The following is an 82,363-nucleotide window of genomic DNA, read 5'->3' on the forward strand; positions in this document are numbered from 1 at the left end:
GGGCCGGCTCGTTCGTGCGGAGCGCGGGGGACTACACGTCCACCTTCGCCCGCTTGACGACCTTGGAGCGGACCGTCAGGGCCAGCACGATGAACAGCAGGCCGTAGAGCACCAGCGGGATCGGACCGGTCACGAACACCGAGTAGTCGCCGTTGGAGGACAGCAGCGCGTCGCGCATGCTGGTCTCGGCCAGCGGGCCCAGGACCATGCCGATCAGCAGCGGGGCGACCGGCACGCCGTGGCGGCGCATCAGGAAGCCCAGCACGCCGAGGCCCAGGAGCAGCAGCAGGTCGAAGATCGCCCCCGACGTCGCGTAGATGCCCAGCCCGCAGAACACCGTGATCCCCGCGTAGAGGTAGGGGCTCGGGATCAGCAGGAGCTTGGCCCAGTGCCGGGCGAAGGGCAGGTTGATGACCAGCAGCACGACCATCGCGATGAAGAAGCTGGCCAGCAGCGCCCACACGAGATCCGGGGCGCGGTCGAAGAGCAGGGGGCCCGGCTGCAGGCCGTACTGCTGGAACGCCGCGAGCATGATCGCCGCCGTCGCCGAGACCGGCAGGCCCAGGGCCAGCAGCGCGCCCATGGCGGTGCCGGTGGTCGCGTTGCCGGCGGCCTCCGGGGCGGCCAGGCCGCGGATCGCGCCCTTGCCGAACACCGGGTTCGGGCGGCGGCGGTCGATGCGCCGCTCGACGTCGTAGGACATGAAGGTCGGCACCTCGGCCCCGCCCACCGGGATGACGCCGAAGGGCAGGCCGATCGCGGTGCCGCGCAGCCACGCCGGGGCGGCCTCCTTGAACTCGGCCCGGGAGAGGAACGGCCGGCCGGAGAACTTCGTCTGGTGGGCCGCGGGGTCCCGGCGGATCCGGGCGGCCACGTGCAGCACCTCGCCCAGGGCGAGGACGGCGACGGACACGGTGACCAGGGAGACCCCGTCGAACAGGTTCGGGGAGCCGTACGTGAAACGCTCGGAGCCGGAGATCGCGTCGATCCCGACGGTGGCGATGCCCAGCCCCAGGACCAGGGACGCGAGTCCCTTGGGCACGGAGTCGGAGACCACGGAGGACGTGGCCACGAAGGCGAACAGGGCCAGGGCGAAGTACTCGGCCGGACCGAAGTTGGCCGAGAAGTCGGCCAGCTGCGGGGCCAGGAACACCACGACCACCGAGGCCGCCATGCCGCCGATGAAGGCGCCGATCGCCGCCGTGGCCAGCGCCTGCGGTGCCCGGCCGTCCTTGGCCATCTTGTGGCCCTCGAACGTGGAGGCGATCGCCGAGCCCTGGCCCGGGGTGTTCATGAGGATGGCCATGGTCGAGTCGCCGAACAGGCCGCCGAAGTACACACCGGCGAACAGGATGAACGCCGCGGTGGGGTCGAGGGCGAAGGTCATGGGCAGCAGCAGGGCCACCGCCATGGAGGAGCCGAGGCCGGGCAGCACGCCCACCGCGGTGCCGAGCAGACACCCGACCACGACCCACAGGAGGTTCATGGGGGTGAGTGCCCCCGCGAACCCGTCGGCCAGCAGATTCAGTGCTTCCATGTCAGAGACCGCCTCCCAGGATGCCGGACGGGAGATTGAGCCCCAGGCCGACCGTGAATGCCAGGTAGATCGCGCTGCTCACGAGCAGGGCGAGCGTGATGTCGAAGAGCGGCCGGCGGCTGCCGAAGCCGCGGGCCACGGCCCAGAACAGCAGGGCGGCGGCCAGGATCCAGCCGAGCACCTCGATGGTGAGCGCGAAGGCCAGGAACCCGCCGGCGGCCCAGGCCACCGCGGACCAGTCCGAGTGGGTGCGCCAGGTGCGCTGCGAGGTCTCCTCCGGGTGCTCGGGGGAGCGCAGGTAGTGGACGGTGAGCAGGGCGGTCAGCACGTAGCCGGCCACCGCGAGGATCAGCGGGTAGAACGTGGGCCCGGGGAAGTCGGTCCCCTCGGGGATCTCCATGGTCAGGCAGCCGATCAGCAGGTAGGTGCTGAACGCGGCCAGGACCGCGGGCACCACGAGCCCGCTGCGCCCGTCCCACCAGGAAGACCTGCCGCGAGGTTGCGGAACGGGGCCACCGGGGGTCTGCGCGTGGCGCTCTTCGGCAATCTCGGCGCGGTGCACGGTGTTCGATGTGGGCGTGCTCATCACTTCAGCTCCTTCACCAGGGCGGCGATGCGGTCCTGCTCGGAGGCCATGAACTCGTCGAACTCCTCGCCCGCCAGATACACGTCGGTCCACTTGTTGCGCTCGACGGCCTCCTGCCACTCCGGGGTGGCGATGGACTCCTCGAGCAGGGTGCGGAGCTCGGCGAACTCCTCGTCGGTGATCCCGGGAGGGGCCAGGACGGCCCGCCAGTTCGCGAGGTCCACGTCGTAGCCCTGCTCGGTGAGGGTCGGGATCTCGACCCCCTCGAGGCGCTGCGGGGCGGCCATGCCCAGGGCCCTCAGGCGGCCGGCCTCGATCTGGTCCGCGACGTCCATGTAGCCGGAGGTCGCCGCGTCGGCGGTGTGCGTGATCAGGGCCTGGGTGGCCTCGCCGCCGCCGGACTTGGGGATGTAGGTGGTCTCGGAGGGCTCGATGCCGGCGGTGAGCGCGAGCTCCGTCATCACCAGCTGGTCGAAGGTGCCGCCACCGGTCCAGGCGACCTCGGCCGGGTTCGCGCGCCACGCCTCGACGAGCTCGTCGATCGTCTCGTAGGGCGAGTCGGCGGGGACGACGACGACGTCGTACTCCTCGACCACCCGGGCGATCGGGCGCACGTCGTCGTGCGTGACGGCCGAGTCGAGCTGCGCCACGCCGGCGACGAGCCCGGCACCGGTGACCATCAGGGTGTTGGCCCGGCCCTCCATGGTCGAGAGCTGCCCCAGGCCGATGGTGCCCGCCGCGCCCGGGATGTTGACCACCTGGGTGTTGTTCACCAGGCTGTTGGCGCGCATCGCCTGCTGCTGCTCGCGCATGAACGTGTCCCAGCCGCCGCCGGCGCCGGCCGGGGCGATGAGGGTCAGGTTCGCGCGGATGTCCGAGCCGGTGGCCGCGGACTGGAACGAGAAGACGGCGGCCAGGCCGACGACGACGGCGGTGACGACGCCGTAGACGGCCAGCGCGACCGGGTGCCGGCGCCGCGTGCCGGACTGGGTCTGGATCGGTGGTGAACTCACGGGTTTCGCTTCCTTCGGGACGGTGTGCGTCGGGATGGACGGGAGGCTCTGACCGAGCCGCTGCATCGACGGTAGGTGACCCGGATCACGCTCCGGCGGTTGATCCGGCTTTCGTGCGAAGTGATCGTTGTGCTGGTTCTGCGCATTCTGCTCACGCCGGAAACGGGCGGCCGGCCGGCATCGGCCCTAGGGTGGATCCCGTGTCGTCGCCGGGTCCGGCGCCGCGCCGGGGCCGGTTCCGACAGCCGGCACCCGTCGTCCCCACGTCCCCTCGGAGGCCCCCATGACCGTCCTCGTCGCCCGCACCAGCACTCCCGAGGGCGAGGCCGCGCTCGCGGCCGCCGTCGAGGAGGCCCGCCGCCGCGCGTCGGACCTGCTCGTATTCAACCTCGAGGGCGCCCAGCTGGACCCCGAGACCGGCGAGCTCGACGGCGTTCCCGTCACCTTCCGCACCCCCGACACCCGCAACCGGGACGCCGTGGGCGAGCTCCTCGACACCGCGGAGCAGGTGGACGCCTCCGCCGTGGTGATCGGCGTGAAGCACCGCAGCCCGGTCGGCAAGCTGCTGCTCGGCAGCGCGGCCCAGCAGATCCTCCTCGAGGCGAACGCCCCGGTGATCGCGGTCAAGCCCCGGCGCTCCTGAGGCATGGCGTCCGCCGCACCGCGCTCCGGGGCGTGGCTGTGGTTCCTCGTGGCCGGTGCGCTGCTCACCCAGACCGCGCTGAACCTGGTCCGGCCCGTCACCACCTACAAGCTGCTGTCCCTGGACGCGGACGCGGTGACGGTCGGCCTGGTCACGGCCGCCTACGCGGTGCTCCCGCTCGTGACGGCGATGTGGCTCGGGCGGATGACCGACCGCGTGCGCGAGCTGCGGACCATGGTCGTCGCCGGCGCCCTGCTCCTGGCCCTCGGGGCGCTGGCGCTGAGCGCCGCCCCCGGTGCGGCGCTCGTCGCCGCGGCGAGCGCCCTGCTCGGGATGGGGCACCTGGTGTTCACCATCGCGGGACAGGCCGCCGTGGCCCGCTTCTCCCCGGAGGACCAGCTCGACAAGGGGTTCGGCTGGTTCACCGCCGCGTTCTCCGCGGGTCAGCTGCTCGGGCCGCTGCTGGCCGCCCTGCTGCTGGGCTCGGGCCACGACGTCGACTCCCCGGAGCGGGTCGCCGACATCACCCTGGCGCTGTGGGCCGGCGCGGCACTGTCCCTGCTCGTGGTCCCCGTGATGCTCGTGCGCGCCCGCACCTCCCGTTCCGGCCGGGACCGCACCGACGACGACGTCGTCGACGCCGCGCGGCGGGCGCACCCGGCCACCGGTGAGCTCGAGGCGGTGGCCGAGCCCCGGGCGTCGATGCTGCGCATCCTGCGGGTGCCGGGGGTCCCGTCCCACATGCTGGCGGCCCTCTCGCTGCTGGCGATGCTCGACATCCTCACGGCGTTCCTGCCGCTCGTGGGCGAGCGGGCGGGGGTCTCCCCGGCCTGGGTGGGCGTGCTGCTGGCCGTGCGCGGCGGGGCCTCGATCGTCTCGCGCGTCCTGCTGCCGTGGCTCGCCCGCCGGCTCTCCCGCAGGACGCTGCTGCTGATCAGCCTCTACGGCGCGGGACTGGCCCTCGTGCTGCCGCCCCTGGTGATCACGGTGCCGTGGCTGGCGGCGCTGTGCCTGTTCGTGGGCGGCTTCTGCCTGGGGCTCGGGCAGCCGCTCACCATGACGCTGATCTCCACGGCGGTGCCGGCCTCCTGGCGGGGCTCGGCCCTGGCGGTGCGCCTCGTGGGCAACCGCGTGGGCCAGGTGGCCATGCCCCTGCTCGCCGGCCTGGTGGCCGCCCCGCTCGGTCCCGCCGGGGCGATCTGGTTCACCTGCGCGGTCCTGCTGGCGAGCGGGCTGGAGAAGACCGTGCGGCGGGCATGAGCTCCGTCCCGTCCCGGGTCCGCACGACCGCCCGGGAGTAGGATGCGGTGACCGGACCGAACAATGGAGTCTCCGTGAACGCACAGGCCCACGTCCTCACCGAAGTCTCTGCCCGGGTGTCTCCGGAACGTGAGACGGAACTTCTGAACGGCTACCGCGCCCTGGCCGCGCAGCCCTATCCCGACGGCCTGCTCCGTTCGGAGCTCCTCCGGGCCGGCGACGGGAGGTGGAGGGTGCAGACGCTCTGGCGGGACCAGGCAGCCCTGGACGCCATGCGGGCCCGGCCGGAACCGCCCGCCGCGCCGCGGCTCTTCCGGTCCGTGGGAGCCGAGCCGAGCCTCGTGGTCTGGCAGGTGGCCGTGTCCCTCGACCCCACGGCCACCGCCGAGGCCTGAACCCCGGCCGAGGTCCCCGGCGCCCGTGCCGGGACGAGGTCTCCCGGCCGAGGGCGCCGGTCGTCCACAGGCTGCGCACAGGAACGCCATAACGACGTCACATTACCGCCTGGTTGGCTCGTGAACAGCGAGGACCCGAGGGTCCACGACCGTCGGGCAGGGGGCCCGCCGGCACGTCCGACAGGAGGAACCCGCCGCCATGGCAGACGTCCACAGCCCGTCGTCCGGGAGACCGTGCCGGGAGGGGGAGGAGCACTCCGGCACGCGGGTCGCCAGGAGACGACGGCTCGTGGGCGTCGACGCGGCCCGGGGTCTCGCGCTGATCGGGATGATCTCCGTCCACATCCTGCCGTCCTGGGACCCGGAGACCTTCGAGTCCACGCTGCAGTGGCAGCTGTTCGCGGGCCAGGCCGCCGCGCTGTTCGCCCTGCTGGCCGGGGTCGGCCTGTCCTTCACCTCCGGCGGCCGCACACCCCACCGGGGCCGGCCCGCGAGCGCCGACCGGCTGGGCCTGCTCGTGCGGGCGGTCCTGATCACCGTGCTGGGCCTGCTCGTCAACCAGGCGATGCCCGCGGATCCGCCGGCGTACAACATCCTCGTCTACTACGGGATGTTCTTCCTGCTCGCGATCCCGTTCCTGCACCTCGGGGCGCGGTCGCTGTTCGTCCTGGCCGGGGGCTCCGCCGTGCTCGGTCCGGTCCTCGTGCACGTGCTGCGCCCCGTGCTGCCGGCGATGGAGACCTACAACCCCACCCTCGCCGGCGTGGCCTCCGACCCCGGCACGGTGCTCGCCCAGGTGCTGCTCACCGGCACCTACCCCGCCCTGCCGTACCTGGCCTACCTCCTGGCCGGACTCGCGATCGGCCGGCTGGACCTGCGCTCGGCCCGCGTGCAGGGGCGGCTGCTGTGGGCCGGGCTGCTGCTGGCCGTCGGGGCGTGGCTCGTCTACTGGGCCCTGGTCGTGCAGGGCGGCGGATGGGAGCAGCTGATCAGCGCCACCCCCGGGATGACCGACGAGGGCGTGACCGACATCGTGGTGTGGGGCCCGAACCCGGAGCTGCCCACCACGACCTGGTGGTGGCTGCTGACCCCGGGCCCGCACACCAACACGCCGGTCGCCGTCCTGCAGGACCTGGGCGGCGGGGCCGCCGTGCTCGGCCTCTTCCTCCTGCTGACCCGCCGGTGGAGCTCGTGGCTGCTCCCGCTGAGCGCCATGGGGTCGATGACCCTGACCCTGTACACCGCGCACCTGCTCGGACTGGCGCCGATGCTCCACTACGACCTGCCCGTCCTGTGGTTCGTCGTCCACGTGCTCGTCGCCGCCGTCTTCGCCACGGTCTGGAACCGGACCAGGGGCCGCGGTCCTCTCGAGCAGGTCGTGGCACGGTCCGCCGGAGGGGCCCGCGGGCTCGTCCTCCGCAGGGGCGGGCGCCGGGACTGACGGGCCGTCGCCGGCGAAGCGGAATCAGCTCAGTCCGTGGGGCACTGACGCTGCGCCGGCCCCTCGTGGTCGGGGACCGGCCGGGCCTCGGCCTCCTGGGCCGTCGCCGCGACCCCGTTGCGCTCGATGTCCTCGATCAGCCAGTCCATCTCGAAGATCTCCCGTCGCTGCGCCTCGCTGATCTCGACCGCCAGTTCGCACACCCGCACGTCGGCGAGCTCGGCGCGCTCGGACCGGGTGATGGCCAGGGAGTGGTGCGGGATCATCGAGCTCATGAACGCGGTGTCCTGCACCGTGGTCTGACTGCGGTCCAGGTAGGCTCCGCCGCCCAGGAGCAGGAGGCTGATCACCACCACGGCCACGTTGGCCTTGGTGTTCTTGTACATGTTCAGCATCCAGGCGAGCATGACCAGGCCCATGGTCCCGCCCATCGTGAGCGTCATGAAGAGGCGGTTCTCGCTCCAGCGCACGTGGCTCCACTCCCAGGAGCCGATGAACATGGCGGCGTACATCACCACCATCGCCGTCAGGATCATCGCCCCGAAGCGCACGTACATCGTCGTGGAGCCGTGCGACCCGTGCTCGCCGTGCTGGTTCCCACCGTGCTGGTGCTCGTGGGCCCGTTCGTCTCCCGTGTCCGACACAGAACTCCTCCGTTCTCCGCTGCCCGGCTCGGCGCGACCGTGTGGAACCGCGCCTCATGACATACAACAGACCGTAGTCAACCGGCTCCCCGCGTCGGGCCGGACGGCTCTGAAGATTCGACGAAGAAGGTCGGCCCGTCACCAGCCGGCTCGGGCGGGCCGGACGGGCCGCCCGCGGCTCCTGACGGCGGTGGCCGGGCGCTGCGCCGTCAGCCGGCCGGGGGGAGCCGGACCGTGAACACCGTGCGGCCGGGCCGGGAGTCCACGCCCACCGTCCCGCCGTGGGCCTCGACCACCGAGCGCACGATCGACAGCCCCAGCCCGGTGCTGCCCTCGCGGGTCTGCCGGGAGGTGTCCAGGCGGCTGAAGCGCTCGAAGAGCTTGTCCTGGAAATCCGGCGGGATGCCCGGGCCCTCGTCCAGCACGGAGACCTCGGCCCAGCCGTCCGCGGCGCGGCGGACGGAGGCGGTGACCGCGGTTCCCGCGGGCGTGTGCTTGCGGGCGTTGGAGAGCAGGTTGGCGAGCACCTGGCGGAGCTGTCCCACGTCGGCGCGCACGGGCACGGCCTCCTCCGGCAGGTCCACGGACCACTGGTGGTCGGGTCCGGCGGCCGAGGCGTCGGTCAGCGACTCGAGGACGAGCTCCGCGAGGTCGGCCTCCCGCATCTCCGGCGGGCGGCCCTGGTCCAGCCGGGCCAGCAGCAGGAGGTCCTCCACGAGGGCGGTCATCCGCAGCGTCTGCTGCTCGACGCGGGTGAGGGACGCCCGGCCGGCCTCGGTGAGCGGCTCGGTGAGCCGCAGCATGTCGGTGTAGCCCCGCACGGCCGTCAGGGGCGTGCGCAGCTCGTGGGAGGCGTCGGCCACGAACTCCCGCAGCCTCGACTCGGAGCGCTGCCGGGCCGCGAGCGCCGAGTCCACGTTGTCGATCAGGGAGTTCAGGGCAAAGCCCACCTCCCCGACCTCCGTGCCGGGCTCGGCCAGTTCCGCGGGGACGCGCTGGTCCGCCAGGGAGACCTCCCCCGAGGCCAGCGGCAGGCGGGCGACGTCGGCCGCCGCGGCGGAGACCTGCTCCAGCGGGCGCAGGGACCGGCGGACGAGGATCCAGCCGAGGATCCCGGAGCCGACGACCGCGAGTGTCGACAGCAGCCCGCTCGCCACGCCGAACGCCCGCATCGTCTCCTGCTTCTCGTCCAGGGGGACCCCCACCAGCACGGAGCCGAGGTGGTACGGGTCGTCCAGGGCGAGCAGCCGGTAGCCGCCCGAGGACAGCGCGGTGTCCACCGGTCCCAGCTCCTCGCCGGTCCGCCCGCCGTGGTCGTTGCCCAGGCGCCGCACGATCTCCTCGATCCGCTCGGCGTCCTCCTCGGGGACGGGCTGCTCCTCGCCGTCGGCGTCGAAGACCCGGCCGCCCCTGACCTCACCGCGCACGACCTGCACCGTCACGTTGCCGGCCAGCGGCGCCCGCCCGCCCGGCGGGCCCTCTTCGCCGTCCAGCTCGAGGTCGGTCACGCCCTGCACGCCCACCTCCTGCACGCGCTGGTTCGTCCGGTACAGCTCCTCGTCCAGCTGCCGGGTGAGCGTCATGTCCAGGGCGGCCTGGCCGAGCAGGCTCAGCGCCGTGCAGGCCGCCGCGAGCAGCCCCACCACCACGAGCAGGAGCCTGGTCCGCAGCTGCCGGGCGAGCAGCCGGAGCGAGTCCCAGCGAGCGCTGCGTCCGGCACTGTGGTCCCACGGGACCGGACGCCAGCGCCCCCTGGAGAAGACGCCGACGGTCCCGCGCGCACGGGAGGGTTTGAGGGCGGCCATCAGGGTGCGGGCTTGATGACGTAGCCCGCTCCGCGGACGGTGTGGATCATCGGGGCGCGGCCGGCGTCGATCTTCTTGCGCAGGTAGGAGATGTAGAGCTCCACGATGTTGGCCTGCCCCGAGAAGTCGTAGTGCCACACCGCACCGAGGATCTGGGCCTTGGACAGCACCCGGCGCGGGTTCTCCATGAGGTAGCGCAGGAGCTCGAACTGGGTCGTGGTCAGCTCCACGGGCTCGCCGCCGCGGGTCACCTCCCGCCGGTCGGTGTTGAGCACGAGGTCCCCCACCACGAGCGTGGCGCTGTCCTGGGCCGAGACCCCGGAGCGCTGGACGAGCCGGTGCAGGCGGATCAGCACCTCCTCGATCGAGAAGGGCTTGGTCACGTAGTCGTCCCCGCCGGAGGCCAGGCCCTGGATCCGGTCCTGGACCGTGTCCATGGCCGTGAGGAACAGGACCGGCACCTCGGGGTAGGACCGGCGGATCCGGGCCAGGATCTCCAGGCCGTCCAGGCCCGGCAGCATCCGGTCCAGGACGAGCACGTCCGGGGCGAAGTCCCGGGCCTGCTGCACGGCGTCGTGGCCCTCGTGGGAGATCCGTGCGTCCCACCCGCACATCCGCACCCCCATGGCCACGAGATCGGCCAGGGCCGGCTCGTCGTCGACGACGAGGACGCGGACGGGCGAGCCGTCCGGGTGGGTGAGGCGGGGCAGGACCTCGGTGAGGGCGGCGAAGCTGGAGACGGACGACATGGGAGCTCCCGGTTCCGGCCGGAGGGCCGGGCGCGGGTGCGCCGCGGCCGCCCGGGGGACGACTGTGCCGGTGCGGGCCGACCCGCACCGTGGTGACGCACCCAGTCTTCCGCACCCGGATAGGCACCGCTCCTGTGGAAGCTGTGTTACAGCTGTGCGACCGTTCCCGAAGTCACAGCCCGGGTCGGCCTCCGGGCACAGCGCGGGCACAGACCCCGTGCGGATGCTGGATCCATCGAACCAGCACCGCCTCCCGAGGAGTGGACATGAACACCGTCGACATCACCGCCGCCGTCGAGGCCGCCGCCCGCGCCCAGTACGAGCGGGCCGCCGGGGCCGACCCGCTCCGCCCGTCCTGGACGGACTGCGCCGAGCACGAGCGGGCCGTCTACCGCACCGCCGTGCGGCCGCACGTGGCGGCCGCGGCGCCCTTCGTCGCCGCACGCTCCCTGCAGGACGCCGCCACCGCCTTCCTCGCCACCCGCCCCGCCGACGGCGTTCTCCGCAGCCTCGAGTACCCGGCCGTGGAGCTGCGGGCGATGGCCCACCGTCACACGGCCGGCCTGCGCCCCGACCCGGTGACCTCGGCCGGCCACGCGGCCGGTCACGAGGTCGCTCGGACCGCCGGTTCCGCCGCCGGTCAGGCCACGGAGCACGCCGCCGGCTCGGCCGCCCCGCGCCGTGACGTCGTCCGGCCGGCCGCCGCGGCCGTGCGCCGGGCAGGGACCGCGCTGGCCGGGCGCCTCCGCGGCCTCGGCGCCGGGGCCTGACACCCGGCCCCTCACAGGAGAAACACAGGCCGCCAACATCTGCGCCATATGCGCGGTGATCACAGTGGACCTGTATCGGTCCTGCGGGGCCGGACCGGCGGACAGGGGGTCCGTCGGCACGTCGCGTCCGGGGGACACCTGCCATGACCGAAGACCGCCACCACTCCGCACGGGGGATGCCGTGGGCCGGGACCGCGCCACGAACGTCCGGCGCCGGCGCCGGGAGCACCTCGGCGACGTCCTCGTCCGCGGTCACCGCCGCCGCCCCGCCCGCCGCGCCCGTCAAGCGGCGCCTCGTCGGCATCGACGCGGCCCGGGGGCTGGCCCTGATCGGGATGATCTCGATCCACATCCTGCCCGCCTGGAACGCGGCGACGTTCCAGCCCACGCTCCAGTGGACGGTCTTCGCGGGCCGCTCGGCCGCGCTGTTCGCCCTGCTCGCCGGCGTGGGCCTGGCCTTCAGCACCGGGGCTCGCACACCCCACACCGGCCGGGCCATGACCGCGGACCGCTGGGGTGTCGCCGTCCGGGCGCTGCTCATCGCGTCCCTGGGCCTGGCGATCAACCAGGCGCTCCCGGGGAGATCGATCGAGGACGTCCCGGCCGTCAACATCCTCGTCTACTACGGGGCCTTCTTCCTGCTGGCCATCCCGTTCCTGGGGCTCTCCGCCCGGGCGCTCCTGCTCTGCGCGGGATGCTTCGCCCTCGCCGGGCCGGCGCTCATGCACCTGCTGCGGGACGTCCTGCCGGTCGTCGAGAACTACAACCTGGCCTTCGCCGACCTGCTGACGGACCCGGGGGGCTCCGCCGCACGGCTGCTGCTGACGGGGGTGTTCCCGGCCCTGCCCTACCTCGCCTATCTCCTGGCCGGACTGGCGATCGGCCGGCTGGACCTGTCCCGGCTCCGGACCCAGATCGGCCTGCTGGTCGGCGGCGTGCTGCTGGCCGCCGCGGCGTGGGCGACCTCACGGCTGCTCCTCGGACCCGCGGGCGGTCTCGCGGAGCTCGTGCGCAGCACCCCCGGCCTGGACCGGGAGCTGGTCGCCGACGTCCTGCGGTTCGGCCCGGATCCGACCCTGCCCACGACCACGTGGTGGTGGCTCGCCGTGGCCGGGCCCTACACCAACACCCCACCGGCCCTGCTCCTGGGCCTGGGCTCGGCGGCCGCGGTGCTGGGCCTCTGCCTGCTCCTGGCCCGCCGCACCAGCGGGTGGCTGCTGCCGCTGAGCGCCATGGGGTCCATGACCCTGACGGTGTACTCGGCCCACCTGCTCGCCCTGTCGACCGAGCTGCACTACGACGAGCCGATGTGGTTCGTGGTCCACGTGGGGGTCGCGATGGTCCTCGCGCTGGTCTGGCACCGGGTCATGGGGCAGGGGCCCCTCGAGCGGGCGGTCGCCGCGGCCGTGCGAGCCGTCCGCCGCAAGGTCCTGGCGGGCGGCCGCACGGGGTGAGGCCGGCCGCCGTTGGGCGAGGGCAGCCCGACGCGCGGGTGAGGCCGTCCGCCGTCCGGCTCGGGCCGGCCGCCGCGCGGGAAGGGCGCGGCTACCGGGTCGCGCCGACGGAGGCCCCGGCCGCGGTGGCACCGGAGCCCGCAGCTCGTGGATCGGCGGCACCGGACTCCGCAGCGCCTGACTCCGCGGCACCGGACTCCGCAGCACCGGACTCCACGCCGTCGGCCGTCGCGGTCCGGCCGAGGGTGAGCTGCCGGCGGTGCACCGCCCAGGCGAGGACGAGCAGCCCGACGACGGCCAGTCCCACGCCCACCACGGCCGGGGCGCGGTAGCCCCAGCCCGCGGAGATCACCGCGCCGCCCAGGAAGGCGCCCATGGCGTTGGCGAAGTTGAACGCCGCGTGGTTCATGGCGGCCGTCAGGGAGGGGGCGTCCTTGGCCTCGCGCAGCAGGCGGACCTGCAGCGAGGTGGTGAAGATCGAGCCCATGATGCCGATCCACAGCACGACGACGAAGACCGCCGCGGGCACGTGGACGAACATCGCGAAGGCCGCCAGCGCCAGCCCGGAGACGGCCGCGCTGCCCAGGGCGGTGCGCTCGACGGAGCGGTCGATGAGCGGGCCGGCCAGCAGCGAGCCCACGGTCATGCCCACGCCGAACAGGGCGAGCACCCACGGGACCGTGCCGATGTCGAGGCCGGTGAGCTCGGTGAGGGTGGGGGAGATGTAGGTGTAGACCGCGAACATGCCGCCGAAGCCCACGGCTCCGGCCAGCAGCGTGAGGGCGACCTGCGGCCGGGCCAGGGCGCGGGCCTCCTGGGCGGCCGAGGCCATGCCCTCGTTGCGGGTGCGCGGCACCCACAGCGCCAGGGCGCCCAGGGTGAGGAGGCCGATGAGCACGACCAGGAGGTACGCGGCGCGCCAGCCGAGGGCGCCGCCCAGGGCCGCCGCGAACGGCACGCCCACGATGTTGGCGATCGTGAGTCCCAGCATCACGCGGGCCACGGCGGTGCCGCGGCGCTCGCGGGGCACAAGCGAGGCGGCCACCACGGCGGCCACCCCGAAGTACGCCCCGTGGGGCAGGCCCGAGAGGAAGCGGGAGACGAACAGCCACTCCAGCGAGGGCGCGGCGGCCGAGAAACCGTTGCCGACGACGAACGTGAGCATCAGGGCCAGCAGCAGCGTCTTGCGCTCCACGCGGGCCGCCAGGGTCGTGATCAGGGGCGCGCCGACGACCACGCCCAGGGCGTAGAGCGCGATGGAGTGGCCGACCTCGGGGACCGAGGCGTCCAGGTCGCCGGAGATGAACGGCAGCAGGCCCATCGAGGCGAACTCGGTGGTGCCCACGCCGAAACCGCCCATGGCCAGGGCGAGGATGGCGAGTCGGGTGCCGGTGCGGCCTGGGGCGTCGACCACCTGGAGCAGGGAGGTGCGGGGAGCGGACACGGCGGATCCTTCCGGAACGGACGGGAGATCGGGTGCGGGGGCGAGCGCGGGCACCGGCGCGGGAACGCGGGCGGCAACGAGCGCGGGAACGAGCGCGGCGTCGACCCCGGAGACGTGGCGGGGCGATGGGGAGCAGGCATCGGTGCAGGACAGCTGCTCTCGATGCTACGTGCCATCGGCGCGCCGGCCCATGGCCGCGGGCTGTGATCTTGGTCCGATTGTCAGGTCCGGGGAGAGCCCCGTCACCCCGTGGTCAGCGGAACGCGGAGTGGCCGGTGAGCCTCTGGCCGAGGATCAGGGTGTGCACCTCGTCGGTGCCCTCGTAGGTGCGCACGGACTCCAGGTTGTTGGCGTGGCGCAACGGGGAGTGCTCGAGCGTGATGCCGTTGCCGCCGAGCATCGTGCGTGCCTCCCGGCACACCTCGATGGCGACCCGGCAGTTGTTGAGCTTGCCCGCCGAGATCATGTGGTTCTCCAGACGGCCCTCGTCCTTGAGCCGCCCGATGCGCAGCGCCAGCAGCTGCCCCTTCTGGATCTCCAGCGCCATGTTCACCAGTTTCTCCTGCGAGAGCTGGTAGGCCGCGAGGGGCTTGTCGAACTGGATGCGCTGCTGGGAGTACGCGAGCGCTGCCTCGAGGCTGTCCCGCGCGGCCCCCAGCGCGCCCCAGACGATGCCGTAGCGCGCCTCGTTCAGGCACGAGAACGGGCCCCGCAGCCCCGGGTTCTCCGGGAGGATCGCGTCCGCCGGGAGCCGGACGTCCTCCAGCGCGATGTCGCACTGGACGGACGCCCGCATCGACAGCTTCGGCTCGATCGGGGTGGCCGTGAAGCCGGGGGTGTCCGTGGGCACGAGGAAGCCGCGGACCCGCTCCAGGCCGCTCTCGTCGACGGCCTTGGCCCAGATCACGGCCACGTGCGCGATGGAGGCGAGACCGATCCAGCGCTTGGCGCCGTCGAGGACCCACTCGCCGCCGTCGAGGACCGCGGTCGTCGCCATGGTCGAGGGATCCGAGCCGGCGGTGGGCTCGGTGAGCCCGAAGCAGCCGACGATCTCGCCCGCGGCCATGCCGGGCAGCCAGCGCCGCTTCTGCTCCTCGGAGCCGTGCTTGGCGATCGCGGACATCGCGAGCGAGCCCTGCACCGAGACGAACGTGCGCAGGCCGGAGTCCCCGGCCTCCAGCTCCTGCATGGCGATGCCGTACTGCACGGCGGACTTCCCGGCGCACCCGTAGCCCTGGAGGTGCATCCCCAGGAGGCCGAGCTGCGCCATCTCGGGGACGATCTCCTGCGGGAAGACGGCGTCCGCGAACCACCCGGCGATGTTGGGGCGGATCCTGCGGTCCACGAACTCGCGGACCGCGTCGCGCGTCTCGCGCTCCTCGGGCGCGAGGTCGGACTCGAGGTCGAGCAGATCGATCAGGTCGGGCAGGTCGACGGCGGCGGCGGTCATGGGGTCCTCCTGGGTGGCGGGGCGGGCGGATGCCTGTGACGAGGGTGGCGCACGGACCCGGGCAGGGGAACCCTTCTCCGGACAATTGAGCAACAGGTATCACTGAAGGTGTCATTAGGTATTTGAGCTTCTACAGTCCTTCGGGCAGTGTGATCTGCAATACACCGCCCCGACCCACGGAGGACTCCCGTGCCCGAACCGCTCACCGACACCGACACGCACCCCGCCACCGACCTCGTCGCCGGGCCCCGGGTCGGTGTCGACCGCACCGGTCCCGTGGCCGTGGTGACGCTCGACGACGAGCGCCGCCGCAACGTGCTCGGTTCCGGCCTGCGCCGGCAGCTGCGCTCCGCGATCGGCGACCTCGCCGCGGACCCCGTGGTCCGGGCCGTGGTGCTCACCGGGGCGGGGCCGTGCTTCAGCGCCGGAGGGGACCTCGCCTCGATGCCGCCGGCCGACCCGGAGGAGTCCACCGCCCGGATGGCGGAGGTCGCCGGTCTCCTGCGGGAGCTCTCCTCCCTGGACAAGCCGGTGGTCGCCGCCGTGACCGGGCCCGCGGCCGGGGTCGCCGCCGGTCTGGTGTGCTGCTGCGACGTCGTGGTCGCCGGTGAGGGAGCACGCTTCCTCTTCCCGTTCACCCGCCTGGGCCTGGTGCCCGACGGGGGGCTGCTGCACTCGCTGGCCCAGCGCGTGGGCCCGGCCCGGGCCCGGACCCTCCTGCTGGCGGCCGAGCCCGTGGACGCGCGGACCGCTCTGGCCGTGGGGCTGGCGGACCACGTGGTCGCCGACGCCGTCGTTCTCAGCACGGCCACGGAGCTGGCCCTGGACCTCGCCGGCCGTGCGCCGCTCGCCGTCGCGGCGGTGAAGCGGGGGGTCCGCGAGGCCTCGGGCTCCCTCGAGGACGCCCTCGCCTTCGAGCAGGCCCACCAGCCCGTGCTCTTCGGCACATCCGACTTCCTGGAGGGCAGGCGCTCGTTCTTCGAGCGGCGCGAGCCCACCTTCTCCGGGCGCTGAGCGCCCACCGCACGTGGAAAGGTCATCATGAGGACAACGACAATGCGGCTCGCCGCCCTGGGCGCCGCCGCGCTGCTGGGTCTGACCGGCTGCGTCGCCGCCCAGGGGGACGAGCCCACCGGCCCCGGCGGCCTCCCGCGGCAACTGGTGTGGTCCACCTACAACGTGGGCACCGGGACCTACAACGATCTCGCCGCGGTCGCGAACACGCTCACGAACGAGGAGGGCGTGCAGGTACGGCTGATGACCGCGGACACGGGCATCGGCCGGCTCGCCCCGCTGGTGAACGGGACGGCCGACTACTCCCGGGCGGGCGACGAGTACTACTACGCCTTCGAGGGCATGTACGAGTACGCGAACCCGGAGTGGGGTCCCCAGGACATCCGCATGGTCTGGGCGCCGCTGGGCAACTACGGCCTGCTGGTGCGCGAGGACAGCGGGATCGACTCGTTCGAGGACCTCGAGGGCAAGCGCTTCCCCCGGCTGACGGCGAGCACGTCCATCAACAACAAGATGGAGGCCTTCCTCAACTACGGGGGTCTCACGTGGGACGACGTCGAGGAGGTGCCGATCTCCTACGGAGAGCAGATCGCCGGGCTCGAGGCGGGGCAGATCGACGCGCTGTACCAGAACGTCGTCGGCTCCAACATCGAGGAACTGGCGTCCACGACGGACGTGAAGTGGCTGAGCTTCGACGACCCCGACCCGGCCCGCTACGAGACCTGGGAGGAGCTCGCCCCGATGGTCTCGGTCGGGGAGATCGCCGACGGCGCCGGGATGGAGGAGGGGGAGACGGCCCGCGTCCTCGAGTACACCATCCCCGTCACCACGATGGGCACCCGGGACCCGGACGAGGTCCACCGCCTCGTGACGGCGATCGTGGACAACTTCGAGCACTACGCGCGGACCACGCCCGACGCGAAACAGTTCGGCCTCGACGAGGTGCTCAAGGAGCCCCTGGTCGTGCCCTTCCACGAGGGGACCGTCCGCTACTTCGAGGAGCGCGGGGTGTGGACCGAGGAGCTGGAACGGAAGAACGACGAGCTCGTCGAGCGCGGCGAGAAGATGCGCGAGGCGTGGCCCGGCGTCGTGGAGGCCTCCTCGGAGGAGGAGCTCGAGCAGAACTGGGCGACGTGGAAGAAGACCGAGCTGGGGACCGAGGGGACCGACGATGAGAACTGACACCCGGGTGACGCCGTTCTGGCGGACCGTCGTGATCGTGCTGACCGTGCTGGGCGTGCTGCTGGCCATGAACCAGGTCTTCTTCTGGAACGTGGGCGGGCTGTCCCTGCTGACCAACTCCTACCTGTACCTCGTCCTCGGGGCCTTCCTCCCGGTCGTGTTCATCGTCCACCCCCTGCGCAAGGAGCCCCTCGCCCGGCGCGTCGCGGCCGACGGGGAGCCCGGCGGCGGTGCGGACTGCCCGCGGGTGGCCTGGTACGACGTCGTGCTGATGCTGGTCACCGCGGCCGTGTGCCTCTACTTCGCGGTCAACGGGACCCGCATCAAGGACTACGGCTGGGAGTTCGTGGCGCCCACGGCCGCCACCGCGGCGAGCCTCGTCCTGTGGCTCGTGGTGCTCGAGGCCCTGCGCCGTACCGGCGGGGCGGTCGTCACGGTCATCGCCCTGCTGTTCTCGGTCTACCCGCTGGTCGCCGAGGACCTCCCCGTCGGAGTCCTGCAGGGTGTCACGTACGACCTGCCGACCCTGGCCCAGGTGCACGCGATGGGCGCCGAGGGCGTGCTGGGCCTGCCCATCCAGACCGCCGCCACGATCCTGATCGGTTTCCTGATCTTCGGCGTGGCCCTGCAGCACACCGGCGGCGCCGACTTCTTCCACAACCTCTCGATGTCGATCTTCGGCCGCTACCGCGGTGGTGCCGCGAAGGTCTCCGTGGCCAGCAGCGCCGCGATGGGCATGATGAGCGGCAGCGCGGTGTCCAACGTGCTGACCACCGGTCCCATGACCATCCCGGCGATGAAGAAGTCCGGCTTCAGCTCCACCTACGCGGGAGGCGTCGAGGCGACGGCGGCCTCCGGCGGCTCCATCACCCCGCCCATCATGGGCACCGCGGCGTTCCTCATGGTCTCGTTCGTGGGCGTGCCCTACACCGAGATCCTCGTGGCCGCGACCATCCCCGCCGTCCTGTACTTCCTGGGGATCTACCTGCAGGTGGACGGCTACGCGGCCCGCAAGGGGCTGCGCGGGGTGCCGGCGCGCCTGCTGCCCCGGACCCTCGCCACCCTGGTGCAGGGCTGGCCCTACGTCCTCGCGCTGGGCCTGCTCACCGGCCTGCTCTTCCTCACGAACTCCGAGGCGCAGGTGCCGTACTGGGTGGTGCTCGTGCTGCTGGCCGTGGCCGTGCTCCGCCCGGGCCGCACGTTCGGCCCGCGGCAGTTCACGGACTTCCTCGTGGACGCCGGCCGGACGTTGAGCAGCATCATCGGCATCATCGCCGGCGTGGGGCTCATCCTCGGCGGCCTCACCGCCACGGGCGTGAGCCTGTCCCTGGCCCGGGAGCTGGTCTCCCTGGTCGGCGACAACGTGGTGCTGATCCTCATCGCCGGCGCCGTCACGTGCTTCATCCTGGGCACCGGCATGACCATCTCGGCGGCCTACGTGTTCCTCGCGATCGTGATGGTGCCGGCGGTGGTGGAGCTGGGCGTGAACCCGATCGCGGCGCACCTGTTCGTCATCTACTGGGCCTCCGTCTCCTACATCACCCCGCCCGTGGGCCTGGCGTCCTTCGCCGCCGCGGGACTGGCCAAGGCGCCGCCGATGGCCACGAGCGTGGCGGCCATGAAGCTCGGCGCGGTGAAGTACATCGTCCCGTTCGGCTTCGCCCTGAACCCGGCACTGGTCGCCCAGGACTCGCCCGGCCGGATCGTGCTCGCGTTCGTGCTCAGCGTGGCCGGGGTCTACGCCCTGGCCTCGGCGATCGAGGGCTGGATCGTCGGATTCGACCGCCGGATGCCCGTGCTGTTCCGGGTCGCCTCCGCGGCCGGCGGATTCCTGCTCTTCCTGCCCACGGTTCCCACCGCCGTCGCCGGCCTCGCCCTGGTCGCCGGGAGCGTGCTGCTGACCTTCCTGACGGTGAAGGCCGGGCCCACGGACGACGACGACGATCCCGTGCCGGCGCAGGCCCCCGCGCCCGTGACCGCCACCGTCTGACCGGAAGGAGAAGCCATGACGAACACCACCACCGAGACCACCCCGGACACCGGGACGGACGTCGTCGGGACCCGGATCCGCGGCCGCGTCGCCGTCGTGACCGTGAACCGGCCCGACGTCCGCAACGCCCTGAACTCCCGGGTGCTGGACGGCATCGAGGCGGCCCTCGACGAGTTCGAGCGCCGCGAGGACGTCGGCGCCGTCGTCTTCACCGGGGCGGGGCAGAAGTCCTTCGTGGCCGGCGCGGACATCTCCCAGCTGGTCGGCTACACGATGCGGGACGGTCTGCGGGCCCGGATGCAGCGTCTGTACGACCGGATCCAGGACTTCGAGCTGCCCACCGTCGCCGCGGTCAACGGCTGGGCGCTCGGCGGGGGCAACGAGCTCGCGATGTCCTGCGACATCCGCATCGCCGCCGAGAACGCACGGTTCGGGCTGCCGGAGGCGAACCTCGGCATCCTCCCGGGCGCCGGCGGCACCCAACGGCTGTCCCGGCTCGTCGGCCTGGGCCGGGCCCAGGAGCTGATCCTCACCGGCCGGGTCGTCGACGCGGAGGAGGCCCTGCGCATCGGCCTGGTGACCAGCGTGGTCCCGGCTGACGAGCTGATGGACACCGCGCTCGAGACCGTGCGGACGATCCTCGCGAAGGGACCGCTGGCCGTGCGGCTCGCCAAGCTCGTGGTGCGCCAGGGCGCCGAGACCGACCAGCGCACCGGTCTGCTCCTCGAGCGCCTGGCCCAGTCCCTGCTCTACGCCTCCGAGGAGAAGTCCGAGGGCGCGAGCGCCTTCCTCGAGAAGCGGCCCGCACGTTTCTCCGACACCACCCACTGATCCGGACCGCCCGGTCCGAGAAGGAGCACGCATGAACCCCCAGCCGAGCATCGACGCCGTCCGGACCGTCCTGGTCGTGGGATCCGGCGCCATGGGCACGCAGATCGGGGCGGTCTTCGCCCTGGCCGGCTACGACGTCACCACGAGCGACCTCGACCCCGCGGCCCTCGACCGGTCCCGGGAGGAGGCGCACCGCCGCCTCGGACGGCTGGCCGAGAAGGGCAGCCGCACACGGGAGGACGTGGACGCCGCGCTGGCGCGGATGACGTACACGACCGACTCCCTCGGGGCGGCACGCTCCGCCGACTTCGTGCTCGAGGCGGCCGTCGAGCGCCTCGACATCAAGCGGCAGCTGTTCGCCGACCTCGACGAGGCCGCCCCGGAGCACGCCGTCCTCGCGACCAACTCCTCCACCATCCCGTCCTCCCTGCTCATGGACGCCACGGCGCGGCCGGACCGGGTGTGCAACATGCACTTCTTCAACCCCGCCCTCGTCATGGCGTGCGTGGAGGTGGTGCGCAATCCGCGGACCTCCGACGCGACGGTGGAGACCACGACCGAGCTGGCCCGCCGGCTCGGCAAGCAGCCGGTGCGGCTCAACCAGGAGGTGCCCGGGTTCGTGGCCAACCGCCTGCTCGGGGCCCTGCGGGACGAGGCCCTGCGCCTGGAGGCCGACGGCGTGGCCGGCTTCGAGGACATCGATGTGGCCGCCCGGACGGCACTGGGCCACCCCATGGGGCCCTTCGAGCTCATGGACCTCGTGGGCATCGACGTGGCCTACCTGATCCGGCTGGCCGAGCACGAGCAGAGCGGCGACCCCGCCGACCTGCCCCACCCCTCGGTCGAGAAGCTCTACGAGCAGGGCCGCTACGGCCGCAAGACCGGCCGCGGCTGGTACGACTACGCCGTCTGAGCCTGCCCCCGACCGGTGCGGCCACCACGCGGCCGCACCACGACCCCGTCACACCACGACACCGTCACGCGACGACCCCGTCACGCGACGACCCCGTCACACCGAGACCCCCGCACGAGGAGTACAGACATGAGCCAGTCCGAGGACGCGAGCACCCTGCAGGAGATCTTCGGCCGCCCCGGCACGGGCCCGCTCGCCGGTGTGGTGGTGGCGGACCTCAGCCGCGTGCTGGCCGGCCCCTACTGCACGATGCTCCTGGCCGACATGGGCGCCACGGTGATCAAGGTGGAGAGCACCGCCGGCGACGACGCCCGAGCGTGGACCCCGCCGCACCGGGACGGCGAGAGCACGTTCTTCCTGTCGGTCAACCGCAACAAGCACTCGATCGCCCTGGACTTCACCGACCCGGAGCAGCTGGAGCTCGTGGAGCGGATCATCGACAGGGCCGACATCCTGGTCGAGAACTTCAAACCCGGCGGGCTGGCCCGCTACGGACTCGACTACGAGAGCGTGAGCGCGTGGCGACCGGACCTCGTCTACGCGTCGATCACGGGGTTCGGCCCCGCCGGCGGGGCGGAGCTGCCCGGCTACGACCTCCTGGCCCAGGCGCTCTCGGGGATGATGAGCCTCACCGGGAGCAGGGACGGCGAGCCGTACCGAGCGGGGGTGGCGCTCTTCGACGTCATCACCGGCCTGCACGCGGCCACCGGGATCCTGGGGGCCCTCCACAACCGGCAGGCCTCGGGGACGGGACAGCACGTCGAGCTGAACCTTCTCTCCTCGGCGCTGTCGGGGCTGGTCAACCAGTCGGCCGCCTACGTGACCGGCGGCAGCGTGCCCACCCGCATGGGCAACGAGCATCCCAGCCTGTACCCGTACGAGCCGTTCCCCACCCGGGACAAGGAGATGGTCGTCGCCGTGGGCAACAACGGACAGTTCGCGCGGCTCTGCCGGTGCCTGGGAGCCCCGGAGCTGGCCGAGGACGAGCGCTTCAGCACCGTGCCGGCCCGCAACGCGAACCGCCGGGAGCTGCGGCGGCTGATGATCGAGCTCCTCGCCGCCCGGGACGCCGAGGACTGGTTCGAGCGGCTGATGGCGGTCAAGGTGCCCTGCGCCCCGATCCTGGCGGTCGACGAGGGCGTCCGGTTCGCCGAGGGGCTCGGCCTGGACCCGGTCGTCCTCGCCGGCTCGGGGGACCGCGAGATCCCGACGGTCCGCCACCCCGTGGACTTCAGCCGCACCCCGGTCGACTACTCGCAGGCGCCGCCCCGGCTCGACGGCGACCGGGACCGGGTCCTGGCGTGGCTGGAGACCGGTGGAGCGGCCCTGCGGACCGCGTCGTGAACGCCGTGCACCGCACCGTGCTGCCCGTGCGGTGGTCGGACCAGGACCTCAACCGGCACGTCAACAACGCCCGGGTGGTCACCCTGCTCGAGGAGGCGCGGATCTCCGCGATCGCCCACTGGCTGGGGCAGGACGGCATCCCGGACCCGGCCCGCCCGCGGGTGGTGGTGTCCCTGGACCTGGACTACCTGCGGCCCATCGACCACGGCCCGGAGCTGCGCGCACGGGTCTGGGTGTCGAGGGTCGGCCGGTCCTCCTACACCGTGGCCTACGAGCTGGTCCAGCACGGTGAGGTGGCGGTGCGTGCCCGGACCGTGCTGGTCCAGATGGACCCCGCCACGGGCCGGTCCACCGCCCTGCCGGCGGACGTGCGCGCCGTGCTCGAGAACCTCGCCGCGGAGGACGCGGCCGTGGGGGAGGCGGCCGTGGGGGACGCGGCCGTGGAGAACACCACCACGGAGGACCTCACCACAGGGGACGCCACCACGGAGGACGTGGCCGCGGTCTCCGCCGCCGCGAGGGCGGAGACCGGGGGCGGACGTGCATGAGGGGGTCCTCGAGGACCGGGCCCGGCCACGGCGCGCGGCGGATCGCCTACCCGGCGCTGCTGGCCACCACGGCGCTGGGCACCATGTCCTCGAACGTGATCAACGCGCCGCTGTACGTGATCCAGCAGGACCTCGGCATGACGGCCCAGCAGTCGGTCATGGCCGTGAGCGCCTTCACGATCGCCATGGCCACGACCGTCCCGCTGGCCGGGTGGCTCGGCGAGCGGCTCGGGGTGAAGGCCTTCCTGATCTCGGCGCTCGGCGTCATGGTTCTCGCGGAGCTCGTGGCGGCCTCGGCCGCCGGGACGGAGACGCTCGTCCTGGCCCGCGTGGTGCAGGGCGCGGCGTGCAGCGCGTTCCCGCCGTGCGTGCAGACCGCTCTGGTGACCACGTGGCCGGAGCGCACGGCGCGGACCATGGGCGCATGGGCCTCGGCCATCGGTGTGGGACAGGCCGTGGGGCCGCCCTTCGGCGGCGTCATCACCGAGGCCCTGGGCTGGCGCTGGGTCTTCCTGGTCCACGCGGCGCTGCTCCTCGTCCTGATGGCGCTGCTCGCGGCGTGCATGCCCGCGATCGGTCGGCGGCGCCCGCCCATGCACGTCTCCGCGATGCTCTGGCTCATCGTGGGCGGCGGCTCGACGGCCACCGCCGTGCTGCTGGCCGGGCAGACCGGCCCGTGGCCGTGGGTGGGCCTGCTCGCGGTCTCCGCGGGGCTGGGATGGTGGATGTTCGTCCGCCTCTCCCGGCGGCGGGTGCGGCTCGCCGCCGGGCACGACGGGGCGCCCCGGGCGCTGCTCGACCCCGCACTGCTGCGGGAGCCGGCCTATCTCACGGCCGCGGCCGGCGCGGGCCTGGCCATGGGCTCCATGGCGGTCGCGGTCGTCGCCATGCCGCTGTTCCTCGGCTCGGACCTGGACCTGGGCCCGGCGCAGATCGGGATGGTCGTCTTCGCGCTCGCCTTCGCCATGACGGCGGCGGGGCCGATCGCGTCCCGGACGGGCCGGCGCAGCGGCAGCCGGGTGCAGCTGCGCCGCGGCGTCGTGATCCTCGTCGTGGCCACACCCGTGGTGGCCGTGGCCATGGTCTCGTCCCGGCTCGGCGTCGACCGCTGGGTCGTCGTGACCCTGGTGGTCCTGGGGCTCGTGCTCGCCGGGACCGGCATCGCCTTCGCCCAGAGCGCGGCGGCCACGGAGCTCGTGCTCTCGCCCGCCGGCCGCTCCGGGACCGCCGTCGGCATCCACAACATGATCCGCTTCCTCTCGATGGCCGTCGGCTACACCGGGGTCGCCCTGGCCTGGGCCTCCGGCACGTCGCTCCTCCTCTTCCCGGCCATCGCCGCGCTCGCCCTGGGCCTGTTCGCCGTCCTGCGGACCGGCCGGCGTCCCGTGCCCTGCCGTCCCCACTGACCACTCCCTCCCCCGCGGGCGCTGAGACCCGCCGACGAAAGGACCGTCCATGACCGCCGTCTCGACCTCACCCGCCACCCCGGCCCCGGCCTCCGCCCGGGCCCCCGGGGCCACCTCCGACTACTTCCGCCTCGACGACGACCTCGGTCCCGAGGAGATCGCCGTCCGGGACAGGGTCCGGGCGTTCGCGGAGCAGCGCGTGCTGCCGATCATCAACGAGTACTGGGAGAAGGCGGAGTTCCCGTGGGAGCTGCTGCCCGGCCTGGCCGAGCTCGGCATCATCGGCACGACCATCCAGGGCTACGGGTGCCCGGGCATGAGCCGGCTGGCCGCCGGGATGGTGGCCCGGGAGATGGCCCGCGCCGACGGCAGCATCAACACCTTCCTGGGCGTGCACGCCAACCTGTGCATGGGTGCCCTGAACATGCTGGGCAGTCCGGAGCAGAAGGACCGCTGGCTGCCGGCCATGGCCCGGCTGGAGAAGACCGGGGCGTTCGCCCTCACCGAGCCCGAGCACGGCTCCGACTCGGTGGCCCTGGAGACCAGCGCCCGCCGCGACGGCGACACCTGGGTCCTGGACGGGCACAAGCGGTGGATCGGCAACGGCCACGCCGCCGACGTCGTCGTCGTCTTCGCCCGCAATGTCGAGGACGGCAAGGTCAACGCCTTCGTCGTGGAGAAGGACGCCGACGGGGACCACCCCGCCGGCTACGACCCGACGGTCATCACCGGCAAGGTGGGCAAGCGCGCCATCCAGCAGGCCGACATCCTCATCGAGGACCTGCGGGTGCCGGCGGAGAACCGGCTGGTCGGGTGCCGCTCCTTCGCGGACGTCTCCCGGGTGCTGCAGGCCACCCGGGGCGGGGCCTCCTGGGAGGCCGTGGGCCACGCCATGGCGGCCTTCGAGATCGCCGCGGACTACGCCGGGCAGCGGGTGCAGTTCGGCAGCCCGATCGCCGGCTACCAGTTGGTCCAGGCCCGGCTGGCCAACATGCTCAGCGAGCTCACCACGATGCAGCTGCTGTGCCACCGGATGGCCGAGCTGGCCGACCGGGGCGAGCTGACCAACGCGCAGGCCTCGATGGTGAAGATGTCCACCTCCCAGAAGGGCAAGTGGATCTGCAACGAGGCCCGGGAGCTGCTGGCCGGCAACGGCCTGCTGCTCGAGAACCACGTCGCCCGGCACCTGACCGACATGGAGGTCGTCTCCACCTACGAGGGGACGGACTCGATCCAGGCCCTCCTCGTGGGACGCGACATCACCGGCATCTCGGCCTTCCGCTGATCAGCCGCCCCGCACACGACCCGACCGCACACGACCGCACGAGAGGACAGGACCGATGACCGAAGCATTCCTGGTGGGAGGCGCCCGCACCCCGGTGGGCCGCTACGGCGGCGCGCTGGCGGGCGTGCGCCCGGACGACCTCGCCGCCCTGGTGGTGAAGCAGGTGGTCACCGACGCCGGGATCGCCCCGTACGACGTCGACGAGGTGATCCTGGGCAACGCCAACGGCGCCGGGGAGGACAACCGCAACGTGGCGCGGATGGCGTGGCTCCTCGCCGGGTTCGGCGACACGGTCCCGGGCATCACCGTGAACCGGCTGTGCGCCTCGGGGCTCTCCGCGATCACCATGGCCTCGCACATGGTCAAAGCCGGAGCCGCCGACCTGGTGGTGGCCGGCGGCGTGGAGTCGATGTCCCGCGCCCCCTGGGTCATGGAGAAGCCCAAGGCGGCGTACGCGAAGCCCGGGGAGGTCTTCGACACCTCGATCGGCTGGCGCTTCACGAACCCGACGTTCCGCACGATCGACAAGATGACCTACTCGATGCCCGAGACCGCCGAGGAGGTCGCGGCCGTCGACGGCATCTCCCGCGAGGACGCCGACGCCTTCGCCGTGGCCTCCCACGAGAAGGCGCTGGCCGCGATCGAGGCCGGGCGCTTCGCCGAGGAGATCGTGCCCGTCACGGTGAAGGGCCGCAAGGGTGCCGAGACGGTCGTGGACACCGACGAGGGGCCCCGCCCCGGCACCACCGTCGAGGTCCTGGCGAAGCTGCGCCCGGTCGTGAGGACCGACGGCATCGTCACCGCCGGCAACTCCTCCTCGCTCAACGACGGCGCCTCGGCGATCCTCGTGGCCTCCGGCAGGGCCGTGGAGAAGTACGGGCTGACTCCCCGGGGGAGGATCGTGGACGGCGCCTCGGCGGGGGTCGCCCCGGAGCTCATGGGTCTGGGTCCGGTCCCGGCGACCCGGAAGGTGCTCGAGCGCACCGGGTGGGACATCGACGACCTGGGGGTCGTGGAGCTCAATGAGGCCTTCGCGACCCAGTCCCTGGCCTGCATCCGGCGCCTGGGCCTCGATCCGGGGACCGTGAACAACGACGGCGGGGCCATCGCGCTGGGCCACCCGCTGGGCTCCTCGGGCTCCCGGCTCGTGGTGACCCTGCTGGGCCGCATGGAGCGCGAGGACGCGGAGAAGGGCCTGGCCACCATGTGCGTGGGCGTGGGCCAGGGCACCGCGCTGCTCGTCGAGGCGGTCTGACGCCGGCCGGGACCGGCGACGGGGGTCGACGCCGGCCGGGCCCGGCGACGGGGACCGACGGCGCCGGCCCTCAGGAGGCCGGTGCCGGCTCCGCGGGGGACGGGAGGACCGCCTCCGAGATGTCGATGACCGACCGGAGCGCGGGGTCGGTGTTCCCGCGGCGCCAGATGAGGCGCACCTCCACCGGTTTCTGCTCCTGTGCCAGCGGCTTGTAGACCACGCCGCGGGAGGGGACGTTGTCCCGGACGCTGGAGAGGATCAGGGAGATGCCCATCCCGGCGCCGACGAGGACCACGAGCGTCCAGGAGTCCGGGGCCACCTGGACGATGCGCGGGACGAACCCCGCGTTCATCGCCAGGGTGTTCAGCCGGTTGGGGAGGGTGGCTCCGGCGCCGCCCGGCAGCACGATCCACGCCTCCTCGGCGAGGTCCTCGGCGTCCACCGCCGCCCGCTCGGCGAGCGGGTGGTTCTCCGGGAGGGCGATCATCAGCTCCTCGAGGGCGATGAGCCTGGAGTCCACCTCCGCGGGCAGGAAGTCCCACCGGCCGATCACCAGGTCCAGGGAGCCGTCCAGGACCTTCTCGAGGCCCACGTGGGAGAACTGGGAGCTGTAGAGCTCGAGGGAGATGCCCGGGCGCCGGCGGCGGATCTCGCGGGCCAGGTCGCCCATCGCCTGGTTCGCGGACGCCCCCGCGAAGCCGAGGCGGGCCCGCCCGATCTCGCCCTCCTGGGACTTCCGGACGACGTCCTTGATCCGCCGGGCGAGCATGACGAGCTCGCGGGCGGGTTCGATGAGAGCCTCGCCCTGCGGGGTGAGCGTCACGTGGCGGGTGTTGCGGTCGAACAGGGTGGCACCCAGCTCGGACTCGATCTGCCGGATGAGGCGGCTGAGGGGCGGCTGGGCCATGTGCAGGCGTTTGGCCGCCCGGCCGAAGTGCAGCTCCTCGGCCACGGCCAGGAAGGCCTGGGCCTTGTTGACTTCCATCCGCACAGACTATGACTCCAGGAACATCAGTGTCACGGCTTCCATGACACCTCTGCCATGAAAAACGCCTGAGGGGCCGGCCGGGTGCCGGTGCCGGTCCGGAACGGGCCGTGGCGGGCCGGTCGAATGTGCACGGATGTGTCGTCGGAGCCGTCATCAGGAGTGGGGCTTGTGCCGGGGTCCGTGGCATGCTTCAGACGTTGTGCGCACCGTCACGTTCCGGAAACACGGCGTGCCCGGTGCGGTAACACCGACGTCCTACCGTCGGAGCCGTTACGCTCGCCCGCCCCGAGGAGCCCGCCATGACCGAGCACGTCGAACCAGGACACGAGCCTGCGACGCCGCACGGGCGCCGGGCCGCCCTCCGGCTGGTCGGCGGCACGGCGGTGGAGACCCCCTGCGCGGAGAGCGACGAGGCCCGGGCGCGTGCGGCCGCGGCGCGGGCCGCCCACCCCTCGTCCGGGTCGGCCGCGGCGCGGTGCCTGCGACCGGTCCCCGACCTCGCCCCCGAGAAGCCGTCCGCCCCGGGGGAGAACGCGACCGGGGAGCGCGACGCCCGGCGCTCCGACGTCCCCGTGGTGGAGGGGCCCGGTCCGCACCTCGTCACGGGACCGGTGTTCGTGGCGGCAGCCCGGCCCGGCGACGTGCTCCGCGTCGACGTCGTCGGTCTCTCGGGCACCGGTGCGCCGTGCGCGCTCATCGGGCCCGGAGGCAGCGCGTACCTGCCGGTCGGCACGGACGGAGCCACGTTCTGCCCCCGGGACCTCCACCGGGCCCTGTGCGCGGCGGGAGAGCCGGCGTGCGGCTCGTTCCGGGTGACCGTGGTCCGCGCCGGTGAGCAGGGCGTACCCTCCGTGGCGCAGCGGCACCCGCTCGCCGAGACCGACGAGCACTGGATCGTCGTCGGGCGGTCCGCGGCCGACGGGCCCGAGGACGAGCGCACGTTCCGGATGACGGCCGCCGTGCACCGGGCGCTGCGGGCCGGGGTCGACTTCCTGGAGCGGGACCGCGGGATGGACCAGCCCATCGCGCACGCCTACCTCTCGGCGACCGCGGAGTTCGCCGTCAGCCGGCTCGGCGACGGCTCGGCCGGCGCGCACGGCAGGATCCGCAAGGACGACTTCCGCTGACGGGTGCGGGCCGGGCTCCCACGCGCCATTAATGGATGCGAACGTCACAATTCGGATCGAAGCGGCAGAAAAGCCCTGATTGCCCCTACTGTAGGTGACGCAGGTCACGCGGGCGTCCGTGCACGGATCCGACAACGAGGTCGGACTGTCTGCCGCCGGTAGCTACTCGGCCGGGGCGCCCGGTGACCTGTCCAAACGTCCCGTCCGTTGCCGCTTCGTACTGTGACGGCACGGATACACCCGGATCCCGTCCACGCAGCACGCCGTTCCCAGGGTCGGAGGCCTTCGAGCACCATGCCGCCGTTCCCAGGAGAGCACCCGTGCGTGAGCACCTCGCACGACGAGCCGCCGACGAACTCCGGCGCAGTGTCGGGCGCCGCACCTTCTGCCGTGCCGCCGCTGGGGTGGGCGCCGTCGGCACCGTCACCGGAGTCGGGATGAGCGCCGCCGCAGCGGCCGCGGACGACCCCGCCTCCGCCGGAGCCGCGCACTCCTCCCCGGGCGGCCGCACCGGGTTCCGCGGCCGGATCCTCCAGCCCGGGCAGGGCAGGATCCCCGGCGAGCACTACCTGGGCTCCGACGTCGACGAGGTCCTGTGGGGTTACGTGCCGTCCGTGGACGCCGAACCGACGCTGCGCATGCGCTCCGGGCAGACCGTCACCATCGACGCCGTCTCCCACGAGGGCATCCTCGAGGACCAGGGGCGGGATCCTGTCGCGTATTTCGCCGAGCAGGGGGTCCCGCGCTCCCAGGTGCTCGACGACGTGGTCCGGATCGCCCGCGACTACGACCGCACCGAGCGGGACTTCGACCGGGACGGGCCGCACGTGGTCACCGGCCCGGTCTTCGTGGAGGAGGCGCGGCCCGGCGACGTCCTCAAGATCGAGACGCTGCACGCGGACCTCCGCGTGCCCTACGGGGTCGTGTCCAGCAGGCACGGCAAGGGCACCCTGCCCCGGGCCTCCGACGGCGGAGCTCCCGCCGGCATCACCCTCGACGAGGTCATGCCTCCCGTGGCGCTGGACCGCCGGGCCGGCGGCGACCCCGGGGCCTACGGCAACGTCTCGGTGTTCACGCCCGTCGACCACGGGCACGGCGTGATGGCCGGCGGAGCGGTCCGGTTCCCGCTGCGGCCGTTCATGGGCATGATGGGCGTCGCCCGGGCCCGGGGCGCCGGCCCCACCGACGACCTGCTGAACTCGATCCCGCCCACCCTCGGGGGCGGCAACATCGACATTCGCCACCTCGGCGTGGGTTCCACCTTCTACCTGCCCGTGCACGCCGACGGCGCCCTCTTCTACGTGGGCGACCCGCACATGGCCATGGGCGACGGGGAGGTCGCGCTCACCGCCATGGAGGGCTCGCTGCGCGGGACCTTCCGGCTCACGGTCTGCCGGGCGGGGGAGGGGGACGCGCCGGCGGTGGCCCACCGCTATCCGTTCGCGGAGACCGCCGAGCACTGGATCCCCATCGGGCTCTCCGACCCGGACGGCGCGGCGAACGGGCAGGTCACGGACCTGGACGTGGCCATGCGCCGGGCCGTCGTCAACGCCCTGGACTTCCTGGAGCAGGAGCGGGGCATGGAGCGGGCCGTGGCCTACGCCTACCTCTCCGCGGCCGCCGACTTCGCGATCTCCCAGGTGGTCGACCGGACCGTGGGCGTGCACGGGCTGATCCGCAAGGCCGACTTCGGGCAGCCGGCGGGCCGGTGAACGGCCGGGTCAGTCCTCCCGCCCGGACCAGCGCCCCCGAAGCCGCCGGTACAGGGCGAACGTGCCGAGGTAGGCGAGCGCGGCGAGCACGACCGTCGGCAGCCACTCCTGGGCGTCCAGGGACGTCAGCAGCACGCCGGCCGAGGTCAGCACGAGGGCGCTCACGAGCAGCAGTGCGACGATCGTCTTCATGCCGGTGTCCTTCCGGGGCGGTCGGCGAGGGGGCGCCTCCAGGGTAGCCGCCCGGCCGGCCGCGTCCCGCCCGCCGGCGGTGCGGATCGCGCCGTGGTCGCCGCCCCCGCCGGCACCCCTCTGCCCGGCCGGCGGGCCCGGAGCCGGGGCTCCGGGCCCGCACCGGTCAGTGGGTCGGGAAGCCCAGGTTGATCTGGGACTCCGAGGGCTCGGGCCACCGGGTGGTGGTGAGCTTGCGGCGGGTGTAGAAGTTGAACGACTCGGGCCCGTACATGTGGGTGTCGCCGAACAGCGAGCTCTTCCAGCCGCCGAACGAGAACGCGCCGATGGGCACCGGGATCGGCACGTTGACGCCGACCATGCCGACCTCGATCTCGTACTCGAACTGCCGGGCGGTCTTGCCGTCCCGGGTGAACACCGCGACGCCGTTGGCGTACTGGTTGCGGTTGATCAGCCGCACGGCGTCGTCGAAGGAGTCGACCCGCACCACGGAGAGCACCGGGCCGAAGATCTCCTCGTCGTAGACCTTCATGCCGGGCATCACGTGGTCGATGAGGGAGACGCCGGTGAAGAACCCGTTGCCCTCGAACTCCTTCTTCGTCCCGTCCACCACCACGGTGGCGCCCTCGGCCGCGGCGCCGGTCACGTAGCCGTTGACCCGCTCGAGGGCCTGCGGGGTGATCAGCGGGCCCATCTCGGAGGCGGGGTCGGTGCCCGGGCCGATGGTCAGCGTCGAGACGCGCTCGCTGATCTTCTCGATCAGCGGGTCCGCGACGTCGCCGACGGCCACGAGCACCGAGACCGCCATGCAGCGCTCCCCGGCGGAGCCGTACGCGGCGGAGACCGCGGCGTCGGCGGCGCCGTCGAGGTCGGCGTCGGGCATGACGACCATGTGGTTCTTGGCCCCGCCCAGGGCCTGGACCCGCTTGCCGTTGGCGGCGGAGGTCTCGTAGATGTACTTGGCGATCGGGGTCGAGCCCACGAAGGACACGGCCTTCACGAGCGGGTTGGTCAGCAGCTCGTCCACGGCGGCCTTGTCCCCGTGCACGACGTTGAGCACGCCCGGGGGCAGGCCGGCCTCGGCGAAGGCCTCCGCGATCCACACCGCGGCGGAGGGGTCCCGCTCGGAGGGCTTGAGGACCACGGTGTTGCCGGCGGCGATCGCGGTGGTGATCATCCACAGCGGGACCATGGCCGGGAAGTTGAACGGGGTGATGCACGCGACCACGCCCACGGGCTGGCGGGTCTGGTGCACGTCCACGCCGGTGGCGGCCTGCTCGAGGAACTCGCCCTTCATGTGGTGCATCAGGCCTGCGCAGAACTGCACGTTCTCGAGGCCGCGGGCGATCTCTCCGGCGGCGTCGGAGACCACCTTGCCGTGCTCGGCCGTGATGATCTCGGCGAGCTCCGGGGTGCGCTCCCGGATGATGTTCTCGAGCTTGAACATGATCGTGGTCCGCTTGGACATGCTCGTCTCGCGCCAGCCGCGCAGCGCGGCCTCGGCGGCCTCGACGGCGGTCGCGACCTCCTCGGCCGAGGCGAGCAGCACCTCCTTGGCCTGCTCGCCGGTCGCCGGGTTCCAGACGGGCGCGGTGCGCTCGGAGCCGCCCTGCCGCTTGCCGTCGATGAAGTGCTCGATGACGTCGCCCGTGCTCCGCGGCTCCGGCGCGCCCTGACGGGCGGCCTCCCGCGCCGCGGTCTCGGCGCTCTGCTTGGTGTCCTGCATGATGGTCTCCTCGTTGAGTGTTGTCAGCGGTGGATGGTGCCGGCGCCGGCTCAGGCCTTCTCGGGGTCCCAGCCGGCGATCCTGCCGTCCGGCGCGGCGTACTTGGTGATGAGGGAGCAGTCCTTGTCCCCGAGGCCCTCGTCGAGGAGCTGCTGCAGCTTCTCCGTCACGAGCTTCGCGGCGGGCAGGTGCACACCGGTCTGCTCGCCCGCCATGAGCGCGAGGCCGGCGTCCTTGGCGGCGAGGGCCGCGCTGAACGTGGCCTCGAAGTTGTTGTTGGCGGCGGCGGTGTCCACGATCCCGGGCACCGGGTACCAGGTCTGCAGCGCCCAGGAGTTGCCGGAGGACACCGAGGCGATGTCCCAGAACACCTGCGGGTCCAGGCCCAGCCGGTCGGCGAGCACGGAGCCCTCCGCGCAGGCCTCGAGGCAGATGAACAGCATCATGTTGTTCACGATCTTCGCGGCCTGGCCCGTGCCGGCGTCCCCCGTGGCGACGATCCTGCCGGCCATGGGCTCGATGAACCCGCGGGCGGCCTCGACGTCGTCGGGCCTCCCGCCGATCATGAACGTCAGGGTGCCCGCCGCGGCGCCGCTGATCCCGCCGGAGACTGGCGCGTCCACGAAGCGGAAGCCGGCATGCTCCGCGGCCTCGTGCAGGGCCATGGCCGACTCGACGTCGATCGTGGAGCTGTCGACGAGCAGCGCGTCCTCCGGGGCCAGGGCGATCACGCCGCCGTCCCCGAGGTAGACGGCGCGGGCGTGCTCGCCCTTGGGGAGCATGGTGAACACGACCTCGGCGCCCTGCAGGGCCTCGGCCACCGAGTCGAAGGTCTGCACGCCCTTCTCGCGGGCGGCGGCCATGGCATCGGCGCTGACGTCGTGGCCGCGGACGTCGTGGCCGGCCGCGACCAGGTTCGCGGACATCGGCCCGCCCATGTGGCCCAGGCCGATCCAGGTGATGGTCGTCATCGTCGGTTCCCTTCTGCGGTGCTGTGGTGGGTGTCGTCGTGCCGGTCCCGGAACGTGGGATGCGCCCAGGTACGGAACGCGAGGGGCGCGGTCCGTACCTGGGCGCGGTCTGGGGCGGTGCGGATCAGGCGTTCCGCTCCCGGGCTTCCTTCTCCTCGGAGAGCCGGCGCCGGTCCTCGGCGTCGACGTCCTGGAGGGAGATGCCCTTGGTCTCGCGCAGCGTCGCCACGGCGAACAGCGTGATGAGGCAGGCGATGGAGATGTAGATGGCGATCGGCACCCACGAGTTGAACTCGCGCAGCAGGGCGGTGGCGATGATCGGGGCCAGCGAGCCGGCCACGATCGAGGTCACCTGGTAGCCGAGCGAGACGCCGGAGTAGCGCATCCGGGTCGGGAACATCTCCGCCATGATCGCCGGCTGCCCGGCGTACATCAGCGCGTGGATCATGAGGCCCAGGGTGATGGCCGCCAGGATGATGAAGCTGTTGTCGGTGTTGAACATCGGGAAGGCGATGAAGGCCCAGACGATGCCCAGCGCGGCGCCGGTGCCGTACAGCGGGCGGCGGCCCACCTTGTCGGTGAGGCGGCCGACGATCGGCACGCAGATCGCGTGGATCACGTGGGCGATGAGCAGCAGGAGCAGGATCCGGCTGGTGTCCACGTCGCGCTGGGTGGAGAGGTAGGTGATCGAGAAGGTCACCACCACGTAGTAGAGGATGTTCTCCGCGAAGCGCAGGCCCATGGCGCCGAAGACGCCGCGGGGGTAGCGGCGGAAGACCTCGCCCACGCCGTAGGCGGCGGACTTCTCCTCGAGGACCTCCTTCTGGGCCTCCTTGAAGATCGCGGCGTCCGTCACGTGGGTGCGGATGTAGTAGCCGATGGCCACGATGACGATCGACAGCCAGAAGCCGACGCGCCAGCCCCAGGAGAGGAAGGCCTCCTCGGAGAGGGTGAAGGACAGGGTCAGCAGCACGACGGTGGCGAGCAGGTTGCCCAGGGGCACCGCGGCCTGCGGGAAGCTGGACCAGAAGCCGCGCTCCTTGTTGGGGGAGTGCTCGGCCACGAGCAGGACGGCCCCGCCCCACTCACCGCCCACCGCGAAGCCCTGCACGAAGCGCAGGACCACGAGCATGGCCGCGGCCCAGTAGCCGATCTGGTCGTATCCGGGCAGGCAGCCCATGAGGAAGGTGGCGGCGCCGACCATGACGATCGAGATCTGGAGCAGGTGCTTGCGGCCGTACTTGTCGCCGAAGTGGCCGAAGACGATGCCGCCCAGCGGGCGGGCGATGAAGCCGACGGCGTAGATCAGGAACGCCTTGAGGATACCGTCCAGCGGGTTGCCGGTGTCGACGAAGAACAGCTGGCCGAAGACCAGGGTGGAGGCGGTGGCGAAGAGGAAGAACTCGTACCACTCGACGACCGTGCCGGCCATCGAGGCCGCGACGACCTTCTTCAGGCCGCCCCGGTTCTCGGGGGAGTCATTGGGGTCTGCCGAGGCGGCGACCCGATCCGGATGGCTCATAGGGGGTCTCTCCTGTGCTGGTGGAACGGTGACGGTGGTCACAGCGCTTCGCTCCCAGTCTGGTGATCCGGAGCACCCTTCACAATGACCATGCGCCCACGGCGCCTGTGCAAAAATGCACAGGTGGTCCGGCGGCGCGCCCGCGCCGCGCCGCGGTCCGCTCGTGTTCCCGCCTCCGCGTTCTCACCACGCTGGTCCCAGCACCCCGTTCTCGCGTCCCGTTCCCATCTGCCCGCTCCCCGAGGAGAAGCCCCTTGTCCCACGGCGCCGACGACCTCCTGCTCCTGCTCGCGGTCGTCCGGCACGGCTCCTACGCCGGGGCCGCCGCGGACCTGGGCCTGAACCACACCACCGTCTCCCGGCGCATGGCCGGGCTCGAGAAGACCGTGGGCGCCCGGCTGCTCGTGCGCTCCGGGGACATGTGGGAGCCCTCCGAGCTGGGCCGGAAGTTCGTGGCCGCCGGCGAGGAGATCGAGCTCGCCCTCGGCTCCCTGCCCCTCGGGCCGGGCGACCGGCGCGCCTCCCTGGGCGGCGTGGTGCGGGCGCTGGCCCCGGACGGGTTCGGGGCCGTGGTCATGGGCCGGGCCATGCGCCGGCTGCTCGAGCGTCACCCCGGGCTGCGGCTGGAGATGATCAACGCGGCCCGGCGGGCCCAGACGAACCCGGTGGGCATCGACCTGGAGGTCGTCGTCGGGCGCCCGGAGGTCTCCCGCAAGGAGGCCTTCCACCTGGCCGACTACTCCCTGGGCGTCTACGCCTCCCGGGAGTACCTGGCCGCCCACCCGCCGATCCGCACCCCGGACCAGGTGCAGGACCACCCGCTGATCTACTTCGTGGAGTCCATGCAGGACGTCGCCGAGCTCGACACCCCCCGCCGGCACTTCGCGCGGATGCGGCAGGGGGTGGGCGCCACGTCGTCGCTGGTGCACGTGGAGCTGACCCGCTCCGGGGCGGGTGTGGGCCTGCTGCCGTGCTACCTGGCCGAGCGGACCGAGGGTCTCGTGCGGCTGTTCCCGGAGGAGCTGCACTTCCCCGTGGAGTACTGGATGGTCTCCCGCACCGACATCCTGCGCCGGCCCGCCGTGAAGGCGGTGATCACCGCGATCCTGGCCGTGATCCAGGACATGCGGGAGGAGCTGGAGGCGGCGCCCCGCTGACGTCACCGCACCTGGATCGACACCTCGTCCGACTCCACGGTGCCGAGCCACACCCCGGCCGGCATCCCGGCGTCGGCGTCGTCGTCGAGGTCCTCGCGGCCGAGGGCCGACCGGTAGGCGGCCGAGACGCGGTACGTGCCGGGCTCGCTGAGGTCGAAGTAGTCGACGAGGTCGACCTCGGAGCCGGCGGAGTGGGCGGGGGCGATCGTGGCGACGTCCTCCGCCCCGGGACGGCCCAGGTTCACACGGGCCCCGAACGGGAGAGGCTCGCCCTGCGGGCCGATCACCGAGAACGTGAGCTCGCCCGGACCGCCCGGGGAGCTCACGGCGAGCCGGGCGTTGACGGTGACGGGGTCCTCGCCGTCGTTGACCAGGAGCACGCGCACGGGAACGTCGTCGTCGACGCCGTAGGTGCTCCGGAACGGTTCGAGCACGAGTCGCAGCTGGGTCACGGTCGGTCCTCTCGGTGGTGTGCTGAAGCGTTGATGTGCTGCAGCGGTGGTCTCCTGGAACGGTGGTCTCCTACAGCGGGCTGAACCCCAGCCGGACGTCCGGGCCGACCGCCTCCCGAACGATCGCATGCGCGGCGACATACCGGTCGTTCAACGCGCGCCGGCCGGCCCGGTCGACGTCGATCCAGTGCTCGAAGTGCAGCCGGCGCCACGCCTCGCGCATCTGCCGCGGGTCGGCGAACATCCCGGTCGTGCGCGAGTTCTCGATCTCGTGCAGGTAGGCGTCCACCTCCTGGCGGTGCTCCAGCCAGTCGTTCTGCCCGGACAGCGGGTCCTCGGCGGAGTTGATCCGCTGGAACTGCTCCACGTGCCGGTACTCGTGGAGCACCGAGCTGTACAGCAGCGGCAGGCCACGGCGGAAGGCGTTCGGTCCGAGGCGCACCCGGGTGGGGTTCGCGACGCGCCGGCCCTCGACGAGCCGGAACCTCGGCACCGTCGCGGCTCCCTCACCGGCCAGGCCGGCGTCGTAGCGCATCCGCCCGCCGCGCAGCAGGGCCCGGTTGATGGTGCCGTCCTCCACGAGCGCGTCCACGAGGAGGTTCAGGGCCTGCTGCCTCCGGTTCGCGGTCAGGGCGTCCCGGATCCTCGTCGCCACCGCCAGGGTGAGCCCGGGGGAGGCCGTGTCCTCGATGAACTCCGTCAGGTCGAGATCGGGTGGCGCCGGCTGCCGCTGCGCCACGTGCTCCGCGACGTGCTCAGCGACCGCGGCGTTGCCCACCGCCCGCTGCAGCGCGGTGAGACCGGCGACGGTCAGGCGCACCTGCGCGGACCGGTCGGCGGCGCGGACGGCGCTCGCCGTGCCGACCGTCCCGTGCTCGAGCCGGTCGTCCCGCTCGCCCGTCCACGAGTGCGGGTGGACGCGCTCCACGGCGGCCGGGACCGCGGTCCCGGGCGGGCCCGCGCGCTGGACGGGCGCCGGCGGCGCCCCCGCGGCTCCCTGGGCCGGCGTTCCCGCCCCGCCCGGGCCCGCGGGGACGGCGGGCGGGCCGAGCAGCACCTCCCGCAACGCGGTGGCGTGCGCCTCCAGCTCCGCCGCCCGGTGCGGGTCGCCGACCGCGCCGGTGGAGGTGTACTGCTCGGCGACCTCCACGGTGAACACGCCGATCCCCTGCGAGGGCCCCCACTGGCCCAGCGAGTGGCCCTTCGCGTTCTCCCGCTTCATCTGCTCCTTGGCCGTCTTCGGGTCCTGGCCGGGATACAGGCTCGAGAACGTCGTGCCACGCTTGTTCCCCGCGACCCGGGCCCCGAGCGCCTCCGCCCGCTTGGCCGCCTCGATGGCCAGCCGGTCGGTCTCCGTGGCCAGGGGTCCGGGCGCCACACTCGCCTGCGGGTCGGAGAACACCCCGGCCTTGTCCAGGTCCTTCTGCGCGTGGATGGAGATCAGCCGCTGCGGGGAGAAGGCCGTGATCAGGGCCATCAGGGCGAGGTTGCCCGGTTCCACGGGGCGGCCCTTGGCGTCGACGGGCTTGTCGAGGTCGAGGTCCGCGCCCGGGGCCGGGAACTGGCGGTTGGGATCGACCTGACCGGTGGTCGACCGGTGCGGGTCACCGGCCTTGTTGCGCAGCTCGCGGTACTTCTTCAGGGTGATCGTGCCCTGGTCCTTGGCGAGCTTCGCCTCCCAGGCCGCGCGTGAGGCCACGTTGTCCGGGAAGAGCCGGGGGACGATCACCACGGTGAAGAAGGGTTTGTGCACCCGGAGCTGGGCGAGCAGCCGGTCGGCGACCTCGACGCCGGACTGCTCGGAGCCGTGGACCCCCGCGATCACCAGGGCCACGTCGGCGATCTGGCCGGGGATGTGGTGGGCCCGGATCGGCTGCTTGAGGGTGTCGACCCCCATCACGAAGTCCAGGTCTCCCTGGAGGCCGAGCAGCGCACGGATGGCCTGGAATCCGCGCACCAGCCAGGCCCGTGCCTGCATGTCCTTGGCCTGGTCCGCGGAGCGCTGGAGCGGCAGCGGGTCCGCCGCGCGGCGCACCGCCGGGCCCCCGGTGCGCCCGGTGGACAGCAGCGAGGTGGTGGCCCTGTTGCCCACGGTCGCCTGCACCGGGACCGGGTTCGTCCGCGCCGGGGCCGGGGGGCGGACAGGCCGGGCCCTGCGGTCCTCGAAGGACCCGTCGGCGTGCGCGGGCAGCATGCCCGAAGCGTAGGCACCGGGACCGCGGGGGGCCAGGGTGCCGGGACGGCCCAATGGGCACGGCGGATGGTGTGAAGGGGCAGATCGGAGGACGGCCCCGGTCGAACGGCTCTCGACTCCTGCCGAGCAGGACCGGGACGGCCGGCCGCGGCGAAGGGGTCCGCCGAGCGCACGCACCGGGCGCAGGCACTGAACGGTGTCGCTGAACACCTCGTTGCGGCGGTACGGTGAACCGGGTCACACCCGTCCCGAGACCGGAGGTCATGCCGTGAAGATCCGTGGAGCAGTCCTGGAGGCCATGGGCGCCGACGCCCCCTACGCCGAGTCGAAGCCCCTGCGCATCGAGGAGCTCGAGCTCGGCGAGCCCGGCCCCACGGAGCTGCTCGTGCGCATGACGGCGGCCGGGGTCTGCCACTCGGACCTGTCCGTGGTCAACGGGAACCGGCCGCGGCCCCTGCCGATGCTGCTGGGGCACGAGGCCGCCGGCGTGGTCGAGTCCGTGGGCTCCGCCGTCACGGACCTGGCCGAGGGCCAGCACGTGGTCATGGCGTTCCTGCCGCGCTGCGGGAAGTGCGCGGCGTGCGCCACCGAGGGGCGGCTGCCGTGCTCGGTGGGCTCGAAGGCCAACGCGGCCGGCACCCTCATGGAGGGCTCGATGCACCTGACCGGCCCGCACGGGCAGGTCTTCCACCACCTGGGGGTCTCCGGGTTCGCGACCCACGCCGTGGTGGACCGGCGCTCCGTGGTGCCCGTGGGCGAGGACGTCCCGGCCGCGATCGCCGCGGTCATGGGGTGCGCGGTGCTCACCGGGGGAGGGGCCGTGATCAACGCGGCACGCGCCACCCCCGACGACGCCGTGGCGGTGGTCGGCCTCGGCGGTGTGGGGCTGGCGGCGCTGCTGGTGGCCAAGGCGGTCGGCTGCCGGCGCGTGATCGCGGTCGACGCGCTGCAGGAGAAGCTGGAGCTGGCCCGGGAGTTCGGCGCCGACGAGACGCTCACCCCGGACGAGCTGGTGGCACTCGAGGAGAAGCCGCGCGTGGTCATCGAGGCGGCCGGGCACCCGCGGGCGTTCGAGACCGCGTTCAACGCGACCGGTCCGGGCGGGGTGACCGTGACCGTGGGTCTGCCCGCGCCGGGGGCGATGTCGCAGATCGAGCCGCTGAAGCTCACCGCCGAGGCCAAGCAGATCATCGGCAGCTACCTGGGCTCGGCCGTGCCGGCAGTGGACATCCCCAAGTACGAGCAGATGTGGCGCGACGGCGTGCTGCCGCTGGAGAAGCTGATCACCGCGCATATCGAGCTGGAGCAGATCAACGAGGCCATGGACGAGCTGGACGCGGGGCGGGCGGTGCGGCAGGTGATCGAGTTCTAAAGCTCGCTCTCTGGGGCTGGTGACTCTAGCTGAGGGGCGCCACCGTGCTCGCGGCCGAGAACACGGTGGAGGGCATCGGGCGGTGCAGTTTCCAGATGATCGACATGGGCTTAGACCCTTCGTGCGACACGTAGTCGACAGGACCCAAGAAGACGTATGGCGAGGTCCCAGCCTCCTGCGTCGGGGACTCGCGGACGAACAGCATGATGTGGCTGTCCTGCGTGGTGTGGTGCCGATACCGCTGTCCCGCTGAGGACTCCGGGGTTGTCTGGTTCTGCGACTCCCAGTGGAAGAGCGTCTGGGAGATGGCGTAGTCCTTGTACATGGTGTTGGGCGAGAAGTCTTTCTCCGACTTGTGGAGCGTGACGAGCAGCGCTTCGCATCGCGAGGACGGAATCCAGGACACTCCTTCGCGCACAGTGCCGGGAGTGCGCTGCCCTTCTTCTCCCATGCCCAGACCGGCCAGAAGCTCTTCCCGGGTGTAGTGCGCATGGGTCTGCAGGGTAATGTCGGCGTAGCACTGCCCCAGCGGCCGGGGCAAATTGCGTGCCTTGTCGGCTGTGACGTCGATGAGCTGCGTCAGCTCGTCCCCAATGATGGCGTACGACCGGAGCAACTCGAGGCCATTCTCCAGATCGGCAGGCCCGCCGCTCTTCGGACCCTGCGGCCAGAAAGAGTAGTAGAGCATGCGTGCCATCCGCTGCTCCCTGAGCGGCAGAGACGATACCGGCGGTGCATCCGCTCGGAGCAGCATTTCATATGACCGGAGACGGGCAGGGTCATCCACGTTCAGGAACGCCTTGGCGCGCTGCAGCAAACCGAGGACTTCCACCTCCTGATTCTCGGCGGGCCAGAGGACATCGGGGACCAGTCCACCGGCGCGACGCAAGGTGTTCCAGGTTGTCGGCCGACCGTCAAACTTGTTCCGTCGGTAGATGTCCGAGGCATCAGAGAGGGTATCCGTCAGGTACTGATGTAGGGTGTACGACTCCGGCGACGGTTGCTGCGCCGCCAGATCCCTGATTTCTTCGACCACCTGCCGGGTCGTCAGGCGCAGCTGACGCTTCACGTTGTTGAGCACGAGGGACTGGGCAACCGCATCGAAGACGATTTGAGTTCCAGAGGGGAGAAAGGGAAAGCCTTCCTCCAGGTCCTTGGCCAGACGCGTCCGGCTCGACCCCGTCACGGCACGATATTTCAGGTCGAACCGGAACTCTCGGTGCTGAAATCCGATGAAATCCAGGACGGTCAGTACGGGCTTGTCGGGAGCCAGCCGCAGACCGCGTCCCAGTTGCTGCAGGAACAACGTGGATGACTGCGTTGGTCGCAGCATGAGAATGGTGTCGACCTGCGGAATGTCGAGACCTTCATTGAACAGATCGACGGCAAAGACGGCACGCAGTTCTCCGCGCTGCAGCGCCTTGAGGGCAGTCCGCCGTTCGTCGCTGGAGCTCTCCCCGGACAACGCCGCGGACGGCAGCCCGGTTTCCGTGAAATTTCGTGCCATGTACTCCGCATGCTTGACGGAGACGCAGAAACCAATGGCTTTCATGCGATGCGGATCGAGCACTTTGTCATTGAGAGCCTGCAGCACCTTGGCGGTACGTGCCTCATTGCCCGTGTAGATCGCATCCAGGTCTTTGTCCTCGTAACGGCCCCGCCGGAACTGGAGAGCCGACAGGTCAACGCCGTCTGATACGCCGAAATAGTGGAAGGGTGTCAGCAACTGCTGATCGAGGGCATCCCACAGGCGCAGTTCGCTGGCAATGCGGCCTTCGAAAAACCCCTCCGCGACATTGACGCCATCGCCGCGCTCTGGAGTAGCGGTGAGTCCCAGGAGCTCCTGGGGGTTGAAGTGCTCAATGATTTTCCGGTAGGTCGGAGCGTCGGCATGGTGGAACTCGTCGATGACCACCACGTCGAAGGCATCGGCGGCGAAGCGGTCCAGGATCCTGGCGTTGAGGGACTGAATCGACGCAAAGACGTGCTTGCCTCGAACCGGCTGATAGCCGTCCACCATGAGCTCACCGAAGGCGCCGTCACGCAGCACAGTGGCGTAAGTCTGACGTGCCTGCTCGAGAATCTCTCTGCGGTGGGCTACAAATAGCAGTGAGAGGTCACCTAGGGTGCCAGCCTGAAGTCGGCGATAGTCCAGAGCCGCCACGATGGTCTTCCCGGTGCCTGTCGCGGCGACGACGAGGTTGCGGTGACGGTCGTGAATCACGCGCTCCGCTTCCACCTCCTGGAGCATTTGAGCCTGATAAGGGTAGGGCTGGACATCGAGGTGGGCAATAGATACGTCCGAAGACACCCGCCCGCCGCCTTCGGCTAGGGCAGTCGCCAGGCGCTCGCCGTCATCGTCCGGGTTGTAGGGCTCAAATCCCTCCGAAGCCCAGTAGCTCTCGAATGTCGCCTCGAATTTCTGCAGGAGTGCCGGCGTCGCGACGGAGGAAAGGCGCACGTTCCACTCGAGGCCGTCGAGCATGGCGGCATGTGACAGGTTTGAGCTGCCGACGTAGGCGGTGCTGAATCCCGTATTGCGGTGGAACATCCATGCCTTGGCGTGAAGGCGAGTATTTCGGGTTTCGTAGCTGATGCGGACCTCCGCGCCATACTTGTGCGCTAACGCGTTAATCGCCTTGGCGTCGCTAGCGCCCATGTACACGGTGGTGAGCACCCGGAAGGGCACGCCGCGGTCCTTCAAGTCCTGCAGTTCCTTGTCCATGACATGGAGCCCGGACCATTTCACAAAGGCGATGAGGAGGTCCACACGATCGGCGCTCTCTAACTCCTTGGCAATTTCGCGGCCCACCTGCGGCTCGTGCGGAGTGTTAGTGAGAAGAGCTGCGTCCGACAAGGGAGTCGCTGGCTTTCGAGGAACCCTTCCACGCTCGGAAACGACAGAGAGCAGCTGTCGGGGACCGGGAGCAATGCGCAGTGCTGCGTCCGGATCGCGGTCCAAGAGACCCAGAATGCGATTGACTTCGTCTACGCGGGTCGCTGCTGGGAGCGACTCCAAGTGCACCTGGATGCGATCCGCCAGGTAGCGGCCCAAGACGTGGGGGCTGTCCGCATCGTCAACTTTGTCAAGCACCGCCCTCCCCAGTGGCAGGGCGGCAAGCTGCCGTAAGAGTTCGGAATCCTCGAGATGCTCGTACAAACCCGGGGAAAGCTGCTCGAAGACGGTGGATTGCGGATGGCCCATAAGTGCAGCCTAAACGGGTTCCGTTGTTTGACATCGATCACGAAACGCATAACGGTCGCACTTCGATGGTGGCCGGGATTCTCTCGACACCGTAACCAATTTCAACCTGCTGGCCGATGAAGGGGCGATCGCCCGTCAGCGGTTCCTCGTGATCCTCGACGAGCTGTGGAAAACCCTGGCCGCCGGGCCCAGCATCGTCGAACAGGTCAACGCCTTCACTCGCCTGAACCGTGAGTGGGGATGGGCCAGATCATGGCCTCCCGCACCCCCTTGGACCTCACTGCGGTGGGCGATGAGGCCGACCAGCACAAGGCCAAAGGCATTATGGACCGCTGCGGAATCAAGATCCTCGGTGGGCTGGTCAAGTCGGAGATGCCGCTGCTCACCGAGTCCGTGCCACTGTCGATGCGTGAGCAGGAGCAGCTGGCCGCCTGGCAGGACCCGCCCGCCTGAAACCGCCGCGGGGACGAGGCCATCCAGTACACCAACTCCGAGGTCTACCAGCCCACCGACCAGGCGTTGACGGATGAGGAGCTCAATGAGTGGCTGGCTGATGAGGCCAACGCCGCCTGGTACTTCGACGACCGCACCACCACCCCGCCGCCGGGGCAGGGGAACTTCTTCATCAAGGTCGGCTCGAGGGCCGGCATCCCGTTCTCCATGGAGTTCACCCCCACCGAACGCCGGACCCTCGTCCACGACACCGAGAAGAAGTGGCACGAAGCCAAATCCCGCGCCGACCACGTAGGGGGAGAGCGGTGAGTTCCCTGGACCGCAAGTACAAGGCCGACGGCGGGGAGGTCGCCCTCCTGCTGACCCTTCTCTTTGCCCTGGTCGGTATCCCGGCCATCCTCTACACGGTCGTCACCGCCGGACACGCCCTCACCCCGCATACGGACCCGTTGCCCAGCGGGTACTGGGAGCGGTCCCTGGGCACCGTCACCGGTGACCTCCCGTGGCGCACCACGGAGACCGTCCTGGTCGCCACGACCGGGCCGCTCCTGTTCGTGGTGCTCGTGCTGTGGGGTTGGAAGCGCCACCAGAAGGCCCAGAAGACCGTCAAGCACGACCGCGCGGCCGTGAGCATGGCCACCGTCCGCGACGTCGCCCCCTTTACCGAGAAACAGGCCCAGGCCAAGGCCGCCCGCTTCGGTGTCCAGGCGCCCGGGGTGATGATCGGGAAGATGGTCCGCGGCGGACACACCCTCTACGCCTCCTGGGAGGACACCCTGGTGCACATCTGGGGCACCCGCACCGGCAAGACCACCTCCCAAGCCGCCCCGTCGATCATCGAGGCCCCGGGCCCGGTGATCGCCACCTCCAACAAACGCGACCTCTCCGACCTCACCCGCGACCTCCGCGCCGAGAAAGGCGACGTATGGGTCTTCGACCCCCAAGGCGTCGCGGGGGAGCAGCCCACCTGGTGGTGGAACCCGCTGACCTACGTCACCGACAGCGAACGCGCCACGGAGATGGCCACCAACTTCGCCGCCGGCTCCCGGGCCACCGGGGCCAAGGGCGGGGACGCCTACTTCGACTCCGCCGGCAAGGACCTGCTGGCCGGACTGCTACTGGCCGCCGCTGTGGGCCGCGAGCCCATCGAACGGGTGCACTACTGGCTGTCGCGTCCCACCGACGACACCGCGGTCAAGCTGCTCGACGAGGCGGGGTGGGCCAAGGAGGCGGACTCGCTGGCCGGAGCGATTCAAGCCCCGGACAAGCAGCGCGAGGGCATCTTCGGCACCGCCCGTCAGATGGCCTCCTGCCTGAAGAACGAGAAGGTCGCCCCCTGGGTCAACCCCACCGGACCGGCTGATCCCCGCCCGCAGTTCGACCCTCAGGGGTTCGTGGCCGGGAAGCACACCCTCTACGCCTTGTCCAAGGAAGGTGCGGGCACCGCCGGCCCCTTGGCGACCTCTCTGGCGGTGGCCACGGTGACGGCGGCCGAGGAGCACGCCGTCACCCAGGCGGGGGGCCGGCTGTCCACTCCGATGGTCTGCGTGCTGGATGAGGCCGCCAACGTCTGCCGCTGGGCGAACCTGCCTGACCGCTACAGCCACTACGGCTCCCGCGGGATCGTGGTCTCCACTTTCCTGCAGTCCTGGTCCCAAGGCGTGGACGTCCGGGGCGAATCCGGGGTGCGCAAGCTCTTCTCCACGGCCAATGTCGTCACCTACGGCGGCAACGTCAAGGAGGAAGGCTTCCTCAAGATGCTCTTCGAGCTGATCGGCAAGTACACCTACACCTCCGTCTCCTCCTCGAGACAGAAGGACAGCGGTTCCACCTCCCGCCAGGACGCCACCGACGACATCCACTCCGTCGCGGATCTGGCAGCCCTGCCCAAGGGGCGGGCGGTGATGCTCGGCTCCGGGGCAAGAGCTGTGCTGCTGCGCACCGTCCCCGTCAGCGCCCGCCCCTATGCTCAGGCCGCCGAGGCGTCCGAAGCCGCCCGCAACACTCCCGCGACGGACACGAACACCGAGCACACCATGACGGAAGAGCAGGTCCCGTCGGGCAATCGGTGGGCCGCCCTGGTTAAGGAGTAAGCGTGGACTGGCAACAAGAACGCGACCAGTCCACCGACGACTTCGAAGAGACCGAGGCGACGGGGGAGAAGCAGCCGGAGCTGTTCTACTCCAGCGTCGACCTCTTCGTCGCCGACGACCTCACCCAGACCTACCGCCGGAAGATCCCCGTGGCCGGGCGCGGGACCGGGCCCACCTGGTGCGCCCAGTGGTGGCGACACCCCGAAGCCGTAAGTCGCCTCACCGCCCTGTGGCGAGCCTGGGAACATCTGCGTCTGGACCCTGCCACCGGCATGGCCGTGTGGTGGCGCGACTACGCCGACCCCACCATGCGGGTCCTCTTCGACGCGACCGGCCCTTTCGAAGGCTGCACCCCCGAAGAACACCAACCCAAGGTCGTGCCCCTGCCCGTTATGTCTCCACCACCCGGTCTTTTCGAGTGAAACCACGCCCTGGAGGAGGAGCAACGACTAGCAAGTTTTGAGATCAGATCTAAGTACGTCACCCCGGGCTTCGCTGTCGATGGGGCGGGCGACGCCAGGGGCGCGGGGCGAAGGCGCCTGCCCCAACACGGTCGGCGGAGGCTCTGGCGCCGATCCCTCCGTCCCGGGCTGGTCTCCTGCAGGATCGTTGGCCGGTGAGGGCATGGGGCGGTACAGGGAGACGTGGCCGGGGTGCTCTCTACTGTTGCTCCTGGGTCCGGACGGGGGTGACGTCGAGGCAAGTGCGGGCGCATTCCTCACCCCTGAGATCGCGTCTGTGCGGGATGGCAGTGCCGCCGGGTTGGACCTCGACCCGCTTGATGAGCGAGCCCTGCATGCCGGACCTCAAGTAGGCGCTGCCCGGGGTCCGGCCTGCAGGAATCAGGGGGTAGGTCTGGAAAGCAGGTCCTCACTCTTGAGTGTGGTACCGACCGTCCACAGCTCCGAGTCGACTTTGTTGGCCAGCACGCGGACGGAGGACAACGAAATATCCAGGGTGCGGGAGACCGTCTTGGCAACCTCGCGCAGGCATTCCTGCACCCTGGCGCGGTCTCGGCCGGTGACCATGTTGATTGTGACGATGGGCATCTTTTCTCCGTTCTTCCGATCCCTCGGAACCGCGTGGGGCAAGCCCTGGCTGCGGGTGTGGACACGGTGTCGCGCTGACGGGCGGGTGTCCTGATAGGACCGTGTCGACGGCTTTCGTCGCCGCACCAGGCAGATACCGTGGGCGGCCTCCGCATGGTGCTTGGAGGCACGGGCAGGCGGGCGGAGTCGGGGATGTCGTTGTAGCCAATCACCGGCAGATCCCCCGCCCTGTCTACTGTCGCTCGTCATTCCGGACGAGGATGATGTCGAAGCGGGTGCGGGCCCACTCCTTGTCCCCGAGGTTGCGCCCGTCGGGCGTGGGAGTGTCGGCGGGCTGAGCCTCGAAGCGCTTGATCAGCGAGTCCTGGACCCCGAACACGGAGTCACCGATGTCGAGCTGCGGATCACCCTCCACGAATATGTGGGTGACCAGGGTCCGCAGGCCTGGCGCGGTGACCATGAAGTGCAGGTGCGAGGCGCGCACCGGGGACCTGTTAGTAGCTGCCAGCATTTTGCCCACCGGCCCGTCGTGGGGGATGGGATAGGGGGTCGGAGTCAGCCCCCAGAATCGAAATTCCCCGTGCTCGTCGGTGAAAAGGTGAGCGCGGCCCGCGATGCGGTGGTCGTCGTACTGGACGTCGTAGAAGCCGTCCTCGTCGGCCTCCCAGACCTCCACTCGTGCCCCGGACACGGGATTACCGTGCGTGTCCTTCACGGTGCCCTCCACCCAGCAGGGCTGACCGTGCGCGGGCCCGGCGATGTTCCCGCCCAGCGGGATCTCCGGTGCGTCCTCGAGGAAGAATGGGCCGAAGACGGTGGCCTCGGTGGCGTTCCCATTGGCGGGGTTATTCACCAGGATGGTCTGCATCGAGGCCCCTAGGACGTCGGAGAGCAGGATGAACTCCTGGCGGCGGTCGTCGGTGATGTGCCCGACGGCGGTGAGGAACTCGATGGCGGTGTTCCACTCCTCCTCGCTCAGCCGCACCTCGCGGATGAAGGCGTGCAGGTGCTTGGTCAGGGACTGCATCACCTCCTTGAGCCGAGGATCACGGGTGTTCTCGAAGGAATCGAGGACCCGTTCGGTCAAAGCCTGCTCACGGGCGGCCTGCTCGGCGCTGACGGACGTGGTGCTGGTGGTCTCGGTCATGGTGTGCTCCTGCTCGGTGCGGTGACTCAGTGGGTGGCCGGTTCGGTGTCCGGGCGATACGGGTGGGTGGGGGTGTTGCCCGTGAGGGCATCAGTGAGCAGGGCCGTGATGTTCTCCTCGGTCACGGCCACGGGGTTCGAGGACGGGGCGGCCTTGAGCACCCGCTCGACCGCCTCGGGGATGCCGGCTTCGGTGAATCCGTAGTCGGAGAGCCGGAACGGGGCCTCCACCGCCTCGCGCAGAGCGTTGAGTGCGCCTACCGCGGCCTCGGGCCCTTCGGCCGCAGTGGCGGCGGGCGACCCCAGGGCGGTGGCCAGCCGGCCGGCCAGCTCCGGCACGGCGGAGGCGTTGAAGGCCAGCACATAGGGCAGCACGGTGGCGTGGGTCTGGGCGTGGGGCAGGTCGAAGGTGCCCCCCAGCACATGGCAGATCTTGTGGTGCAGTCCCGACCCGGCCGAGGCGAAGGCCACCGCGGCGAGGTAGCAGCCGTAGAGAGCCTGCTCGCGGGCGTCGAGGTCGTCGGAATCGGCGACGATCCCGCGCAGGGCCAGATTCAGCGCCCGGGCCCCTTCCAGTGCCAGCGCCTGGTTGAGAGGATCGGCCGTTGGCGCCCACAGGGAGTCCACGCAGTGGGCCAGGCCGTTGAGCCCGGAGGCCACCGACAGACCGACGGGAAGGGTCTTGGACAGCTGCGAGTCGTAGACCACGCTCACGGGTAGAACACGGTCATCGACCCCGGTGGTCTTGGTGCGTTCCTCGGTCAGGCCCCACACGTTGGTGGCCTCAGAACCGGCGTAGGTGGTGGGCACAGCGATGATGGGGATCCCGGTCGTCAGCGCCACAGCCTTGGCCAGGCCCGTGGTGGAGCCCCCGCCGACGCACACGATGACATCGATACTGTGGTCGGTTGCCGCAGCCCGGGCGGCTTCGGCCTTCTCCACCGGCACGTGCTGGACAACATCGTCCCACCACAGTGCGGCATCGATGCCGGTCGTAGCTTGTTGGGCCAGCTGCTGCTCCGGCGGGGCGGCGATGACCATCACCTTCGAGGCTTCCAGGCGGGAGAGGTCGGCGGCCACATACTCGGCAGCGCGCCCGGAGCCGAAGAGCACTCGTTGGCCCAAGGTGGTGTGTTGGAAGTTCAGCATGGTGGATCACCCGTCGTTGAGCGGCGTGGCCACGGGACGCACACCGGAAGATTGCTGGCGGTGGGGGGGGGGCTTACTTGTTGGTCTTGGGCACCGGGGTGGGCTCGAAGGCCAGCAGGCGCCACTGGTCGCCCTGGCGCACCCACACGGAGATGCACAGGTTCTCCAGCCGCTTGGGGGCTCCGGCGGCCAGGATGTCAGCGTTCATGCTGCCGACGACCACGGCGGTGTCGTCGACGAGGACGATGTCCTCGATGGGGTGATCGATGTGCTCGTAGACGTAGAACCGCTGCGTGAGCTTGTCCATGTACGACGCCAGGGTGTCCCTGCTGCCGTCGGAGTGGGTGTAGGTGAGGTCCTTGTGGCACAGCTTGGCGAAGTCGTCGGCGGCTCCGCGCAACATGGCGTCGTAGCGCTGGTCCTCCAACTCGCGGATCTGGGCCTTGGTGTCGAGGTCGGCGGAAGGTCTTGTGAGGGTCATGGGGCTGCGTCCATTCTGTCCAGAAGGGCTGGCTCAAGGTGGCGTGTTCACTCAGAAGTGAAGCAGGACTGCACAGTGACGTCAACCACTATCAACAAAAGGGCCACTGACACTTCCCTCGCTGGCAACCCTCTTGTGGATCGCAACCGCCCCAACTCCCGTATATTCACCGACTGTGCCCTTGAGGGGTTGACAGGTGATGCGGATCACTGTTCTCTTAGAGAGCACGGTGTACAGCAGTGATTGACATCATTGAGGACACCAGCGTGATCCGGTCCACACTCACCAGGGAGTCCCGCCTTGAGAACCACTCCAGATCCGGCACCCGTCAGTCCCGTGGACGACGGCGTGATCGCTCCCCCCGGGGAGACCTCGCCCACTCAGATTGGGCCAGGGCGACGTCAGTTGCCTCGCGGACTGAGCGCCATCGTCATCGCCACGGTGGCACTCTTTGCCGTCAGCGCCGTCGTGGCCCCCGCCAGCGTGAGCGGCAACGCAGTGCTGAGCATGATCCCGTTCGCGGCGATTCTGGCCATCGTGGCCCTGGGGCAGACGCTGGTCATCCAGCAAGGCGGCATCGACTTGTCGGTCCCCGGGGCCTTTTCCCTGGCCGTCGTCTTGATCACCAAGGCGCCCTCGGACAACCTGGCCAGTGTCGCTGTGATGGCCGTGCTGGCAGTGGCCGTGATGTTCCTGGCTGGTTTCCTCTCCGGTGTGATCGTGGCCTACGTGCGCGTGGCGCCCATCGTGGTCACTCTGGGCATGAACGCCCTGCTCATTGGCACCACCTGGGCCGTGTCCGCCGGAGCGGCCCGACCTTCCCCCAACTCCTGGTATCAGATCGCAACCGCTGACCTGTTGGGGATCCCGGTTCCGGTGCTCATCGCGATCGTGTTGACCGCCGCGTTGACCGTCGTCACGAAGATGACGCCCTGGGGGCGCCGATTTGAAGCGGTGGGGGCCAATCCGCGTGTGGCGGCAGCGGCCGGCATCCGCCCTGCGACCTCAATGATCATGGCCTACGCTGCCGCCACCGCCCTGTACGCGGTGGGCGGGATCCTGCTGGCCGGGCTGGTCAACACCCCCAGCATCAGCGAGGGCAACTCCTACCTGCTGGCTTCCGTGGCCGTGGTTGTGCTGGGCGGCACGTCGCTGCTGGGAGGTAAGGGCAGCGTCATCGCCACGGCCGTCGCCGCGATCTTCTTCACGCAGGTGGACCGCATGGCCCTCACCCTGGGCCTGGGGCCCGGGGTCCAGACGCTCATTCAGGCCCTGGCGTTGGCACTGGGCGTGCTGGCCCACCGCAGCCGCAACAGGACCGGCCGCCGCTCCTAGCAGCAGGCTCGGCCACTCCCGGGACCTCATCCCCATCTCCACCGACCCCAGAACCACGGAAAGTAGGGCACCGACGTGTCGAACTACGCGCGCAAGCTGTGGGCTGTCAGCGCCATCATTGCTTTGACGGGATGCAGCTCCGCTTCTCCCGAAGCCCAGCCTCCGGCGGACGCCGCCCAAGGCTCCTCTGCTGAGACCCCTGCCTGGTGCGGCGGCACCCCAGCGGTCGTCGGCTTCGCCGACGGTGCTGGCTCCAACAGCTGGAAGCGGCTGAACCGGGCGGAGATCGAGGACGAGGTCTCCCGTTGCCCCAGTGTCGAGGACTTCATCTACCTCAACGCCCAGGGCGACACCCAGAAGGCCGTCTCGGACATCAACAGCCTCGTCGCCCAGGGCGCCACGGGCATCCTAGTGTTCCCCGACGCCGGGGAAGCCACCCTGCCGGCCATCCGCAACGCCTACCGCAGCGGTGCCACCGTGGTGCCCTACCGGGTGTCCCCCGGGGGCACACCTGGGGAGGAGTACACCACCTTTGTGGCCTCCAGTTTCCCCACGATCGGGGAGCTGTGGGGGGAGTGGCTGGTGGAGAACCTGCCCGAGGGCGGCAACGTCTTGTTCCTGGGCGGGCCCCCGGCCAACTCCCAGAACCTCGCGGTCGACGAAGGGCTGCAGAAGGTCCTCAAGGACCACCCGGAACTCGAGATCATCGGTGACAAGCCGTTCACGGTCACCAACTGGAACCCGGCCCAGACCCAGCAGGTGACGGCGACGATGATCAACAAGTACCCGCAGATCGACGCGGTCGTCGCCGATTTCGCGGCCACCAGCATCATCAGCGCCTTCGAGCAAGCCGGCCGGGAGATCCCGCTCATCGCCACGGCCGACGTCAACGGCCTGTCGTGCAAGTACCAAGAAAAGCTTGAGGAGGGGGAACCGTTCGATTTGCTGACGGTCAACTCCCAGACCTCCATGGGCCGGCTGGCGGCCCAGCACGCCATTGCCGGGGCCACCGGCGGTGACGCGCCGGCCTCGACGGAGGACATCCCGCACGTCTTCGAGGACTCGGTCTCCGGTGAGCCGCAACCGCCGGTCTGTGAACCAGAGCTTCCAGAGGACGCGATCCTCTCCGGCGAACTGTCCAAGGAGCAGGTCGCCGAGGTCCTGCGCTAGCAGCCTCCTGCGCGCAAGCGCGACCACGATCACCCACGACGACAAGGGTTCATCATGAAGAACAGCACCGCCAGGGCGATGCAGGATCCCGTCCTCAGCGCGAAAGATCCCGTCCTCGGCGTAGAGGGCGTCTCCAAAACCTTTGGGCCGGTCAAGGCCCTCCAAGACATCTCGATCAACTTCTACCCCGGTCAGGTGCACGCCCTGCTCGGGGAGAACGGGGCGGGCAAGTCCACCCTCATGGGCATCATCTCCGGGGCCCTGGACCCTTCGACCGGGACCATCCTGGTCGGGGGAGAGCGCCGGGAGCGGCTGACCCCCGATGAGGCCGTCCGGCACGGCATCTCCATCGTCCACCAGACCCCGGCATTGGCCCCGGACCTGACGGTGGCCGAGAACATGGCCTTGACCGTGCCCGAGTCCATGCGTCCCCCGCTGGCGCAGCTGGACCCGTGGGTGCGTGAGCAGCTGAGCAAGGTCGGCAGCGCCGTCTCCCCCTCGGCCCAGTGCGGGGACCTGCCCATTTCTGAACTGCAGCTGATCGAGATCGCCCGGGCCCTGGCCGTGGACACCCGACTGCTCATCCTCGATGAGCCCACCGCACCGCTGGCCCAGGACAAGGTCGCCATCCTCTTCGACAAGGTTCGTTCGATCGCCGCCGCCGGGGTCGGCGTCGTCTACATCACCCACCGGATCCCGGAAATCCGGGAACTGGCCGACACCATGACCATCCTGCGTGACGGGCGGATGCGCGGCACCTACGACCCCCAGGCGAAGACCGACGACGAGATCGTGGCCCTGATCGCCGGGCGGGAGATTGAGGCGGTGTTCCCGGACAAGGGCGCCCAGCAGTTCGCCGAACGTCCGGCCCTGGAGGTGCGCAACCTCTCCAACGAAATCCTCTCCGATGTGTCGTTCCAGGTCCGGCCCGGGGAGATCGTGGGCATCGCCGGGGTGGCCGGCAACGGCCAGCCCCAGGTGCTGCGGTCCCTGGCCGGACTGGAGCCGGCCAAGGGCGAGGTCCTCGTCGAGGGGCAGGCTCTGAAGCTGGGCAGTGTCTCCCGGTCCCGGGCCGCCGGGCTCGTGTTCATGCCGGCCGACCGGGCGAAAGAAGGGGTGCTGGCAGACTTCTCCATCCGCGAGAACTCCACCCTCAGCGCCCTGGGACGCTTCCGTCGCGGCATCGCCGTTGATTCCACCGCCGAGGCCCAGGCGGCCCTGGGCATGACCCGCGGCCTGGGCGTGAAAGCCCCGACCCTGGACACCCCGGTGAGCAACCTCTCGGGAGGCAACCAGCAGAAAGTGGTGCTGGCCCGGGCACTGCTGGCCAACCCCCGGGTGGTCCTCACCGAGGAACCAACCCAAGGCGTGGACGCCGGGGCACGATCGGAGATCTACACCCAGCTGCGGGCGGCCGCCACCGACGGGCTGGCGGTCCTGGTGGTCTCCTCCGACGCGATGGAGCTCGAAGGGCTGTGCGACCGCGTCATCGTGATGTCCAGCGGATCGATCGTGACCGTGCTCGAAGGTGACCAGGTCACCGAGACCAACATGATGCAGGCCATGGTCGCCACCCACTCCCAACGCCACACCGGTGACCGCGACGGCTCCTCCTCCCGGGTGCGGTCCAAGACCGGTGGGGGATTCGGCGCCGCCACGCTGCGCAACTCCGCCCCCACCGTGGTCATCTCCGCGGCGATCCTGGCCATCGGGCTGCTGGGCATCGTGACCAACATCCGTTTCATCGGCGAACCCAACATCTACGCGGTGTTGTTGTCGACCTCGGCCCTGGCACTGGTCGCCCTGGGGCAATTCCTGGTGGTGATGACCGGCGGGATCGACCTGTCGGTGGGCCCGCTGGCGGGGTTGGTGCTGGTGATCAGTTCTTTCTTCTGGACCGAAGACGCCGGCGCCCTGGCCTCGACAGGCGGCCTGGCCCTGATCCTGGTCGTGGCCGCCGGGATCGGAGTGCTCAACGGGGCCCTGGTCGCCTTGCTGAACCTTCCGGCGGTGGCCGCGACCCTGATCACCTACATCGCCATCCAAGGCGTTTCGCTGCTGCTGCGTCCGCAGATCTCCGGCTACATTTCCGTCGACACCCTTGACCTCATCAACGGCCGGATCGGGGTGGTGCCGGTCGCGTTCATCGTCGTCTGTCTCCTGGGGGCAGCCCTGGCCTTCATTCTGCGGCGGACCATGAGAGGTGTGGCCTTCCGAGCCACCGGATCGGCGCCGGCTGTCGCAAGCAAGGTCGGGGTGCCGGTGCGCTGGCACACCTTCGCCGCCTACGTGCTGGCCGCCCTGCTGGCCGCCCTGGGCGGGATCATGCTGGTGGGCCAGGTCGGTGTGGGTGACCCCACGCAGGGCATCGGGTTCACCCTCTCCAGCATCACCGTCGTCGTGGTGGCCGGCACCCTGCTGCGCGGCGGGGTCGGCTCCCCGGTGGCAGTGCTGCTGGGGGCCATCCTGTTGCAGATGCTGTTCTCCCTGACCAACTTCCTACAACTGAGCACCCAGTGGCAGTACTGGGTGCAGGGCACGATCATCCTGGCCGCGGCGGTGTTCTACATCAGCCTGCGCAACAGCAAGAAGCTCAACGCCACGACATAACAGCACACCGATTCGCGCCCCGACGCCTCCGCACGCTTTATTGACCGAAAGGACACCCCAGCATGACCGACCTCCAGTTTGAGGCTTCCCAGCAGATGAAAGGCCAGACCACCATGAAGGCTCTCCAGTTCCAGGCCGTCAACGAGGCGAAGGTCGTGGACCTCGACATCCCCGAGATCGCAGCCGACGAGGTGCTCGTCGCCGCCCGCTCCGTCGGCGTGTGCCACTCCGACATCGAACTGCTCGAGGGCCGTTACATCATTCCTTTCGAGTACCCGATCATCCCCGGCCACGAGTGGTCCGGGGAAGTCGTACGGGTCGGTGACGACGTGGACTCCTTCACCATGGGCGACCGCGTGGTCGGGGAATGCGTCATCGGCGAGGACCACTTCGGCTTCTCGATCAGCGGCGCCGCCGCTGAGTTCTTCGTCGCCAAGGCCGCCTGGCTGCACAAGCTGCCCGACAACGTCTCCTACACCAGCGGCGCCCTGGTGGAACCGTTCAGCTGCGGCTACTACGCCCTGCTGAAGGCCGGCAACGTCAACGCCAGCGACGTCCTGGTCGTCCTCGGCGCCGGGCCCATCGGCCTCGGAGTGGTCGCCGCCGCGGCCATCATGGGCGCCCAGACCGTCGTCGTGGAGCCCTCCGAGGCCCGCCGCCAGGCGGCCCTGCAACTAGGAGCCCGCGAGGCCGTGGCCCCGGAAGCGGTGGAGGAGACCCTGGACCGGCTCAGCAACGGGCGCGGCGCCGACGTGGTGATCGAAGCTACCGGCCGGCCGGACGTCATGGCCTCCGCCCTGGAGATCGCCGGCCACGGGGCCCGCCTGGTGTACGTCGGCATCGACGTAGGGCACTCCGCCCCGGCTCGAATGGGACTGATCCAGTCCAAGGAGCTGTCCGTGTCCGGTTCCATCGGCTCTCCGGGCGTGTGGGAGTCCTGCCTGCGATTCATGGCCACCAGCGGCCTTGATCTCGGCTCCCTGGTCACCCAGGAGTACCCCGCCGAACGAGCCGTCGAGGCCCTGAAGGCATCCCGGGACTCGGCCACCAACATCAAGGTGCACATGAAATTCGAGGGCACCCTCTAGGCCCGCCCGCACCGAAGCCAACAATGGACCACCTCCACCAAGGAAACGAGGAACAATGGACCGCCTGAAGGACAAGGTGTGCATCATTACCGGGGCCGGCAACGGCATGGGCCAGGCCACGGCACAACGGTTCGGTGCCGAAGGCGCCCGCGTCGCCGTCACCGATATCTCCCCGCGCGACGGCGAGGAGACCGTCCGCCTCATCACCGAGGCCGGGGGCACCGCACAGTTCTGGCCGCTCGACGTCAGCCACGAGCAACAGGTCGCCGAGGTCTTCGCCGACATCGCCGCCTCCATGGGAGGCATCGACGTGCTGATAAACAACGCTGGCATCTCCGGGGTGGACAAGCCCACCCACGAGGTGACGGAAGAAGAGTGGGACAAGGTGTTCGCTGTGGACGTCAAGGGCGTCTTCTTCTGCACCAAGCACGCGGTGCCGCACCTGCAACAGGGCGGCGGCGCGATCGTTAACGTCTCCTCCATCTATGGGCTCGTCGGCTCCCACGAAATGGCGCCCTACCACGCCGCCAAGGGCGCGGTCACCATCATGACCAAAAAGGATGCCGCCACCTACGGCCGCGACGGCATCAGGGTCAATTCGGTGCACCCCGGAACAATTCTCACGCCATTTGTCAGAGAATTGGCAGAACGCAGCGAAGGCGGCTTGGCCGGATATCTGAGCATCATGGAACCCAAGCACCCCATCGGACATGTGGGCGAACCCGACGACGTCGCCAACGCCATTCTTTTCCTCGCCTCCGACGAAGCAAGATTTGTCCACGGGGCAGCCCTCACCGTAGACGGTGGATATACGGCTGTCTAATACATGGAGGGGCGCTGCCCATGCGCAGTACCGCTCCGCATCGCCATTCCTAGTGAAATCTCCCATGGATAACCCAGATGGCTACGCATTCTTCGTCCGAGAAAGGATTGCTGAGCCGGTGGGGGATGGACGAGTCAAAGCTGATACTGTCACCTGGATTCAGCACCTGACGCGAAAAAGCCACCTGGACTTCCAACCGACCCGACAAGACGTGAAAGTACTCCTTACCCCCATGATGCATCAGATCATCCACCGGGCACGCCTCGGTGCCCGGTGGATAGGTCACCCGCAGGAATTCGATATCGGGATCTTCTGTCAACGTCAAACGTTCCCATCGCACCCCGTTGAGAAAGATTTCCGGACGCTGGTCGGCACGCTGCAGCCCCGGCAACTGGCCCACCTCCGGAAGAGAAGCAACCTTCCCGCTGGGGCCAGCTCCGTTGAGGTGGGGAACCTTGCGGACCTCCTTGCCGTCGACCTCCGGCGCCACCATAGTGGCAGCGGCAGGATCCGCAGACATGGCGGCCGACTTCTCGCTCATCAACTCATCAACCGAGATGTTCAGCTCTCGCGCCACGGCGAACAAGGTCCCCACCGATGGGGTCGCACGACCGAGCTCGATCTGGGACATAAAGCTGGGGGAGACCCCGACCAGCCGCGCGAGCTCCCGAAGCGACATATTCTTCGCCGTCCGGATCCCGCGCAGTCGCTGGCCAATGGCGGGATTACTGGACTCTTTGGGCGTTGCTTCCAAAGCCCGCGATTTCTTTTCCAAGGGAGGACCCTCCTGATGGCTGCGGCCCGACTGCTCGTTCCAGGAATCGTCAATCGGACTCCCATATTTCGAGACTCCAACTTCCGAGGAATCTCAGGGCGAAAGCTGACGTCTATATTCGATGCAATCGATGCAATCGGTGCGATAGTGCGTGTCTATATTATGCCACAGATCTGTGGGGCGAATAGGGGTCGCCCGGGAACCCGGCCGTATTTTCCTCGGTGGGACCCCGGGCTTACACAGGATCGCATAAGCTCCCGATGGGAGACAGTCAAGGGTATAGTGAACGTTTGGTTGCATGTGCAGAAGCATCCTCTGGTGCAGATGCGCTATCCGATTCATTAATGCTCGATCGACGCCTTCGAAGCCCTTGATCACGCGCTTCCGGTACAGAGTGAATTGATATATGTTTTGGTAAACATCCGGCCCGGTGGACTCGTGTCCAACTTAGAGTTTATGGGAGTATTTTGTGGAAAATTTGATGAAGGCAGCCGTCTACTACGGTCCCCGCGATATTCGTATGGAGCAGTTGCCGGTGCCCGAGCTGGCCGAGGGCGAGGCGCTGCTCAGGGTCTTGCGCTCCGGTATATGCGGAACCGACGCAGGGGAGTGGGTGGCCGGCCCGAAGGTGTTCCCGGTGCTGCATCCGCACCCCAACAGCGGCCATGTTGGCCCCATGATCCCGGGCCATGAGTTCGTGGGCGAGATCGTGACTGTCACCGGGGACGACTCTTTCCAGCCGGGACAGGTCGTGGTCTCCGGGGCGGGGGTGTCCTGTGGGCAGTGCGATCGGTGCCGTGAAGGCCGTACGAACTTGTGCCGGCAGTACAAGACCCTGGGGCTGAACATGAACGGCGGCATGGCCGAATACGTCTCGGTCCCCACCCGGACCCTGGCGGTCGTCCCCCAGGGAGTGTCGGCCGACCACGCCGCCCTGGCTCAGCCTCTGGCGGTGGGAATCCACGCGGCCCGCCGGTCCCAGGCGAAGTCAGGTGACAACGTGGTGATCGTCGGCGCCGGCGCTATCGGGTCCTTTGTGCTGGCCGGGCTGCTTCACCTGGAGGCGGTCAATGTCGCCGTCATCGACTTCCCCGGCCCGAAGCTGGACCGGGCGCGCACGCTTGGGGCCCAGTACTGCTTGGAGCCCCACGATGGCCTGGCGGAGCAGGTCATTGAGATCTTCGGGGGCAAGCCCGACGTGGTCATCGAGGCCAGTGGGGCCCCGGGGCAGCTGGCGTTCAGCCTCGGCCTGGTCCGTGACGGTGGACGGGTGTTGGGAGTCGGCATCCCCAAGAAGGCCGTGGAGATCGACATGCATTCGATGGTCTTCCGGGAGATCTCCCTGGACACCACGCTGGCCCACGTGTTCAAGGACGATATCCCCGCGGCCCTGGAAATCCTCGCCGAGGGTGTTTTGGGGGAGGAGCTGGCCGAGAATCCCGTGCCGCTCTCCCGGCTGGGAGAGGCCCTCGACAGGCTGGCCTCCGGAGGCGTCGAGGGCAAGGTGCTGATCGATCCCTCCCTGTGAGGATTTCCGCCCGATCCGGGAATCCTTCGCTTGCATGCACTGCGGCACCCACGGGCAGCGGCCCCGACCTGCCACTGAGCACGTGGGTACAGGACAGACCAACCTTGTCTGATTCACCCGCCGCCGGTAGCACGAGCTCACGCAAGTCAGTGAGAGCAACTTTCAACGACCTAGGAGACGAGACAACACCATGGCAGCATCCAACCCGTATCCCACCGCCCTGGTCGTGGGCGCCAGCGGCATCGCCGGTTCAGCGATCATCGAACAGCTGGCCCAGCGCGCGGGCTGGGAGGTTCTGTCCCTGTCCCGGAACCCCGTCCCGGGCAGTGCGGCCCGGCACATCAGCGCCGACCTCCGTTCCCCAGAGAGCCTGGCGGTCGCTCTGGCCGGGGAACAGCCCACTCACGTGTTCTTCACCGCCTGGCTGCGCCAGGCCACCGAGAAGGAGAACATCGAGGTCAACGCCGGGATGCTCCGGAACCTCCTCACGGCCTTGGACCACGCCCCGCTCGAGCACGTGGCGCTGATGACGGGCCTGAAGCACTACATGGGACCGTTCGAGGCCTACGGGAAGGGGCAGATGCCCGACACCCCCTTCCGGGAGGATGAGCCCCGGCTACCCGTGGAAAACTTCTACTACGCCCAGGAGGACGAGCTGTGGGCCGCCGCCGGACGCCAAGGCTTTCGGTGGTCGGTGCACCGGGCCCACACGGTGATCGGCCACGCCGTGGGCAACGCCATGAACATGGGCCTGACCCTGGCCGTGCAGGCCTCCATCTGCAAGGAGACCGGCCAGCCCTTCGTCTTTCCCGGCTCCGAGACCCAGTGGAACAGCCTCACCGACATGACCGACGGCACCCTGTTGGCCGAGCAGATGATCTGGGCCGCCACCGAGGCCCCCGGAAGCGAGGCCTACAACATCGTCAACGGCGACGTCTTCCGCTGGCGGTGGATGTGGCCGAAGGTGGCCGCCTTCTTCGGGGTCGAGTGGGAGGGCTTCACCGACGCGCCCCGGCCGTTGGAGGAGCAGATGCGCGGGGCGGAAGAGGTCTGGGCCCGCCTCGTGGACAAGCACCAGCTCGTCGAGCCGGATCTGGAACGGCTGGCCTCCTGGTGGCACACCGATGCTGATCTCGGGCGGAACTTCGAGGTGGTGGCCGACATGAGCCGTAGCCGCCTTGCGGGGTTCTGCGGCTATCGGCGTACGGAGGACTGCTTCACCCGCCTCTTCGACCGCTACCGGGCCGAATACATCATTCCCTGAGCCGACCTGCCGGGCTGCGCCTGGGCCATCAGCAAACGCCCCTAACGCTGCTGGAACACAGCGTGGAGCATCAAGGCGATGGCCGCACCGGCTGATGCTCCACGCTCCCTCCTGGCGCTGCAGGTGGGCCTCTGCTAGGCCCCCCTGACCCGAGCCATATGTCTTCGCCCCGCCTCATGAGAGGTATCACCGTGTCCGCTGCTGACAAGACGTCCCTTCAGGTCGATGAGGTGCATCCCGGCAAACGGGTCCAGTGTCAACGACGGTCGAAAAGTGAGCAGTAGCGACCCGTCGCTACTGCTCACTTGTCGACCGTCGTTGACAACCGGAAAATCAACCTCGGCGCATCCAGGTTCAGGCGCTCAAGTTGAGTCCCGGATGATGGTGTCCGCCTACAGGGAGATTGACGTGTCCGCTAGCAGTCTTGGCGGAAGCGATCTGGTTCTTCTTGTCGCGTGGCATCCGAGGCAGTCTTCCTGCCTCCAGATCAGGTGTCTGCTCGTGAGGCTCAGCTGGGGCCGGCCACAGGTAGCGCGGGCTATGAAGAACTTCCTGACCGACCCCACAGGAGCGGGGCCCGGTGCCCGATCCGCAGTAACCGCCAAGCTGCTGGGTGGAGGCACCGGGTGTTCTCCCGCCCGTGGTCGTGCCGTTCCCAGACCTGTGCGCCGGGGTCGCCTGGACTGACTGTGAGGATTTCTTTTGCAGCCTGATGGTGCTGGGCTGTGGGTAGGTGACCACGAGTGTGACCCTTGGCCTGACTGGCTTCGTGCCTTGCTGGGGACTTGTCCGCTCGTGGTCGCCGGCCCCGGCCCGGTCGGAGCGACTGGCCTGATCAGGAGCTTGACCGCCTGGCGTTAGCGGCGCCTGGCGTGTCCCGTCACAGTCCTGCCGTGACTCCTCCCGGACCGGAACCTACGTCCGCTCCGGAGCTTGGGAGGAACGCAATGTCCAGTCTGACCGATCTGCGTGAGGTCGTCGACGTCGTCATCGGCGTCGACACCCACGTCCACACCCATTCCGCGGCCGCCGTCGAGGCCGGCACCGGGGGCGTGCTCGGGGAGATCACCGTGGAGGCCACCGCCGACGGGTACGCCCAGCTGGTGGCCTTCGCCGAGGAGCACGCCGTGCTGCGGGCTTGGGCGATCGAGGGCACCGGCGGTCACGGCGCTGGCCTGGCCCGCCACCTGGCCGAGCTCGAAGAAGTCGTGGTCGAGCTCGACCGGCCCCAGCGCGCCCACCGGCGCAACGGGGCCAAGTCCGACCCGCTGGACGCGATCCGCGCCGCGCGCGAGGCACTGGCCCGGACCCGGCTGGGCACCCCGCGCAACGGCGGTGACCGGCAGGCGCTGTCGGTGCTGCTGGCGGCCCGACGATCGGCGGTGGATGCCGCCACCGACGCCCAGCGGCAGCTGTTCAGCCTCCTCATCGCGGCCCCGGAGCCGATCCGGGCACGGTTCCGCGGGCAGAAGCTGCCCGGGATGCTCAAGATCGCCGCGGGGCTGCGGGTGCACTCCTCCTGGGACGTGGAGACCACCACGACCGTCACCGTGCTGCGCTGCCTGGCCCGGCGAGCCCGCGACCTGGCCCGGGAGGCCGGCGAGCACGAAAAAACGATTCTGCGCATCGTCCGGTCCTGGCGCCCGGACCTGCTCGCCCAGCCCGGCGTGGGCCCGATCGTGGCCGCGACCGTGCTGTGCGCCTGGTCCCACCCAGGACGCATCCACTCCGAGGCCGCCTTCGCGATGCTCGCCGGTGAGGCCCCGATCCCGGCCACCAGCGGCCAGGTCACCACCCGTCACCGGCTCAATCGCTACGGCGACCGTCAGCTCAACCGCGCTCTGCACACCATCGCACTGTCCCGCATCCGCTACGACCCCACCACCCGTGACTACGTCGCCCGCCGCACGATCGAGGGCAAGACACCCCGAGAGATCAAACGCTGCCTCAACCGCTACATCGCCCGAGACCTCTACCGCCTGCTCGAGCACCAGCCCAGTCCGGCTTGACAGGCCATAGGAGCATCCCCACTGCGACGGGCTCCCTTCCGGCACGACACCGATGGGAGTGATGTTAGCGCTACCACAGAGATGGGGACAAGTCCTCTACAACCCGCAGAAATTCTGGATTCAGGGGTTGACGCCTTCCGTGATATCGCTAACACTTGATTTCAGTGCCGCGGCAGAGTGGCGCAGCTCACAGTTCCAGGTATCTGTGCCACCGCACGTTCCGACCGACGAAGGCCCCGACCGGCCCAGGTGGGTCTGCGGCGTCGGCAAGGTCACCGGCGGCAGGGAGAGGACCAGACATGACAGTGAATCGACAAGTCCAGACGACTGAGGAATCCATCGCCCTCACGTACCTGAACGATGCGGAGGCGCGAACGGTCGAGGTGATCGCCGAGCGGATCATCCCCGACGGTGGCGATGGCGCCGGGGCGACGCAGGCCGGCGTGGTCTACTACATCGACAGGGCCCTGAGCGGCGTCAGTCAGAACCTCCAGCACGTGTATCGCACCGGTCTCCGGGCGCTGGCGAAGTACTGCGCCACTCAGCACGCGGCCGAGTTCGCCGACCTGCCCGTCGACATCCAGGACGAGGTGATCCAGCGCTTCCTGGGTCCGGCCGTGCTCGAGGAGGGCTCGACACCGATCATGCACGGCGACGAGGCCGGGGAGCACGGGGAGGTCGCCGACCTGCCCACGCTGCGTCGCCTGTTCGCCGTAATCCGCGAGCACACCATCGAAGGCTTCTTCTGCGATCCGACGTACGGCGGGAACCGCGACGCCGTGGGGTGGAAGCTGGTTGGGTTCCCGGGCGCGTACTGGGGCTACACGGCCGAGCAGATGGGGCGCGACTTCGACGGGCGCAGCCTGCCGATCATGACCCTTTCCGACCTGAGGACCCAGCTGCGGGCCAAGGCCCTCCCTGACAACGCGACCTTCTACCGCAACGAGGAGAATTGAACATGGGCCGGGAAAAGATCGATGTCATTGTGGTCGGCGCAGGCGCCTCGGGGGCGGTCATCGCCTCGGAGCTTGCGCAGGCCAACATGAAGGTCGTGTGCCTCGACAAAGGGCCGAAGCACACCACCGAGGACTTCCGCCTGAAGCAGGACGAGATCCGCTACTACGCCCGGGGATCGCTCGTGCCCGGCATGGACACCGACCCCATCACGTGGCGCGAGACCAGCGCTGATGGAGACGGGGAGCTCGCGCCGTGGGCAGCCGGCCCCCTGGGGACCGCGAACCCGCTCCACCTGCCGCCCTCCCTGGGCGCCGGTGGTGGAACCATCCACTGGGGCGGTGCGTGCTGGCGCTTCCGGGAGACCGAGTTCCGCATGAAGACGGAGATCGAGGACCGTCTCGGCAAGGACGCCCTCCCGGAGGGCAACACCCTCGTCGACTGGCCCATCAGCTACGCCGACCTGGAGCCCTACTACGACAAGACGGAGTGGGAACTGGGCATCTCCGGCCGTGGCAGCAACGTGGCGGGGCGCCCGGACCTCAACGAGAACCCGTGGGAGCCCCCGCGCCAGCGGGACTACCCCATGCCGCCGCTGCGCCAGAGCGCCGCGGACATCGATTTCGGCCAGGCCTGTGAGCGGCTCGGCTACCACCCTTTCCGTACCGCTGCGGCGATCGCTTCCGAGCCGTTCAAGGGGCGGTCCGGATGCACCTACTGCGGCTTCTGCCACGGCTACCCCTGCCACGTGGACGCCAAGACGTCCACGCACGTCGCGGCCCTGCCCTACGGCGAGGCCAGCGGGAACCTGGAGATGCGTGACCACTGCCGCGTCTACCGGCTCAACCGCTCCAACGACGGCAAGCGCGTGACCGGGGTCTCGTACTTCGACGCAGACGGCCGATCCGTTGACCTCGAGGCCGACAGGGTCGTGCTCGCCTGCTACGCGCTCGAGAACGCCCGGCTGCTTCTGGCCTCCGGCATCAACGCCAACGGGCAGGTCGGCAAGCACATGATGACCCACGCCTTCGGCTTCTTCATGGGGCTCACCAAGGAACCCTCCAACCCGTACATGGGCACGCTCGTCGCCTCCACCTCGATCGAGGACTTCAGCGGCGAACTCGTACACGAGTACGATCCCACCGTCCTATGGGGCGCTCCCATCATCAGCTGGCCCGGCGACTACCAGCCGATCGAGATCGCGCACGCGATGCCGCCCGGTGCGCCACGCTGGGGTGCCGGATTCCGCGACTGGATGCGCGACAACTACGCACACGTGTGGTCCATGTACTCCCAGACCGCCAACATCCCCACCCACGACACCTATGTCGACCTCGACCCCCGCCGCAAGGACCCATGGGGCCAGCCGGCGCTGCGCATGACGCACGGGTGGGGCGAGTGGGACCAGCACATGGTCGACTTCCTGCTCGGCATCAAGCGCAAGATCGCCCGGGAGATGGGCCTGACGTACTGGTGGGAGGAGACGACGAAGCCCGACTACCACCTGTCCACGCACGAGGTCGGCACCCATCGCATGGGCGAGGACCCGGCGACCTCCGTCGTCGACATCTACGGCCGGTCCCACGAGTGCGACAACTTGTTCGTCGTCGGCGGGGGGCAGTTCCCCAGCTACCACGGCTACAACCCCACGGAGACCATCTGGGCCCTGGCCTACATGACCGCCGACCACATCATCGGCCGTTCGGCACCGACACCGGCCCAGGCCCACTCCGCCCACACCCACTGAGGAGAACAGCACATGGATAAGCGTCCGCTCGGCAACACGGGTCTGTCCGTCACCCCGATCTGTGAGGGCACCAGTCCGCTGGGGAACTTTCCGGCGCAGTACGGCTACGAGGTCGGCGAGAAGCAGGCGGTGGACACCATCCTGCGGATCCTGGAGGGGCCTTTGAACTTCATCGACACCTCCAACAACTACTTCGATGCCGAACGAAGGATCGGCATCGCGCTGCGGGAACGCGGCGGGCTACCTGAAGATTTCGTGCTGGCCACCAAGGTCGATCCCGAGCACGGCAGCACCGACCTCTCCGGCACCCGCGCACGGGCCTCTGTCCAGGAGAGTCTGGAGCGGCTCGGACTGGACCACCTGCAGCTGGTCTTTATCCACGACCCCGAGTTGCACGATTTCGACCAGGCCACCGGCCCGGGGGGAGTCGTCGAAGCCATGGTCGCCATGCAACAGGAGGGCCTCATCGACCACATCGGCGTCGCCGGGGGGCCCATCGATCTGATGCTCCGATACGTCGAGCTCGGAGTCTTCCAAGCCGTGGTCAGCCACAACCGCTATACCCTGGTCGACCAGTCGGCCCGTCCGCTGATCGACGCAACGGATAACCGGGGCATGGCATTCATCAACGGGGCACCGTACGGCGGAGGGATGCTCGTCAAGGGTCCCGACGAGCACCCGAACTACTGCTACAGCCCGGCCAGCGAAGCCACGAAAGACCGAGTGCGACAGATGCAGGACGCCTGTCGGCAGTACGACGTACCTCTCGCGGCCGCGGCCCTGCAGTTCTCCCTGCGTGAGCCGGCCATAGCCTCGACCATCGTCGGCATGTCCACGCCGGAGCGCCTCAACCAAACGCTGGCATTGGCAGAAGCGCACATCCCGGATGAGCTCTGGTCCGTACTCGATGACCTCGCCCGGGTGGGCCGCCATGGCATTGAAGAACACTCTTCGCAAACTCTTTCATGATAGCGCTAACAAATATTCCGGCATGTGACGCCATGCAAAACCGGGATACTTCCGAGTAGGTGGGTGACTAGAAATGACTGATATCTTGACTCCCCCGGCGTTGCGTGTTTCGGGATTGGCGAAGCACTACCCGGGCGTAACTGCTCTCGCTGGGATTGATCTCGAGGTCCGGCCTGGGCAGGTGCTGTCTCTATCAGGGGCCAACGGTGCGGGCAAATCAACACTGGTGAAAATCCTTTCCGGCGCAGAACAACCGGATACCGGCCGTATCTGGATCGACGGGAAAGAAGTGAAGCTGGAGAGCCCACACGCCGCTCGACAGGCCGGCATCTACACGATCTATCAGGAGATGAGCCTCGTACCGACGATGTCGGTGGTCGAGAACATCTTCCTCGATGAGTTCGCACGTGGCGGGCTGTTTCGCCGCTCGAGGATAGAACATCAGGCCCGCGATCTCATGGACCGCCTTGGCGTCAGTGTGGATGTCAACGACCCTGTCGGGTCGTTGCCGCTCGCCAAGCAACAACTCGTTGAGATCGCCAAGGCCTTGAAGTCGCAACCCCGTGTATTGCTGCTGGACGAGCCGACGACCACCCTCCCGCCGCGGGATGTGAGTTCCCTGCTCAAGTTGATGCGGGAACTGGCGGTGTCGGGTGTCGGCCTGATCTTCATCTCGCACCGCCTTGATGAGGTGACGGAGGTATGCGATGCCGTCGATGTGCTGCGTGACGGCCGGCGCGTCGCGCACTTCGATGTCGTGCCGGACCACCACGAGCTCGTCAAGGCAATGATCGGCGACCGCTACGAGAACTCCTTGGCGGCGGCAGCAGTCGAGAGCGCAGAGGGGCACCTGGGTGGAATGGCTCGTGACGAGGTCGTCCTCGAGGTTCGGGACCTCACCGACGGGAGACGCATTGCACCGGCCACCTTCGAGCTGCGGCGCGGTGAGGTGCTTGGCATCACCGGACTCCTAGGCGCCGGCCAGACCGAGCTCGCGGAATGCCTCTTCGGCATCCGTGAGACCACGGGCGGCACCATCAGCGTGGACGGTCGGCCGGTCCGGGTCGGATCGCCGCGTGAGGCGATCGCGGCAGGACTGGGTCTGATCCCCGAAGACCGGAAGTCGCAGGGTCTGGTCCTGGACATGAGCGCCAACAAGAACATGACCTTGGCCTCACTGAAGTCTTTCGCCCGTCTCGGAGTGCTGGACCACCGCAGGGAGGTGCAGCACGGCCGCGATCAGGTGCGAGAACTCAACATCAAATGCAGCTCGGTCCACCAAGCCGTCGGAACGATGAGCGGCGGCAACCAGCAGAAGGTTCTCCTGGCGCGCTGGCTGACCAAGAACAGCAAGGTGCTGATCCTGGTCGAACCGACCAGGGGGGTCGATGTCGCGGCGAAAGAGGAAATTTACCGCCTCATCCGCGACTACCTCCGCGCCGGCGGGGCAGCAATTCTCGTCACGTCGGAGGTCGCCGAGGCGGCCCTGTGCGACCGGGTCCTGGTGTTCGCCGGCGGACGTGTCGTTGCGAGGGCCTCGCACGAAGAGATCCTGTCCCAGCAACAAGATCTCCTCACCCATCTTCGATGACCATCACAGCCGACCCACCTGGAGGAACCCATGTCGGTATCTACACGTAGCGCTCCGCCTGCGGATGCGCCGAAAAAACGGCTCGGCAGCGCCAAGGGCAACGAGGCCGCGCGACGGCGGTTCAAGATCGGTCCGCCCGGCTACCTGCTCGGCGTCTTTGTGCTTGTGGGGCTCATCGGGTCGCTGATGTCGCCGCACTTCCTGACCGCACGGAATCTCGAGAACATCGTCGTGGCGGCGTCCGTCGTCGCGGTGCTCGGTGTCGCGCAGTTCATCGTCATCGTCACGCGCGGCATCGACCTCTCGGTGGGATCGGTGGCGGCGCTGGCCACGGTCATCGCCGCGGTGATGTTGCGGCAGGGCAACGGTGTTCTGATCACCGTCGTGGTCACGCTGGCGGCCTGTGCCCTGGCGGGGCTGATCAACGGCCTTCTGGTCGTCTACGCGCGCATCGCACCGTTCGTGGCCACGCTGGCCATGCTGAGCATCGCGCGCGGCGTCGCCTTCCTGGTTCAGGTCGGCACGCTGATCGTCATCAGCAACCAGGACTTCCTGAATATCTTCGGTGGCCGCACCGGTTCGGTGCCGAACGTCGTGATCATCGCGCTGACCGTCACGCTCGTCGCGGCGTTCGTGATGCGGTACGGGTCCCTGGGCCGCCGGCTATACGCCCTCGGCGGCAATCCGGAGGCGGCCCGGCTTTCGGGCCTGCCGGTCAAGCGCGACCAGGTGATGGCCTACACGACCAGCGGTCTGCTGGCGGGGCTCGCCGGCCTCATGCTGGCCGGGCGCCTGTCCCAGGGCAGCTCGCTCGTCGGACAGGGCTACGAGCTCGACTCCATCGCCGCGGCGGTCGTCGGGGGCACTTCACTCTTCGGCGGCACGGGGGACCCGATCAGCACCGTTCTCGGGGCACTGATCATCGGCATGATCGGCAACATCATGAACCTGGTGGGGATCCAGTCCGAGCCCCAGCTGGTCATTCGCGGTCTCGTCATCCTCCTCGCGGTCTTCCTCACCTCAGGAGGCGGCATCCAGCGGATCCGCGCGGCGCTGTCGAAGCTGCGCACCAAGCAAGGCGGTGGATCCGACGGCTCGCCCCTCTCGCCACCCGACGACGTGCCGACGTCACGGCGTCCAGATCTCGAGGAGGGAACCCCCTCCTCCGAAGCCCAGAGCGAATCCCACACTACGGAAGGAACCCGATGATGCGTGCCACCACAGGGATTGCCACAGTCACCGCACTCGCCGCCAGTCTCGCGCTGACCGCGTGCGGCTCGGAGGGCGGCTCTACGGCCGGTACCACCGCCGACTCCGGCGCCGACGGTGAACCGGTCACGATCGGCTTCTCCCAGCGACGCCTCGCCGGCAGCGACTGGTGGGCGACGCTCCTGCAGGGCGCCGAGGACAAGGCTGCCGAGCTCGGGGCGGAGATCATCGTCACGGACGCCGGCGGCGACACCGTCAAACAGAACTCCGACGTGCAGACCCTGCTCACCCGCGGGGCGGACGCCATTATCCTCAACCCGCACGATCCCACCGGCGTCGCCGGCGCGGTCAACGCCACGGTCCGGGACGACGTCCCGCTCGTCGTCGTCAACAGCAACCTCTCCGAAGATCTGGCCCCGAACCAGTTCTGCTACGTCGCCGAGGACCAGACGGACGTCGCGGCCCAGCTCGGGGCGGCGATCGCCGAGAAGGCCAAGGAGCGCTGGGGCGACGAACCAGTCACCGCCGTGGTCATCGGCGGATACAGTGGCGAGACGGTCACCGACCTGCGGCACACCGGCGTGATGGAGGGATACGAGAACGTCGAGGACGCGCCCGAGATCACCTACCTGCCCATCCGGTACGGCGAGTGGCTGCCCGACCGGGCCCTCGAGCCCATGCGCGACGTCGCCACGGCGAACCCCGACCTCGACATCGTGTTCAGCCTGAGCGACGTCATGCTGCCGGGCATCGAGAAGGGCCTCCAGGACGCCGGGGTCCACGACCAGGTGCTCATCGGCTCCTACGACGGACAGATGGCCGTGCTCAAGCAGATGATGGAGAACCCTGACGGCCCGGTCCAGGTCGACGCCTCCAACGAGCCCTACAAGCAGGGACAGACGGCCGTCGAGATGGCGGTGGCCGCGGCCCAAGGCGAGTCCCAGGAGGAGGTCTGCCCCGGCGGCGAGTTCTTCATCGAGACGTTCCTGGCGACGCCGGACAACGCCGAGGAGTACTACGACCCCGACCGGCAGTTCTGACGGGTCACCGACCCACCAACGGCGCCCACGCGAACACGCCGTGTGCGCCATCAACTCCCGAAAACCCAGCACAAGAAACTGTGAGCCGGACACCCGCTCACACAATTGAAGGAGATCACAGTGACCGAGCCGTTTTCCGTCGTCGCACTCTCGCCTCGCACATTCACCGTCAAAGAACGCGAGGACGGGGTCAAGAACGTCAAGCGGATCAACGAGTTCATGGACACGGCCGTCATGGTCGGCGCCTGGGAGGGCGCCCCGGTCCGTCTCGTCGTCATCCCCGAGATGGCCATCCAGGGCATGATCGCGAACACCCCGGGCAACCGCGAGAAGGAGGCTCACTTCGCGGTCACGATCCCCGGCCCTGAGACCGACGAACTCGCGAAGAAGGCGCGGCAGCTCAACACCTACATCGCCGCCGAGCTCTACATGGTGAAGGACGACGACTTCCCGGACCGCTATTTCAACGTCGCCTTCATCATCGATCCTAATGGGGAGGTCGTTTACAAGCGGTACAAGGCCACCAGTGACGCCTACGAGGGCGGGATGCTGGGCAACATGAACCCGCACGACGTGTGGGATGAGTGGATCGCCAAGAAGGGCAACGGGAACGTCATGGACGCGATCTTCCCGGTCGCCCGCACCGAGATCGGCAACATCGGTATCGCGATCTGCCACGAGGGCGTCTACCCCGAGGTCGCCCGCGGTCTCGCGATGAACGGCGCCGAGATCATCATCCGACCCACCCTCATCGAACCGGCTGTGATGACCGGCATGTGGGAGATCCAGAACCGGGCACACGCCCTGTTCAACTCCGCCTATGTCGTCGCCCCCAACCTCGGTCCGGAAATCAGGGATGACGGCGGCATCCAGGACCTCTTCGGCGGCCAGTCGATGATCGTCAATCCGCGAGGCCAAATCGTCGCCCAGCAGAACGGGTGGACCTCCGGGGACTCCTTCGTCTGCACCACGATCGACATCGAGGCGCTGCGGCGGGCCCGGGTCGCCAACGGACTGTACAACCAGTTCAAGGACATGCGCACCGAGCAGTACCGCGCCATCTACGACCAGCCCATCTACCCCAAGAACCAGTACCTCGACGCCCCGCCGGCAGAGGACTGGCTCGCCCGGGAGGAGGCCACCAGGGCACGCAACATCCAGACGCTCATCGATCGGGGTGTGATCACGCCTCCCACCGGCTACCAGCCGAACGGGGCCGAGGAGGAGTCCCCGGTGATGGAAGCGGTGTCTGAGGTCAGCAGCTCCTGATCCAAATGGGATGGGTGCGCGGCAGCCGCACCACGGCCTGCCGCGCACCCGTCCCTCCACGGCCGCCCACCACAGTCGACCAAATCCGGAACCTGAAACACAGAAGGTGTGAGTAATGAACCCCATGAAGGTGCTAGTTCTCGGCATGGGTCGGTGGGGAAACCGATGGCTGGAGGCGTTGGAAGACATCCCGGGAGTTGCCCTCGCGGGCACAGCCGGAGGAACGGTTCGGGTCGCAGCCGACAGACTTCCCAGGACGGGATCCTACTGTCACTACCGCAGTTTCACCGAGGCCTTGGATCGCTGCCCGGCCGACGCCGTGATCATCACGCTTCCGGTCCGCCTCCACACCGAGGCCATCACGCGGGCACTTGAGTCCGGAATGCACGTCCTCGTCGAGAAGCCCCTCGTGGGCACACGACAAGACCTCGCCGCGGTCCTGGCAGCCCGGTCGCAGCGTCCTGACATGCAGGTCGTCGTGTCGCAGAACTACCGCTACCGGCCATGGGCGCGTCGGGCGCGGCAGCAAATCAGCAGCGGCATCCTGGGAGACGTCCGGCATATCTCCATACGATTCAGCAAGGCGGAGATCCTCGAGGGTGGGCGGGACAAGCTGCAGGCCCCGCTCTTGGAGGACATGTTCATCCATCATCTCGACCTCGTGCGCTACCTCACCGGCAGCGAAGCTGTCGAAGTGTTCGCCATCCAGCACCGCCCGCCGTGGAGCCGCTACCCAGGCATGCCGGGTCTCGAAGCCCTCATCACCCTCGCCGACGGCACGGTGGTTAACTACTCCGGTACATGGGCTGGAAGAGGACCAGAGACTTCCTGGGACGGCGAGTTCGTCTTTCACGGCGAGCAAGGCGTGCTCGAGGTCGCCGAGGACAAGGTCGCACTCAACGGAGACCCGACCGCCGCCCTGGTACCACAACGAATTCCCAACGAAACCAACGACCTCCGCGTTGTGTTCCAGAGCTTCCGCCAGGCTGTCGACGGGGACGAGATTCCAGAAACCGACGTGTCCGACAATCGCCGGACCGTCGAGTTGCTGTTTGCTGTTGAAGAGTCGCTCAAATCGCACCGCCCCGTGCCGGTGCGGGCTTGACGGAGTAGAGAGGGCGCAGGTATGGGAGACAAGCCAAGCGGTTCTACGCAGGCACCACGGATGATCGACGTCGCACGATTGGCTGGTGTCTCGCAGCAAACCGTCTCTCGGGTGCTCAACGGCAACGTGTACGTCTCGAAGGAACTCCGGGAGCGAGTCGAACAGGCCGTTCGACACCTGGGCTACCGTCCGAACAAGTCGGCCCGTGCGCTCGTCACCAACGAGACCATGCATCTGGGCGTCATCACGGCCGGAACGGCGCAGTACGGGCCGTCCCACGCCCTGTTCGGCGTTGCGCTGCAGGCCCGGAACCGAGGTTATGCGACCAGCCTCGTGAGCCTGGAGGACGCAAACCGTGCGAACATGCGGGAGGCGCTGGACCATCTCCTCGCTGACGGGGTCGACGGCATCATCGTTCTCGCGCCGACCGCGGCCGCAGCCGATGCAACCGAGTCCCTGGACGCTCGCGTGCCCTTGGTGATGTTCCAGCCAGGTGCGGTGGACAGTCTCCACACCGTTTCCCACGACGAGATGCTGGGCGCGCGCATCGCCACCCAGCATCTCGTGGAGCTGGGCCATCCCACCGTGCACCACCTCGCCGGCCCCACCGGCTGGCTCGCGTCCGAGGCGCGGATCGAGGGTTGGCGCACCACGTTGGGTGCCGCGGGCAAGGTGGCCGTGGAACCGCGTCGGGGGGACTGGAGTGCCGCCTCCGGCTACACAGTGGGTCTTGGCATGTTGCAGCAGGACAAACCCACCGCCGTTTTCGTGGCCAACGATCAGATGGCGCTCGGCCTGCTGAAAGCAGCGGCAGAACTCGGGGTTCGTGTGCCGGAGGAGCTCAGCGTCATCGGCTTCGACGACATCCCCGAGGCGCAGTACTTCTGCCCCTCTCTCACGACCATGCGCCTGGACTTCGACGAGGTCGGTCGGCGTTGCGTGGACCGGGTGATCAACTTGATCCGGCACGGCGAGTACTTCAGCCAGCCGGTGGTGGCGCCGTTCCTCGTTCCGCGGGCGAGCACCGCCGCGCACGGCGAGGGGCGCGTCTCCAGCTCCACAATTGCGGAGACCATCAACTAGACCCAACAAGTCCAAATCATTCTGGAGAGCATCATGTTAGCGCTCTCATACTGGTTGGACGTTCTTCAGTGAAAGGTGAGTGATGGGAATGGCCCATCAGGGATCAGCTGTCGTCGTAGGAGTCGACTACGGAACGCTCTCCGGCCGGGCCGTCGTGGTGAGGGTTCGTGACGGCGCGGAACTGGGCAGCGCGATGCACGAGTACCAGCATGCGGTGATGGATCGGACGCTGACCGCTCACGCGGGTGAGGTGCTGCCTCCGGACTGGGCATTGCAGGCGCCGGCCGACTACGTCGACGTGCTGAAGAACGCCGTGCCGGCTGCTGTGAAGGCGGCGGGCGTGGACCCGGCCGATGTCATCGGGATCGGCACCGACTTCACGGCGTGCACCATGGTGCCCACCTCCGCTGATGGGACGCCGTTGTGCGAGCTTGAGCAGTTCGCCGACCGTCCGCACGCCTACGTAAAACTGTGGAGGCACCACGCGGCCCAGGGGCAGGCGGACCGGATCAATGCTCTGGCTCACGAGCGAGGCGAGCCGTGGATCAACCGATACGGGGGGTTCATCTCCTCGGAGTGGGAGTTCGCCAAGGGGCTGCAGCTGCTCGAGGAGGATCCTGAGATTTACGCGGCGACGGACCACTGGGTCGAAGCAGCCGATTGGATCGTGTGGCAATTGACCGGCCGTTACATCCGCAACGCCTGCACCGCTGGGTACAAGGGCATCTACCAGGACGGTGCCTATCCTTCCGAAGAATTTCTCACCGCCCTGAACCCCGACTTCGCCGGGTTTGTGCGGGAGAAAGTAGGGCACGAGATTGGCCAGCTCGGCCACCGCGCAGGCACCTTGACGGCCGAAGCCGCCGCGTGGACGGGGCTGCCCAAGAGCATCGCGGTTGCCGTGGGCAACGTCGACGCCCATGTGAGCGCTCCGGCAGCTAACGCGCTCGAGGCCGGGCAGATGGTGGCGATCATGGGGACCTCCACCTGCCACGTGATGAACGGGGACACCCTGGCTGAGGTGCCCGGCATGTGTGGCGTCGTCCACGGAGGGATCGTCGAGGGTTCCTGGGGCTACGAGGCAGGCCAGTCCGGTGTCGGCGACATCTTTGCCTGGTACGTGGCCAACCAGGTACCGGGTGAATACGCGGAGGAGGCTGGCCGGCGAGGAATCTCGGTCCACGAGCTGCTCACGGAGAAGGCCGCGGTCCAGCAGGTCGGAGAGCACGGTCTGATCGCCCTGGACTGGCACTCGGGCAACCGGTCGGTGCTGGTGGACCACGAACTCTCCGGACTGGTGCTCGGGCAGACATTGGCGACCCGCCCCGAGGACGTCTACCGGGCCCTCCTGGAGGCAACCGCTTTCGGCACCCGCAACATCGTGGAAGCCTTCGACGACGCCGGGGTGCCGGTCACCGAACTGGTCGTGGCCGGTGGCCTGCTCAAGAATGCCTTCCTCATGCAGATGTATGCCGACGTCACGCACCTGCCGCTGTCCACCATCGCCTCCGAACAAGGCCCGGCGTTGGGCTCGGCCATCCACGCCGCCGTCGCCGCGGGGGCCTACCCCGATGTGCGCGTCGCCGCCCAGGCGATGGGCCGGCGCGTCGTGGACGCCTACACCCCCGACGAGGACGCCGCCCAGCGGTATGACGCACTTTACGCCGAGTACAAGCTGCTGCACGACTACTTCGGCCGGGGAGGCAACGACGTCATGCACCGGTTGAAGAGGGTCCGTCGGGAAGCCCTGGCCACGCAGAACAAGTCGGTGTCAGTGGAGTCGACGGCCATCGAGACCGACCGGACTGAACGCTCCACGCACACGACGGAGGTCCTTTCGTGAATATTGCCCTCACTCAATTGCCCTTTGAGATGCAGGCCTCAATCGCTGAGACGCGGGAACGGGTGGCGGCCCTGCACGCGGAGCTTCCCCGGTACGAACTCGTCGTGTGGACGGCCGGCAATGTCTCCGAACGCGTGCCCGATGCGGACCTGTTCGTCATCAAGCCCTCCGGCGTCTCCTATGACGACCTCAGTGCCGAGATGATGGTCGTCTGCACGCTCGACGGGGAGAAGATCGACGACGGCACCCCTGCCCACCTCCAGCCATCGTCAGACACCGCCGCCCACGCCTACGTCTACCAGCACATGTCCGACGTCGGCGGAGTCGTGCACACCCACTCCACCTACGCCACCGCCTGGGCCGCTCGCGGCGAACCGGTCCCATGCACGCTCACGATGATGGCCGACGAATTCGGAGGGGACATCCCCGTGGGACCGTTCGCCCTCATCGGCGACGACTCCATCGGCCGCGGCATCGTGGAAACCCTGCGGGGGTCCCGCTCGCCGGCAGTGCTCATGCGCAACCACGGCCCCTTCACCATCGGCAAGGACGCGCGGGCGGCCGTGAAGGCCGCCGTGATGTGCGAAGAAGTCGCCCGGACCGTCCACATCTCCCGCCAGCTCGGCGAGCCCGCCCGCATCCCACCAGCAGACACCGATCGTCTCTACGACCGCTACCAGAACGTCTACGGCCAGCACACGGCGCAGGAGGAACAGCACTGATGAAGAACCCCTTTGACGGCAAGGCCATCTGGTTCCTCACGGGCAGCCAGGACCTCTACGGCGACGACACCCTGCGCCAGGTCGCCGAGCAGTCGCAGACCATCGCAGCCACGCTCTACGATGCCGTCGATGTCCCTGTCCGCGTGGTCTGGAAACCGGTCCTCAAGGACCGCGAGGCCATCCGCCGGACGGCGCTGGAGGCCAACGCTGACGACGAGTGCCTGGGAGTCATCACCTGGATGCACACGTTCTCACCGGCGAAGATGTGGATCCTGGGCCTCGACGCCCTGACCAAGCCGATGCTGCACCTGCACACCCAGGCCAATGTCGGGCTGCCGTGGAGCGAAATCGACATGGACTTCATGAACCTCAACCAGGCCGCCCACGGCGACCGCGAGTTCGGGTACATCGCCACTCGCCTGGGCATCACCCGGAAGACCGTGGTCGGCCACGCCAGCGATGCCGCCGTCCAGGCCAAGGTCGGGACGTGGGCGCGCGCCGCTGCCGGTTGGGCTGCCATGCGCGAACTGCGGCTGGCCCGCTTCGGCGACAACATGCGCAACGTCGCTGTCACCGAGGGCGACAAGACCGAGGCCGAGATCCGTCTCGGCGTGTCGGTGAACACCTGGGGCGTCAACGACCTCGTCGAGGCGGTGGACGCCGCGGCCGACTCCGACGTCGACACCCTCATCGCCGAGTACGAGCAGGCTTACGACATCGACCCGCAGCTGCTCCCGGGCGGGGACCGCCACGAATCGCTGCGCTACGGCGCCCGCATCGAACTCGGCCTCCGCACCTTCCTCGAGCACGGCAGGTTCGCCGCGTTCACCACCAATTTCGAGGATCTCGGCGGCCTCCGCCAACTGCCCGGGCTCGCGGTTCAGCGGCTCATGGCGGACGGGTACGGCTTTGGCGCCGAGGGCGACTGGAAGACCGCCGTCCTGGTCCGGGCGGCCAAGGTCATGGGGTACGGGTTGCCCGGCGGAGCCTCGCTCATGGAGGACTACACCTATGAGCTGACACCGGGCAAGGAGAAGATCCTCGGCGCCCACATGCTCGAGATCTGCCCGACTCTGACTACCGACCGGCCGCGGCTGGAGATCCATCCCTTGGGCATCGGTGGTCGGGAGGACCCAGTCCGCCTGGTCTTCAACACAGACCCGGGCGAGGGCGTCGTCGTTGCGATGTCCGACCTGCGCGACAGGTTCCGCCTGACGGCCAACGTCGTCGACGTCGTCCCCCCGGACGAGCCGTTGCCCAACCTGCCCGTCGCCCGAGCCGTATGGAAGCCGCGGCCGGACCTTCCCACCTCGGCCGAATGCTGGCTCACCGCCGGCGCCGCCCATCACACCGTCCTCACCACCGCCGTGGGCCTGGAGGTGTTCGAGGACTTGGCTGACATGACCGGCGTCGAGCTCGCCGTCATCGACGAGACGACGAGGACCCGGCAGTTCACCCGGGAGCTCAGGCTGGACCACGCCTACTACAGACTGGCTCAGGGACTGTGAGCGGCATCAATACCGGCACCCAGCGCGGGTCCGGGGGCGAGATGGCGCTCCCGTCCGCGGGCATGCGCGACACTCCCAACGGCACGGCTCACACTCTGGCCGCCGGCGAATACCGAGCCACGGTCTTCTCCTCGGGGGCGGCGCTGGGACGGTTGACCTGGCGCGGCGACGACATCGCCGTGCCCGTCCCGGAGTCAGAGATCCCCGCTGCCTATGAGGGGAAGACGCTCGTGCCCTGGCCAAATCGGGTCGCGGACGGCCGATACACCTTCCGTGACAGGACCCATGAGCTTCCCATCAACGAGCACATGACGAACAGCGCCTTGCATGGTTTTGGCTGCTGGGTGGACTGGGACGTGGTCGAGGCAACCTCGAACGAAGTCACGTTCCGGACCCACGTCATGCCCCGATATGGGTACCCGTTCCACCTCGCGACCGAGGTCACCTATCGTCTAGCTGCCGACCTCGGACTGTGCGTCGAGATCACCTCCACCAACGTCGGTGCATCACCGGCTCCGTACGGCGTGTCTTCCCATCCGTATCTGACCTGTGGCCTCGCCCCAGTCGACGAGTGCACGCTGACCGTTCCGGCCGAGTGGGTCATGACGGTGGACGATCGGCTGCTGCCGACGGGAATGGTCCCGGTCGGGGACGCGAATCTCGACTTCCGCAACGCCCGGCCGGTGGGGCCGCAACAGGTCGACCACGCCTTCGGTGGCCTGCCGCCAGACGAATGGGAGGTGATGCTCTCTCACCCAGGCAACGGACTGTCGGTTCGGTTGACGGCAACGGCAGCATGGCTGCAGATCTACACGGGCGACAGGCTGGGTCGCCGCGGCATTGCCGTCGAACCCATGACATGTCCTCCAAATGCATTCAATTCCAAGGATGATTTCATCGTGCTTGAGCCAGGAGACCACTACACCCTTCGGTTCAGGATTGAGGCTTCCTTGTTGCCGAATACGTGACACCAACAGTTTTCAAGGAGATCCAATTGGTCGATAAAAGGGTGCTGTTATCCTCAGCCTGATCCGTCTTCGCCGAGGTCACTTGGAGGGTGGCGACCGTCGCATAAGCGAATTTCCTGTTGCATTGATCTGCAGCTGTTTGAGTTTCGTGACTTGATGAAGTAGCGCAACGACGTCCGGGCGCACCGGTTCAGGCGATGGAAGCCGATATCCTCCATCCCTCGGCGGCCAAAATATGCGTCATTGCCGGCTATGAGAACGGCTGTCTCGGTGCCAGCCAGGAGATTCGCCATCGTGCTCCGAGTTGCCGATCGGAATTCGTTGGCCTCTGTGGCAAGCCGCTACACGATCCTTCGTCGAAAACGTTGGCGCGGGAAGCATGCGCATATGAATAACGAGACAACGTTCCCTTTTTCGACCCATTCCCGACCCCTGGAGGAGAAAATGATCGTGACCGATCTCGATCAGAAGCTGACGTGGACCGAACTCGACCGGCGTGCCGTGGACACTGTCCGGGTGCTGGCGGCGGATGCGGTGGAGAAGGTGGGCAATGGGCATCCGGGGACCGCGATGTCCTTGGCGCCGGCGGCGTATCTGCTGTTCCAGAAGGTGATGGTCCACGACCCGACCGATGACCGGTGGACCGGGCGTGACCGGTTCGTCCTCTCCCCGGGCCACACCTCGCTGACGCTGTACCTGCAGCTGTTCCTGTCCGGGTACGGGATGGAGCTCGAGGACATCGCGTCCCTGCGGACCTGGGGCTCGAAGACCCCGGGACACCCGGAGTACCGGCACACCACCGGGGTGGAGATCACCACCGGCCCGCTGGGCCAGGGCCTGGCCTCGGCGGTCGGGTTCGCCTACGCCCAGCGCTACACGAGGGGCCTGCTCGATCCCGAGGCCGCCGCGGGGAGCTCTCCCTTCGACCACATGGTGTACGTGATCGCCTCCGACGGGGACCTGCAGGAGGGGATCACCTCCGAGGCGTCCTCGCTGGCCGGTGTCCAGGAGCTGGGCAATCTCGTGGTGATCTACGACGACAACCACATCTCCATCGAGGACGACACCGACGTGGCCTTCACCGAGGACGTGTGCGCCCGCTACGCCGCCTACGGCTGGGACGTGGCACGGGTGGACTGGACGAAGTCCGGGGACTACGTCGAGGACGTGGCCGAGCTCTACGCGGCGATCCGCGCCGCGAAGGCGCAGACCGCCAAGCCCTCGCTGATCGCCCTGCGCACGGTCATCGGGTTCCCGGCCCCGGGCAAGCAGAACACCGGGGGCATCCACGGCTCCAAGCTCGGGGCCGAGGAGGTCGCCGCGACCAAGGAGGTCCTCGGCTTCGACCCGGAGAAGTCCTTCGTGGTGGAGGATGAGGTGATCGCCCACACCCGGGGCATCCAGGATCGGATGAAGGAGGTCCGGGCGCGGTGGGAGGAGCAGTTCTCCGCCTGGCGTCAGGCCAACCCCGACCGGGCGAGCCTCTACGACCGGATCCGGGCCGAGGAACTGCCCGAGAACTACGCGGACGCCTTCCCCGTCTTCGAGGCGGGGGCGGACGTGGCGACCCGGGCGGCCTCGGGCAAGGTCATCAACGCGATCGCCGCCACGTTCCCGGAGCTGTGGGGCGGGTCGGCGGACCTGGCCGGGTCCAACAACACGACCATCGAGTCCGCCAAGTCCTTCATCCCGGCGGCCCGTTCCACGGCCAAGTGGTCCGGGGACCCCTACGGGCGGGTGCTGCACTTCGGGATCCGCGAGCACGCCGCGGCGGCGATCGTCAACGGCATCGTGATGTCCTCCCAGACCCGGGCGTTCTGCGGGACGTTCCTGATCTTCTCCGACTACCAGCGCCCGGCCGTGCGCCTGGGCGCGCTGATGAAGGTCCCGGCCATCTACGTGTGGACCCACGACTCGATCGGCCTGGGCGAGGACGGGCCCACCCACCAGCCGGTCGAGCAGCTCTCGGCCCTGCGCGCGATCCCGGGCCTGGACGTGGTCCGCCCGGCCGATGCCAACGAGACCGCCATCGCCTGGCGGACGGTGCTGGAGAACCGTCACGGCCCGGCCGGGATCGCCCTGACCCGCCAGAACGTGCCCACCTTCGCCCGGGAGGACCTCCACCCCGAGGCCGAGGGCGAGAAGTTCGCCTCCGCCGAGGGCACCGCCCGCGGCGGCTACGTCCTGGCCCAGGCCCCCGGAGGCGCAGAACCGGACGTGATCCTGATCGGCACCGGCTCCGAGGTCGCCCTGGCCGTTCAGGCCCGGGCGCAGCTGGCCGCGCAGGGCATCAACGCCCGGGTCGTGTCCATGCCCTGCCGGGAGTGGTTCGACGCCCAGGACCCCGACTACCGCGAGTCCGTGATCCCCTCCCGGATCAAGGCCAGGGTCTCCGTGGAGGCCGGGATAGCCATGTCCTGGCGAGACCTGATCGGCGACGCCGGGCGGGCCGTGTCCCTGGAGCACTTCGGGGAGTCGGCCGACTACCAGAGGCTCTACCGCGAGTTCGGCATCACCGCCGAAGCGGTCACCACCGCCGCCCAGGACTCCCTGGCCGCCGCGGCCCAGACCGCTCCCACCGGAAGCTGAACCGCACCGGTTCCCCCCACCACCCAGCCCGCGGGGCGGGCACGGCATCACCGGTGCCCGCCCCCGCCCGACCAGCACTGCAGCCCGGCTGCAGAGAACCGAGGACCGCATGACCACTCCCACCCGCAAGCTCTCCGAGGCCGGAGTCTCGATCTGGCTCGACGACCTCTCCCGTGAGCGCCTGACCTCCGGGGGACTGGGCCGGCTGATCGAGGAGAAGGACGTCGTGGGCGTGACCACGAACCCCACGATCTTCGCCGCCGCCCTGGCCGCCCACGACGCCTACGAGGACCAGGTGCGCGAGCTCGCCGCGACCGGCACCGACGTCGACGAGGCCGTGCTGGCCATCACCACCGACGACGTCCGCGAGGCCTGCGACCTGTTCGCCCCCACCTACGAGGCCACCCAGGGCGTGGACGGACGGGTGTCCATCGAGGTCGACCCCCGCCTGGCCCAGGACGCCGAGGCGACCGCGGCCATGGCCCAGCGCCTGTCCCAGACCATCGACCGCCCCAACGCGCTGATCAAGATCCCCGCCACCGAGGCCGGGCTGCCCGCGATCACCGCCACGATCGCCGAGGGCATCTCGGTCAACGTGACCCTGATCTTCTCCCTGGACCGGTACCGGGCGGTCATCAACGCCTACCTGCTGGGCCTGGAGCAGGCCCTGGAGGCCGGCAAGGACCTCACCACCATCCACTCCGTGGCCTCCTTCTTCGTCTCCCGGGTGGACACCGAGATCGACGCCCGCCTCGAGCGGGTCGGCACCAAGGACGCCCAGGAGCTCAAGGGCAAGGCCGGGCTGGCCAACGCCCGCCTCGCCTACCAGATCTTCCAGGACTCCGTGGACACCGAACGCTGGGCCCGCCTGACCGGGGCCGGGGCGAACCCACAGCGGCCGCTGTGGGCCTCCACCGGGGTGAAGGACCCCTCCCTGCCCGACACCCTCTACGTGACCGGGCTCGTGGCCCCGCACACGGTCAACACCATGCCCGAGAAGACCCTCGAGGCCACCTACGACCACGCCGAGATCACCGGGGACACCATCAGCGGCACCTACGAGGCCTCCAACGCGGTCCTCGACGCCCTCGCGCACGCCGGGGTCTCCTACGACGAGGTCGTCACCAAGCTCGAGACCGAGGGCCTGACCAAGTTCGAGGACTCCTGGGACGAGCTGCTGGCCACCGTCCGCAACGCTCTCGACAACGCCCGCTGA

General features: G+C 69.4%; 68 protein-coding genes. 47 read left to right on the forward strand and 21 right to left on the reverse strand.

Annotated features, from left to right (window positions below; translation table 11 throughout):
* Nucleotides 1-31: 31 nt before the first annotated feature.
* The 3 genes from ACH9EU_RS13225 to ACH9EU_RS13235 are packed head-to-tail and all read right to left on the reverse strand — an operon-like array spanning nt 32 to nt 3,079.
* Nucleotides 32-1,537: a tripartite tricarboxylate transporter permease gene (locus ACH9EU_RS13225; RefSeq protein ID WP_396414378.1), complete on the reverse strand. Its 1,506-nt coding sequence runs from the start codon at nt 1,535-1,537 to the stop codon at nt 32-34.
* Between the two features lies 1 nt (nt 1,538).
* A complete protein-coding gene (locus ACH9EU_RS13230) occupies nt 1,539-2,123 on the reverse strand; it encodes a tripartite tricarboxylate transporter TctB family protein (protein WP_396414379.1) in 585 nt (194 codons plus the stop codon).
* Nucleotides 2,123-3,079, reverse strand: a complete 957-nt coding sequence (locus tag ACH9EU_RS13235; RefSeq protein WP_396414444.1) for a tripartite tricarboxylate transporter substrate-binding protein — start codon at nt 3,077-3,079, stop codon at nt 2,123-2,125. The genes ACH9EU_RS13230 and ACH9EU_RS13235 overlap by 1 nt, the downstream gene beginning before the upstream one ends.
* Nucleotides 3,080-3,419: 340 nt before the next feature.
* Here ACH9EU_RS13235 and ACH9EU_RS13240 point away from each other — a divergent pair, with 340 nt between their 5' ends.
* From ACH9EU_RS13240 to ACH9EU_RS13255, 4 genes are all read left to right on the forward strand, one after another.
* Complete coding sequence (locus ACH9EU_RS13240) at nt 3,420-3,779, forward strand: universal stress protein (protein ID WP_396414380.1); 360 nt, start codon at nt 3,420-3,422, stop codon at nt 3,777-3,779.
* A 3-nt stretch (nt 3,780-3,782) separates the two neighbouring features.
* Nucleotides 3,783-5,039, forward strand: coding sequence for an MFS transporter (locus ACH9EU_RS13245; protein ID WP_396414381.1), 1,257 nt, complete (start codon nt 3,783-3,785; stop codon nt 5,037-5,039).
* A gap of 74 nt (nt 5,040-5,113) precedes the next feature.
* Nucleotides 5,114-5,434, forward strand: coding sequence for an antibiotic biosynthesis monooxygenase (locus tag ACH9EU_RS13250; RefSeq protein WP_396414382.1), 321 nt, complete (start codon nt 5,114-5,116; stop codon nt 5,432-5,434).
* A 199-nt stretch (nt 5,435-5,633) separates the two neighbouring features.
* The gene (locus ACH9EU_RS13255; RefSeq protein ID WP_396414383.1) at nt 5,634-6,875 is read left to right on the forward strand and encodes a heparan-alpha-glucosaminide N-acetyltransferase domain-containing protein; all 1,242 of its coding nucleotides are present in this window, start codon (nt 5,634-5,636) and stop codon (nt 6,873-6,875) included.
* 29 nt (nt 6,876-6,904) lie between these two features.
* Here ACH9EU_RS13255 and ACH9EU_RS13260 read toward each other — a convergent pair whose 3' ends face one another.
* The 3 genes from ACH9EU_RS13260 to ACH9EU_RS13270 form a co-directional block, all read right to left on the reverse strand.
* Nucleotides 6,905-7,519 (reverse strand): DUF305 domain-containing protein, encoded by a 615-nt coding sequence (locus ACH9EU_RS13260; RefSeq protein ID WP_396414384.1) that lies wholly within the window; start codon nt 7,517-7,519, stop codon nt 6,905-6,907.
* Nucleotides 7,520-7,728: 209 nt separating this feature from the next.
* Nucleotides 7,729-9,324, reverse strand: a complete 1,596-nt coding sequence (locus ACH9EU_RS13265; RefSeq protein ID WP_396414385.1) for an ATP-binding protein — start codon at nt 9,322-9,324, stop codon at nt 7,729-7,731.
* Nucleotides 9,324-10,073, reverse strand: coding sequence for a winged helix-turn-helix domain-containing protein (locus ACH9EU_RS13270; protein WP_396414386.1), 750 nt, complete (start codon nt 10,071-10,073; stop codon nt 9,324-9,326). The genes ACH9EU_RS13265 and ACH9EU_RS13270 overlap by 1 nt, the downstream gene beginning before the upstream one ends.
* A gap of 266 nt (nt 10,074-10,339) precedes the next feature.
* Between ACH9EU_RS13270 and ACH9EU_RS13275 the strand changes: the two genes are divergently transcribed.
* Nucleotides 10,340-10,843 carry a hypothetical protein gene (locus ACH9EU_RS13275; RefSeq protein WP_396414387.1) on the forward strand — a complete coding sequence of 168 codons (504 nt, stop codon included), beginning with the start codon at nt 10,340-10,342 and terminating at the stop codon, nt 10,841-10,843.
* Nucleotides 10,844-10,986: 143 nt separating this feature from the next.
* The gene (locus ACH9EU_RS13280) at nt 10,987-12,297 is read left to right on the forward strand and encodes a heparan-alpha-glucosaminide N-acetyltransferase domain-containing protein (RefSeq protein WP_396414388.1); all 1,311 of its coding nucleotides are present in this window, start codon (nt 10,987-10,989) and stop codon (nt 12,295-12,297) included.
* A 91-nt stretch (nt 12,298-12,388) separates the two neighbouring features.
* Here the strand turns inward: ACH9EU_RS13280 and ACH9EU_RS13285 are convergent, their stop codons facing one another.
* Together ACH9EU_RS13285 and ACH9EU_RS13290 are read right to left on the reverse strand one after the other, a co-directional pair.
* Nucleotides 12,389-13,741, reverse strand: a complete 1,353-nt coding sequence (locus tag ACH9EU_RS13285; protein ID WP_396414389.1) for an MFS transporter — start codon at nt 13,739-13,741, stop codon at nt 12,389-12,391.
* A gap of 253 nt (nt 13,742-13,994) precedes the next feature.
* Nucleotides 13,995-15,191, reverse strand: a complete 1,197-nt coding sequence (locus ACH9EU_RS13290; RefSeq protein ID WP_396414390.1) for an acyl-CoA dehydrogenase family protein — start codon at nt 15,189-15,191, stop codon at nt 13,995-13,997.
* Between the two features lie 189 nt (nt 15,192-15,380).
* Between ACH9EU_RS13290 and ACH9EU_RS13295 the strand changes: the two genes are divergently transcribed.
* The 10 genes from ACH9EU_RS13295 (at nt 15,381) to ACH9EU_RS13340 (ending at nt 26,959) form a co-directional block, all read left to right on the forward strand.
* Entirely contained in the window at nt 15,381-16,205 is an 825-nt protein-coding gene (locus tag ACH9EU_RS13295) for an enoyl-CoA hydratase-related protein (protein ID WP_396414391.1), read from the forward strand.
* A 27-nt stretch (nt 16,206-16,232) separates the two neighbouring features.
* On the forward strand, nt 16,233-17,387 hold the full coding sequence (locus ACH9EU_RS13300; protein WP_396414392.1) for a TAXI family TRAP transporter solute-binding subunit: 1,155 nt from the start codon (nt 16,233-16,235) through the stop codon (nt 17,385-17,387).
* Nucleotides 17,377-19,377, forward strand: a complete 2,001-nt coding sequence (locus tag ACH9EU_RS13305; protein WP_396414393.1) for a TRAP transporter fused permease subunit — start codon at nt 17,377-17,379, stop codon at nt 19,375-19,377. The genes ACH9EU_RS13300 and ACH9EU_RS13305 overlap by 11 nt, the downstream gene beginning before the upstream one ends.
* A 15-nt stretch (nt 19,378-19,392) precedes the next feature.
* A complete protein-coding gene (locus ACH9EU_RS13310; protein ID WP_396414394.1) occupies nt 19,393-20,208 on the forward strand; it encodes an enoyl-CoA hydratase-related protein in 816 nt (271 codons plus the stop codon).
* Between the two features lie 31 nt (nt 20,209-20,239).
* Nucleotides 20,240-21,121, forward strand: coding sequence for a 3-hydroxyacyl-CoA dehydrogenase NAD-binding domain-containing protein (locus ACH9EU_RS13315; protein ID WP_396414395.1), 882 nt, complete (start codon nt 20,240-20,242; stop codon nt 21,119-21,121).
* 129 nt (nt 21,122-21,250) lie between these two features.
* Nucleotides 21,251-22,465, forward strand: coding sequence for a CoA transferase (locus ACH9EU_RS13320; protein WP_396414396.1), 1,215 nt, complete (start codon nt 21,251-21,253; stop codon nt 22,463-22,465).
* Nucleotides 22,462-23,013: a thioesterase family protein gene (locus ACH9EU_RS13325; RefSeq protein ID WP_396414397.1), complete on the forward strand. Its 552-nt coding sequence runs from the start codon at nt 22,462-22,464 to the stop codon at nt 23,011-23,013. Before ACH9EU_RS13320 ends, ACH9EU_RS13325 begins: the two co-directional genes overlap by 4 nt.
* Nucleotides 23,010-24,419: an MFS transporter gene (locus ACH9EU_RS13330; protein WP_396414398.1), complete on the forward strand. Its 1,410-nt coding sequence runs from the start codon at nt 23,010-23,012 to the stop codon at nt 24,417-24,419. The genes ACH9EU_RS13325 and ACH9EU_RS13330 overlap by 4 nt, the downstream gene beginning before the upstream one ends.
* A gap of 49 nt (nt 24,420-24,468) precedes the next feature.
* On the forward strand, nt 24,469-25,704 hold the full coding sequence (locus tag ACH9EU_RS13335) for an acyl-CoA dehydrogenase family protein (protein WP_396414399.1): 1,236 nt from the start codon (nt 24,469-24,471) through the stop codon (nt 25,702-25,704).
* A gap of 55 nt (nt 25,705-25,759) precedes the next feature.
* Nucleotides 25,760-26,959, forward strand: coding sequence for an acetyl-CoA C-acyltransferase (locus ACH9EU_RS13340; RefSeq protein WP_396414400.1), 1,200 nt, complete (start codon nt 25,760-25,762; stop codon nt 26,957-26,959).
* 70 nt (nt 26,960-27,029) lie between these two features.
* Here the strand turns inward: ACH9EU_RS13340 and ACH9EU_RS13345 are convergent, their stop codons facing one another.
* Entirely contained in the window at nt 27,030-27,944 is a 915-nt protein-coding gene (locus ACH9EU_RS13345; RefSeq protein WP_396414401.1) for a LysR substrate-binding domain-containing protein, read from the reverse strand.
* Between the two features lie 302 nt (nt 27,945-28,246).
* On the opposite strand from ACH9EU_RS13345, the gene ACH9EU_RS13350 reads away from it, so the two are divergent.
* A complete protein-coding gene (locus ACH9EU_RS13350) occupies nt 28,247-29,074 on the forward strand; it encodes a hypothetical protein (protein ID WP_396414402.1) in 828 nt (275 codons plus the stop codon).
* Between the two features lie 320 nt (nt 29,075-29,394).
* Nucleotides 29,395-30,786, forward strand: coding sequence for an acetamidase/formamidase family protein (locus ACH9EU_RS13355; RefSeq protein WP_396414403.1), 1,392 nt, complete (start codon nt 29,395-29,397; stop codon nt 30,784-30,786).
* Between the two features lie 9 nt (nt 30,787-30,795).
* On the opposite strand, the gene ACH9EU_RS13360 is transcribed toward ACH9EU_RS13355, so the two are convergent.
* The 4 genes from ACH9EU_RS13360 to ACH9EU_RS13375 all read right to left on the reverse strand — a co-directional run bounded on the left by ACH9EU_RS13360 (nt 30,796) and on the right by ACH9EU_RS13375 (nt 35,197).
* A complete protein-coding gene (locus ACH9EU_RS13360) occupies nt 30,796-30,978 on the reverse strand; it encodes a hypothetical protein (protein WP_396414404.1) in 183 nt (60 codons plus the stop codon).
* A 166-nt stretch (nt 30,979-31,144) separates the two neighbouring features.
* Entirely contained in the window at nt 31,145-32,704 is a 1,560-nt protein-coding gene (locus ACH9EU_RS13365; protein ID WP_396414405.1) for a CoA-acylating methylmalonate-semialdehyde dehydrogenase, read from the reverse strand.
* Between the two features lie 50 nt (nt 32,705-32,754).
* Nucleotides 32,755-33,675, reverse strand: coding sequence for a 3-hydroxyisobutyrate dehydrogenase (gene mmsB, locus ACH9EU_RS13370; RefSeq protein ID WP_396414406.1), 921 nt, complete (start codon nt 33,673-33,675; stop codon nt 32,755-32,757).
* 124 nt (nt 33,676-33,799) lie between these two features.
* Complete coding sequence (locus ACH9EU_RS13375; protein ID WP_396414407.1) at nt 33,800-35,197, reverse strand: MFS transporter; 1,398 nt, start codon at nt 35,195-35,197, stop codon at nt 33,800-33,802.
* Between the two features lie 254 nt (nt 35,198-35,451).
* Between ACH9EU_RS13375 and ACH9EU_RS13380 the strand changes: the two genes are divergently transcribed.
* The gene (locus ACH9EU_RS13380) at nt 35,452-36,354 is read left to right on the forward strand and encodes a LysR substrate-binding domain-containing protein (protein ID WP_396414408.1); all 903 of its coding nucleotides are present in this window, start codon (nt 35,452-35,454) and stop codon (nt 36,352-36,354) included.
* A gap of 2 nt (nt 36,355-36,356) precedes the next feature.
* Here the strand turns inward: ACH9EU_RS13380 and ACH9EU_RS13385 are convergent, their stop codons facing one another.
* Complete coding sequence (locus tag ACH9EU_RS13385; protein WP_396414409.1) at nt 36,357-36,806, reverse strand: hypothetical protein; 450 nt, start codon at nt 36,804-36,806, stop codon at nt 36,357-36,359.
* Nucleotides 36,807-36,876: 70 nt separating this feature from the next.
* Nucleotides 36,877-39,000: a hypothetical protein gene (locus ACH9EU_RS13390; RefSeq protein WP_396414410.1), complete on the reverse strand. Its 2,124-nt coding sequence runs from the start codon at nt 38,998-39,000 to the stop codon at nt 36,877-36,879.
* A gap of 268 nt (nt 39,001-39,268) precedes the next feature.
* Between ACH9EU_RS13390 and ACH9EU_RS13395 the strand changes: the two genes are divergently transcribed.
* Nucleotides 39,269-40,372 (forward strand): zinc-binding dehydrogenase, encoded by a 1,104-nt coding sequence (locus ACH9EU_RS13395; RefSeq protein WP_396414411.1) that lies wholly within the window; start codon nt 39,269-39,271, stop codon nt 40,370-40,372.
* A 25-nt stretch (nt 40,373-40,397) separates the two neighbouring features.
* Here the strand turns inward: ACH9EU_RS13395 and ACH9EU_RS13400 are convergent, their stop codons facing one another.
* Nucleotides 40,398-43,577 (reverse strand): DUF3427 domain-containing protein, encoded by a 3,180-nt coding sequence (locus ACH9EU_RS13400; RefSeq protein WP_396414412.1) that lies wholly within the window; start codon nt 43,575-43,577, stop codon nt 40,398-40,400.
* A 240-nt stretch (nt 43,578-43,817) separates the two neighbouring features.
* Here ACH9EU_RS13400 and ACH9EU_RS13405 point away from each other — a divergent pair, with 240 nt between their 5' ends.
* The 4 genes from ACH9EU_RS13405 to ACH9EU_RS13420 all read left to right on the forward strand — a co-directional run bounded on the left by ACH9EU_RS13405 (nt 43,818) and on the right by ACH9EU_RS13420 (nt 46,545).
* A complete protein-coding gene (locus ACH9EU_RS13405; protein ID WP_396414413.1) occupies nt 43,818-44,030 on the forward strand; it encodes a hypothetical protein in 213 nt (70 codons plus the stop codon).
* A 66-nt stretch (nt 44,031-44,096) separates the two neighbouring features.
* Nucleotides 44,097-44,339, forward strand: a complete 243-nt coding sequence (locus ACH9EU_RS13410; RefSeq protein WP_396414414.1) for a hypothetical protein — start codon at nt 44,097-44,099, stop codon at nt 44,337-44,339.
* Nucleotides 44,336-46,123: a TraM recognition domain-containing protein gene (locus tag ACH9EU_RS13415; protein ID WP_396414415.1), complete on the forward strand. Its 1,788-nt coding sequence runs from the start codon at nt 44,336-44,338 to the stop codon at nt 46,121-46,123. Before ACH9EU_RS13410 ends, ACH9EU_RS13415 begins: the two co-directional genes overlap by 4 nt.
* Nucleotides 46,124-46,125: 2 nt before the next feature.
* The gene (locus ACH9EU_RS13420; RefSeq protein ID WP_396414416.1) at nt 46,126-46,545 is read left to right on the forward strand and encodes a DUF4913 domain-containing protein; all 420 of its coding nucleotides are present in this window, start codon (nt 46,126-46,128) and stop codon (nt 46,543-46,545) included.
* A 420-nt stretch (nt 46,546-46,965) separates the two neighbouring features.
* On the opposite strand, the gene ACH9EU_RS13425 is transcribed toward ACH9EU_RS13420, so the two are convergent.
* The 4 genes from ACH9EU_RS13425 to ACH9EU_RS13440 all read right to left on the reverse strand — a co-directional run bounded on the left by ACH9EU_RS13425 (nt 46,966) and on the right by ACH9EU_RS13440 (nt 49,948).
* Nucleotides 46,966-47,172: a tautomerase family protein gene (locus ACH9EU_RS13425; RefSeq protein WP_396414417.1), complete on the reverse strand. Its 207-nt coding sequence runs from the start codon at nt 47,170-47,172 to the stop codon at nt 46,966-46,968.
* A gap of 232 nt (nt 47,173-47,404) precedes the next feature.
* Nucleotides 47,405-48,319, reverse strand: a complete 915-nt coding sequence (locus ACH9EU_RS13430; protein ID WP_396414418.1) for a dioxygenase family protein — start codon at nt 48,317-48,319, stop codon at nt 47,405-47,407.
* Nucleotides 48,320-48,345: 26 nt separating this feature from the next.
* Nucleotides 48,346-49,467, reverse strand: coding sequence for an iron-containing alcohol dehydrogenase (locus ACH9EU_RS13435; protein ID WP_396414419.1), 1,122 nt, complete (start codon nt 49,465-49,467; stop codon nt 48,346-48,348).
* 73 nt (nt 49,468-49,540) lie between these two features.
* The gene (locus ACH9EU_RS13440) at nt 49,541-49,948 is read right to left on the reverse strand and encodes a DUF4440 domain-containing protein (protein WP_396414420.1); all 408 of its coding nucleotides are present in this window, start codon (nt 49,946-49,948) and stop codon (nt 49,541-49,543) included.
* 336 nt (nt 49,949-50,284) lie between these two features.
* On the opposite strand from ACH9EU_RS13440, the gene ACH9EU_RS13445 reads away from it, so the two are divergent.
* The 5 genes from ACH9EU_RS13445 to ACH9EU_RS13465 all read left to right on the forward strand — a co-directional run bounded on the left by ACH9EU_RS13445 (nt 50,285) and on the right by ACH9EU_RS13465 (nt 56,974).
* Entirely contained in the window at nt 50,285-51,283 is a 999-nt protein-coding gene (locus ACH9EU_RS13445; RefSeq protein ID WP_396414421.1) for an ABC transporter permease subunit, read from the forward strand.
* 75 nt (nt 51,284-51,358) lie between these two features.
* Entirely contained in the window at nt 51,359-52,453 is a 1,095-nt protein-coding gene (locus ACH9EU_RS13450) for a substrate-binding domain-containing protein (protein ID WP_396414422.1), read from the forward strand.
* A gap of 54 nt (nt 52,454-52,507) precedes the next feature.
* Nucleotides 52,508-55,063, forward strand: a complete 2,556-nt coding sequence (locus tag ACH9EU_RS13455; RefSeq protein WP_396414423.1) for an ATP-binding cassette domain-containing protein — start codon at nt 52,508-52,510, stop codon at nt 55,061-55,063.
* A gap of 62 nt (nt 55,064-55,125) precedes the next feature.
* Complete coding sequence (locus ACH9EU_RS13460; RefSeq protein ID WP_396414424.1) at nt 55,126-56,151, forward strand: zinc-binding dehydrogenase; 1,026 nt, start codon at nt 55,126-55,128, stop codon at nt 56,149-56,151.
* Nucleotides 56,152-56,206: 55 nt separating this feature from the next.
* Complete coding sequence (locus ACH9EU_RS13465) at nt 56,207-56,974, forward strand: glucose 1-dehydrogenase (protein ID WP_396414425.1); 768 nt, start codon at nt 56,207-56,209, stop codon at nt 56,972-56,974.
* Nucleotides 56,975-57,023: 49 nt separating this feature from the next.
* On the opposite strand, the gene ACH9EU_RS13470 is transcribed toward ACH9EU_RS13465, so the two are convergent.
* The gene (locus ACH9EU_RS13470; protein WP_396414426.1) at nt 57,024-57,749 is read right to left on the reverse strand and encodes a cupin domain-containing protein; all 726 of its coding nucleotides are present in this window, start codon (nt 57,747-57,749) and stop codon (nt 57,024-57,026) included.
* A 481-nt stretch (nt 57,750-58,230) separates the two neighbouring features.
* Between ACH9EU_RS13470 and ACH9EU_RS13475 the strand changes: the two genes are divergently transcribed.
* The 18 genes from ACH9EU_RS13475 (at nt 58,231) to tal (ending at nt 82,363) form a co-directional block, all read left to right on the forward strand.
* Entirely contained in the window at nt 58,231-59,277 is a 1,047-nt protein-coding gene (locus ACH9EU_RS13475) for an alcohol dehydrogenase catalytic domain-containing protein (protein ID WP_396414427.1), read from the forward strand.
* A gap of 190 nt (nt 59,278-59,467) precedes the next feature.
* The gene (locus ACH9EU_RS13480) at nt 59,468-60,541 is read left to right on the forward strand and encodes an NAD-dependent epimerase/dehydratase family protein (protein WP_396414428.1); all 1,074 of its coding nucleotides are present in this window, start codon (nt 59,468-59,470) and stop codon (nt 60,539-60,541) included.
* A gap of 947 nt (nt 60,542-61,488) precedes the next feature.
* Nucleotides 61,489-62,550, forward strand: coding sequence for an IS110 family RNA-guided transposase (locus tag ACH9EU_RS13485; protein WP_396414429.1), 1,062 nt, complete (start codon nt 61,489-61,491; stop codon nt 62,548-62,550).
* A 299-nt stretch (nt 62,551-62,849) separates the two neighbouring features.
* Entirely contained in the window at nt 62,850-63,506 is a 657-nt protein-coding gene (locus tag ACH9EU_RS13490; protein WP_396414430.1) for a gluconate 2-dehydrogenase subunit 3 family protein, read from the forward strand.
* A gap of 2 nt (nt 63,507-63,508) precedes the next feature.
* On the forward strand, nt 63,509-65,251 hold the full coding sequence (locus ACH9EU_RS13495) for a GMC oxidoreductase (RefSeq protein WP_396414431.1): 1,743 nt from the start codon (nt 63,509-63,511) through the stop codon (nt 65,249-65,251).
* Nucleotides 65,252-65,263: 12 nt separating this feature from the next.
* Nucleotides 65,264-66,220 carry an aldo/keto reductase gene (locus ACH9EU_RS13500; RefSeq protein ID WP_396414432.1) on the forward strand — a complete coding sequence of 319 codons (957 nt, stop codon included), beginning with the start codon at nt 65,264-65,266 and terminating at the stop codon, nt 66,218-66,220.
* 73 nt (nt 66,221-66,293) lie between these two features.
* Nucleotides 66,294-67,811, forward strand: a complete 1,518-nt coding sequence (locus tag ACH9EU_RS13505; protein ID WP_396414433.1) for an ATP-binding cassette domain-containing protein — start codon at nt 66,294-66,296, stop codon at nt 67,809-67,811.
* Between the two features lie 30 nt (nt 67,812-67,841).
* Nucleotides 67,842-69,020 (forward strand): ABC transporter permease subunit, encoded by a 1,179-nt coding sequence (locus ACH9EU_RS13510; RefSeq protein ID WP_396414434.1) that lies wholly within the window; start codon nt 67,842-67,844, stop codon nt 69,018-69,020.
* Complete coding sequence (locus ACH9EU_RS13515) at nt 69,020-70,060, forward strand: substrate-binding domain-containing protein (protein WP_396414435.1); 1,041 nt, start codon at nt 69,020-69,022, stop codon at nt 70,058-70,060. The genes ACH9EU_RS13510 and ACH9EU_RS13515 overlap by 1 nt, the downstream gene beginning before the upstream one ends.
* 120 nt (nt 70,061-70,180) lie before the next feature.
* Nucleotides 70,181-71,329, forward strand: a complete 1,149-nt coding sequence (locus ACH9EU_RS13520; RefSeq protein ID WP_396414436.1) for a nitrilase-related carbon-nitrogen hydrolase — start codon at nt 70,181-70,183, stop codon at nt 71,327-71,329.
* 115 nt (nt 71,330-71,444) lie between these two features.
* Nucleotides 71,445-72,434, forward strand: coding sequence for a Gfo/Idh/MocA family protein (locus tag ACH9EU_RS13525; RefSeq protein ID WP_396414437.1), 990 nt, complete (start codon nt 71,445-71,447; stop codon nt 72,432-72,434).
* A 60-nt stretch (nt 72,435-72,494) separates the two neighbouring features.
* On the forward strand, nt 72,495-73,517 hold the full coding sequence (locus ACH9EU_RS13530) for a substrate-binding domain-containing protein (RefSeq protein WP_396414438.1): 1,023 nt from the start codon (nt 72,495-72,497) through the stop codon (nt 73,515-73,517).
* An 88-nt stretch (nt 73,518-73,605) separates the two neighbouring features.
* Nucleotides 73,606-75,360 (forward strand): ribulokinase, encoded by a 1,755-nt coding sequence (araB, locus tag ACH9EU_RS13535; protein ID WP_396414439.1) that lies wholly within the window; start codon nt 73,606-73,608, stop codon nt 75,358-75,360.
* Nucleotides 75,361-75,389: 29 nt separating this feature from the next.
* Entirely contained in the window at nt 75,390-76,082 is a 693-nt protein-coding gene (locus ACH9EU_RS13540) for an L-ribulose-5-phosphate 4-epimerase (RefSeq protein ID WP_396414440.1), read from the forward strand.
* Entirely contained in the window at nt 76,082-77,590 is a 1,509-nt protein-coding gene (araA, locus tag ACH9EU_RS13545) for an L-arabinose isomerase (RefSeq protein WP_396414441.1), read from the forward strand. Before ACH9EU_RS13540 ends, araA begins: the two co-directional genes overlap by 1 nt.
* Nucleotides 77,587-78,558 (forward strand): aldose-1-epimerase, encoded by a 972-nt coding sequence (locus ACH9EU_RS13550; protein ID WP_396414442.1) that lies wholly within the window; start codon nt 77,587-77,589, stop codon nt 78,556-78,558. The genes araA and ACH9EU_RS13550 overlap by 4 nt, the downstream gene beginning before the upstream one ends.
* A 444-nt stretch (nt 78,559-79,002) precedes the next feature.
* Nucleotides 79,003-81,147 carry a transketolase gene (tkt, locus tag ACH9EU_RS13555; RefSeq protein ID WP_396414443.1) on the forward strand — a complete coding sequence of 715 codons (2,145 nt, stop codon included), beginning with the start codon at nt 79,003-79,005 and terminating at the stop codon, nt 81,145-81,147.
* A 109-nt stretch (nt 81,148-81,256) separates the two neighbouring features.
* Nucleotides 81,257-82,363 carry a transaldolase gene (gene tal, locus ACH9EU_RS13560; protein WP_396412817.1) on the forward strand — a complete coding sequence of 369 codons (1,107 nt, stop codon included), beginning with the start codon at nt 81,257-81,259 and terminating at the stop codon, nt 82,361-82,363.

This window comes from Kocuria rhizosphaerae (assembly GCF_044462265.1).
In the GTDB taxonomy this organism is placed as follows: domain Bacteria; phylum Actinomycetota; class Actinomycetes; order Actinomycetales; family Micrococcaceae; genus Kocuria; species Kocuria rhizosphaerae.

What these genes read in the sequence shown, in the direction of transcription:
- ACH9EU_RS13330 (WP_396414398.1), top strand. Translation starts at nt 23,010, where the DNA reads ATGAGGGGGTCCTCGAGGACCGGGCCCGGCCACGGCGCGCGGCGGATC.
- ACH9EU_RS13350 (WP_396414402.1), top strand. Translation starts at nt 28,247, where the DNA reads ATGACCGAGCACGTCGAACCAGGACACGAGCCTGCGACGCCGCACGGG.
- ACH9EU_RS13475 (WP_396414427.1), top strand. Translation starts at nt 58,231, where the DNA reads ATGAAGGCAGCCGTCTACTACGGTCCCCGCGATATTCGTATGGAGCAG.
- ACH9EU_RS13245 (WP_396414381.1), top strand. Translation starts at nt 3,783, where the DNA reads ATGGCGTCCGCCGCACCGCGCTCCGGGGCGTGGCTGTGGTTCCTCGTG.
- ACH9EU_RS13320 (WP_396414396.1), top strand. Translation starts at nt 21,251, where the DNA reads ATGAGCCAGTCCGAGGACGCGAGCACCCTGCAGGAGATCTTCGGCCGC.
- ACH9EU_RS13310 (WP_396414394.1), top strand. Translation starts at nt 19,393, where the DNA reads ATGACGAACACCACCACCGAGACCACCCCGGACACCGGGACGGACGTC.
- ACH9EU_RS13440 (WP_396414420.1), bottom strand. Translation starts at nt 49,948, where the DNA reads ATGACCCTCACAAGACCTTCCGCCGACCTCGACACCAAGGCCCAGATC.
- ACH9EU_RS13460 (WP_396414424.1), top strand. Translation starts at nt 55,126, where the DNA reads ATGACCGACCTCCAGTTTGAGGCTTCCCAGCAGATGAAAGGCCAGACC.
- ACH9EU_RS13490 (WP_396414430.1), top strand. Translation starts at nt 62,850, where the DNA reads ATGACAGTGAATCGACAAGTCCAGACGACTGAGGAATCCATCGCCCTC.
- ACH9EU_RS13425 (WP_396414417.1), bottom strand. Translation starts at nt 47,172, where the DNA reads ATGCCCATCGTCACAATCAACATGGTCACCGGCCGAGACCGCGCCAGG.
- ACH9EU_RS13540 (WP_396414440.1), top strand. Translation starts at nt 75,390, where the DNA reads ATGCAGGCCTCAATCGCTGAGACGCGGGAACGGGTGGCGGCCCTGCAC.
- ACH9EU_RS13240 (WP_396414380.1), top strand. Translation starts at nt 3,420, where the DNA reads ATGACCGTCCTCGTCGCCCGCACCAGCACTCCCGAGGGCGAGGCCGCG.
- ACH9EU_RS13305 (WP_396414393.1), top strand. Translation starts at nt 17,377, where the DNA reads ATGAGAACTGACACCCGGGTGACGCCGTTCTGGCGGACCGTCGTGATC.
- ACH9EU_RS13340 (WP_396414400.1), top strand. Translation starts at nt 25,760, where the DNA reads ATGACCGAAGCATTCCTGGTGGGAGGCGCCCGCACCCCGGTGGGCCGC.
- ACH9EU_RS13455 (WP_396414423.1), top strand. Translation starts at nt 52,508, where the DNA reads ATGAAGAACAGCACCGCCAGGGCGATGCAGGATCCCGTCCTCAGCGCG.
- ACH9EU_RS13300 (WP_396414392.1), top strand. Translation starts at nt 16,233, where the DNA reads ATGAGGACAACGACAATGCGGCTCGCCGCCCTGGGCGCCGCCGCGCTG.
- ACH9EU_RS13500 (WP_396414432.1), top strand. Translation starts at nt 65,264, where the DNA reads ATGGATAAGCGTCCGCTCGGCAACACGGGTCTGTCCGTCACCCCGATC.
- ACH9EU_RS13505 (WP_396414433.1), top strand. Translation starts at nt 66,294, where the DNA reads ATGACTGATATCTTGACTCCCCCGGCGTTGCGTGTTTCGGGATTGGCG.
- ACH9EU_RS13480 (WP_396414428.1), top strand. Translation starts at nt 59,468, where the DNA reads ATGGCAGCATCCAACCCGTATCCCACCGCCCTGGTCGTGGGCGCCAGC.
- ACH9EU_RS13360 (WP_396414404.1), bottom strand. Translation starts at nt 30,978, where the DNA reads ATGAAGACGATCGTCGCACTGCTGCTCGTGAGCGCCCTCGTGCTGACC.
- tkt (WP_396414443.1), top strand. Translation starts at nt 79,003, where the DNA reads ATGATCGTGACCGATCTCGATCAGAAGCTGACGTGGACCGAACTCGAC.
- ACH9EU_RS13485 (WP_396414429.1), top strand. Translation starts at nt 61,489, where the DNA reads ATGTCCAGTCTGACCGATCTGCGTGAGGTCGTCGACGTCGTCATCGGC.
- ACH9EU_RS13275 (WP_396414387.1), top strand. Translation starts at nt 10,340, where the DNA reads ATGAACACCGTCGACATCACCGCCGCCGTCGAGGCCGCCGCCCGCGCC.
- ACH9EU_RS13525 (WP_396414437.1), top strand. Translation starts at nt 71,445, where the DNA reads ATGAACCCCATGAAGGTGCTAGTTCTCGGCATGGGTCGGTGGGGAAAC.
- ACH9EU_RS13225 (WP_396414378.1), bottom strand. Translation starts at nt 1,537, where the DNA reads ATGGAAGCACTGAATCTGCTGGCCGACGGGTTCGCGGGGGCACTCACC.
- ACH9EU_RS13270 (WP_396414386.1), bottom strand. Translation starts at nt 10,073, where the DNA reads ATGTCGTCCGTCTCCAGCTTCGCCGCCCTCACCGAGGTCCTGCCCCGC.
- tal (WP_396412817.1), top strand. Translation starts at nt 81,257, where the DNA reads ATGACCACTCCCACCCGCAAGCTCTCCGAGGCCGGAGTCTCGATCTGG.
- ACH9EU_RS13255 (WP_396414383.1), top strand. Translation starts at nt 5,634, where the DNA reads ATGGCAGACGTCCACAGCCCGTCGTCCGGGAGACCGTGCCGGGAGGGG.
- ACH9EU_RS13230 (WP_396414379.1), bottom strand. Translation starts at nt 2,123, where the DNA reads ATGAGCACGCCCACATCGAACACCGTGCACCGCGCCGAGATTGCCGAA.
- ACH9EU_RS13515 (WP_396414435.1), top strand. Translation starts at nt 69,020, where the DNA reads ATGCGTGCCACCACAGGGATTGCCACAGTCACCGCACTCGCCGCCAGT.
- ACH9EU_RS13315 (WP_396414395.1), top strand. Translation starts at nt 20,240, where the DNA reads ATGAACCCCCAGCCGAGCATCGACGCCGTCCGGACCGTCCTGGTCGTG.
- ACH9EU_RS13290 (WP_396414390.1), bottom strand. Translation starts at nt 15,191, where the DNA reads ATGACCGCCGCCGCCGTCGACCTGCCCGACCTGATCGATCTGCTCGAC.
- ACH9EU_RS13465 (WP_396414425.1), top strand. Translation starts at nt 56,207, where the DNA reads ATGGACCGCCTGAAGGACAAGGTGTGCATCATTACCGGGGCCGGCAAC.
- ACH9EU_RS13280 (WP_396414388.1), top strand. Translation starts at nt 10,987, where the DNA reads ATGACCGAAGACCGCCACCACTCCGCACGGGGGATGCCGTGGGCCGGG.
- ACH9EU_RS13430 (WP_396414418.1), bottom strand. Translation starts at nt 48,319, where the DNA reads ATGACCGAGACCACCAGCACCACGTCCGTCAGCGCCGAGCAGGCCGCC.
- ACH9EU_RS13365 (WP_396414405.1), bottom strand. Translation starts at nt 32,704, where the DNA reads ATGCAGGACACCAAGCAGAGCGCCGAGACCGCGGCGCGGGAGGCCGCC.
- ACH9EU_RS13435 (WP_396414419.1), bottom strand. Translation starts at nt 49,467, where the DNA reads ATGCTGAACTTCCAACACACCACCTTGGGCCAACGAGTGCTCTTCGGC.
- ACH9EU_RS13510 (WP_396414434.1), top strand. Translation starts at nt 67,842, where the DNA reads ATGTCGGTATCTACACGTAGCGCTCCGCCTGCGGATGCGCCGAAAAAA.
- ACH9EU_RS13335 (WP_396414399.1), top strand. Translation starts at nt 24,469, where the DNA reads ATGACCGCCGTCTCGACCTCACCCGCCACCCCGGCCCCGGCCTCCGCC.
- ACH9EU_RS13265 (WP_396414385.1), bottom strand. Translation starts at nt 9,324, where the DNA reads ATGGCCGCCCTCAAACCCTCCCGTGCGCGCGGGACCGTCGGCGTCTTC.
- ACH9EU_RS13400 (WP_396414412.1), bottom strand. Translation starts at nt 43,577, where the DNA reads ATGGGCCATCCGCAATCCACCGTCTTCGAGCAGCTTTCCCCGGGTTTG.
- mmsB (WP_396414406.1), bottom strand. Translation starts at nt 33,675, where the DNA reads ATGACGACCATCACCTGGATCGGCCTGGGCCACATGGGCGGGCCGATG.
- ACH9EU_RS13390 (WP_396414410.1), bottom strand. Translation starts at nt 39,000, where the DNA reads ATGCTGCCCGCGCACGCCGACGGGTCCTTCGAGGACCGCAGGGCCCGG.
- ACH9EU_RS13345 (WP_396414401.1), bottom strand. Translation starts at nt 27,944, where the DNA reads ATGGAAGTCAACAAGGCCCAGGCCTTCCTGGCCGTGGCCGAGGAGCTG.
- ACH9EU_RS13495 (WP_396414431.1), top strand. Translation starts at nt 63,509, where the DNA reads ATGGGCCGGGAAAAGATCGATGTCATTGTGGTCGGCGCAGGCGCCTCG.
- araB (WP_396414439.1), top strand. Translation starts at nt 73,606, where the DNA reads ATGGCCCATCAGGGATCAGCTGTCGTCGTAGGAGTCGACTACGGAACG.
- ACH9EU_RS13375 (WP_396414407.1), bottom strand. Translation starts at nt 35,197, where the DNA reads ATGAGCCATCCGGATCGGGTCGCCGCCTCGGCAGACCCCAATGACTCC.
- ACH9EU_RS13530 (WP_396414438.1), top strand. Translation starts at nt 72,495, where the DNA reads ATGATCGACGTCGCACGATTGGCTGGTGTCTCGCAGCAAACCGTCTCT.
- araA (WP_396414441.1), top strand. Translation starts at nt 76,082, where the DNA reads ATGAAGAACCCCTTTGACGGCAAGGCCATCTGGTTCCTCACGGGCAGC.
- ACH9EU_RS13405 (WP_396414413.1), top strand. Translation starts at nt 43,818, where the DNA reads ATGGGCCAGATCATGGCCTCCCGCACCCCCTTGGACCTCACTGCGGTG.